Here is a 93,794-nt window from a genome sequence, read left to right on the forward strand (position 1 = left end):
TGGGTTTGCTGGGGTCGAGGGGTTGGGGTTACGGGAAAGGAACCTGGTTGGCCTGGGCAAAGAACCGGTGGGGGCGGCCACCCGAGTTCGGGTGGCCGCCCCAGCGGCGTTCGGTGCAGCGCCCCAAAGGGGCGCGGGGCTGAGTCATTATGCGGCTCCGCCGCGCGGGCGCGACCGGCCACGACGGACCGGCAGACACCAGCGGCGCCCAGTCCCCGGCGCTCAAAGCGGAGCGCTTACTTGCCCTTCGCGGCTTCCTTGAGCTTGCTACCCGCGGAGACCTTCACGCTGTAGCCGGCCGGGATCTGGATCGGGTCGCCGGTCTGCGGGTTGCGGGCGGTGCGAGCGGCACGGTGGGTGCGCTCAAAGGTCAGGAAGCCGGGGATGGTGACCTTCTCGTCGCCCTTGGCGACAATCTCGCCGACGGTCTCGGCGAACGCGGCCAGCACGGCGTCGGCGTCCTTGCGGGTCACCTCGGCGCGGTCGGCCAGCGCGGCCACCAGCTCACTGCGGTTCATGTTGTTACTCCCGTGTTCATTTGCCTTGAGGCGTGCCACGCGGCGGAGCCGCATGTCGGGCACAGCGATGTCGATGCTGCCAGGGTCCTCGGTGTGACCCGGGACCCGGGTCCGTCGTCAGACCCTCGCGCCCAGAGACGCATCCTGCCCCTACCTGCGGCGGGAAAGCCAATCCGGCGCCCGGAGGAGTCGTGAGAACACCCTTGGGAGTCACACGAAGAGAGGGCCTGAGCTTGGCCGTCACGATAAACGGCGTCCAGAGGCCCCAGGTTCCACGACGCGCCGTCACAAGGGCTTGCCGTGGCGATCCTCACAGCCCATGCACACTTTTCGGGGCTGTGAGGCACGAAACCCGTGTGATTACTCGCCCGACGTCACCGCGGACGCCGCCTTCGCGGCCTCCCGCACCGCCCCGGCCACCGCACCCGCGACCTTGTCGTTGAAGACGCTCGGGATGATGTAGTTCGGGTTCAGCTCGTCCTCGGTCACCACGTCCGCCAGCGCCTTCGCGGCCGCGAGCATCATGTCCGTGTTGACCGTGCGGGACTGCGCGTCCAGCAGACCGCGGAACACACCCGGGAAGACCAGCACGTTGTTGATCTGGTTCGGGAAGTCGGAGCGGCCCGTGGCCACAACTGCGGCCGTCTGACGGGCGATTGCCGGGTCGACCTCGGGGTCCGGGTTCGCGAGCGCGAACACGATCGCGTCGTCGGCCATGGCGGCCACGTCGTCGCCGTCGAGCACGTTCGGGGCGGAGACGCCGATGAAGACGTCCGCGCCGCGCACGGCCTCCCTCAGCGTGCCGGTCAGGCCCTCGGGGTTGGTGTTGTCGGCGATCCAGCGCAGCGGCGAGTCGGCCGGGGCCTGGCGCAGGTCCTCACGGCCGGCGTGCACGACGCCGTGGATGTCGGCGACGACGGCGTTCTTCACGCCGGCCGCGAGCAGCAGCTTGAGGATGGCCGTACCGGCCGCGCCGGCGCCGGACATGACGACGCGAATGCTTTCGATCGCCTTGCCGGCCACGCGAAGTGCGTTGGTCAGGGCGGCCAGGACGACGATCGCCGTGCCGTGCTGGTCGTCGTGGAAGACGGGGATGTCGAGGGCCTCGCGCAGCCGCGCCTCGATCTCGAAGCAGCGCGGGGCGGAGATGTCCTCGAGGTTGATGCCGGCGAACCCGGGGGCGATGGCCTTGACGATCTCGACGATCGCGTCGGTGTCCTGGGTGTCGAGGCAGATCGGCCAGGCGTCGATGTCGGCGAAACGCTTGAAGAGGGCCGCCTTGCCTTCCATGACCGGCATGGCGGCCATCGGGCCGATGTTGCCGAGGCCGAGGACCGCGGAGCCGTCCGTCACGACCGCAACGGTGTTGCGCTTGATGGTCAGGCGCCGCGCGTCCTCGGGGTTCTCGGCGATGGCCATGCAGACGCGGGCCACACCCGGCGTGTAGACCATGGACAGGTCGTCACGGTTGCGGATGGGGTGCTTGGACTGCATCTCGATCTTGCCGCCGAGGTGCATGAGGAACGTACGGTCCGAGACCTTGCCCAGGGTGACGCCCTCGATGCCGCGCAGCTGCTCGACGATCTCATCGGCGTGCGCGGTGGAGGTGGCGGCGATGGTGACGTCGATGCGGAGCTTCTCGTGGCCGGATGCGGTCACGTCGAGGCCGGTCACCGAGCCTCCGTGGGACTCGACGGCTCCGGTGAGCTGGGAGACCGCGGTTCCGCTCGCGGGCACCTCCAGCCGGACCGTCATCGAGTAGGAGACGCTGGGCGCCGTTGCCATGGCCGACTTCCTCTGCTTTCACCTGTGACGCTGGATGCCGTCCGATCGTCGCACCTACCGCCGAGTAGGAGTTAGCCGGGCTTGAATTGCGAACGTATTGTTCGCCACGTCTTTGCGCGAAAAGGGACCCACGTCACATGGTGACGTGGGTCCCTTCTCTACGTTCATGACACCGGCCCGCCATGCTCGCCTCGCGGCAAGTGGTCGCTCGTAGCGACGAAGGTTGGGCCCGGGGGCTTGGATCGAGCCGGTGCCACACCCAGGCTAACAAACGGATCCCGTAAGGCCATTCCCGTCACCGTGGTTCATCCGGATCAATCTCTGAGCAGGTCGGGCACCCCGGAGGCGTCCGGCTCGTCCCGCTCCGCCGAGACCACGGTCAGCTGCTGGGTGGCCCGGGTCAGCGCGACGTACAGCACGCGCAGTCCGGCCGGTGACTCATCCGCGATCTCCGCCGGGGAGACGACGATCGTGGCGTCGTACTCGAGGCCCTTCGCCTCCAGGCTGCCGAGCGCCACCACCCGGTCGCCGAGCCCGGTGAGCCACTTGGCCGCCTCCTCTCGCCTCTGCATGGCGACCACGACGCCGATCGTCCCGTCGACCTCGTCGAGCAGCCGGGCGGCCTCGTCGCGGACCGTCTGGGCGAGGGAGTCCCGTACGACGGCGTAGCGGGGCCGCACGCCGGTGGAGCGGACCGCCGAGGGTGCCGTCGAGCCCGGCATGGCGAGGGCCAGCACCTTGGCCGCGAGGTCGGCGATCTCGGCCGGGTTGCGGTAGTTCACGGTGAGCTGGAAGCGGCGGCGCGGGCGGCTGCCGAGGGCCTCGTCCCTGGCCTCGGCCGCCTCGTCCACGTCGGACCAGGACGACTGGGCCGGGTCGCCGACGACCGTCCAGGTCGCGTGGCGGCCACGGCGACCCACCATCCGCCACTGCATCGGCGTGAGGTCCTGGGCCTCGTCGACGATGACATGGGCGTACTCGGTGCGCTCGGCGGCCAGTCGCTCGGCGCGCTCGCGCTGCGACTCCTCGCGCACCGGCATCAGCTCGTCCAGGCCGGTGAGCTGGTCGAGCGGATCGAGCTCACGCCTCTTCCTGGGGCGGGCCGGGGTGCCGAGGATCGCCTGGAGCTCGTCCAGCATGGCGATGTCGTGCACGGAGTGGCCGTCCCGCCTGAGCGAGCGGGCCACCTTGCGGATCTCGCCGGGGTTGAGGATCCGGCGGGCCCAGCGGCCGAGCCGCCGCTCGTCGGCCATCGCGTCCAGGACGGCCTTCGGGGTGAGCTCGGGCCACCAGGCGTCGAGGAAGGCGATGAAGCTGTCCTCCGAGGTCACGTCCTCGTCGAAGGACGAGCGCAGCTCGGCGGCGAGCTCGGGGTCGGTGTGCCGGCTCGCGCCGCCCGACTGTGCCCACAGGGCGTCGAGCAGCAGCTTGCGGGCGCGCGGGCGCAGCAGGTTCACGGGGGCCGTACCGCCGAGGGCGTTGCGGCGGACACGTTCCAGCGCGTCGGACTCCAGCTCCAGCCGGCGCCCGAAGGCGACCACCCGCAGGCGGGTGGGAGGACCGGCGACGGGTGCGCCGGTGTCGTCGCCGAACGCGAGCTGCCCCGCCCGGTCCGCCGCGCCGGCACCGGAGGCGGTCCGGCCGCCCGGCCCCTGCTCCAGCGCGCCGCGCGCCGCCTTCCGCAGCACCTTGAGCATGCGGTACGAGCCCTTGGCGCGGGCCGTGGCCGGGGAGTCGTACAGCGTGGCCTCGGTGCCGTCGACGAGGGAGCCGATCGCGCGGATGGCGACCTGGCCCTCCTCACCGAGCGACGGCAGCACGCCCTCGGTGTACGCCACCAGCAGCGGGGTCGGCGAGACGATCAGGATGCCGCCGGAGTACCGGCGCCGGTCCTGGTAGAGCAGATAGGCGGCGCGGTGCAGGGCGACGGCCGTCTTGCCGGTGCCGGGGCCGCCCTCGACGTAGGTCACCGAGGCGGCGGGGGCGCGGATGACCAGGTCCTGCTCGGCCTGGATCGACGCGACGATGTCCCGCATGGTGTGGGTGCGGGCCTGGCCGAGGGCGGCCATGAGGGCGCCGTCGCCGATGACGGGCAGCTCGTGCCCGCCGAGGAAGGCCTTGAGCTCGGGGCGCATCAGGTCGTCCTCGACGCCGAGCACCTTGCGGCCCTTGGAGCGGATGACCCGGCGCCGTACGACCCGCCCCGGGTCGACCGGGGTGGAGCGGTAGAAGGGCGCCGCGGCCGGGGCCCGCCAGTCGATGACCAGCGGGGAGTAGTCCTGGTCGAGCACACCGATGCGCCCGATGTGCAGGGTCTCGGCGATGTCGGCGGTGTTGTCGTCGCGGACCGCACCCTCCGCGGGTTCGATCGCGGTGTAGGCGCCGTCCGGCCCCTTCTTGCCGTCCCTGCCGGACAGCAGGTCGATACGGCCGAAGAGGAAGTCCTCGAACTCGTTGTTGAGCCGGTTGAGGTGGACGCCCGCCCGGAAGACCTGGGCGTCCCGCTCCGCGAGCGCTCCCGGCGTGCCGACCTGGCCGCGCTTGGCCGCGTCGTTCATGAGGAACTCGGCCTCGTGGATCTTTTCCTCGAGGCGTCGGTACACCCGATCCAGGTGTTCCTGCTCGACACCGATCTCTCGGTCTCGCAGGGAGTCGAGCGCGGTTTCCTGTTGAGCCTGTGCGGCCACCGGGCCCCCTTCTGACGTGCTGGGCAGCCGTCAACCGTACGCGAAGGGGACCCGTAAAAGCTACGCCGACTACACGTCGACCTCGACGAGCTTCTTTCCGTCGAAGGTCATGACCTCGACGTGATCGACGTCGTCGGGGGCCATGGACACGCCGCCGCTGACGTAGAGCGGGTTCCTGGCCTGCTCGGTCTTGGCGTCCGGGATGCCGTAGCCCCACTTCGGAACGGACCAGGACGAGGCCGTCTCCCGCTCGCCGTCCTTGCCGACGAAGATCAGGGAACATTTGAGCGGACCCTTGACGCCCTTGAGTTCGAGGGCCGTCTCGGTGCCGTAGGGCTTCGCCCGCATGGCGACGGTCGCGGTGACGTCGGTGGACGCGTCGGTCCCGGTGACCTTGTCCTTGATGCCGGTGAACAGGTCCTTGGCCGGGCTGGCCGCGAGGGTCTGTCCGGCCTTGCCGCCGCTGTCCGCGTCGCTGCCGGTCGCCGCCATCGCGGCGAACGGGCCGCCGACGATCAGTGCGGCCGCCGCGGCCACCATGTAGAAGCTGCGTCGGCGCTTCTGGGCGCGGCGCTCGGCGACCTCGTCCACGAGGTTGTTCACCATGCGCGGGCTGGGCTTCGCCGACAGGGACTCACCGATCGCGGGCGAACCAGAACCGGGCAGGTCCGCGAGCGCGGCCAGCATCGGCTCCATCCCGGCGAGTTCGTCCAGTTGCTGGGCGCACCATTCGCAGGTCGCGAGATGTGCCTCGAAAGCGGTTGCCTCGGCGTCGTCGAGAATCCCGAGGGCATAGGCGCCGACGGTCTCGTGCTCGCTCGGAACCGGATGTCCCGTCATGGGTCCAGACATACCCGAACCGCCCATCCCGAATCCCTGGTTTCCCCCGTAAACACTCATCACGCCGTCACCCCCCGCTCCTCCAGAGCCAGCTTCATCGACCGCAGGGCATAGAAGACCCTTGAGCGAACGGTGCCGCTGGGTATGCCCAGGGTCTCGGCCGCCTCATTGACCGTACGTCCCTTGAAGTACGTCTCCACGAGGACCTCCCGGTGGGCGGGGGTCAGGTCGTCGAGTGCGTCCGACAGCGTCATCAGCCACAGCGCCTTGTCGATCTCGTCCTCCGCGGGGATGACCTCCAGCGGCGACGGATCGACCTCCTGCGGCCGGGCCTGCCGGCTGCGGTGGCCGTCGATGACGATGCGCCGGGCGACCGTCACCAGCCAGGGGCGTACCGATCCGGTCGCTCGATTGAGCTGTCCGGCGTTCTTCCAGGCACGGATGAGCGTCTCCTGCACGACGTCCTCTGCTCGTTGCCGGTCACCGGCGACCAGTCGAAGGACATACGCAAGGAGGGGTCCGGCGTGCTCTCTGTACAGCGCACGCATCAGCTCCTCATCAGGTTCCGAGGGCTGGGACATGCGATGTCGGGCCCTCGCTCCACGTTCATTGGCCACGACGGAATCCTTGCGCACGCCCACCTCCGATGTCCGGGGGTTCCCCCAGTCGGTCGCTCGACTACCCGTACGCAAGCAGCCCGTTGCGTGTTCAAAGTGAGGCGACAGTTTTCTTCGGAGTGACGTGACGAGCGGGACATGGCAGCACATTCCCACCGTGCGATCTTTACATATCCGTCACAACGGCAAGATCGATGGAGCGCTTCCCTACGGCCCCGTAGGTAAACGACGTGTAATCGAAATCACTTCGACAGCGGTTCCACAGAAGCCGCATAACGGACGGTCAGGCCCGCGCGAGCGCCGCGCGACGACGGTGCCGGGCCACTCTTTCGCGGTTCCCGCAGACCTCACTGGAGCACCAGCGCCTCCTGCGCCCCCGGGACGTATCGAGATAAACTATCGGGCAGTTGTCCCCCTCGCACTCCCTCAGACCGGCCCGCGCGACGGGATCGGTGAGCAGCTCCACGGCGTCCCGGGCGATGGCGCCGAGCAGGGCTGAGCACTCCGGCGGATGATCCAACCGGCGCACGAGGGTGCCGTCTTCACTCCGTACGGCACGGGGGGCCGGGGGTGCCGCGAGGGCGATGTCGTTCACCCGGGCGAGCGCGATGTCGTACGACGGCCAGGGCTCGGGGGCGAGGCAGCCGTGCACCAACTGGCCGATACGTCCGCGCAGTTCGCGAAAGCCGACGAGCCAGGAGACGTCGGCGTGGGCGAGCGGGGTGCCCGGCGGGACGAGACCGGTCCCGGTGATCCAGGCGCACAACACCTCCAGGGAATCGAAGCGTTCGTCGGGATGCGCGGTCGCGGTCGCGAGGAGATCCAGACAGATCCGCCCGGCGTCGAACCGCAGCTCGTACGCGTCCGAGGCCGTACCCAGTGCCGTACCCAGTGCCATGTGCCTGTCACCGCCTAGGGGTCACCCCGGTCATCAGGGGTCGGTGAGATGCCGTGAGGAGAGCTGGGGAACCGTTCCCTCCTTACAGTGCCTGCCCGCCGTCGGAGCCGGAACCCCTCGTACCGGCGGTTGGCGCTGGACGACCGCGTATGGGGCTGCGCGTGACGGCCATGTTCCGGGGGCGGCCGGGCCCGTTGACTGGGAGACATGACACGACGAAGCAGCACATTCGCCGGAACCGTACTGGGCGCGGCCATGGTCGCGGCGGGCTTGATCGCCGGGGCCTTCTACATCTTCGCCTGCGCCGTGATGCCGGCGCTGGCACGCAGCGACGACCGGGTGTACGTCGAGGTCATGCGCGACATCAACGACGTGATCCAGAACCCCGTGTTCCTGCTGAGCTTCCTGGGGGCGCTGGTCCTGACGGCGGTGTCGGCGTGGCAGCTGCGCGGGGCGCCGTACCGGTGGTGGGTGTGGGGGGCGCTGGTGGCGTACGGGTTGGCGTTCCTGGTCACGGTCGCCTTCAACATTCCGCTGAACAACGGGCTTGAGGGAGGCGGGGATCCGGCGGCGCTGCGGGAGGAGTTCGAGGATCCGTGGGTGGCGTGGAATGTGGTGCGGGCGGTGTTGTCGACGGTGGCGATGGGGTGCCTGGGGCGGGCGCTGGTGGGATACGGCCGAACCGGACGCCGGCCGGCGTCTGTCAGCCCGTCCGGCGATTGAGGACGAGGCCGTTCAGGCCGAAGCGGGGGTCTGGGGGCGGCGGCCCCCGGGGGCGGTGACACGGACGCCGGGTACCGCCTCGACGCCGGGTGCCCCGCTCACCCGCTCACGCGTCCGCGTACTTCGCATCCGCCGCCGGGTCCAACGCCAGCCGATACCCCCGCTTCACCACCGTCTGGATCAACTTCGGCGCCCCAAGAGCCGTACGCAGCCGGGCCATCGCCGTCTCCACCGCGTGCTCGTCCCGCCCGGCCCCCGGCAGCGCCCGCAGCAGATCGGCCCGCGGAACCACCCAACCCGGCCGACGCGACAAGGCCCGCAGCAACGACATCCCCGCGGGCGGCACGGGTCGCAGCGCCCCATCCACCAGGACCGCGTGCCCACGGATCTCCACCCGATGACCGGCGACCGGCAACGAGCGCGCCCGCCCGGGAAGTTCCTGGCAGAGCAGCTGGACCAACGGCCCCAGCCGGAAGCGCTCGGGATGGACCGTGTCGACGCCCTGGGCCTGCAACGGCAGCGCGGTGACCGGCCCGACGCAGGCCGGAAGGACATCATGGGCGAACGCGGACAGCAGCTCCGGGAGCAGCCCGCGCTCCTCCGCCCGCGACAACAGGGACACGGCCGCCGGAGCGCTGGTGAACGTCACGGCGTCCAGCCCCCGGGAGACCGCGGCATCCAGCAGCCGGTCCACCGGACCGACGTCCTCCGGCGGCAGCCACCGGTACACCGGCACGCCGAGCACCTCCGCTCCCCCGGCCCTGAGCGCCTCCACGAACCCGGGCAGCGGCTCACCGTGCAGCTGGATCGCGATACGACGCCCCTCGACGCCCTCCTCCAGCAGCCGGTCCAGCACCTCGGCCATGGACTCGCTGGACGGCGACCACTCCTCGGTCAGCCCGGCGGCCCGCACCGCGCCCTTGACCTTGGGCCCGCGGGCCAGCAGCTCGACCCCCCGCAGCCGCTCCAGCAGGTCCTCGCCGAGCCCCCAGCCGTCGGCCGCCTCGATCCAGCCCCGGAAGCCGATCGCGGTCGTGGCGACCACGACGTCCGGCGTCCGCTGGATGATCTCCTTGGTCGCGGCGAGCAGCTCGCTGTCGTCGGCGAGCGGCACGATCCGCAGGGCAGGGGCGTGCAGGACGGTGGCGCCGCGGCGCTGGAGCAGCGCCCCGAGCTCATCGGCGCGGCGCGCGGCGGTCACGCCCACGGTGAACCCGGCGAGGGGCCCGTGGTCGGGTTGCTGCAGTTCGTCGTACATAACTCTCGTCCCGCACTCGAGTTGTGGTGCTTGCGTCAGGTGGTCACACCCTGGTGGCTCTTCCGATGATGCTGCTGCTCCCACCTGCATGCCGATCGAGCCTGTCAACGGTGCGTGACAGGCTCGGTTCGGCTTGATGTCGGCGGTGTTACGTCACACCTCCGCGTAGCTGAGCTGCGGCTTTGCCTCCGTGGTCGCTGTGGCGTGGGTCTCGGAGGGGGTTGGGCGACGAAGGTATACGGCCCAGGTGACCGCGAAGCACAGGCCGTAGAAGGCGAGGAAGGCGACGAAGGCGCCGGTGCCGGAGCCCACGGTGAGGAAGGACTGGCGGAAGGCGAGGTTGATGCCGAGTCCGCCGAGCGCGCCCACCGCGCCGATGAGCCCCATGGAGGCGCCGGAGAGCCGGCGGCCGTAGGTGGCGGCCTCCTCGCCCTGGAGCCCCTTGGCGAGGGCCTTCGCGTGGAAGATGCCGGGGATCATCTTGAACGTCGAGCCGTTGCCGAGCCCGCTCAGCACGAACAGGGCGATGAAGGCGGTGGTGAACAGCGGCAGCGACTCCCGCATCGAAGCGACGATGACGACCGCGGTCGCGGCGGCCATGGCCACGTAGTTCCACAGCGTGATCCGCGCGCCGCCGAACCGGTCCGCGAGCGAGCCGCCGACGGGGCGGATCAGGGAGCCGAGCAGCGGACCGATGAAGGTGACATAGGCGGCCTGGAGCGGCGTACGGCCGAACTGGGTCTGCAGCACCAGCCCGAACGCGAAGCTGTAGCCGATGAACGAACCGAAGGTGCCGACGTAGAGGAAGGACATGATCCAGGTGTGGACGTCCTTCGCGGCGTCCTTGGCGGCGCCGGTGTCGTTCCTGACGGACGAGATGCTGTCCATCTTCAGCCACGCGAGGGCGGCGGCGATCACGATGAGCGGGATGTAGATCCCGAGCAGCAGACGCGGGCCCCCACTGGCACCGATGACCGCGAGGCCGACGAGCTGCACGACGGGCACGCCGATGTTGCCGCCGCCGGCGTTCAGACCGAGCGCCCAGCCCTTCTTGCGGAGGGGGAAGAAGGCGTTGATGTTGGTCATGCTGGAGGCGAAGTTGCCGCCGCCGACGCCGGCCAGCATCGCGCACACCAGGAAGGTGCCGAAGGACGTCCCCGGCTCCATCACGGCGAACGCGGCGATCGTCGGCACGAGCAGCAGGCTCGCCGAGACGACGGTCCACATCCGGCCGCCGAAGACGGCGACGGCGAAGGTGTACGGCACGCGGACGATGGCGCCGACCAGGGTGGCCATCGAGACGATCGTGAACTTGTCGGCGGGGGTGAGCCCGTACTCCGGCCCCATGAAGAGCACCATCACCGACCACAGGGTCCAGATCGAGAACCCGATGTGCTCGGAGAGCACGGAGAAGAAGAGATTCCGCCGGGCGACCTTCTCCCCGGTCTCGTTCCAGAACGTCTCGTCCTCGGGATCCCAGTGCTCGATCCAGCGGCCTCCCCTGCTCGCGACGGGGGCTGTACTAGGGGCTGTCATGACGCCTCCACGGTCTTCGGGCTCGGTCGCACCACGTCTACGAGTGGCTGATCCCGAAGGTAGGGAGGGCGCGTTTCCGCCCTGTGGCACCGGGTGACCGGAAAGGAACTTTGCTCTCACCGGGTGGGAAGGGGGGATGAGAGGTTTGTTGGCCGCGCCCCTGTTTGGGGGCGCGCGAAGGCCCTCCCCTATATAGGGGCGTCAGTGCTGCTGCGGGGGCTGCCAGTGGGGGTTCTGCTGGGGGTACGGCGGCTGCGGGGCGGCCTGCTGGGGATAGGGCTGCGGATTGCCGTACGGCTGCTGGGGCTGGTGAGGCTGGTGGGGGGTGGCGTAGGGGCCGGGGGCCGGCTGAGCGGGATAAGGGCTCGGGGCCTGCTGGCCGTAACCGGCGGGGGCGGGGGCCGGAGGCTGGTTGCCGTACGGGCCGGCCGGCGGCTGATGGCCGTAGGGACCGGGCGGAGGCTGCTGCCCATACGGAGCGGCCGGAGCCTGACCGCCGTAGGGACCACTGCCCCCGAACGGATTCCCATGCCCCGGCAGCTGCCCACCCGGCGGCAGATACCGCACCCGTCCGCCCTGGTCGGCGACCGGCATGAACCCGGCGGCCTGGAGCCGGGCCGCGAACTTGGCGTTCCGCTTCCGCGTGACGACGAGCCCGATCCCCAGCAGGGCGATGAGCCCGGCCCACCCGAGACCGGCGAAGAAGACGGCGTCACTGTCCCCACCGGCCTTCGCGACGGCGACCACGAAGCCGAGCGTGATGCCGCCCGCCGCCCAGTACATCTTCTTCTCGGCGTGCTTACCGGTGAGGTCGAAGTTGATGCGGGCCTTGAGGAGCTCGTGCGCGTCGGGCACGAGGGGCGGTACGGACACCCCGTCACTGGCGTTCGGATACTGCGCCCAGTTCTGCGCGGCGCGGGCGCGGGCCTGGGGGCTGGGGTCGGGCGCGATCAGCATGACGAGCGCGTTGTTGCGCCCGCCGCTCTGCCGCACGTCCATGTACTCGTACCCGAACTGCTGGGCGAGGAAGGCGAGCTTGGCGAGCTTCTTCACGGAGGCCATGGGGCTGGTGAGCTCCACCGGCTCCCCCGTCGCGATCAACCGCAGCATCTTCTGCACTTGCCGCTTGCTCACCAGCACCCGCTCCCCACCGGCCCTCGGGCCACCCCGTCCACTGCCCTGGCCAGTCTTCCACGGCGGTCTGACAGCCGACACCTGGGTAGGCGTGCTTCACAGCGTCGCTCAGCTGTATCCAACGGTCAAAGTCTGTCCAGTTGCGCCCTCACAAGATCATCTGGAATTTCAGCCGGAGTCGCGCCCTCTACCCCTCTTGGCATGTTGAAGTCGTAGAAAGTCGCGATGGTCGTGCCCTTTCGGGTCACCACCACCGCGAAGGGAACCTTCAACGACTCGCCATCCGGATACGACACGACCTGCACGAGCCGCAGGGAGACGGACTCGTCCCCGTATCGGGGATCTGGCTGGACCTCGACTGCCTCGTAGTCGTACGACTGCTCCATGTCCCTGAAAGCCGTACACTCTGCGGCCGCCGTACGGAATGCCCCCACCACTCCTCTTGCATCCCCCATGCTGTGCGACGCGAGAGTCATGCTTGCCCCGGAGCCCGACCCTTTTGAGCTGAAAATCCGGTTGATCCGCGCGCCCGCGGAATAGGTGCTGCTGCTCTTACCCAGCGCCTGGAGGATCGGGCTGCACATGGCAGGGTTCGCTGTCCTGGTCGACGGGCTGGCGCTCATCGGCACCCTGCCGGACACCTCATATCCGTCACGGTCACTGAGCGCTACCCGGTTCAGATCGGCCTCCGTCCATGGCCTGCTGGGAGTACTGCCCATCGACGGACCAGTCCTCCTGGAACCCACGGCATCCGCTCCGGCCTTCTCCCCGCATCCGGCAACGGGCAACAAGACCAGCACGGCGCCCGCCGCCATGCGGGCGGACACGCCCCCGATCTTTTTCATGAAGCTCCCCAGTCCCCAGTCCCCGTTGCCACCTCAGCCATCGGCGAGGCCACTAAATGCAGCGGCGTAGTACGTGCGTTCATGGCTCCCGGGAGGGTAGGCGAATTCGAGTGTCGCCAAGGCGTCCTTGGGTCGACCCAGATACTTAAGTGCCGCCGCCAACACAACAGGGCGAGGCCCTCGGGGAAAGCGGTCACTCGAGTCGCCCATAAGGCTTCGCACGTCCAGGCGGGCAAAATCCTCCACGTACTTACGCGCATCAAGATAGGGGATGACAGAGGAGCTGATCCAACTCCTCAAATGACCCACAGCGTCCCGCACTTCTGGCTCACTCGTGAACTTGAGGGCCGGCGGATTGGACATGATCTGGTCCAGCACGGAACGCTGAACCACGTCTTTGCGCACCACGAGATCGGCGTCGTCAGTCGGAAGCATCGTGCGAGCGATGGCGGCGATCTCAGCGGATACGAAGGAAACACTCAGTGAGACCTGCACCGCGTCGGGCGCGTAATGCGGGCGCACGATCAACTCGAAGTCCACTTTCTGCCGTCCGCCGTCCCAGGGCCTGGCATACGAAACACTGCGCGCCGACCGCTTGAACCCGCTCGGCTTCATGAGATCGTCAAGCTCATCGGCAAGAGCCTGCCGAAGCCAGCCCAGTGCGGTGGCCCGGTCGGGGCCAGTCTTGCTTCCTGTCATGGCACTTTCCACATGTAGACACCGACAGCGGTACTGCCCGAGGATAGCCCGACGCCCTGAGCAGTGCTGCCCGATGTGTTGAGCCAGGTGTCGAAGGCGCGCTGTTCTTTGGTCAGAGACGCCCCGCCGCTCTTCACTTCGATACCGATTACCTGCCCGTTTCCGATGTCGATTGCTCCGTCGAAGGTCCTCAGCTGCTTCCCGTTTCCGCGCACGGCGACGGGCCTGCGAATGATCCTCAGACCCTGCTGCTCCAGCGAATCCCACAATCGGGCTTCTGCCTCGGCACCGACACGGGTACCGGTGCTCTTGGCAAAGTGTCCCTTCGCGTTCCGAATGGAACCGTCCGGGTGCTGAAACATTCCGTTGCCGAGGCTGATTCTGCCTTTCGGGCAGCTGCTGTTGTGTACCAGCACCGGCGTTTCACCCGCGAGCACGTAGTACGTGTGCAGGTCGTCGACCGTGAAGTTGTACGTGCGTACGTGCTTGGTGAAGGCACGATTTCCGGTGACGATCGCGGTTTCGCCGCCGGCGGTGAGCAGGGTCATGCCCGCTGCCAGGTCGCTCGCCTCAATCCAGTCACGCTCGGACGGCGACCAGAAGGGATGCTCATGCGTGGCGGTGAGCTTTTCAACGCCGTTCTCAGTGGCTATGGACAGCTCGTTGAAGTGCTTGTCGTCGTCGGTGACGAGCAGGCGGGTGACCTTCCTGGGTCCGGACTCTCCGGTTTCGGGGTCCCTGGCCTGGACTTCGTCACCGATCTGTATGTCCTCGATGTCCTTGGTCGTGCCGTCGGACATGAGGACGTCCGTCCCGGCTAGGAAACAGTTGCAGCCGACAAGGCCAGCGCCCCTGCCCGTCGCGCCCCGTGCCGCGCCCTTTCCGCCGCCGATCAGGGCGGCCACGAAGCTCTCGATCAACTTGCCGCGCTCGAAAGCCTCGGAGTCGGCAACGCACTTGTTGAAGTTCTCGACGCAGTAGTTGGCGGCGATGCTCTTGGCCTTCGCCACGTCGTCGTGCTTCAGCAGGTACACGTACGCCTGACGGCAGGCTTCACGACCGAAGCACGCGTTGGCCGGTCCGCTGTTCTCGTAGACCGGGGTGACCCAGTAGTTACTGTTCGGCGAGTCACCGTTCGGGCTGTTCATCTGGAAATGCCGCAGCAGGTCCTGAACGTTGTTCGTCGTGGGCGTCTGGCTACTGACCCACGCCGCGCCGTTGCCCGAGTCCCCGCCACCACCGCCACCGCCGCTTGCGGGGCGAGAGCAGCTTCCGTTGTGGCAGCTGCCTGCGCTGGGATTTCCGGGGTCGATGGGGCCGGTCGTGATGATTTCGCCGGACCCGTCTCCCTTCGGAACACCGACGCCGCATTGGTCGGCGCGGCACAGGCCGGTCGGATCGGAATGTGACACCGGGCTGTTGCCGGCGTACGCGTATCCGTTCATCTGGAGCGGCTCGGTGAAGTCGATCACCGGGTCCGCGGAGAGAAAGCGGCCGGAGTTCTGGTCGTACTCACGGGCGCCGATGTGGGTCAGGCCGGTGGCCGCGTCGTCGATGCCCACGCCTAGATAGCTGCGTTTGTTGGGCCAGCTGGCCGGCTTGGTGCCCCGCGCCTCGCCGTACGGCTTGAAAGCGCGGCGGGTGACGGGCTGGCCGCTCGACACTTCCACGGCTGTGTTCGCCGTACCAAGGTGGTCCGCGAGCAGGATGTTCAGCTTGTGGCCGGTCGTCGCTCCGTTGCTCGTCGTCCGGGTCACCACAGGTGCGCCGGGCTGAGCGTAGGAGCGGGAAGCCCTGGTGACCACACCCGTGGCGTCCGTCGTCACCTCGCTGTCACCGAGGTAGAGCGTCGAGCCGGACGGTGACTTCTCCAGGATGCGATTGCCGGCCGCGTCGTAGACGTACGTCGTCTTCTTGCCGTCGCCGGTGATCGTGTCGAGCTTGTCCTCGGACGTCCAGGTCAGATTCTGCGTAGTGGCGGACAGGGAACGCGTCTCGGTGTTGCCGACGGCGTCGTACGTGTAGTTGCTGCCCTTGCCCGACGGGTTGGAGCTGATCCCCTTCATCGTGTGCGGCTGCGATGTGGTGGCGTAGCCGTACGTGTATGTGACGTTCTTGGTCGCGTCCGCCGGGTCGTGTTCCGTGAGCGTGGCCCGATTACCCAGCCAGTCAAAGGTGAACGACTGGTGGTACGACGTCGCCTCCGTGGCGCCGGTCTGTGCGTCGGGAGCTGTCGCCGCCAGGGTCGACGACAGGGAAGCGTCCGGGCTCGACTTGTCGCTCGCGGTGTCCGGGGCGTGGGCCACCGGACCTGAGGAGTTCCGGTAGTCGGTGCGATAGCCCCACGTCGCGCCGTTCGACGCTTTGCAGCCAGTGGCGTTGCCCGCCGGGGTGATGTTCGACGTCCAGGCGTTCACCAGCTCGCCCATCACGTCGTAGGTGAAGCACTGGGTGTCCCAGGTGGCGTCCGACAGCTTGCGAGCGTTGGACGTGATGGTGCCGGACGCGTCGTACGAGTAGTAGCTGTCCGTGATGCGGTGCGGTCCGGAGGTCTCGCGGTCGGTGACCGTGCGCTGGAGGCTGCCGGTGTGCGGGTCGACGAAGTTGGTGGTCCAGACCCGGTAGGGCTGGGAGCTGGACACCGTGCGCAGTGCCTCGCCGTATGGCGAGTAAGTCGCGTCGGACGTGTACCAGGCGAGGCCCGACGTCGACTCGGGCAGGCCGTCGCTGTTGTAGCGGGTGACGACCTTCTCCTTCGCCAGTCCGCCCACGGCCGGCAAGGTGACCGACTGCGGATTGCCGGTCTGGGTGTAGGTATAGGCGTACGGATACGTACCCGACAAACCCGCAGTCAGTGTGTTCGACGGGATCACCGTCTCACTGCCCGTGGGCCGGTAGTCGGTGTCGTAGCCGGTGACCCTGTTGATGTAGTCGCCGCCCGACGTGTGCCGGGTCGCGGCGACCGGCTGGCCCAGCGCGCCAGACAGGCTGTCGTACGTGAACGACTTGACCGGGGTGGCGGTTGCCGAGCCCTCACGGACGAACGTGACCCGGCCCAACTCGTCGTAGTCCGTGTATGTCGAACGCGACTTGGCGTCCGTCACCTTGACCGGGCGGTCGGCATCGTCGTACGAGGTCTCCGTGCCACCGGTGTCCGGATCGGTGGTCGAGGTCATACGGCCCCGGGCGTCGTACGTGTACGTCCAGGCGTTGCCCGCCGGGTCGGTGACCTTCGTGCGGTAGCCGCGGGCGTCGTATTCGTACGTCGTCCTGCGGCCACTGGTCTCGGAGGTGGCGGGTTCCCAGTTGGTCTTGGCGGCGTTGTCCTTGTAGTGGCGGATCGCGGTGACCCGGCCGAGGGCGTCGGTGTACGTGCGCGTCTGAGGCGCGGTCGAACCCGCCGGGTCCGTGAAGGCGCTGGTGTCGTCGTAGAAGGTGTACGAGAGGTAGTCGCCCCTGTAGGTATCGCCGTGGTATGTCAGCTGGATCGACGGCCGTTCCAGACCGTCATAGACGTGAGCGACCCGGCTCGGAATCAGCGCTTTCGACCTCGGCGCGAACAACTCGGCCGTCGGCTCGCCCTTCGCGAGGTAGCCGCTCGTCTGCTCGGCGACCAGGCCGTGATCGTCGTACTTTGTGTCGCTGATGATCCGGCCGGGGCCGTGTGCCTCGGACTGGGTCTGTACCTGGCGCATCAGGCCGTCGTAGATCGCCACCTGACGGCTGTACGTACCGTCGTCCTTCAGTGCCTTCGTGGTGACAGCGGCGGGCCTGGTCTCGGCGGACGTGGCCACTGCCGCCTGGTACGCGATCTCCACGTCCGGGGTCTTGCCCCCGGAGGAACGCGACGGCGACCAGCCCTTCACGAGGCGGCCTAGGGCGTCGTACTCGTTGCGCGTGACCCGGCCGTTGGCGTCGGTGATCGTCAGTGCCAGGCTGCGGCCGGGGTCGAAGGCCGTGATGACGGCGTGCCCCTTGGCGTTGATCGTCTTCACGGAGGTGACCGGTCCGCCCGCGTCCGCAGGCGTGTACTGCGTTTCTGTGGTGCCGGCGCCCGGCTTGGTGATGGTCCGGATGCGGCCCAGTGGGTCGTATGTGGTCTTGGTGACGACTGAATACGAGGTTCCCGCCCCGTTGACCCCGGCGGCGGCGGTGACCAGACCCTTCGTCGGCGTCTCGCCGTACCCAATGCCGTCGTAGCTGTTCTGCACCGCCTTGATGAGCTTGGTCGCCGGGTCCGCCGTGTCATGGGCCGCACAGGACGTGCCTGTACTGCGCTGCTGCTTCGGCAGGCCGATCAGCCACACGGAGGTGTTGTGCACATACGACGTCTTGGTGCAGGTCTGGTCGGAGAGGGTCTCACCGGTGCCGCCGTTCGGCTTGACGACTGCGGTCTCCACCTGGATCGGCAGGCCGTAGGTGTCGTCGACCGTCGTCAGCGTCCGAACGGCCCGCCAGCTGCTGTCGACCTGCTGGATATCCTCCGTACGCTGGATCCCGCTGCGGTGCGCGAGCAGCGGATCCATGTCGGTGCCGTTCTCGGCCTCCCGTGAGCGGGAGGCGGTCTGCTTCGACCAGGGGTAGTTGAGCGTGCGTTTGTGGATCCGCTTGTCGGCGTCCCGGTACGTGATCGTCTCCGCTGTCATTCCCGCGTACTGCGGCGCGTCGTCGGCGAGCAGCGTTTGCGTTTCCGTGGAGTCCTTGACAGCGCCGCCCACTCCCAGGAAGTACCGGGTCTCGGAGTACGACTGCGCCTGCGGGAAGTTCAGCTGGTTGCTGGTTCTGCTGCCCTTGGTGACGGCCACCTGGCGGTAGCCGCGCCAGACGCTGTAAGTGCGCAGGGACGGGCGGGTGAACTCGTCGTCGCTCTTGGCCCAGGCGGGATCCGTGTACTTGTACGTCGTGTGGATCGACTTGCCGTGCGAGGTGACCTTGTCGGTCTCGGTCACGGAGTCCACTACGTACTTGTTGAACCAGGCTTTCGCAGGCGTCTTCTCGTCGCCGTCGGGCGACCAGCGGACGGGATAGCAGGGGCCGTTGTTCTCACCCTTGTCCTCGGACGGCTCGGTGGCGCAGCCGCCCTTGTACTCGACCTCGATGTCACCGCCGTGCTCCGTGGCGACCGTGCCGATGCGCGGCCGCGTGAACGCGGGGCGCCGGTCGTTCGGGCCGCTCGGCACCAGGTTCGGCAGCTGGCGGTCCTTCAGGCGGTCCTTCAGGGGCGAGGTGGAGCTGACCGAGTACTCGGCGAAGCTGACGCCGTCCTCGTGCTGGAGGGTGCCGGTGGTGTCGCCGGGGGCGAATCCGCGACGGGTGATCGAGTTGAGCCACAGACCGGGGGCCGTGTCGTACCAGTCCTCGGGGAAGGACTGGTGAAGCTGGTACGTGTCCACCTTGCCGAGGCCGCTCTGGCCCGCGCGGGCGGCCTTCGTCGTCACCGAGTCCAGTCGCATCTGCGTCCAGAAGGACGGGAACGACGGGCACAGCTTCGACGTGGACTTGCAGTTGAGATTGCCGGGCGTGTCCCACCAGGGGCGATACGCGCCCGGGTCGTCGGTCTTGTCGAAGTTGGTGGAAGCGCAGACCGTCTCCGACTTCAGGCAGCGCTGCTTGGCGCCGAACTCGACGGTGGCGGAAGGCTTGGTCAAGGCGGACGGACGCATGCCGTACTCGATCGACATCGGGTAGGCGTAACGGTCGTACTGTTCGGGAGTCGTGAACTTCTTCTTGACGGCGTAGTAGTTCGTCTCCTGCTTCCAGTTGACGACCATCGTGTTGCCGTGCACATCGACGACCTTGTCCAGCCCCCAGCGCCAGGCCTGCTTCTTGCCGACGCCGCAGCGGGAGTCGGCGAAGGAGGTGGCGTGGCAGGGTTCTCCGGGGTGGTTGCCGAACACAGGGGCCGTGGAGAGGGAGCTCGTGTCGGCGTGGCCGCCACCCACCTGGTTGAGGCCGAAGTAGTACTTCGTGCCGTCCTGGGTCGTGACGATCCAGTACTCGCCGTTGTTGTCTCCGTTGGCGCCGCCCGTCCGGCGCTCGACGCGGGTTCCGTCGTCGCTCTGGGGGCGGTAGATCTCGGTGTCCGTCTCGGGGTTGCTGCCCGCCGGCGCGTCTCTCACCAGCTCTACGCTCCGGCCGCCCAGCGACATCACAGCGTTGTACGACACCCAGCACAGGTCGGACGTCTTGTCCTTCCTTGCCGTGTTGTTGGGCGTACCGGACTTCAGAGTCTTGCGGTCGTCCTGGCAGGTGCGGTAGCGGCGCTCGATGTGGCCGGGGTCGTAGTCCCAGCCCTCGCCGATCCAGGAGGACTGGGGAGAGGAGACCGCGACACGGCCGTCCACGGTCTGGGAGTTGTAGTTGAAGGAAATGCCGGGAGCCGGACCGGCCGGCGCTGCCGGAATCGTCAGCGGGTACGACCAGGTGAACGCGCCCGACGACCCGCCCGCCCCCCACTTGCCGTTGGAGGCCAGGGGCGTGGCTCTGAAGGTGCCGCCCGCGCCACTGCCGGAGTCCACCGCGCCGACGACGGCTGTGTCACCCGCCGCGGCGACAGGGGTGACCGAGGTCCGGAACGCCGCCTGGGCGATCGACGGACCGTCTGCCGCGCCGGTTGCCTCCGCCGAGGCCGGGGTGACCGTCCCGTCCGCCGTCGGGTCGACCGTCGCCGTGATCGACTGGGCCTTCGTGTCGTTGGTCGTCTCCAGTTCCTCGTACTCCTGGCACGCCTCGACCTCCGGCGTGTCCAGGTAGCACTCGGGGAACTGGACAAAGCGCAGCCGGGAGGCCCAGTCGGCGCCGTACAGGTTCTTGAACTTGGTGTAGTCGAGCTTGACCGAGATCGGGACCGAGCCGGTGTCCGGGGCCTGGACCTTGACGACGGCGCCGTCGACGCCCTGTGAGACGGACGCGGTTCGGCCGAAGACCTGGACGGACCAGGTACCCGTGGGGGCGGGCTGCTCCGGGGCCTGGCCGAGACTGACGGGGAGATCACCGACGGGGGTCAGGGCGACCTGCCTGGCGGTCGTGCCGGCGCGAGCAGAGGCCTGGGTCGTGGTCGACACCGGCGAGTCGAAGTTGATCGGTGCGGAGTCGGCGACCGGAGCCGTGACCGTGCCCGCGGGAGCCGCTTCCTGATCGTCCGGGACCTCGACCTTCAGGGTCCCCAAGTCCCGCTCGAAGGTCTCACCGACGACGGGTTCGTCCTGGTCGAGCGTCTCCAGGTCCAGGGTCTCGCGACCCTTCTCCTCGACCGCCGGGTCGGGCGGCAGTGCAAGCGACTGCGCTGGCAGGAGACCGACGAGCAGGGCGGCGCCGAGGGCAGGTACGACGGCCCTGTGCAGCCGACGCAGAGGTCGACGACGGACATGCGAAGAACGACCGAACACGACGAGGTCCCCCCGGACCAGTGAGGCGGGACCGGGATCGGACCACGCGTGATGGCGTATCAGATGGCGCAGATTCTGTGACGGCTCCGTGAAGTTCCGCTAGATCAGCTGTGCGGATGTGATGACCATCACGGTGCGTAACGATTCATAGCAGCACGTGAGGCCCAAGCGGCGCCTTCCCGAGTTAACGGAAGCCTCCACGCGTCCGCGATCATTCACCCAATTCACCAGCTCCGCTGGCAAATAGCCGGGACATAGCGGGACTTGGGGAATGGTTCGCGGTGATTTGCTCCCATGGTCAGCGCTGCTCCGTCGTGTCGTGGATGCGCGCGCCCAACCACCTCTACGGCTCGCGTGGTCGATCGACTCAGTTCCGTCGCTCGCATCCGGAGGGTGACGACAGGCCGCTCATGAGCCATCATCTGCTCGCCCGGCCGCGCCCTGTCGCGCGCCGGTTCCAAGGGGGGAAGGGGAGCTCGCCCGATGACGCGCAAAACGCGCAACTGGCGTCGTGTGCCCGGACGTCGGACCACCGCCGCCGTACTGACCGCGGCACTCGCCGTTACCGGCATCACCTTCATCGGCCTCGGCCTGGACGACCCGGCTTCAGGCGACGGGTCGGGCCGGGAGGCGAAGGCGAAGCCCGTGACCGAGGCCGCCGCGAGCGCGCGGGCGGCGAAGACCGGCAAGTCCGTTGAGGTCACCGCGCTGCGCACCGCGCGCTCCACGACGTGGGCGCGGCCCGACGGTCTGATGGCCAAGGAGCTGTACTCCGCGCCGATCCGGGCCAAGGTGGGCGCTGAATGGAGGGAGATCGACTACGACCTCCACCGCACGAAGGCCGGTTGGGAGCCCAGGGCCACGAACGCACGGATGGTGTTCTCGGCCGGCTCCGCGTCGCGCGACGGTGAACAGCGCGCCTCGCGCTCCACTGTCCGCCGGGTCTCCCTGGTACAGGGGCTGAAGAGCGCTGACGAGACAGCGAGCCCCCTGGTCAGCCTGACCGTCGACGGCCACGAGATCCAACTCACCTGGCCGGGCACGGTCCCCGCCCCGATCATCGACGGCTCGCGCGCCCTGTACCCCGAGATCTTCCCCGGTGCCGACTTGGTGTTGACGGCGGACGACGACGGGTTCGCCCAGTTGCTGGTCCTCAAGAACCGGCAGGCCGCCGCCGATCCTCGCGCCCGGCAGATCTCGTACGGCATTACTTCCGCAACCCTGAACTTCCGGCTGGACCCGGCAACTGGCGTCCTCACCGCCGAGGACGCCTTCGCCAACGAGGTCGCGATGTCGCCGACCCCGCTGATGTGGGACAGCAGCGGCCAACCGGCCGTCACCGACGGATCGGTCGGCGCCACCGCTCAGCCGACCACGTCGGAAAGCCCGGCACCCACCGAGTCGGCCACCGACGGGCCGAGCGAGAGTGCCAGCCCCACCGAGGAGTTCATCGAGACCGACGAGCAGGTGGACACCGCCCCCGAGACAATACCGGCGGCCACCGACGGCCCCGCCCCCTCGGTGTCCGAGTCCCCGCTGCCGTCCGCTCCTGCCGAGCCGACGCCCGCACCCTCGCAGACCGGCTCGGCTGCCACGCTCAGTCTTCCCGGCCTCGACGGGCCCTCGCCCGACTCGCACGGCGAGCTGGTCGAGCCCAGCCTGACAGCGGCCAACTGGGCCCTCACCCCCGACCTGGCCTTCCTCGACGACCCGGCCACCACGTACCCGGTCTTCATCGACCCGTCCGTGAAGAAGCACACGCAGAACTGGACCACCGCCTACAGCCGTCACCCCAACGCCACGTTCTACAACGGCAAGGGCTTCAACAAGGGGGGCACGCACGAGGCGCGCGTCGGCTTCGAGTCGGACACCTGGGGCACCTCGCGCTCGTACTTCAACATCGCCTTCGACAAGGATCTCAAGGGCACGAAGATCACAAGTGCGAAGCTGCGCATGCTGGAGACGTACTCGTGGTCGTGCAGCGCCCGTTCGATGAGCGTGCACCTCACCGGCCCGGTCACCGGCAAGACCAACTGGAAGAACGCACCCAGGCTGCATGACGGAAACAAGTTCGCGACCAAGGGCTTTGCGCACGGCTACAAGTCCGGATGCCGGGACGCGTACGAGACGTTCGACGTGCGGAAGGCTGCGCAGAAGCAGGCCGACCAGGGCAAGGACACCATCACCTTCGGCCTGCGAGCCCGGGACGAGCACTCGCAGTACGCGTGGAAGAAGTTCCAGGCCAACGGCGACCACGCGCCCGTCCTCGAACTCGTTTACAACCGCAAGCCGACCATCGACTCCAAGTCGCTCGACCTCGGCCCCGACGCCAGGTGCACCACCACCGAGCCGTACGTCCGCATGGGCTCGGGCGACTTGACGTTCACCGCGCGAGCGTCGGACAAGGACAGCAACCTCGACTACCTCGATTTCGATCTGTGGCAACACGGCCAGTGGGAGACGAAGGGCGATCTGCTGGGCTCCACCGGCAAGGTCTCCGTCGGCGGTGACAAGGACACCGCGCTGCGCACGACGACGGGCTTCTCCACCAGCAAACTCACCAACAACACCCTCTACTCGTGGCGGGTGCGCGCTGTCGACGACGCCGGTGCCAGCTCAAGCTACGCACCGGCCAGGACACCGTGCCGCTTCGTTCTCGACACCACCGCGCCCAAGCCGCCGAAGGTCAGCTCCACAGACTTCCCCAACGCCGACGGCGGCGAGAACGGCTTCGGCAGCGACGCTGAGGACGCCACCTGGTCCTCCAAGAAGTTCGGCACTCCGGGCTCGTTCACCTTCCGCGCCTTGAACACCGATGTCGTGCGCTACGAGTACGGCTTCAACTCCGCCAACTACACCGGCAGCCTCGCCCGCACCAACGGCACGGCCACCAGCGTCAGCGCCACCCTCGCGAACGCCAAGCCGCCGAGCGCCGGGCCCAACGTGCTCTTTGTCCGTGCCGTAGACAGCGCCGGCAACCCCTCCGAAGCGACCACGTACCTCTTCTACGTCACTCCTCGCGACCAGGCCGACGCACCTGGGGACTTCACCGGCGACAAGCTGCCCGACATGATGGTCGTCACCGAGGCCGGCAACCTGGCCATGTATTCCTCGAAGGCCACCACCGACCTCGCCAAGGGCAGCGGCGACCTGGCCCGCTCGATGCCCGGCGCCTACCGGTACAACCCTGACAAGGACCCCAACGGCGACGGCCTACCGCCCTACAAGTCCGCCCCCAACGGCCACTTCAAGGACGCCCTGATCACCCACAACGGCGATATCTACGGCGGCGACGGCCTCCAGGACCTGGTCGTCCGCCTCGGAAGCAAACTGTGGGTGTACCCCGGTGACGGCTACGGCGCCGTCAACATCGACAAGCGCCGCGAGATCCTGTTGCCGGACGGCGCCCCCGACCCCGCCGATCTGACCCAGTTCGTGTCGGCGGGCGACGCCACCGGGGACGGCCGGACCGACTTCTTCGCCACCATCGGCGACGAGTTGTGGGTGTTCACCGGGTACCACGGAGCGACCATCGACCAGGCGACCCGCCTGTGGACCTCGGGCTGGGCCAGTCGGGACATCGTCACGGCGCAGGACATCAGCGGAGACGGCGTCACCGACCTCCTCTATCGCTCCGACACGTCGGGCAAGCTCCAGCTCCGCAAGGGCATCGCCGCCTCCGGAGGCGGAGTCAGCCTCACCTCGCTGGGCAACGCCGGAAGTTCGGCCGGCGGCGCGGACACCGAATATGGCGCCGCCGGCTGGGCGGTCAGCAGCTTCCCGCTGCTGATGGGCACCCCCGACACGAATGGCGACGCGGACACCACTCCCGACATCTGGGGTGTGCGGTCCGACGGATCGGTGCGCTTCTACGCGGGCGGCCAGAGCGCGGTCGTGCCGGGTTCCGGCACGGAGATCCTCGCTCCGGCGAGTTACTGGCTGACACGCACCGCGATCGGGTGACGTCCGTCCCTGGCCGCCCGTGCACAACACTGGCGGCCAGGCTGCCTACCTGGCGTGCGTACGCCTCTTCCCTCCCCCGTCCGGCCACAGCCGGGGACTCCGCTTAGCCGCGATGTCCTCGACCCAGCCGACCGCCACGATCATCAGTCCGATCAGCGGCCACACCAGGAAGAACATCCAGATCATGTATGTCGAGTCGAGTGCCGCCGTGGCTCGTTCGTCCTGCATGAAGGGCAGGTCGTAGAGCTGGTCGAGGATCGGGACCGTGGCCATGATCAGGAGGTTGTGCCAGAGGTAGATGGTGACCGCCCGGTTGTTGGACAGGGTCACCAGCTTGTCCCACTTGGCGAGTCTGCCGGGCAGTTCCTGCCAGGACGGGGAGTACTGGAGCAGGATCACGACGAACCCGAAGGACCAGGTCGCCTGGGCCAGCGGGATGTCGTTGAGGTCCCAGCCGTCCGGGCCGAGGTGGCCCGAGGCCCACCACAGGCCGAAGGCCATCACCAGCGCCGCGCAGGAGACGGCGGCATAGCGCGGGATCTTCGCCAGAAGGCCCTCGTGGTGGGCGAAGCCCAGGACCCAGCAGCTGCCGTAGACGGCGAAGTCGGTGACCGCGTTGCCCGTCTCGCCGGGGATCGTGACAAGTCCCGTGCCCACGATCGCCGTCAGGCCGAGCGGGGCGAGGAGCGTCGGCCAGGGTGCCCGGCGGAACGCCCACAGCAGCAGGGGGGACGCCACGACGAACCACAGGTAGGCCCGCAGGTACCACAGCACACCCGCCGCCTGCACCGCCCAGGTGTCCTCCAGCAGGCCCGACTGGGAGCCGATGTGCCAGGGGAAGGGTGGTGCGCCGATCGGGACGATGTAGTTGATCATCTCGACCAGGGCCCATGTACCGCCGTGGTCCGGGTCCTTGGCCGGGTTCCAGCCGCCCCCGAACATCAGCGCCAGCGCCACCGCGCTGAACGCCCACAGGGGAGGCAGGAGGCGACGGACACGGCCCCTGATCACGCCCCATGCCGGGCGGTTCAGGGAGCGGGCCATCAGCGAGCCGGCCAGCGCGAACATCACGCCCATGGACGGGAACAGCACCGTCAGCCAGGCCCAGCCGAAGAGGTGGTAGACGACCACGCGGACCAGGGCTATCGAGCGCAGCATGTCCAGATAGCGGTCCCGGCCCGGCTTCTTGGGGGCCGGCGCGGGGGGTTCGGGAGCGGCGGGGGCCGGCTCCGGTTCCGTGGTGCGCTGCTGCGGGACGGCGTACGGCGCCGCAGGCCATACGGGCTCGGCCGGTCCGGCCTGGGCGCCCGTGGGCTGGTATCCGTGCGTCATCCGACCGGCCTCCGGTCACCGTCGCGGGTGCCCGCCGCCCGCTGTCGCGGTACGGGCCCGCCGGGCGCCTCGACGACACCCGTGCGGCGCAGCTTCTGCCAGCGCAGGCGGCCGCCGGTCAGGGCGGTGATCCAGGACTGGAGCAGAACGACGTACATGAGCTGGCGGTAGAGGATCTGCTGGAGCGGGAGGGAGATGAGGTGGGTCATGCGTTCCTTGTCCAGGCGGAAGGCGTACGCGGCGCAGACCACCTGGATGGCCAGGACGCCGAGCCAGGCGCCGATGGTCTTCTGCGTCGGGCCGAAGATCAGGCCGTAGAGGAGGAAGACGTCGATCAGCGGGGCCAGCAGCGGGGCCAGGACCATGAAGAGGGAGACCAGGGGCAGTCCGACCCTGCCGAAGCGGCCCGAGGGGCCCTTCTCCACCAGCGCCTTGCGGTGCTTCCAGATCGCCTGCATCGTGCCGTACGACCACCGGTAGCGCTGCGACCACAGCTGCTGGACCGACTCCGGGGCCTCGGTCCAGGCGCGCGCGTTCTCGGCGTAGACGACGCGCCAGCCGTCCCGGTGCATCGCCATGGTGATGTCGGTGTCCTCGGCGAGCGTGTCGTCGCTCATGCCGCCGACCCGCTCCAGGGCGGACCTGCGGAATGCTCCGACGGCGCCCGGGATCGTCGGCATGCAGCGCAGCATGTCGTACATACGGCGGTCGAGGTTGAAGCCCATCACGTACTCGATGTGCTGCCAGGCGCCAATGAGGGAGTCGCGGTTGCCGACCTTCGCGTTGCCGGCGACGGCGCCGACGCGCGGGTCGCCGAAGGGCTGGACCAGCTCGCGGACCGTGGCCGGTTCGAAGACGGTGTCGCCGTCCATCATCACGATCAGGTCGTAACGGGCGTTCGCCAGACCTCGGTTGAGCGCCGCCGGCTTGCCCGCGTTGAGCTGGCGGACGACACGGACGTTGGGCAGGCCCATCGCCTCGACGATCCGCGCCGTGCCGTCGCTGGATCCGTCGTCGACGACGATGATCTCGATCGGGTGCTCGCTCGCCATCAGCGAACGGACGGTGTTCTCGATGCACTTGGCCTCGTTGTACGCCGGGACCAGCACCGACACCGGTTCGGTGACCGGCGGGCCCCAGCGGAACCCGCGGCGCCGCACCCGGCGTGCGTGGATGCCCGACAGCAGCAGCATCAGCACGAACCGGCTGATGACCAGGAAGCCGATCACCGCCAGGCCGACCACCAGGACGGCCGTAATGTTGTCCGACGCCTGGACCAGGAAGATCCAGGCCTTGCCCTTCCACCGGTCGAGGCCGGTGACCTCGGTGTGCGCGCTGGGGGCGCCCAGGGCCTCGGTGAGGTTGTCGAACTCGTAGCCCTCGGCCTTCATGTCCGGCAGGAAACTGTCCAGTGCCTGGACGGTCTGGTGCCGGTCGCCGCCGGAGTCGTGCATCAGGACGATCGCGCCCTTGCCGCCCTTGGGGGTGGCACGGCGGATGATCTCGTCGACGCCGGGCTTGCGCCAGTCCTCGCTGTCGGTGTTGTTGACGACCGTGATGTAGCCGCGCTTGCCGATGTACTCGGTCACCGGCCACGACTTGTCGTCCATGGCGTCGGCGAAGGAGGAGTACGGCGGCCGGAACAGGGACGTGCGGATACCGGCCGCGCCGCTGATCGCCAGCTGGTTCTGGGACAGCTCCCAGTCGATGCGCTTCTTCGACTGGTAGGAGAGGTCGGGGTGGTTGAAGGTGTGCAGGCCGACCTCGTGGCCCTCCGCGACCATCCGCCGGACCAGGTCCGGATGGCGCGAGGCCATGGTGCCGGTGACGAAGAAGACCGCGTGCGCCTCGTGCTTCTTGAGCACGTCGAGGACCTTGGGGGTCCAGGTCGGGTCCGGACCGTCGTCGAAGGTGAGGACGAGTCTGTGGTCCTGCAGGCTCAGGCTCTCGGTGCGGCCACTGCGGGTGTCGATGACCGGGCCGCCCTTGAGGATCTTCTCCGGCACCTGGTCGGAGGAGGCGGGCGGTTGGACGCGGTGGTCGGCCAGGATCTCGCTGTGCACATACCCCCGCAGCATCAACATCGCCATCAGCGCGACGAGTACGAGCGAGGGAAGCAGCAGGCGCATGGGCACACGGCGGCGACGGGAGCCGTCGGGGGCTCCGGTCGCGGGCCCGTGACGGCGGGTGCGGGATGCCATCAGAGGGAGTACTCCGGGGACAGGGCGGCGGGCGAGGAAGCGGTGGAGTCCGGCTCCTGCGCGATGGGCGTGGGATCGCTCGGGCCGTTCGCGACCGTCCCCGTTGCGGGTTCGTCGGTGGTCGCGGGATCGGTCGGCTCCTCGGTGGGGCCGCCGCCGTCCGTCGGGCTCGGGTCGGGGTCGGGGTCGGTGGTGGGCTCGGTGGTCGGATCCGGATCCGCCGTGGGGTTCGTGCCCGGGTCGCGGGTCGTCTTCGTGGCGGTCGGCTTCGGGTCGGCGGAGGTGCCGGGGTCCTCGGCGGTGGCGGACGCGTCGGGCGCGGTGGCGTCGGCGTCCGGGGACGCGGTGGTGCCGGTACCGGCCGTCGGCGAGGCCCCCGGGGAGACGCTGCCGGTGGCGGTGGGCTGCGGTGCCGACTCGGCGGGCAGCGGCGGGGTGTCGACCTTGCCGGCGGGCTGCTCCTTGGGGCTCTCGACGGGCAGCCAGGGCGCGTCGGAGTTGCCGGACAGCAGCGTGGCGACGATGACCACGGCGTAGACGGCGCAGGCGAGGCCGACCGCCATGCCGATCCGGCGGAAACGGCGGCTGCGGCGGCCCGACTCGTCGACGAACACCGGCCCGTCGGAGCCTTCGCCGCCGCGCGGGCCGTCCTGGGCCGCGCGCATCATGCCGTCGAGCTGGAGGGCTACGCCGTCGAGTTGGACGGTGACCTCGTGCGGATCATGGGTCGCGCCGGACCGGCCGGGCTGCGCGGAAGCCCGGGGCTCCCCGGCCTCGTCCGGCTCGCTCCAGGGGTCGCGGACGGCGGGGATGCGACGCGTCTCGCCGGGCGCGGTGGTCCCCCCGTCGCTTCTCCTGGGCGCGGTCGTCCCGCCGTCGGCGCTCCGGGGCGAGGGCCGGTCGAAGGCCGACCAGCCGTCGGGCTTCCCGCCGGGAACGCCGGGAGCGCCGGGCGCGGGCCGGGGTATCTCCCCCGTGCCACCGCGCGGCCGGCCTGTCTCCGCCGTCCCACCGACCGACGGCAGGACCGCGGTCGGGTCGGCATCGGATGCAGCCGCGGACGTCCTCGGACCGCCTCGCAGGATCTCCGTCTCATCGGCGCCCGAGGAGGCACGCCCGCCACCGTGAAGAATCTCCGTCTCCTTTGCTTCGGATCGGGAGCGATGGCCCGGACTGGGCATGCCGACCACCTCGGTCTCCCCGGTCACCGGGAAGGCCTGGGTGTCAGCCCTCGAACCCCCCGCGGAAGAACCGCCGCCGGACCCTGACCCTGATGTCACCTCGGGCCACTCCGGTTGGGCGTCTTCTCGCCACTTCTTCACACGCACGCACATCCCCCCACGGGACCGTTCTGGGTGCGCGCACGACACTGAGCCCCCGTCGTCGTACCGAGCCCCCACCCGGCCGAGCGCCCCCCTTTACCACAAAGTGCTCAGGCCACGAATGTAGCGCACGCGGAGGTTTCGTGGTTGCCGCGTGTCAATTGTGGGCTCTCATAGTGGCCGAATCAATGGCCGGAATCCATCCGTCGAGGGGTCTGCGCAGCCACCCCTCCTCGGCCGAGAGTTGAGCCGCCGCCCGTCGAAGAGCTTCGAATCCGGGATGGACCAGCCCCTTTCGCCACACCAGCGACACGGGTGACAACGGAACGGGATCGACGAGCGGGCGCAGGACCGTCGACGGCATGGCCGGAAAACCCACCACGACGAGAATCGGGTTCCGCGTCTTGGCCATGATCCGCTGGAACTCCTCGTCACCGACGGCGAGCGGAGCGGGCGCGGCGAGCGCGATGCCCCGGCCCTCGAACAGCCGGCGCCCGAGGTCCGTCCACTCCGGCGTACGGGGGTTCCCGGCACCGGCGTACACGGTCTCGCCGGCCAGCGCGGCCAGCGGCACCCGCGGTGATTCGGCCAGCGGATGGTCCTCGGGCAGCAGGATCGCCATCGGCTCGTAGCGCACCGGCTGGTGGTCCAGGCCCGCCCGCAGCGCCGGGTCCAGTCCCGCGAACCGTCCGAAGGACACGTCCAGTCGCCCGGCGACCATCTCGCCGGCCGCGCCCGTCAGACCGCTCTCGTAGCGGGCCATCAGCTCCTGGTCGGGGGCGAGGGCACGGGCGCGGTGGAGCACTGTGCGGCCGGTGACGAGGCCCGGCGAGTTGAGGTCGACCAGCAGCGGGCGCGCCTGGCCGAAGGCGGCGAGCAGGTCGTCCTGCGCCTGGAGGGCACGGCGGGCGTACGGCACCAGCCGCTCACCGTCCGCGCTCAGCGTGACCTGCCGGGTCGTGCGTACGAACAGTTCGGCACCCAACTCCCGCTCCAGCCGCCGTACGTCCCGGCTCAGCGCCTGCTGGGCGATGTACAGCCGGGCCGCCGCCCGCGTGAAGTGCAGTTCCTCGGCCACGGCGAGGAAGCCGCGCAGGAGGCGGGGGTCGAGATGAGCGGGAGCGGGCATGCGACGAACTTACAACGTGAGTGCGTGAATCCGTGCCGGGCAGGTGTTGGACCCGTTGATCGACTTCCGGCGACGGTGGATCCATGCCGCAGCAGCCCGCCAGAGGAAGCCGCCTGTTCACCGTCACCGCCGACACCCTCGTCGCCGTCGACCTCGGTCCCCGGACACGTCACCGCCCGCCCGGCCCGTACCGCCGGCTCTTCGCCCGCCCCGGCACCCGCGCCTTCACCCTCGCGAACCTGGTCGCCCGCCTTCCCATGGGCATGTTCAGCGTGAGCGCGGTCGTGATGATCGCCGGCACGAGGGGGTCGTACGCCCTGGCCGGCGCCGTCACCGCGACCGGCCTCGCGGCGACCGCGCTGGTCGCCCCCTGGACCGCGCGGCTCGTCGACCGGTACGGGCAGGCCCGGATCGCCGTACCGGCCACGCTCGTAGCGGCGCTGGGGAGCCTCGCGCTGCTGCTGTGCGTGCGGTACGACGCCCCGGCCTGGACCCTCTTCGCCGCGTACGCCGTCACCGCGACCACCCCCAACACCGGCGGCATGTCCCGCGCCCGCTGGGCCCACCTGCTCAAGGGCGACTCCGACGCCCTGCACACCGCCAACTCCTTCGAGCAGGCCGCCGACGAACTCTGCTTCATGCTGGGGCCGGTGCTCGCGGCCTTCCTGTGCGGGACGTTCTTCCCGGAGGCGGGCACGCTGGTCGGGGTGGTGCTCCTGGTGAGCGGCGTCCTGGCCTTCGCGGCCCAGCGCTCGACCGAGCCGCCGCCCGGGAGCCGTACCTCCGCCACGGCCGCCGGCTCACCGCTGCGCACCCCCGGCATGGTTCCGTTGCTCACTGCCTCCGTCGCCATGGGTGCCGTGTTCGGATCGACGGAGGTCGTCACCCTCGCGTTCGCCGACGCGACCGGCCACCGTACGGCGGCGGGCGCGGTGCTCGCGCTGCAGGCGACCGGCTCCTGTGCGGCGGGCCTGCTCTACGGCCGGCTCCGGTTCACCGGCCCCGCCGAGGCCCGCTACCCGTGGTGCATAGCCGCGATGACCGCGCTGCTCACCCTGCCCCTGCTCGCCGCGTCCCTCACCGGCTCGCTCCTCCTGCTGTCCGCCGCCCTGCTCATCGTCGGCATGGCCACCGCCCCGACGATGATCACCACCATGACCCTGGTCCAGCAACGCACCCCGGAAGGCCGCCTCAACGAGGGCATGACCCTCACGGTGACCGCCCTCCTCGGCGGCATAGCCTGCGGCAGCGCGGCCGGGGGCTGGACGGCGGAACACCTCACCCCGCCGACCGGCTACGGCGTCCCTGTCACGGCAGCGACCCTGGCCCTGCTGATCGCGCTCGCGACAACTGGGGGCAGGAAGGCGCCCTGATCCCCGCCCGGGCCAACCCCTTCGCCATCAGCGTGCTCTCTGATCGTGCTGTCGGACGAGGGCCGCTGTGCTGTACTTGGACACAGGGAGGGCCCCCGCACCGGAGCCGGTAACTCCGCGCGAGGGCCCAGGCTCGTCAGGAGCTCGCCGGATGCCCCCACCTTGTATGGGGACATCCGGCTACCTGCTGAGCCACCAAAGCAGCCACCTCCTCGCGTGCCTCGCGGACCGTTCCGGCAAGAGCCGGATCAGCCGCATGACGAGAGTCGGTTTCTGCTCACGGCGACAGCCCATTTGGAGGCGTCCTCCCTTCGACGTGAGGCGGCCTCTACAAGGTCCCGGGACCGCTCTCGTCGGGCCGGGCCCCGACAAGGAGGGGCCCGGAGTGAAGGGAGGACGCGCCCAGTTGGCGCGTCACAGCGTCATACTATCGGTCACCGCGCACTCGCCGTGCGTAATCAGCAGACATCCGGCTTACGCCAACTGCACTCCACATCCCCGTCCGTCCCATCCCCACGCACCGACACCGGCGCCGAACCGGCCGTCTCCGCGGTCGACTTGGCGAGTGTCACCACGATCGCGTCCTCCAGCGGCTTCACCGACGAGGCCAGATAGTTGTTGAGGACGATGCCGTAGACGAGTTCGCGTCCCCCGGCGTCTGTGACGTAGCCGGAGAGAGCCGAGGCGCCCGTCAACGACCCCGTCTTCGCCCGGGCGTTGAGGGCCGCGGCGGTACCGCACATCCGCGAGCGCAACGTGCCGCCGACGAACCGGTCCGGGGCGCAGGCGACCGGCAGGGAGCGGTACCAGTCGGCGTACCAGGGCTCGGTGCGTACGGCGAGGAGGAGCTCGACGAGTTGTCCGGCGGGGAAGTTGTCCATCCGTGAGAGCCCCGAGCCGTCGACCTGCCGCAGTTTGGCGGTGTCGACTCCGACGCCCTTGAGGTAGCCGCTGATCGCCGCGAGCCCGGCGTCCCAGCTCCCCTTGCCCGAGACCTTGTGGCCCATGGCTTTGGTGAGGTTCTCGGCATGCATGTTGTTGGAGAGCTTCATGAAGGGGATCAGCAGGTCCTTCAAGGCCATGGAGTCGTGCGCGGCCAACTGCCGTGCGGAGGCCGGAGTCCGCCCTCCCAGACGGGTCTGCCCCGTGACCTTCACCCCGTGTTCCGCGAGCGCCTCCCGGAACACGGCGGCGGCGTATCCGGTGGGCTCCCACACGGTGGCCCACTCCTCGGCGCCGGCGCCGCCGACGGGCGTCGTACCGCTGACGACGATCGTGTTCGTGCCGTGCTCCCGCTCGACGGTGAGGTCGTTCGCCCCGCCGGCGGCGAGGGTGGTGGCCCGCACATCGAGGTCTACGTAGTCGGTGTCGGGCGTGACGGTCACGACGGGCCGGTCCCCCGCCGACGCCCCCGGCCGCACCGTCACGATCACGGTCCCAGTGTCGTAGTCGGTGTCCGGCGCCACACTCAGCGCGCTGATCTGCGCGGAGTAGTAGGAGGACTCGTCGTCGGCGGCCCAGGAGCGGCCGAGGCGCCGGTCGTCGAAGCGGGTGTCGTCGGCGATCAGCCGCCCCTCCACGCGCCTGATCCCCGACGCGGCGAGGTGCGCGGCGAGCCGGTCGTAGTCGTCTGCGAGCAGGGTCGGATCACCGGTGCCGCGCAGATACAGGTCACCGCGGAGCACGGAGCCGTACTGCCGCCCGGTGGCCAGCACATGGGTGCCGAACCGGTGATCGGGGCCGAGGATCTCCATCGCCGCTGCCGAGGTGGCGAGCTTGGTGTTGGAGGCGGGCATCAGCCGGGTCGAGGGAAGGTGCTGGTACAGCAGCTCACCGGTACCTGCGTCCGCGATCACGACGCTCGCCACGCCGCCCTCCATCCGCGCATCGCCCAGGATGGTGTCGACGGCCTCCGGCAGGCCGGAGCGGTCGGAGTCCGCACCGGCCTGCGCGCCGGGCCCGAGGACGGCGGCGACGAGCGCCACGGCGACGGGCCAAATCCACAGTCTGCTACGGGAGTTGAGACATCTCCCGGAGTTGCTCACGGGTCTGCTCATGCCTCAGCAGCATCCCGGACAACCGCTCCCGGCGACAGAGCGCCTCGGCTCAGCCCAACCCCCAGACCCGCCCAATCCGGTACGCGGCACACAGGTTCACGTCCAGGACATACGCCCCGGCGCTCCCGCACTGCTCGCTTCCGGTCCCCGGATCGACGGGCTGGCCGTGCCCCATGCCGGTGATGCTGTACGTCTCCACGACCGCGCGCCCGGCCGCGTCCCGGAACATCTGATGCGGATACCCGGCGACGCTGTCGGTCACGTCGGCCGTCTGGTCGGTGCCGTGCACATCGGTCCACTGGCGCATCAGGTCGGTCATGTTGACGGGCTTCACGGTGTAGTCGGCGGTGCCCTGGAAGGCGACCAGCGTGGGCCAGGGGCCGCTGTGACCGGGCCGGGCGGCGCGCATCCGGTCGCCCCACTGCTTCGGGGTCTGCGTCGCCCCGACGTACATGCAGACGTACGGCGACCCGGCGGCCTGCGCGCACCCGTACGGCAGCCCGGCCACGATCCCGCCGGACGCGAACTTCTCCGGGTACGCCGCCATCATCACGGCTGTCATCCCGCCTCCGGCGGACAGCCCGGTGACATACACGTGCGACGCGTCACCGGAGACGTCCGCGAGCTGCCGGTCCACCATCTGTGCGACGGACGCGGCCTCGCCCTGGCCGCGCGCGATGTCGCCGCTCTGGAACCAGTTGAAGCAGGAGGAGGCGTTGTTGGCGGTCTGCTGCTGTGGCAGCACCACCGAGAAGCCCCAGCGGTCGGCGAGTTGGAGCCAGCCGCTGCCGGTGCCGTAGCCGGAGGCGTTCTGTGTGCAGCCGTGCAGAGCGACGACCACGGGGCGGCCGGCGGGCAGGCCGTCGGGGACGTAGCGGAACATGCGCAGGGCACCGGGGTTGGTCCCGAAACCGGTGACCTCCTGGAGCGAGGCGGCCGTGGCACGGCCAGGAGTGAGGAAGGCGGCCATCAGGGCGACGAGGAGGATCAGGAGGACGGCGATACGACGGTTCGCGGCTCTGGTCTGTGTCATGCGGAGGGACCGTAGAAGCGTGAACGACCCGCCGATATGGGGTGGGACACCACAACGGACCTGGCCGTCATGGGGGCCAGATCAAAGCGTGGGCGGCCTCGCCGTCGTACGGAACTGGCGCACGTGCCTGGAGACGGGGATGGGCCGGCGGCTCACGGCTGTGGGGTGGTGACGGGGGCCGTCTCGTCCTTCTTCCACGGCCCGACGCCGAGCTTCCCCGTGGTCCCGAGGTCGAGCTCCGGCATCACCATGACGGGGCGGGCACCGGGCTTCGCCCGCACGCGGACGTAGGGCGCGTTCACCGGGTCGCCGGCCTGGGTGGTGTTGCGCCACGCCAGCGTGGCCGCCGCGGCCTCGCCCGGACGCAGGACGACCGGCTGCGGGCTGCCACTCCCACCGGTGGCCATACTGATCTGATCGGTCCCCTGGAGGATCCGTACGCCGTCCACGGTGTCGTGGTCCTCGTCGAAAAGCTCGAGCTTCGGGTAGCCGTTCAGCCGGTAGGTCCCGGTACCGCAGTTGACCAGGTGCAGGCCCACGACCCGCAGCCCCATCGCGGCGTCCCCCTGGTCCGCGTAGAGGTGCACCCCTGACTTGGGGCACGGGCCCGAGGCGGACGACGCCTCGTCGGCGGGGACGCCGCGCACCTTGAGCACCTCGATGCCCGTCACCTCGGGCGCCGACCCGGGCGCCTCCGGCATGACGACGGTCCCTTCGGCGTACCGCCCCGGCTCGACGGGCCCGACCGTGCGCTCGACGTTGTCGACGGCGCCTCCGGAGGCCGAGCGGAAGCCGAAGGTCAGTGTGTAAGCAACCGCCTTCGTCCCCCGGTTGGTGACCTTGAACTCCGCGCTGTAGTCGACCCCCGCACAGCCGCTCCCCGTCCCCCAGGCGTACAGCCCGGTGACCTCCACGCCCTCCTCGGCCGCCCCGTCGGCAGAGGGCAGCGGCAGCGGGGTGGGCGTGCCGGAGGCGGTGACGGCCGGTTCTCCGGACGGCGCATTCCCGTACTGCGAGAAGTCCGACGGGCACAGCGTCTCGGCCCGGACCCGACCGTCGTCACCGCCCGGGGAGACGCTCTGGGAACCACACGCGGCGAGCAGCAGAACACCGGCGAGAACGGCGGGAGCCGTGCGGGAGACGGTAGGCATTCGCCCACCTCACCAAGGGCCGATCTCGGCGGCTGTGGCGGAGGCCACACCTCCGGTCACAGCAGTGTCACAGATCGCGAAATGACAAAGGCCCCATCGCCCGAAAGCGATGGGGCCTTTGCCCACATGGGTGAAGGAGGTCCGGAAACCTCCCGATCGTGGAGATGGCGGGAATCGAACCCGCGTCCAACGGTGCAGAATCAGGGCTTCTCCGTGTGCAGTTCGCTGTGATTTTCTCGGCCCCGGCGATCACGCGAACAAGTCGCCGACGGGCCCAGTCACTGTTAGATTTCCCTCTTCACCCCGTGACCGGGATCAAGGTTTAGTCCCCTAGCTGATGCCAGGATCCGGGTCGGGAACAGCCCCGGGCTGACACTTCGCAAGTCGCTACTTAGGCAGCGAGGGCGAAGGAATCGCGCTTGGTGTTGGCGATTATTTTTTGCGACATATGGTTAACGAGATCATTGCCGCTTCCTCGACACGCTTCCCCTGTTTCAACAGCCGCTGTCGAAACCGATCATCCCCATGTTGTTTTTTCAATCCTCGCCGGAGAACCGGAGAGGGGCGCGCACCCTCTGTGAGGTGCAGTGCCATCGTACGTGACCAACGCACGACGGTGCCACTGTATTCCCGCCCGTCAGGCGTTGCGCTGTCGCCGCTTCGCCGCGGCGATCGCCCGGTCCGACTCCCGCCGGTCCTGCTTCTCCCGCAGGGTCTGGCGCTTGTCGTACTCCTTCTTGCCTCGGGCGAGAGCGATCTCGGCCTTCGCCCGGCCGTCCTTGAAGTACAGGGCGAGGGGCACGATGGTGTGACCCGTCTCCTGGGACTTGGCCTCCAGCTTGTCGATCTCCTCGCGGTGCAGGAGCAGCTTGCGCTTGCGGCGCGCGGAGTGGTTGGTCCAGCTGCCCTGGTGATACTCCGGGATGTGGGCGTTGTGCAGCCACGCCTCGCCCCGGTCGATCTGGACGAAGCCGTCGGTCAGCGACGTCCGACCCTCGCGCAGCGACTTGACCTCGGTGCCCATGAGCACCAGGCCGGCCTCGAAGGTGTCGATGATCGCGTAGTCGTGCCGGGCCTTCTTGTTCTGGGCGACGATCTTGCGCTTGCCGCCCTTCTCGCCGTCCTTGCCGCCCTTCGCGGCGGCGCCGCCCTGCTTGGGCTGGGACTCCTTGGGTACGTACATTCCCTTGCTCATAGTGCCGTCCATTTTCGCACTAGGAAGGGGGTGTGTGGAAAGCCGGTTTACGACTCGCCCATGCCGCTGAGGACCGTCTCGGCCCGCTCCAGGACGCCCCGCTCGGCATCCAGGTCGGGTGTGATGCCCCGGCCGTCGACGGCACGTCCGGAGGGGGTGCGGTAGTGGCCGACGGTCAGCTCGGCGACGGAGCCGTCGGGCAGCCGGCTGGGCATCTGGACCGAGCCCTTGCCGAAAGTGCGGGTGCCCACGACGACCGCGCGGCCCCGGTCCTGGAGGGCCCCGGTGAGCAGCTCGGCCGCGCTCATGGTGCCGCCGTCGACGACCGCGACAACGGGTCTGCCGGTGTCGCCGCCGGGCTCGGCGTGCAGGGCGCGCTGGTCGCCGTCGACGTCATAGGTGGCGACGAGGCCGCCGTCGAGGAAGGCGGAGGCGGCGGTGACGGCCTCGGTGACCAGGCCGCCGGAGTTGCCCCGCAGGTCGAGCACGATGCCGGTGGCGGCCGGGGCCCGGCGTACCGCTTCGCGGACCTCGTCGCCGGCACCCTTGGTGAAGGAGGCGATCCGGATGACGGTGATGCCGCCGGCGAGTTGTCGCACGGTGACCGGGTCGACGGACAGCTGGGCCCGCCGCAGCGTGAGGTCCCACGCGCGCGTGCCGCGCTCGAGACCGAGCTTCACGGCCGTACCGACGGGCGCGTCGGTGGCGTCGCCCCGCAGTAACGAGACGACCTCGGTGACCGGGCGCCCGTCGACCTTCGCCCCGTCGACGCTGCGCAGCCGGTCGCCCGCGCGGATCCCGGCGGTGGCGGCGGGCGAGCCCGCCCGGACCTTCGTCACCTCGATACGGCCGTCCCGCTCGCGCCGCGCCCACAGCCCGACGCCGGTGTACTCGCCGTCCAGGGCCTCCTCGAACTCCTCGTACTCGCCCTGGGAGTAGACGGCGCCCCAGCGGTCCCCGCTGCGGCTGACCGCCCGTTCGGCGGCCTCCACGGGGGACTCACCGGCGGCCATGGCGTCGGCGGCCGCCTCGGCGACGTCCTCGTGGCGGCCCGCTGGGGCGGCCGAACGCGCCGTACCGGCCGGGGATTTCCGGTCAGGGCCGGGAAACGAGCCGGTCGCGGCACCGGCGACCAGCACGCTCGCGAAGACCAATGTCAGGGCGGCCCCGCGGCCGAAGCGGCGGGGCTGACAGAACAGGTCACGACCTGACATGCCGGTGAGTCTAGGACAACGTGAAGGGGCCGTACGGTCCGTTGCCCGTACGGCCCCCTTGGCGTTGGTCACACCTTCAGATACTTGCGCAGCGCGAAGAACGCCGCCAACGCCGGCATCAGCAGGCTTGTCGCGAGGATGAGCGGCAGCTTCGTCAACACCGCGTCCCAGCCGATGAAGTTGATCAGATTCAGCTTCTCGGACAGGGCCAGGCCGTGGTCGATGATGAAGTACCGGGCGACCACCAGGAAGCCGCACGCGACCGTGCCGCCGATGAGCCCGGCGACCGCGGCCTCCATGATGAACGGCGCCTGGATGTAGAAGCCCGAGGCGCCGACCAGCCGCATGATGCCGGTCTCACGCCGACGGCTGAACGCGGACACCCGCACGGTGTTGACGATCAGCATCAGTGCGACGACCAGCATCAGCGCCATCACCGCCCGCGCGGCCCAGTTCATGCCGTTCAGCAGCCCGAAGAGGTTGTCCAGGATGCCCTTCTGGTCCTGCACGGACTGCACGCCGTCACGCCCGTCGAAGGCGGTCGCGATGACCTGGTACTTCTCCGGGTCCTTCAGCTTGATGCGGTACGACTCCTGCATCTGGTCCGGCGTGAGCGAGGCGGCCAGCGGGGAGTCGCCGAACTGCTCCTTGTAATGCTTGTACGCCTGGTCCTGCGACTCGTACGTCACCTTGTCGACGACCGTCATCTTGTCCAGGTCGGCGAGGATCTGCTTCTTCTGGTCCTCGGTGACCGCGCCCTTGGCGCAGTTGGGGTCGGACTCGGCGTCGCTCTTGTTGCAGAGGAAGACCGAGACGTTGACCTTGTCGTACCAGTAGCCCTTCATGGTGTTGACCTGGTCGCTCATCAGGAGCGACCCGCCGAACAGGGCGAGCGACAGGGCGACGGAGACGATGACGGCGAAGGTCATCGTCAGATTGCGGCGGAGACCGACACCGATCTCGGACAGTACGAACTGGGCGCGCATGGCGTCTCTTTCAGGCCTTTCCGTGGACGGATCGGGTCAGTGCTGGTAGCCGTAGACGCCGCGTGCCTGGTCGCGGACGAGGCGGCCCTTCTCCAGCTCGATGACGCGCTTCCGCATCTGGTCCACGATGTTCTGATCGTGCGTGGCCATCACGACCGTCGTACCCGTCCGGTTGATCCGGTCGAGCAGCTTCATGATGCCGACGGAGGTCTGCGGGTCGAGGTTTCCGGTGGGCTCGTCCGCGATGAGCAGCTTGGGGCGGTTGACGAACGCGCGCGCGATGGCCACGCGCTGCTGTTCACCGCCGGACAGCTCACCCGGCATCCGCTCCTCTTTCCCGCCGAGTCCGACGAGGTCGAGCACCTGCGGGACGGACTTGCGGATCTCGCCGCGCGACTTGCCGATGACCTCCTGCGCGAAGGCCACGTTCTCCGCGACCGTCTTGTTCGGGAGGAGCCGGAAGTCCTGGAACACGGTCCCCAGCTGGCGGCGCATCTGCGGCACCTTCCAGTTGGAGAGGCGCGCGAGGTCCTTGCCCAGGATGTGCACCTGGCCGTGGCTGCACCGCTCCTCGCGGAGGATCAGCCGCAGGAAGGTGGACTTTCCGGAGCCGGAGGACCCCACGAGGAACACGAACTCGCCCTTCTCCACTTCCAGGGACACATCCCTGAGTGCGGGGCGGGTCTGCTTGGGGTAGACCTTGGAGACATTGTCGAATCGGATCACGGATGCACCACGGGTCGCCGGGGGTAGATGAGCGTGACCATACGCGAAGCGGGGGTGGGGGCGCAGTCGCCAGAAGGGGTTGCGTAAGGGTTGTGCCTTTTGTGCCGGATGAGGAGACGCCCTGAGGGGGGCGGGAAACTGCGCACACGGCCCCGCACGGCCCGCAGTCGCGCGACAATGGGAACCACCCCTCCGAGGGCGCCCGCGCCCTTCGCCGGGGAACCTGGCATTGTGGAAGGGGGAACGTTCTCGGGGCCCAACCCGTTGAACCCCCGAGGGAAGTCGCAAGGAGGGTGGCGCATGACGTACGACCGGTTGGTGTGCGCGAACTGTGCCGCGCCCGTGAGTGAGGGCCGCTGCCCCGTGTGCCGGGCGAACCGCGAGCGGCTGCAGCAGGAGTCCCTGTTCGCGGGTCTGAACCCGATGGCGCTGATCGCCCTGCTGGCGGTGCTGATCGCCGCGGTGGCGCTGCTGGCGCACCAGACGGCATAGGGCGGCACAGACCCCCGTACACGGACATGCCGAGGGGCCCGGAGCGGAACACGCTCCGGGCCCCTCGGCCGTACGACATCAGTCACACGGTGTGGACGGTATCGCTACCGTCAGGCAGCGGCACCGCCGCGGCCGCCCGCGAGGCGCGGCAGGATGCGGAAGCCGATACCGCCGGCGATCATCGTGGCGGCGCCGACCAGCAGGAACGTGGTCTGCGCGGCACCCGTCTCGGCGAGCTCGTCGCCGCCGCCCTGGGCAGAGGTGCTGGCACCGGTGCCGGTGCCGTCCGTGCCGGTGTCGGTCAGGGAGGAGGAGCCCTCCTCCTGGGTGGAGGTTCCGCCGTCGGGGTCGGTGTTGTTGTTACCGCCGCCGTTCTCGCCGTTCCCGTTCCCGTTCCCGTTGCCGTTGCCGTTCCCATTGCCGTTGCCGTTCCCGTTGCCCGGGTCGGTCGGCTCGGTGGTCGGCTCCTCGGTGGGCTCCTGCGGCTCGGTCGGCTCCTCCGTCGGCTCCGTCGGGTCCGTGGGCTCCTCGGTGGGGATGCCCGGGTCCGTCGGGAGGTCGGTCGGCGGGTCGGTGGGAACCGGCGGCTCGGTCGGGTCTTCGTCCCCGATGCAGATGCCGAGCAGGCAGCCGCCATCCTCGGCCTCCGCGGCAGAAGCGGCACCCGCAGCGGTCAGTGAGGCACCGGCCGCGATCACGGCACCGGCCGCGAGGCGCGCGATACGGATCCGCGTCTTCTTCGTCATCTGGTTGCTACCCCCAGTAGCTGAATTGTTCAGTGAGGCGGCGCTCCGGGGACAGGCCGTGATCGACGGGTAGCAGAACTTGAGCCCCCCGGTTCACATGCGCCCCAGAGATACGCATGCCACGCTTTACCCTTCCCATTTTTCAAGACATCGTCAAGGCCGTTGCGCGTGCGATGTCCAATTACGGGTTCTTTGCCAGGGGTTGGAAGCTGTGAGTGTGATGTAAAACCCAGACATGCGCGTACAGAAAAGGCAACTGCCACCGAGACGGCGGCAGTTGCCTTTGTCGACAAAGTAACTTCGTTACTTCTCCTGCTGCTTGCGCCAGCGAATTCCGGCCTCGAGGAAACCGTCGATCTCACCGTTGAACACGGCCTCGGGGTTGCCGACCTCGAACTCGGTGCGCAGGTCCTTGACCATCTGGTACGGGTGCAGGACGTAGGACCGCATCTGGTTGCCCCAGGAGCTGCCGCCGTCGCCCTTGAGCGCGTCCATCTTGGCCCGCTCCTCCTGGCGCTGCCGCTCGAGCAGCTTGGCCTGGAGCACGTTCATCGCGGTGGCCTTGTTCTGGATCTGCGACCGCTCGTTCTGGCAGGAGACGACGATGCCGGTGGGCAGGTGGGTGAGCCGCACCGCGGAGTCGGTGGTGTTCACGCCCTGGCCGCCGGGGCCGGAGGACCGGTACACGTCCACGCGCAGCTCGGACTCGTCGATCTCGATGTGATCGGTCGTCTCCACCACGGGCAGGATCTCCACACCGGCGAACGAGGTCTGCCGGCGGCCCTGGTTGTCGAAGGGCGAGATCCGAACGAGCCGGTGCGTGCCCTGCTCGACCGAGAGGGTGCCGTAGGCGTACGGCACCTGCACGGCGAAGGTGGTCGACTTGATGCCGGCCTCTTCCGCGTACGACGTCTCGTAGACCTCGGTCTTGTAGCCCTTCTGCTCCGCCCAGCGCAGGTACATCCGCTGGAGCTTCTCGGCGAAGTCGGCGGCGTCGACGCCGCCGGCCTCGGCGCGGATGTTGACGAGCGCCTCACGGGCGTCGTACTCACCGCTGAGCAGTGTCCGGACCTCCATCTCGTCCAGTGCCTTGCGGACGGCGGAGAGCTCGGACTCGGCCTCGGCGCGGGTGTCCGGGTCGTCCTCCTCCTCGGCCATCTCGAAGAGCACGGACAGATCGTCGATCCGGCCACGCAGGGCTTCGGCCTTCCGCACCTCCGCCTGGAGGTGGGACAGCTTGCTGGTGATCTTCTGCGCCTCGTCCGGGTTGTCCCACAGGGACGGCGCGGCCGCCTGCTCCTCGAGCACGGCGATGTCTGCCCTCAGCTTGTCGAGGTCCAGAACGGCCTCGATCGACTCCATGGTCGAGGAGAGGGACTTGAGCTCTTCGGATACATCGACGACTGCCACGCCTCCAGCGTAACGGCTCCGCCAAGCGGCGAGGCCCGGGTGGCCGTGACCCACAGCGCGCCGAGCCCACCAGCGGGTTTGCCGCGGAGTGCCTTACGGCGTCGCCGGCGCCGAGTTGTTCGTGTCCTGGGGCGTCGCCCCCGCGTCGTCCTCCGACGTCGCCAGCCACGCACCCACGCCGGCCGCGGCCACCAGCGCCACCGCCGCCGCCCCCAGCGCCACCCTGCGTCGCCGGGTCGCAGCCCGATGCCGCGCCGACCCCGGCCGCGGCGCCCCCGAAGCCCGCGGCACCCGAGCCGTGCCGCGCGCCCCGCCGGCCAGCTCATCGGGCGCCGGCACCCTCATCGACGTATGCGTGTCCCGGTTGGAGTCGGCCGGCTTCGCCCCCGGCACCAGCGGCACCGCCCCTCGCCGCCGCACCCGCTCCCCCGCCGGCGCCGCTTCCTCCGCGGCCGGGGCCTCGTCCTCCGCAGGCTCCGAGTCCGGTTCGTCCACGTCCAGCGGCGGCATCCCGGCGACCAACGGCAGCAGTTCGCGCAACCGCGCCCCGAGCTCCGAGGCCCGCAGCCGCGAGGCGGGTGCCTTCGCCAGACACTGCACGATCAGCTGCCACAGCTCGTCGGGAATGCCGGGCAGCGGCGCCACCGTCTCCGTGACATGGCGGCGCAGCACCGCGCCGGGGTGGCCGCCGCCGAAGGGGGTGAAGCCCGCCAGCAGCTCGTACAGGACCGTCGCCAGGGCGTAGATGTCGACCGCCGCCCGCGGCGGCAGGCCCTCCACGATCTCCGGCGCCAGGTAGTCCGGCGTGCCGATGATCTTCGTCGCGCGCGTACGGCGAGGTGAGTCGATGAGTTTCGCCACACCGAAGTCCGTCAGCAGGGCGGGGTGGGAGCCGCCCGGACCCAGCGGGCCCTGCATGTCCAGCAGGACGTTCTCCGGCTTCACGTCCCGGTGCACGACCCCGGCCGCGTGCGCCGCCGCCAGCCCGTCCGCGACGTCGGCGACGATCGCCACCGCCGCCTCCGGCGCGAGCCGCCGGTCGCGGTCGAGCCGGGTGCGCAGGTCCGTGCCCCGGACGAGGTCCATGACGAGCGCGAGGTCGTTGCCGTCGACCACCAGGTCGCGTACGGAGACGATGTTCGGGTGCTCAAGGCCGAGCAGCGCCGTGCGCTCCTGCACGAAGCGTCCGACGAGTTCCTGGTCGGACGCGAGATCCTCGCGCAGCAGCTTGATGGCGACGGGTCCGTCGGGCCCCTCGCCCAGCCACACCGTGCCGGCGCTGCCCCGCCCCAGAATCTGGTTGGCGGTGTACCGGCTGCCGATCTTCCGTGCCAAGACTGCTCCTACCGACGCGTTGTGTCGCTAAAACTACGCGCCCGAGGAGCCAACCTTCACTGCGGAGGCGGAAATCACCCGCCAGGTGTCGACAAATAACCAAACTGGCCGACGCCCGCGCGGCCTCGGTCAGTTGGTGCCCGAGCCTCCGCCCGAGCCGCCCAGGTCCCCGATCCACCCGGTCACGGTGGTGAACCAGTCGCTGAGCTGGTCCCAGTAGCCCTTGCCCGTGCCGATCCACTCCTGCAGCGGGCTCAGCTCCCAGACCAGCCAGCCAGCGACGAAGAGGATGACGATCGTGAAGAGGCATCCCTTGAGGCAGCCGAGCCCTGGGATCCGCATCGGGTTGGAGCTGCGCTGGCGCGGCTGACGCGGCTCGCGCTGCGGACGCTGCGGCTCCGGCGCGGGCGGCGGGGCGTACCGCTGAGGCTGCTGCTGCGGCTGGCGCGGCGGGGCGTACGGCTGCGGCTGGTGCTGCTGCGGATGGCCGTAACCCTGCGGCGGGCGGCCCTGCGGGGGTCGCTGCTGGGGCTGCTGCTGCGGCCGGGCCACCTGGCGCTGCGGGCGGCGGCGCAGCGGGTCCTGGTTGGGGTCGAGGTACTGGACCTGGGTCTGCTCGTTGCGGTCCCGGGCGGCCCGCAGCTGGTTCTGCCAGGGGTGCGGGTCCTCGGGGCCGGGCTGACCGGGCTGTCCCGGCGGCACCGGCGGCATCACGGCCGTCGGGTCGGCGGCGCCGTGCCCGCCCGGACCGCCCGTGTTCGGCAGTACGGCCGTGGGGTCCGCGGCGCCCGCCGGGCCGGGGGCGCCGGTGTGCGGCAGGAAGCTGGTCGCGGCGTTCGGGTCGTACGAGCCCGCGCCGTGCGGCAGTACCTGGGTCGGGTCGGCCGAGCCGGGAACGGTGGCCGGCGCCGGGTCCGGGGCGAGCAGCGCGGCGACGCCCTCGGCGGCGCCGATCTGCGCGGAGTTCGCGTGCACGCCGATGCCCTCGGCGACGACGCGCAGGCCGCGGGCGAGGTTCTCGGCGCTGGGCCGTTCGTCGGGGTTCTTGCGCAGGCAGCGTTCTATGACGGTCCACAGCGGGTCGGGGACCGTGGACGGGCGGCGCGGCTCGGCGCTCAGGTGCTGGTGCAGGACCTCCAGGGCGGAGCCGCCGCCGAACGGCGGACGTCCGGTGACCAGCTCGTAGAGGAGGATGCCGGCGCCGTAGATGTCGACGGCGGAGGTCTGCGGGCGGCCCTCGGCGGACTCGGGCGCGACGTACGCGGGCGTGCCGACGAACTCGTGGGTGCGGGTCAGGCCCGGGGAGTCGGCGAGGCGGGCGATGCCGAAGTCGGTCAGCAGCGGGTGCATCTGGCCGCCGTTCTGCTGGAGCAGGACGTTGGCGGGCTTGAGGTCGCGGTGGACGACGCCGTCGGCGTGGCTGGCGGCCAGCGCGTCGGCGATCTGCGCGGTGAGCAGGGCGGCGGCGACCGGGCTGAAGGGGCCGTTCTCGCGCAGGTAGCGGTGCAGGTCGGGGCCCTCGACGAGGTCCATGACCAGGGCCAGCAGCTCACCCTCGACGACCAGGTCACGGACCCGGACGATGTTCGGGTGGGTCAGCCGCAGCAGGACGGACCGCTCGCGCAGGAACCGCATGACGATGTCCGCGTCGCTGGCGAGCTCCTCCTTGAGGACCTTGATCGCGACGGTCTCGCCGGGCTGCCCCGGCACTGCCGCCTCGGCGCCCGCGGTCTCCCGCTGGCGGGCTCGCCAGACGGTCCCCGTGGCGCCGCGACCCAGCGGCTCCTCGAGGAAGTACTTGCTGCCTACCGGCCGCACGTCGCGCTCCCTGCTGCTTGCCTACGTTCCGACCCACTGTAGTGCCGTGCCCCCGGGCACCGGCCTGTCCTCTTTCTGTGCGTCTTACGTATGGCTTCCCGTACATGTTCGAAGGAAAGACGCTCGGCTCTGTCTCGTGGTTGCCGCAAGCGGACGTGACCGATCTCAAGCGGTCGCCGGTAAGTCAACTGTCAGGCACTTTTACGGGCAGAGCCGACCAATCAAGATCACTTGCCTTCGGGCGGGAGGCGCGTTGTCAGTGGCAGGTGCGAGGATGCGTGGAGTACTGGCCGAAGTGCTCGTGTGGGGTGGGGAGATCCATCGGACGGGCCCTGGTCCGCGCCCGCGCAGAAGGGACCGCTGACGCCGATGCAGATCCGGCTGACCGTCGTTGACCCGCTGGCCCAGCCTGCCCCTGCCCGGGGCCGCGCCACGAGCTGCGACGTGCTGGTCACGGCGCCCGCGGGCACCGCCCTGGCCGCGGTGGCCTCGGCGCTCGCCTCGGCGGTGTCCGGGGACGGAGGCACCTCACGCGGGAGCGAAGCCGAGCGCGGGGGAGGCCCGGCCGTGCTGTACGCGGGCACGGAGCGGCTCGACGACCGGCGCAGCACACTCGGCGAGCCCCCGCTGATAGACGGCGCGGTGCTGTCCCTGGGCGCCCCGGCGGCCCCGGAGCCCCATCCCGAGCTGGACGACGCCCCGACCCAGCTCCATGTCGTGGCCGGCCCGGACGCGGGCGGCGTGCACCTTCTGCACGGCGGCGAGATCCGCATCGGCCGCTCCGCCGACGCCGATGTCCCGCTCGACGACCCGGACGTCTCCCGTCTGCACTGCGCCGTCACGGTCGGCGCCGACGGCCGCGTCTCGGTCGCCGACCTCGGCTCGACCAACGGCACGACGCTGGACGGCGCCCGCCTGACCACCCGCCCGGTGCGTTTCACGCCGGGCGCGCTGCTGCGGATCGGCGAGTCGGCTCTGCGGCTGACTCCGGCCGGCGGGCCGGGCGCGCGGGTGCCGACGGAGCCGGACGGGGAGGGGCATGTACGCGTCCCTGCCGGGGGCGAACTTGACGGGGACGATGTCGCCTCGGCGCATGATGACTCGCCGGTGCCCCACGCACGCGTGGCGGACGGCGGCGACTCGGCGGCGCTCCCGGAACACGGTCCGGTCGAGCCGCCCATCGTGCCGCCGCAGGGCGGGGCACCACGGATCGAACGGCACGACGGGTCCGAGCGGCCGCTTCCAGGTCCCCGCGGGGGCGACACCCATGGCGCGGGCCTCGGAGCGGGCATGCTCGGCGCGGGTCACGAAGCCGGGAGTACGGCTTCTCGTTCCTCCGCCGCCGCAGCCGGCGCAGTCCCCGGCAGCAGCCGTAAAGGCACCCCGCTGCGCGGCACCGACGTGCCGCAGGGCGTCCGCAGGCGCGGCGGGCTCACGAAGTGGGCGCGGCGGCTGGCCGGCGGGCGCGCGGAGCACGAGGCGGCCCAGGGTGATGTGTACGACGATGACGAACCGGCCGAGTTCTCCGGGCAGCCCTCGGCGGAGAGCGGTCCCCGGCTGCCGGAGGCGTGGCCCGACCCGGCGTCGCTGCTGCTGACGGCCCTGGGCCCCGGGCCCCGGCTGTGGGAGCGCCCGCCCGGTCATGCGGAGGCGCTCACGGTGCGGCTCGGCACGGCCGACCGGACGGCCCCCGGCGGTTCGGGGCTGCTGCCCGCCGTTCCGGTGACCGCGGATCTGCGGGAGGTCGGGGCGCTGGGGCTGGCCGGTCCGCGCGAGCGGCTCACCGGGCTGGCCCGCGCGGTGATCGCCCAGCTCGCCGCGCTGCACTCCCCCGACGCCCTGGAAGTGGCCCTGATCAGCGTGGACCGCGCCCGTCCTTTGGAGGAGCGGACCGCCGAATGGGCGTGGCTGGGCTGGCTCCCGCATGTCCGCCCCGGCCACGGCCAGGACTGCCGTCTGCTGCTGGCCTACGACCGCGAGCAGGCGTCGGCCCGTACGGATGAGCTGCTGCGGCGTCTGGAGGACATGGCGGCGGAGACCCGGACCGGGGGGACGGACGGCCGGGGGCCTGCACCGGTGGTGCCGGTCGTGCCGGACGGACAGGTTCCGGCTCATCGTGCCGCCCGGCGGCCCTCCTGGGCGCGGGACGACGACCCGGCCGACGGGACGGACGGTTTCCCGGGGCCCTACACGGTGCTCGTCGTGGACGGCGATCCCGGAGGCGCCGATGTGCGGGAGGCGGTGGCCCGGCTGGCGCTGGAGGGGCCGCGCGCCGGGATCCACGTGGTGTGCCTCGCCGAGACGGCTTCGGCGTCGCCCGCGTCCCCGGTGACCGAGACCTACGAGGCCGCGTGCACGGTGTCGCCGACGTTCCGGGAGTGCGGCGCGGTCGCGCTGCTGAGCGGTGATGTGGCGACGGCCCTGCGGCTGATGCGGGTGGCCCGGGGCGGAAGCGCGGAACAGGGCGCCGCCGGCCACGAGCGCGTGGAGGACGGCACGGCCGGGGACGGCACCGCCCAGCCCCGCGACCCCTCCGCCGCCCACGGTCCCGTCGGGCACGGCACCGTCGCCGCGGTGGACGCCGTCTCGCTCGCCTGGGCGGAGCGGTTCGCACGGGCACTGGCGCCATTGCGCACGCAGGGCGTCGGGGAGCGGCACGCGCGCGTGTCGGTCCCGTTGCCCCAGGCGGCACGACTGCTCGACGAGTTGGGGCTGGCACGCGCCACGCCCGCGTCACTGATGGCGCGATGGGCCGACGCGGCCGACGACCCTCAGGCCCTCGGCGGACGGGCGTGCGCCGTGCTCGGGGCCGGGCCGCGCGGGCCGGTCGGCGCGGACCTCGGCGCGGACGGGCCGCATCTGCTGATCGAGGGCCCGCCCGGCAGCGGGCGTACGGAATTGCTGCGGGCCGTCGTCGCCTCCCTCGCGGCGGCCGAGCGGCCGGACCGGCTGGGGGTCGTGCTGATCGACGGCCGGGACAGCGTCGGCGGAGGTGGCGGGCACGGCGACGGGCTGCGGGCGTGCACCGACATACCGCATGTCACCACCCATCTGACCGCCAACGACCCGGTCCGTATGCGGGAGTTCGCCCAGTCGCTCAGCGCCGAGCTGAAGCGTCGGGCCGAGCTGCTCGGGCGGTCCGACTTCACCGAGTGGCATACGGGGCGTGCGCTGTCGGGCCGGATGATCGCGCAACGCACGGCGTCGGCCGGTGCGGGTGCCGGTGATCTCGGCGGGGATCTGGACTCGCCGCCCAGTTCCACCATGCGGCTGCGGCCGGGGTCGGGGCGTCGGCAGGCCGAGGCCGTGCCGCCGCTGCCCCGGCTCGTCGTGGTGGTGGACGACCTGGACGCCCTGGTCTCACCCGCGCTGGGCTCACCGGGCAGGCCGGCCGCGGGTTCGGTGATACGCGCGCTGGAGGCCGTGGCGCGGGAGGGCGAGCGGCTCGGGGTGCATCTCGTGGCCGCCACGGCCGTCGGGGGCCGTACGGCGGAGTCGGAGCCGGCGCGCCGGGCGACCTTGCGGGTGACGCTGGACGCGGTGGCGGCGGGCCCGGACGAACCGGCGCCGGGGCGCGGTCGGCTGACCTGGGCGGACGGGCGAGTGCTGCCGTTCCAGGGCGGGCGGGTGACGGGGCGTATCCCGCGGACGGCGACCTTGCGGCCGACGGTGGTGCCGTTGGAGTGGCACCGGATGGGCGATCCGCCGGCCCGGCGGCAGGTGCGGGAGCTGGGGAACGGGCCTACGGATCTGGCGTTGCTGGCCAGTGCGGTGGAGAGGGCGGCACGGGAGGTTTCGGCCACGGAGGTTCCGTCTCTGCTGTGAGCCGGGGTGGTGCCGGGACGGGGCTCGGTCGAGAGGCCAGCCTGGAAGAGCGCGTCGCGTGCTCCCTGGTCACGAGGCCATCACGATCCCCCGCTTGACACCGGACGCGGTCTTGCCGCCCCCCATGGCAAGGCGTAGACCAGATCGCACGGGACAGCGCTCGAACGTTCGACGAGGCACGAAGAACGGGGCAGTGATGCGCAGCACGAGCAGCAAGAACCGGACGAGCAGGGCCGCAAGGACCGCGGCGGCCGTATTCGCGGGCGCCCTCGCACTCTCACTCACCGCGTGCGGTGGCGACGACGACAGCGGCAACGAACAGGGCGGATCCGGCCAGGAGACCGCGAGCACCGTCACCCTTCCCAAGCTGAACGGCGAGACCCTCGAGGTCGCCGCCGTATGGACCGGTGCCGAGCAGGAGAACTTCAAGAAGGTCCTCGCGGAGTTCGAGAAGCGCACCGGTGCCAAGGTCACCTTCGTGCCCGCGCAGGACCCGATCATCAACTTCCTCGGTTCCAAGGTCGCGGGCGGCCAGCCGCCGGACATCGCGATGCTCCCGCAGCCCGGCGCGATCAAGCAGGCCGTCGAGAAGAAGTGGGCCAAGCCCCTCGGCGCGGACACGGTCAAGGAGTTGCAGGAGAACTACTCGGCGGGCTGGCAGGACATCGGCAAGGTCGACAACAAGCAGTACGGCGTCTACTACAAGGCCGCCAACAAGTCCCTGATCTGGTACAACGCGCAGGTCTTCGAGAACGCGGGGGCCACCGAGCCCAAGACGTGGGACGAGCTGCTCACCACCGCCCAGACGGTCTACGACTCCGGTGTCACGCCGTTCTCCGTGGGCGGCGCGGAGGGCTGGACCCTCACCGACTGGTTCGAGAACATCTACCTCTCCCAGGCGGGTCCGCAGAAGTACGACCAGTTGGCCAAGCACGAGATCAAGTGGACCGACGCGTCCGTGAAGGACGCGCTCACCACGCTCGCCCAGGTGTGGGGCAAGAAGGACTACGTGGCGGGCGGCGCGTCCGGCGCCCTCCAGACGGACTTCCCGGCCTCGGTCACACAGGTCTTCACCGGCGGCGACCAGCCGAAGGCCGCCATGGTCTACGAGGGCGACTTCGCGCAGGTCAACATCACGCAGGCGAAGGCGGCGGTGGGCACGGACGCCAAGGTGTTCCCGTTCCCGTCCGTCGGTGAAACCGCACCGGTCGTCTCCGGCGGCGACGCGGCCGTCATCCTCCAGGACTCCGAGGCCGCGCAGGCCCTGGCCACCTTCCTCGCCTCCCCGGACGCGGCGACGATCCAGGCGAAGCTCGGCGGATACCTCTCGCCGAACAAGAACGTGGCGAACTCCGCGTACCCGAACGAGGTGCAGCGAAAGATCGCCAAGGCCCTGATCGACTCGGGTGACGACTTCCGCTTCGACATGTCCGACCAGGCCCCGCAGGCCTTCGGCGGCACCCCTGGCAAGGGCGAGTGGAAGGCGCTGCAGGACTTCCTGAAGAACCCGAAGGACATCGCGGGCACCCAGCAGAAGCTGGAGGCCGACGCGGCCGCGGCGTACGGAAACTGACGCCATGGCCTCCGCGGAAGCGGCAGGGGGCACCGCGCCCCCTGCCGCACCCAAGTCGCGCAAGAGCGTGACCGGCACCCGCAGGACGGCGGCGGTGCTCTTCCTGCTGCCCGCTCTGGTGCTGCTCGGCGCGCTCGTGGTGTACCCGATCGGGTACTCGCTGATCCGCAGCTTCTACGACCAGTCCGGCGACGGCTTCGCCGGGTTCGACAACTACCAGGCCCTGTTCACGGACGACGGCATCCGCACCGCCTTGAAGAACAACGTCATCTGGGTGGTGTTCGCGCCGACCGTCGCCACCGCGCTCGGTCTGATATTCGCGGTGCTGACCGAACGGGTGCGCTGGGGCACGGCGTTCAAGCTGGTCGTCTTCATGCCGATGGCGATCTCGATGCTGGCGGCGGGCATCATCTTCCGGCTCGTCTACGACCAGGACCCGGACAAGGGCGTGGCGAACGCGGTGTGGGTGGGCGTCCATGACACGTTCGCGCAGGCGTCCGCGTTCCCCAAGGCCCACCCGGGCCGCGAGTCGCCGCTCGAATCGGCACCGGGCGGCGCCTTCATCACCAAGGCCACCGTCAGCGCCGGTACCCCGGTCACCCTGCCCCTGGTCGGTGTCGCCCCCGACCAGATGCCGGGCGGCGCCAAGACGGCCGTAGCGGCGAAGGCCGAGCCGGACAAGGTCACCGGCACCACCTGGCAGGACTTCACCCGCGGCAAGGGCGTCGGCACCCTCGGCGGGGTCGACGCGGCCGAGCTGGGCTATCCCGGGATGAAGATCGAGGCCGTCAAGGACGGCAAGGTCGTGGCCTCCACCAAGGCGGCCGACGACGGCACGTTCACCCTGCCGGCCGCCGCGGACGGGGCCCAGCTGAGGCTTCCGGGAGACAACTTCAAGGAGCCGTACAACGGCCTGGACTGGCTCGGCCCGTCCCTCGTCACGCCGTCCATCATCGGGTCGTACATCTGGATGTGGGCGGGATTCGCGATGGTGCTGATCGCGGCCGGGCTCGCGGGCATCCCGCGCGATCTGCTGGAGGCGGCCCGGGTCGACGGCGCCAATGAGTGGCAGGTGTTCCGCCGGGTCACGGTGCCGCTGCTCGCGCCCGTCCTCGCGGTCGTCACCGTCACCCTGATGATCAACGTGCTGAAGATCTTCGACCTGGTCTTCATCATCGCCCCGGGCTCCTCCCAGGACGACGCGAACGTCCTGGCGCTGGAGCTGTACCGCAAGGGCTTCTCCGAGGACCAGCCGGGCATCGCGAGCGCGATCTCTGTGTTCCTGCTGCTCTTGGTCATTCCCGTGATGTGGTTCAACATCCGTCGGCTCAGGCGGGAGGGCAGGCGATGAACATGCACCTGACCATCTGCTGGGGGTCCGGGGGCCATCCCCCGGAAATGAGCAGTAGCGTTCGTCGACTCAGGCGGGAGGTGCGGCGATGAGTGCGGACGCCGGCAGGCTCACCAAGGCGGCGCCCGAGCCGCTCACCGTCGTCAAGGGCGAGCAGTCCCTCGGCGGCCGGATCGCCTCCTTCGTCAGCGGCGGGCTGGTGCGGGTGTTCCTCATCGTCGTGGGCCTGTTCTGGCTGGTCCCGACGATCGGACTGCTGCTGTCGTCGCTCCGGCCGCCGGACGAGATGACCGCGAGCGGCTGGTGGGAGGTCTTCAGCAAGCCCTCCCAACTCACCTTCGAGAGCTACGACAAGCTGCTCGGCAACAGCGACATCACCAACTCGATCCTCAACACGGTGCTGATCACGGTCCCGGCGACGGTCCTCGTCGTCGTCATCGGCTCGCTCGCAGGGTACGCGTTCGCGTGGATGGAGTTCCCGGGCCGCGACTGGTGGTTCCTCGGCGTGGTCGGTCTGCTGGTCGTGCCGGTGCAGGTGGCGCTGATCCCGATCGCGGAACTCTTCGGGAACATCGGCATCTTCGGGTCCCTGATCGGCGTGATCCTCTTCCACGTCGGCTTCGGGCTGCCGTTCGCGGTGTTCCTGCTGCGCAACTTCTTCGCGGAGATCCCGAGGGAGCTGCTGGAGGCGGCCCGGCTGGACGGCGCCGGTGAACTGCGGCTGTTCTTCCGCGTCGTGATGCCGCTGGGCGGTCCGGCGATCGCCGCGCTCGGCATCTTCCAGTTCCTGTGGGTGTGGAACGACATGCTGGTCGCGCTGATCTTCACGGATGCCGACAGCCAGCCGATCACGGTCGCCCTGCAGACGCAGGTACGGCAGTTCGGCAACAACATCGACATCCTGGCGCCCGGCGCGTTCATCTCCATGGTGATCCCGCTGGTCGTGTTCTTCGCGTTCCAGCGGCAGTTCGTGTCCGGCGTGATGGCGGGCGCGGTCAAGTAGCGCGACAGGCACGACATGTCCGAGGGGGCGAACCGACATCGGTTCGCCCCCAGTCGTTCACTTAACGTCCCCCGTACGCCTTATGCACCGTAACCAAGTCACTCCATTGGCCGTTCCCGACAAGGCGCTGTCGCCGCCATCACCCCGGCCGACCCAGTGGAAGTCTCTTGCCCAGGTTCAGTGTCATTGTCCCCGTGTACAAGGTGCAGGCGTATCTGCACGAGTGCCTGGAATCGGTGCTCACCCAGTCGTACCCCGATCTCGAACTGATCGCCGTCGACGACCACTCGCCGGACGCGTGCGGCGCGATCATCGACGAGTTCGCGGCCCGCGATCCTCGCGTGCGCCCCGTGCACCTCACCGAGAACGGGGGCCTGGGACCCGCCCGCAACGCCGGTATGGCCGAGGCCACCGGCGACTACCTGATCTTCCTCGACAGCGACGACGCCCTCGCCCCCGACGCCCTGCACGCGATCGCCGACCGGCTGAAGGAGACCGGCGAGCCGGACGTCCTGGTCTACGACCACGCGCGCATCCACTGGACCGGTGAGACGGTCCGCAACCAGGCCTCCGAGCGGCTCACCGAACAGGGCCCGGCCCCCTTCCGGCTGGCGGACCGTCCGCAGTTGCTGCGGGTGCTGCTGGTCGCCTGGAACAAGGCGTACCGGCGGGAGTTCGTCGAGGAGAAGGGCTTCGCCTTCCCGTCCGGCTGCTACGAGGACACGCCCTGGACGTACCCGGTCCTCATGACGGCGGAGTCGATCGCGACCCTGGACCAGGTGTGCGTGCACTACCGGCAACGGCGCCGGGGCGGCCTCCTCGGCACGGTCGGCCCGCAGCACTTCGACATCTTCGAGCAGTACGACCGCCTCTTCGCCTATGTCGCCGACCACCCCGAACTCACCCGCTGGCGCCCGCTGTTGTTCCGCCGGATGGTCGACCACCTGGTGGTGGTGTTCGCCCGCCACGACCGCCTCCCGCGCCGCAGCCGCGCCGCCTTCCTGCGCAAGGCCCGCGTCCACTACCGCCGTCACCACGCCCCGGGCGTCGCCGTCCCGGCACGCGCCCGCATCCACTACGCCCTGATCCGCCTGAGTATGCACCGCACTTACCACGCCCTGCAGTGGGCGTCGGCCCTCATCCGTCGTAGCGCCAAGGTCACCGGCCGCCTGCTGAAGTCCCTCCGCTCCGGCGTCCTGCGGCTGCACTACCGCCTCCAGCGCTGCCTCCCCGTGCGGGGCGACCGCGCCGTCTTCGCCGCGCACGGCGTCCGGGGCCACGGCTGCCATCCGGGCGCCCTGGAGCGGGCGTTCCGCGCACACGCCCCGCACATCCGCACGGCCTGGATCGCGGAGAGCGAGCGGCACCCGGCGGACACCCGACGGCTGCGCCCCGGCACGGCCGCCTACTGGACGGCCCTCGCGCGCTCCAAGTACCTGGTGCACAACACCGACTTCGACCGCCGTCTGATCAAACGCCACGGCCAGGTCATGGTGCGGACCGGGCAGGGCACCCCGCTCAAGCACATGGGCCTGGACCTGCGCGAACGTCCCGCGGCGGCGCGCGAGAGGGACGTCGAGGAGATCCTCGGCAACGTCGACAGGTGGGACTACGTCCTGTCCGCCAACCGCCACTCCACCCTGACCTGGGAGCGGGTGTATCCGGGCGAGTACACGACCCTGGAGTACGGCAGCCCGCGCAACGACGTCTTCCAGCGGGCGACTTCCGCCGACGTGAGGCGGATCCGCGAGCGGCTCGGCATCCCCGAGGGCTCGGTCGTGATCCTCTACGCCCCCACCCACCGCGACTACCGCCGCAGCCAGCGCACCACCCTCGACCTGCATCGCGTCCAGCGCCGGCTGGGCCCGCGCCACGTCATCCTGGCCCGCGCCCACCACCGCCACGGCGGCCCGCTCGTCGACGACCCGTCCGACCGGGTCATCGACGTCACCGATCACCCGAGCGTCGAGTCGCTGTGCCTCGCCGCGGACGCCCTGGTCACCGACTACTCGTCGATCATGTTCGACTACGCCAACCTGGACCGGCCGATCGTCATCCACGCCGACGACCGGGAGGCCTACGAGGCGGCCCGGGGCACCTACTTCGATCTGCGCTCGTTCCCGCCGGGCGCGGTCTCGCGGGGCGAGGACGAACTGATCGACATCTTCTCCACCGGCCACTGGCGCGGCTCGCGTTCCGCCCAGCTGAGGGCGGCGTTCCGCGAGCGCTTCTGCCGGTACGACGACGGCGGCGCCGCCGAGCGGGTCGTACGCCATGTGGTGCTGGGCGAGACCTGCCGCCCCTGCGTCGTACCGCTGGACAAGCGCCACCCGGTGCCCGGCGCTCCGCTGGGAGAACCGTCATGAAGCCGCACGTCGATGCGGCCACGCACCCGTCACGGGGCGCAACGTCACGGCCCACCCCGACCCGGCCGCCCAACTGGCGTCCCGCCGGGCGGCCGGGTCGCTGTCGCGCCCGCTGAGGCTCACTCGATGAGGTGATGCGAGGCAATGCCGTTGACCAGATCGGGAACATACGGCTGATGCCCCAGACCCACACGAACGCCGACGTCGGAAAGGCGGCCGTCAGCACTCTCGTCCTCAGGGCGGTGCGCGGTGCCACCGCGCTGCGCGGCGGCCGTGGCCCGCGTCCGACGCCGTACCAGGTCTTCGGGTTTCTGTTCCTGCTGGTGATGCTGCTGGCGTACTGGGCCGTGCCGCTGTGCTGCGACGCGGGCCAGCACGCGGCGGTCGTGGAGCGTCTGAGGGCGGATCTGCTCCACCCGCGCCATCCGACGGCGGACCTGCCGGGCGCGGGCAGCCCCTCCTACTCCCCGTACGCCGTCGCGCAGGGCGTGTTCGCCCGGCTGACCGGACTGGGCGGCTGGGAGGTGGTGCGGCTGGCCGGTGTGCTGAACCTGGTCGTGCTGCTGACCGGCATCGGCCGCCTCGTGCGGACGCTGACGCCGAGGCCATGGGCGCCGGTGCTCGCGCTGGGGGCGATGACGCTGCTGTGGGGGACCGAGCGGGCCTGGGGGAGCGGGTACCTCGGCCTGACGTCGATGACGGGCAACCTCGGCCACCCCTCGACCTTCGCCATCGGGCTCACCTTCTGGGCCTGGGCGTTGACGGGGGCGCGGGCCCGGGGGCAGCGCCCGGTGCGATACGTCGGCCCGAGCGGGCTGCCGGGGTTCGGCGGATACGCGGGGCTGGGCGCGCTGTACGGGGTGATCGTGCTGGTGCATCCGCTCACCGCGCCGGCGGCGGCGCTGGGGGCGGTGGCGTTCGTCGCGGGGTGGCAGCGGGGGTGGGGGGCCGCCGTGCTGCTGCGGTGGGGGGTGACGGTGGGCACTGCGGTGCTGCTCGCCTGGTCCTGGCCGTACTTCGACGTGTTCGCGCTGGCCGGCGACGACAGCGTGGACGGGTTCCACCGGCGGCTGTACGAGCGGCTCTTCGGGCAGTTCTGGCTGGCGCTGCTCGGGCTGCCTGCGCTGTGGCTGCGGTGGCGGCGGGGCACCTGGCGGGATCCGCTGGTGCTGCTGTTCGGCCTCGACTGCCTGGTCGTGGCGTACGGCTGGGTCGGCGGCCACTACACGTACGGCAGGATCCTCGGGCTCGCGCCGGTGCCGCTGCAGTTCGCTCTCGCGGTGGAGCTGGCGGCGCCCCGGCCGTGGGGCAGGGCGCGCCGGATGCTCGGCGGGGCCGCGGCGGCCGGGGCCTGCGTCGGGTTCCTCACCGTGCAGGGCGGGGCGGTGGTGCCGCGTGCGCTGGATCCGGTGGGGCTGGAACAGCCGTCGCGCCGGCCTTCGTACGCCTGGGTCGCGCGGTATGTCGGGAAGGGCGAGGTGGTGATCGCCGACGGGCACGACGCCCCTCGGTCGATTCCCGGGTACGGGCCGAACCTCGCCGCGCCGATCCGGCCCGATCCCGCCCTGGACGAGCGGGAGCGGGCCCGGCGGCTGGCCGGTGTCCGCGCCTACCTCTCCCCCGCGTCGACCCGTGCCGAGCGCACGGCCGTCGCCCGGCGCTACCACGCGCGCTGGCTGCTGCTGACGCGGTGGAAGCGGGTGCCGGAGGAGGCGGTGGTGGTGGCGTGGAGCCGGGAGACGGGGGAGGTGCTGGCGCGGATCGGGTGACCGTGGGTTCCGGGTGGGGTTACTCGATGACGAGGTCGACGTCGATGTTGCCGCGGGTGGCGTTGGAGTAGGGGCAGACCTGGTGGGCCTGCTCGACCAGCTTGCGGCCGGTCTCCTCGTCCACGGTGTCGGGCAGCTCGATGCGGAGGGTGACGGCCAGGGCGAAGCCCTCGCCCTGCTTGCCTATGCCGACCTCGGCGGTGACGGCGGCGTCGGAGACGTCGACCTTCGCCTGGCGGCCGACGAGACCGAGGGCGCTGCCGAAGCAGGCGGCGTACCCGGCGGCGAACAGCTGCTCGGGGTTGGTGCCCTGCCCGTTGCCGCCCATCTCCACCGGGATGCCCAGCGCGAGGTCGATCTTTCCGTCGTTGGTGACGGCGCGGCCCTCACGGCCGTGGGTGGCGGTGGCGACAGCGGTGTAGAGCGCGTCCATGGAAAACCATCCCTCTCGAGTCACGTTCCGCCGGCTCTCTTGGCGGCCACCGGAACGGCCACAAGTAGAGCACACAATTCAATTGCGCACAACTAAATGACGGACGCGAGTTACCCTGGAGCCATGACGACCACGCCCACGGCGGACTGGCTCCGCCTCGACCAGCAGATCTGCTTCTCCCTGCACGCCGCCTCCCGTGCCTTCGGCGGCGTCTACCGCGTGGTCCTGAAGGACCTGGGACTCACGTATCCGCAGTACCTGGTGATGCTGGTGCTGTGGGAGCACGGCGACCTGCCCGTGAAGAAGCTCGGCGAACACCTGCGCCTCGACTCCGGCACGCTGTCCCCGCTGCTCAAGCGACTGGAGGCGGCGGGCCTGGTGCGCCGCGAGCGCAGCGCCCGGGACGAGCGCTCGGTGGAGGTGCGGCTCACGGACGAGGGCACCGCGCTGCGCGAGCGCGCGTTGCAGGTACCGCGCCGGATCGCCACGGCGACGGGCTTCGGCGCGGACGAGATCGGCGAGCTGCGGGAACGACTGGACCAGCTCACCGCTGCCCTCGACGCGGCGGCACTGCAGGAGGCGCCCGGTCAGGGTGCGTGACCGGGCCGGCCTGGAGTGAACCGGAAAGGCGAGGTCACGGCACACGCCCGTGCGAGCGCCGCCTTACTGCGCCGGCGCGCCGTGGCGGGCGCCCGCCAAGTCGTAGTACTCGTACAGCCGTACAGACTCCGCCGCCTGCTTCACTGTCACTGACGAAGACTGATCTCGACCGACCACAGGCCACAGACGAGGGGACGGCCGCACATGACCTGGCTGATCACCGGCGGCGCCGGTTACATCGGAGCGCACGTCGTACGGGCGATGACCGAGGCGGGCGAGTACGCCGTGGTCTACGACGACCTCTCCACCGGCCTCGCCGACCGTGTGCCCGACGGTGTCCCACTGGTCGTGGGCTCGACCCTCGACGGTGAGCGGGTCGCCCGCGCCATCGCGGCCCACCGCATCACCGGTGTCGTCCATCTCGCCGCGAAGAAGCAGGTCGGCGAGTCGGTGGACCTGCCCTTGCACTACTACCGGGAGAACGTCGAGGGCCTGCGCATCCTCCTGGAAGCCGTGACGAAGGCGAACGTACGGTCCTTCGTCTTCTCCTCCTCCGCGGCGGTGTACGGCATGCCGGACGTCGACCTGGTGACGGAGGAGACGCCGTGCGCGCCGATGTCTCCGTACGGCGAGACCAAGCTCGCGGGCGAGTGGCTGGTGCGGGCGACCGGCCGCGCGACGGGCCTGTCCACGGCGTCGCTCCGCTACTTCAACGTGGCCGGCGCGGCCTCCCCCGAGCTCGCCGACGTCGGCGTCTTCAATCTCGTCCCCATGGTCTTCGAGAAGCTGACGGAGAACGCGCCGCCGCGCATCTTCGGCGACGACTACCCCACCCCCGACGGCACCTGCATCCGCGACTACATCCACGTGGTCGACCTGGCGGAGGCCCACGTGGCCGCGGCCCGCGCCCTCCAGGCCTCGCCCGGCCACGCCCTCACGCTCAACATCGGCCGGGGAGAAGGCGTTTCGGTCCGCGAGATGATCGACCTCATCAACGCCGTCACCGGCTACGGCCGCCCCCCGACCGTCAGCCCCCGCCGTCCCGGCGACCCGGCCCGAGTGGTCGCCTCCGCCGACCGCATCGCCACCGAACTGGACTGGAAGGCCAAGCACGACGTCCGCGACATGATCGCGTCGGCGTGGGAGGGGTGGGTACGGCTGCATCCTGGGGCGGCACGGAGCTGAAGTAGCCTCGCGGGGTGACCGAGCCCGTCCGCCCCCTCCGCAGCGAGCGCGCCCTCGGCGCCGTCATCGGCTCGGCCGTCGGTGACGCGCTGGGCGCGCCCTTCGAGTTCGGACCCGAGGGCGCCTTCTCGGCTCGTTTTCCGGAGCCGGGGAAGGGCGGCGAGATGTGCGGGGGCGGGGGCTGGGAGCCTGGCGAGGCCACCGACGACACACAGATGGCCGTACTCGTGGGCGAGTCGCTCCTGGAGTGCGGCGGGCTCGAACTCCCGGACGTCTTCCGGCGGTTTCGGCGTTGGGCGGCCGCCGAGCCGAAGGACATCGGCCTCCAGACGGAAGCGGTGCTGAGCAGCGGTGATCCGTGGGACATGGCGGCCGCGCTGCACTTCCAGGTGAGCCAACGGGCGGCGGGCAACGGCGCGTTGATGCGGGCCGCCACCTCCGCCGTCCACTTCGCCCGCCACGGCCGCGCGACCACCATGGACGCGGCCCGCCGGCTCGCCGCCCTCACTCACGGAGACCGAGCGGCCTGGGAGGGCACCGCCGTCTTCCACGAGCTGGTCCGCGCGGCCCTGGCCGGCGGCGATCCCCTGACCGCCCTTCCGGACACCCTCGAGGCCGTCCACCCGGACCACCGCGACCGCTACGCCACCGTCCTCGCCCCCGACTGGCACCCGGACCGGGCCACCGAATTCAACGGCGCCGTATGGCCCTGTCTGGGCTCCGCCGTCTGGGCCCTGCGCACCACCACCTCCTACGAGGACGCCGTACGCGCCGCGATCGACCTGGGCGGCGACACCGACACCGTCGCCGCCGTGACCGGCGGGCTGGCCGGGGCGGTGTACGGCATCGCGGCCGTGCCGGAGCGGTGGGCGGCAGCGGTGCACGTACCGCTGCCCGGATTCGGGTCACGCGTACTGCGGGCGCAGGACCTGGCCGAGCTCGCGCGGCGACTCAGCGGCTGACCTGCTCCGCGTTCCCTACGAGTTGTTCAGATACGTCAGCACCGCCAGCACCCTCCGATGCCCGCTGTCGCTCTGCGGCAGGCCGAGCTTGAGGAAGACGTTGCCAATGTGTTTGTGGACGGCGCGTTCGGTGACGACGAGGGTCTTGGCGATGGTCGCGTTGTCGTGGCCCTCGGCCATGAGGGCCAGGACCTCGCGCTCGCGCGGAGTGAGGGCGTCGAGGGGGGAGCCGGGGCGGCGGGTCAGGAGTTCGGTGACGACCTCGGGGTCGAGGGCCGTGCCGCCGGCCGCGACCCGCTCCAGGGCGTCGAGGAACTCGTCCACCCGGCCGACCCGGTCCTTGAGCAGATAGCCGAGGCCGCTCGCGCCGCCGGCGAGGAGTTCGGCGGCGTACGACTCCTCGACGTACTGGGAGAGCACCAGGACCGGCAGGCCGGGCAGCTCCTTGCGCGCGGCGAGGGCGGCGCGCAGCCCCTCGTCGCGGAAGTCCGGCGGCATCCGTACGTCGAGCACGGCCGCGTCGGGGCGGTGTGCCAGCAGCGCGGGCAGGATCTCGGGCCCGGTGCCGGCGACGGCCACGACCTCGTGCCCGGCCGACGTCAGCAGGAGGACGAGGCCCTCGCGCAGCAGGGCGTTGTCCTCGGCGATCACGACTCTCACGGCGGTCCGCCCTTGCTCACAGCGCCTTGAGCGCCTGGGTGGTGGTCCGGGCCAGGGCGTCCAGATAGCCCTTGGGGAGTTTCCGGGTGCGGGCCACCACCATCCGCCAGTACAACGGCCCCGAGATCAGGTCGAGCGCCAGCTCCGCGTCGACGCCCGCACGCACCTCACCGCGCTGCTCCGCGCCGACCAGGATCTTGCTGGCGACGCCCTCCTGCCCCTGCTCCAGCGCCTTCTGCAACGCCTCGGCGATCTCGGGGTTGCGGGCCGCCTCGGCCTGGAGGTCGGGGATGATCTGCGAGACGACGGGGTGCCGCAGTGCGCGCGAGGTCACCTCGTACAGCATCCGCAGGTCACCCTCCAGCGAGCCCGTGTTCGGCGTGGGCAGCCCCATCACCGCGACCGCCGACACCACGTCAAGCACCAGGTGCAGCTTGGAGCGCCAGCGCCGGTACACCGCGGTCTTGCCGACGCCCGCGCGGCGGGCGATGCCCTCGATCGACATGCGGGCGTAGCCGACGGCCGCCAGTTCCTCGAAGACGGCCGCCCGAATGGCCTCCGTGACGTCCTCGCGGAGCACGGCCGCCCCCGCCGGGGTCCGGCGGCGCGGACGCGTCTGGGACTGGTCGGCGTTCGTCGTCATGCGGACCAGCATAGGGCGTTACGACGATACGGTCCCGTCCCCACGCAGCCGTTACGTCGGTCACGTCACGACGAAACGGTTGCGTTTCGACGCCCGCTCGACCTACGCTCACGTTGCGACGATACGGTCCCGTCCCGACGTAAGAAAACGTGAAGAGAAGCGTAAGGAACCGCCGGACCACGCTCACCTTCACCGCGGCCCCCTCCCCCCGAGCGAAAGCAGCGGATGTGACCCAGGCCCTCCACACACCGCCCCCTACGGCCCCCGCCCCACCCCAGGCCCACGACCTCGCGGCCCTCGCCGCCCGGCACGGCCTCGCGGTCAGCGGTGCCCGTCCCTCCCTGCCCGAGTACATCCGCCAGCTGTGGGCGCGCCGTCACTTCATCAGCGCCTTCGCCACCGCCAAGCTCACCTCCCAGTACAGCCAGGCGAAGCTCGGCCAGGTGTGGCAGGTCATGACGCCGTTGCTGAACGCTGCGGTGTACTACTTCATCTTCGGCATGCTGCTGGGCACCAGCCACGGCGTCCCGGACTACATCCCGTTCCTGGTGACGGGCGTGTTCGTCTGGACGTTCACGCAGAGCTCGATCATGGCGGGCACCCGCGCGATCTCGGGGAACCTGGGCCTGGTCCGCGCCCTGCACTTCCCGCGCGCCGCGCTGCCGATCTCCTTCGCCCTGCAACAGCTCCAGCAACTGCTGTTCTCGATGGCCGCCCTGTTCGTCATCCTGCTCTGCTTCGGCATTCCGGTCGCCGCGTCCTGGGTGCTGGTGATCCCGGCGCTGTTCCTGCAGTTCACCTTCAACGCGGGCGTCGCGATGGTCATGGCACGCATGGGGGCCAAGACTCCCGACATCGCGCAGCTGATGCCGTTCGTGCTGCGCACCTGGATGTACGCGTCCGGCGTGATGTTCAGCATCAGCCACGTCACGAGCGGCCACAAGGGCCTGCCGTCCTGGGTGCCCGAGCTCCTTCAGGCCAACCCTGCCGCCGTCTACATCGACCTGATGCGCTTCGCGCTGATCGACAGCTTCCACGGGAGCCAGCTCCCGCCGCACGTGTGGGCCATCGCGACGGGCTGGGCCCTGCTGGCCGGGGTCGGCGGCTTCATCTACTTCTGGAAGGCTGAGGAGACGTACGGCCGTGGCTGAGCACTCGAACCCGCAGCACCTCACCGGCGACGTCCCCACCGTCGTCGCCGACAACGTCGACATCGTCTACCGCGTCAACGGCACGGGCGCCGGCCGCGGCTCCGCCACCGCCGCCCTCAACCGCATCCTGCGCGGCAAGAAGGCCGAGAAGGCGGCCGGCGTGCGCAAGGTGCACGCCGTCAAGAAGGTCTCCTTCGTGGCGTACAGGGGCGAGGCCATCGGCCTCATCGGCACGAACGGCTCCGGAAAGTCGACCCTGCTCAAGGCGGTCGCGGGCCTGCTCCCGGTGGAGAACGGCCAGATCTACACCGACGGCCAGCCCTCCCTCCTCGGCGTCAACGCGGCCCTGATGAACGACCTCACCGGCGAACGCAACGTCTACCTCGGCGGCCTCGCGATGGGCATGACCCGCGAGCAGGTCAAGGAGCGCTACCAGGAGATCGTCGACTTCTCCGGCATCAACGAGAAGGGCGACTTCATCACCCTGCCCATGCGCACCTACTCCTCCGGCATGGCCGCCCGTCTGCGCTTCTCCATCGCCGCCGCCAAGGACCACGACGTCCTGCTCATCGACGAGGCGCTGGCGACGGGCGACCGCTCCTTCCAGAAGCGTTCCGAGGCCCGGATCCGCGAGCTGCGCAAGCACGCGGGCACGGTGTTCCTGGTCAGCCACAACAACAAGTCGATCCGCGACACCTGCGACCGCGTCCTGTGGCTGGAGCGCGGCGAGCTGCGCATGGACGGGCCGACGGACGAGGTCCTCAAGGAGTACGAGGCGTTCACGGGCGACAAGGCGGCCAAGCCGAAGCCCAAGCCCGCGCCGGTTCCTTCGTAGGCGGCGGTCCTTCATACGTTCGTGGGCGACGGTCCCCTTACATGAGGGCGCCCCGGGCTGTGACAGCCCGGGGCGCCCTCACGCGCGTACGCCTTACGGCATCACACCGCTCATGTGTGCGTCCGCAGCAGCGTGCGCATCGTGCGCATCGCCACCGACAGGTTCGCCAGGTCGAAGGCGTCCGACCCGCGGATCTCCTCCAGGGTCGTGCGCGCACGGCCCAGGATCGCGCCGTTCTTCTGCTCCCATGACTTGAATCGCTGCTCGGGCGTCGCCGTGCCGTTGCCGGCCGCCAGGACGTCGGCGGTCAGGGCCGCGTGGGCGGCGTAGAGGTCCTCGCGGATGGAGGCGCGGGCCATGGACTGCCAGCGGTCGGCGCGCGGCAGCTCGATGATGCGGTCCATGAGCTGGGTGATGTTCAGCCGGTCGGCGAGGTCGTAGTAGACCTCGGCGACGTCCATCGGGTCCTTGCCCATGCGGTCGGCCACCGAGACGATGTCGAGCGTCGGGAAGGCGGAGGAGAACCCGGCGACCCGCGTGGCGAGCTCGACGGGGACGCCGACGCCGGTCAGCTCGTCGTGGATCCGCTGGTACCACTCCAGATCCTCGCCACGCAGCAGCTTCGGCAGCTGCGACCACACCTGCCCGACGCGCTCGGCGAAGAAGTCGATCGTGTCGGCGAGCTGGAGCGGCTGCGGCCGGTTGTTGAGCAGCCAGCGCGTACCTCGCTCGACGAGGCGGCGCGAGTGCAGCCGGATCCGGGTCTGGACGCCGGCCTCGACCTTGTTGTCGAGCGCCTCCACCTCGTCCCACACCTCGGCCGAGCGGAAGATCGCGCGGGCCACGGTCTGCGCCCGGACGATCTCCTCCAGCGAGGCACCGGTCTCCTCGCGCAGCCGGTGCAGATACGTCGTACCGCCCGTGTTGACCGTGTCGTTGACCAGCACGGTCGTGGTGATCTCACGGCGCAGCGGGTGGCTGACGAGGTACTCCGGGAACTGCTCGCGCAGCTCGGTCGGGAAGTACGCGTGCAGCAGGGTGCTCAGGTACGGATCGTCCGGCAGCGTGGTGTGCAGCAGCTCCTCGGCGACCGTGATCTTCGTGTACGCCATCAGAACGGCCGTCTCCGGGCCGGTCAGGCCATGGTCGGCGTTCAGACGCTCGCGGATCTGGCGGTCGGTGGGCAGGAACTCCAGCGCCCGGTCCAGATGCCCCGCCCTGACCAGGTGCTTCATGTAGCGCTGCTGGGCGTGGAGCATGGCGCCGGACTGGGCCAGGGCGTTGGCGATCGCCGTGTTCTGCGCGTAGTTGTTGCGCAGGACGAGACGGCCGACCTCGTCGGTCATCTCGGCGAGCAGCTTGTTGCGCTGCTTGAGGGTCATGTCGCCCTCGGAGACCAGACCGTTGAGCAGGATCTTGATGTTCACCTCGTGGTCGGAGGTGTCCACGCCCGCGCTGTTGTCGATGGCATCGGTGTTGATCTTGCCGCCCTGCCGCGCGAACTCGATCCGGCCGAGCTGGGTCAGCCCCAGGTTGCCGCCCTCGCCGACGACCTTGACCCGCAGGTCGGCGCCGTCGACGCGGATGGCGTCGTTGGCCTTGTCGCCGACGTCGGCGTGCGTCTCGGTGGACGCCTTGACGTACGTACCGATGCCGCCGTTCCACAGCAGGTCCACCGGTGACTGGAGGATGGCCTTCATCAGGTCGGCCGGGGTCATCTTGGCGACCTTGCCCTCGATGCCCAGGGCCTCGCGGATGTGCGCGTTGACCGGGATGGCCTTGGCGCTGCGCGGGAAGACACCGCCACCGGCCGAGATGAGGTCGGTGTTGTAGTCCTCCCAGCTGGAGCGGGGCAGCTCGAAGACGCGGCGGCGCTCGGCGTAGGAGGTGGCCGCGTCCGGGGTCGGGTCGATGAAGATGTGCCGGTGGTCGAACGCGGCGACCAGGCGGATGTGTTCGCTGAGCAGCATGCCGTTGCCGAACACGTCACCGGACATGTCGCCGATGCCGACGACCGTGAAGTCCTCGCTCTGCGTGTCCACGCCCAGCTCACGGAAGTGCCGCTTGACGGACTCCCAGGCGCCGCGGGCGGTGATGCCCATGCCCTTGTGGTCGTAGCCGGCCGAGCCGCCGGAGGCGAAGGCGTCGCCGAGCCAGAAGTTGTACTGCTCGGCGACCCCGTTGGCGATGTCGGAGAAGGTCGCGGTGCCCTTGTCGGCGGCGACCACGAGGTAGGTGTCGTCCTCGTCGTGCCGGACGACGTCGGCGGGCGGCACGACGTCGCCGGCCACCATGTTGTCGGTGATGTCGAGCAGCGCCGAGATGAAGGTCTTGTAGCTCGCCACGCCCTCGGCCAGCCACGCGTCCCGGTCCACGCTCGGGTCCGGCAGCTGCTTGGCGACGAAGCCGCCCTTGGCGCCGACCGGCACGATGACGGTGTTCTTCACCATCTGCGCCTTGACCAGGCCAAGGATCTCGGTGCGGAAGTCCTCACGCCGGTCGGACCAGCGCAGGCCGCCTCGCGCGACCTTGCCGAAGCGCAGGTGCACGCCCTCGACACGCGGCGAGTAGACCCAGATCTCGTACGCCGGTCGCGGCGCCGGCAGATCCGGGATGGCCTGCGGGTCGAACTTCATGGAGACGTAGTCGTGCGGGTGACCGCCCGCCGCCTCCTGGAAGAAGTTCGTCCGCAGCGTCGCCTTGATGACGGTCAGGAAGGACCGCAGGATCCGGTCTTCGTCGAGGCTCGCCACCTGGTCGAGCGCCGCGTCGACCTCTTCGAGCAGCGCGTCCACGATCTCCCGGCCCGCGCGCTGGCGGTCCGGCGACATCCGCGCCTCGAACAGGGAGACGAGCAGGCGGGTGGTGTGGACATTGTTGCGGAGGGTGTCCTCCATGTAGTCCTGGCTGAAGGTGGAACCGGCCTGGCGCAGGTACTTCGCGTACGCCCGCAGCACCATCGCCTGCCGCCAGGTGAGCCCGGCGCCCAGGACCAGGGCGTTGAAGCCGTCGTTCTCCGCCTTGCCGGTCCAGGTGGCGGCGAAGGCCTCGGAGAACCGCTCGCGCGCGTCGTCGCCGAGATAGTCACCGCCGCCCGCCGCCGGGGCCATCCGCAGACCGAAGTCGTAGATCCAGGCGACACTGCGGTCGGAGCAGCGCAGTTCGTACGGCCGCTCGTCCACGACCTCGACGCCGAGCCGGCTCAGGACCGGCAGGACGGCGGACAGGGAGACGGCCGCGCCCTTGCGGTAGATCTTGAACCGGCGCTCCTCGGGGGCGGCGCCGACCGGCTCGTACAGGCTCAGCGAGAAGTTGTTCTCCTCGGTGAGCTGTTCGATGTGGACCAGGTCCGAGACCGCCGAGCGCGGGGAGTGGTCGGCCTTGTAGCCCTCGGGGAAGGCGTTGCCGTAGCGGCGTGCCAGCTCGGCGGCGCGCTCCTCGCCGAGTTCGGCGTTCAGCGCGTCCGCGAAGCCGTCGGCCCAGGAGCGGGCGGCCTCGACGAGACGCGCCTCGATGCGCTCCTTGTCGGCGTCGGACAGCTGCGGCAGTTCGGTGCCCTGCGGGACGCGGACGACGAAGTGCAGCCGGGAGAGGATCGACTCGGTGTTCCAGGCGGTGAAGTCGACGCTGGTGCCGTCGAGCTCCTCCTTCAGGATGTCGATGATCCGCAGGCGCACACCGGTGGTGTAGCGGTCCCGGGGGAGGTAGACGAGGGCGGAGTAGTAGCGGCCGTACTCGTCCTGACGCAGGTAGAGCCGCAGCCGGCGGCGCTCCTGGAGGTAGAGGACGGAGGTCGCGATGCGCTGGAGCTCGGGGACCGGGGTCTGGAAGAGCTCGTCGCGCGGGTACGTCTCCAGGATCTGCAGCAGGTCGCGCCCGTCGTGGCTGTTGGGCGAGAACCCGGCGACCCGCAGCACGTCGTCGACCTTGCGCCGGACGACGGGCACCCGGCGGACGGACTCGGTGTAGGCGGCGGAGGAGAACAGGCCCAGGAAGCGGCGCTCACCGACGACCTCGCCGTTCTCGTCGAACTTCTTCACGCCGACGTAGTCGAGGTACGACGGCCGGTGCACGGTCGCCCGGCTGTTGGCCTTGGTGAGGATGAGGAGCTTGTGCTCGCGGGCCTTGGCGCGGGCGTCGGCGGGCAGCCGCTCGAAGGAGGGGCTGACGGGGTGGCTGTCGGTCTCGGAGTGCTGCGGGTCGGCGCGCAGGATGCCGAGGCCGGTGCCCGGCACGGCGGCCAGCGAGTCGTCCTCGCGCAGCTCGTACTCGCGGTAGCCGAGGAAGGTGAAGTGGTCGTCGGCCAGCCAGCGCAGCAGCTCGCGGGCCTCCTCGAATTCCTGATCACGCAGATCGGAGTGAGGCTCCTGCGGCAGCTCGTCGGCCATGCGCAGGGCCAGGTCCCGCATCTTGCTCCAGTCCTCGACGGCCTCACGGACGTCGGACAGGACGCGCAGCAGGTCGGCGGTGATCTGCTTCAGGTCGCCGCGGTCGGTCTCACGGTCGATCTCGACGTGGATCCAGGACTCGGTGTGCGTGTCGTGCGGCACCTCGCCGGTGGGCGGCGTGGTGAGCACCTCGATGAGCTTGCCGGTGAGGTCGCGGCGGACGAAGACCTGGGGGTGGATGACCACATGGATCCCCCGCCCCTGCCGCGTCAGCTCGTTGGTGACGGAGTCGACGAGGAAGGGCATGTCGTCGGTGACGACCTCGACGACGGAGTGGCTGCACGTCCAGCCGTTCTCTTCCACGGTGGGCGTGTGCACCCGCACGTTGGCCGTGCCCTGGGGGCGGTTCTCGGCCAGCCGGTAGTGGGAGAAGGCGGCTCCGAAGATGTCGACCGGGTCGCGGTCGCTGAGGTCCTCCGGGGCGGTGTGCAGGTAGTAGCGCTGGAGGAACGAGAGCACGGTGTCGTGGTCCGGGGTGCCGGGGCTGCTCTCGTCCGTGGTCCCAGTCGGTAGATACCCCCCGACCGGGCTGTTCTCAGCTACCCGGGCGGCCCTCTCGAGCAGCTCGGCCTTGGCTTCGTCCAGCTTGGTCTGCATTGTCCTCTGGCTCCTGTCGCGCGCCGTTGCGTGACGTTGAAGGAAGTACGGTGTCTTCCCCTCCGGTGTAACGCCGCGACGCGGGGTGTCCGGTCTGGTTCGACGCTATGCCGCGAGGTGGGATGAGCGGGGTTATATGAGCCAATCTTGAGCTGCCCGCGGGGTGTGACGCTGCTCTCTGCGACGCCCGGTCCCACGGTGCGCATGGCTTACCGGGAGCCCTTTCGGCTCCCTCCCGCCCGCGAAGACCAGCGACCGCCGCCCGGTCACGGATGTCGTCCGTGGTCTCCGGGCGCAGGGCAGGGGCAACAGTGCCCCCGCGAGCTATCGCGCTGATCACGCCACTAAGGCTATCGCTCCTTACAGGGCCTCCGTCATGAGCCGTATGTGTACAAAACCAGGGGTGGAACTTTGACGTTCTGCACAGGGGCAAACGGGGTGGGGAGGGCGTAACTGGCGGTGTCGGGTACAGAGAGGGAGGCTGGAGGGGGCTGGAGTGCCGGGCCGCGGTGGCGCCTGCACCGATGAGGACGGGCCGGACACAGGCCAGCCGCGGGCGCCCGTGTCCGAAAACAGCCGTCGACTGTGGCCCGTGGGCGAGGCCCGGGGTGATAGGCGGTGGGCGTTGCCCTCACCTGCCGCGCGGCCCCTTGGCAATACCCCCGCCCCGAGGCACGGTGCCACTAGACCGGTCAGCCCGACGGAGCCGCGGACCACGGCCCACCAGAGGAGCGCACCCGACATGACAGCGAAGATCCTCATCGTCACCGGCGACGCCGCGGAGTCCCTGGAGGTCCTCTACCCCTACCAGCGCCTCCGCGAGGAGGGCTACGACGTCCACATCGCGGCCCCCACCCGCAAGAAGCTCCAGTTCGTCGTCCACGACTTCGAACCCGGCTTCGACACCTACACCGAGAAGCCCGGCTACACCTGGCCCGCCGACCTCGCCTTCTCCGATGTCGACCCCGGTGACTACGCCGCCGTCGTCATCCCCGGCGGCCGCGCCCCGGAGTACCTCCGCAACGACCCCGAGCTCCGCAAGATCCTCAAGTCGTTCTTCGACTCCGACAAGCCGGTCGCCCAGATCTGCCACGGCCCACTGCTCACCGCGGCGATCGACAGCCTCAGCGGCCGCCGCGTCACGGCGTACCCCGCCCTGGAGCTGGACATGCAGGCCGCCGGCGCCACCTTCCAGGACGCCGAGGCGGTCGTCGACGGCACCCTGGTCTCGTCCCGCGCCTGGCCCGACCACTCGGCCTGGATGAGGGAGTTCCTGACGGTTCTGCGGGCGAAGGCGCCGGTGACCTGACGGCGGCGAGCCGTATGGCGCGGTGTGCGGGGCGCCGCGCCTGTCGCCCCGGTCGCCCCACGCTCACCTTCGCCGGTCGCCCCTCCAGGAGCCCCGCACACGCGGCCGATCCGGGAGCTCTTCGTACGCCACCGACCGGTCAGGCCCCCAACCGCTCCGCCTCCGCGACCGCCTCCCCGAGCGTGTCGACCACCGGCACCCCGACCGCCTCGAGGCTCGCCCGGCCGTGCGACCCCCCGGTGTACAGCACGGCGCGCGCCCCCACGTGCAACGCCGCCACCGCGTCATCGGCGGCGTCCCCGATCACCACCGTGCGAGCGGGATCCACACTCACGAGCGCCTTGAGATGCCGCACCATGTGCTCGGCCTTGCTGCCTCCGGACGGCCCGGTCCGCCCGTCGACCCGTAGGAAGTGCTCCTCGATCCCGAACCCCCGTACCAGCGGGACGAGTTCGTCATGCCCGTACATGCTCAGGATCGACTGGCTGCGCCCCGCCGACCGCCACCGCACCAGCAGCTCCGCCACACCCTCGGTGAGCCCGCACCCCACCCGGTGCTCGGTGTAGTACCGATGGAAGGTCTCGTCCATGACCTCCCACTCGGCGTCCGTCGGCAGCCGCCCCAGCAGCCGCTCGTAGAACTTCGGCACCGGCACGCAGTACAGCGACCGGTACTGCTCCATCGTGATCGGATCGAGCCCCAGCTCACCGAACGCGGCGTTGGTCGCCCCGATGATCGCGTCATTGTCGTGGAACAGCGTCCCGTTCCAGTCCCAGACGATGTGCGCCCCTACCAGCTTCCCCATGCCGAAAACCGTACCCGCCACCACTGACAATCATGAGAACAGCAGGTCACAGCAGGTGCGGGGCGGGAGCGGGGAGACGGGGCCCTGCGCCCCCGACTCCGGGCTCAGTCCCCCAGCCCCACCAGATTCCGGATCTCCTGAGTGGCGAACCACAGCAGCTCATGGTCCTCGGACCCGTCCACGACGAACTGCGCGTCGTCGTCCCCGCCGTCCGCCGCCTCAAGGGCCTGTGCGGCCGCCGCCACGTCCGTCTCCGCGTCGTCCGCGTCGACGTGCACGGCCGCCGCCTTGGCCAGCGCCACGCCCCCGGCGATCCGCACCTCGCCCAGCGCCGCCGGGTCCAGCCCTCGGTCGGGATCGGCGACGGCCGCCCCGTCGGGCACGTCCACGGCGACCACGACCCGGCGCCGCGGCACGCCCGGGTCCGCCGCCAGCAGCCGCAGCGAGGCCAGCGCGGCCCGGTTCAGCGCCGCGTACTCCAACTCCTCGATGTCGTCGGAGAGATACCACTCGCGCAGGGCCGGTGTGACGGCGTACGCGACGAGCGGTCCGCCGCCCAGCTCACCCGTCTTGTACGCCTCGGCGAGACCGGGGAGGGTCAGGGGGACGTAGACGCGCATGGCTGACCGCTTTCGTGTTCGTAAGGCTCCGCAAGAAACCCGGAGAGGGCGAGAGGGCGCTCCCGCGCCTCCCGGAGGGCTCTCAGGATACGTGCGGGCGTCCCCTTTCGAGTTCCCGCCGCCACCTCCCGCGGCGTCCACTCCGGTACGGGAACTCACCCTGGTCGCCCTTGCCTTCACTGGCCTCCGCGTCCCGCGATCACCCAGATAAGTGAAGTTCCCTGCCGCCTTCCCCGAGCCACCGCTTCCTTGCCGTCGGACCCCACGGCCCCGTACAAGATCACCAGTCACTAAGTTACTGCCCGGTATCTCCCGGGCCCGCCGAACGGGGACCCCATGAACAAGATCATGACCAGGGCACAGCACCGGCCCGGCACCCGCCCGCCGACCCGCCGCGACTCCCGCCGCCCAGCCGGCTCCCCGCCCCGCACACCGACCGGCGGCGTATCCCGTACGACATCCCCCGACGGCCGCCCACCCGGCTCCCCGAGCGCAACGGCAACGCGCTCCCGAACAAGGCCCACCGACACCCGCCCAGCGACCGCCCCAGCGGAAGCGCGGTCAGCAGCCGTATCCACCCGGCCTGGGGGCGGTCGCGCGGCCGGGTCGGCACAGGTGGGCGCAGGCGGCACTCCGCCGACGCCGGGACCCGTGATCCCCCACCCCCGCCCCACCGACGTCTTCGCCGACCGTCTCCTGCTGGTCCTGAGCGGCCAGCGCCCCGTGCACTCGATGCTCCGCCACACCGCGGGCCGTGCCTACGACGAACTCGCCTGGCTCGCCGAACGCGGCCCACTGCGCGCCCGCGGCACCCGACCCGTGGTCCGCGACATCGGCTACTTCGAGCCCCGTCCCGGCGCCGTCGAAGCGTTCGCCCGCATCGGCGCCGGCGAGCAGGTGCGCGCCATGGCCTTCCGTCTGGAGCAGGGCGGCGACCTTCGCTGGCGCTGCACGGCCGTTGAACTGGGCGGCCCTCGCAGGCCGCGCCCGCACGACGACTGACCACCGCCGCAGACCGCTCGGCATGGCGAAGGGCCGGGCTCCTGGAGGAGACCCGGCCCTTTCAGCCTCTATGGCACCGTCACCGTCTTCTCAACGGCACTGCGGCGCTCACCGGCGCTACTTCTTACGACGCCGCCCACCACGCGACTGCTTGCGGCGCTCCGCGCGCGTGAGGCCGTCGGCCTCCGAGCGCACCGGCTCGTCGCCGTTGTCGAAGTCGCCCTCGACGATGTCGCCCTCGCCGTCGACCTTGGGCGCGGTGTAGTGCAGGCGGTCCGGTCGGCGCGGAGCCTCGAGCCCCTTGGCGCGGATCTCGGGACGTGCGCCCGCCTGCGCCGGCACCGCGTCCTTCTTGTCCAGGTCGGCAACCGGCTTGGTGTCCTCGACCGGGACCTCCTCGACCTGCTGCTCGACCTGGACCTCCAGGTTGAACAGATAGCCGACGGACTCCTCCTTGATGCCCTCCATCATCGCGGTGAACATGTCGAAGCCCTCGCGCTGGTACTCGACCAGCGGGTCCTTCTGCGCCATCGCCCGCAGGCCGATGCCCTCCTGGAGGTAGTCCATCTCGTAGAGGTGCTCGCGCCACTTGCGGTCCAGGACCGACAGCACTACGCGGCGCTCCAGCTCACGCATGATCTCGGAGCCGAGCTGCGTCTCACGCTGCTCGTACTGCTCGCGTACGTCGTCCTTGATGGACTCCGCGATGAACTCGGCGGTCAGACCGGCCCGGTCGCCGGCCGCCTCCTCGAGCTCTTCGATGGTGACCTTCACCGGGTAGAGCTGCTTGAAGGCGCCCCACAGCCGGTCCAGGTCCCACTCCTCGGCGAAGCCCTCGGCGGTCTCCGCGCTGATGTAGGCGTCGATCGTGTCGTTCGTGAAGTGCTGCACCTGCTCGTGCAGGTCCTCGCCCTCCAGGACGCGGCGCCGCTCGCCGTAGATGACCTCGCGCTGGCGGTTGAGGACCTCGTCGTACTTCAAGACGTTCTTACGGGTCTCGAAGTTCTGCTGCTCGACCTGCGACTGCGCGGACGCGATCGCGCGCGTGACCATCTTGTTCTCGATCGGGACGTCGTCGGGGACGTTCGCCATCGCCATCACGCGCTCGACCATCTGGGCCTTGAACAGCCGCATCAGGTCGTCGCCGAGCGAGAGGTAGAAACGGGACTCACCCGGGTCGCCCTGACGGCCGGAACGACCGCGCAGCTGGTTGTCGATACGACGCGACTCGTGCCGCTCCGTGCCGAGGACGTAGAGGCCGCCGAGGTCCTTGACCTCCTCGAACTCCGCCTTGACCGCCTGCTCGGCCTTCTCCAGGGCGGCGGGCAGGTACTGGGCCCACTCCTCGATGTGCTCCTCGGGGTCGAGGCCCTGCTGGCGCAGCTCCGCCTCGGCGAGGTCCTCGGGGTTGCCGCCCAGCTTGATGTCGGTACCGCGGCCGGCCATGTTGGTGGCGACGGTGACGGCGCCCTTGCGGCCGGCCTGGGCGACGATGATCGCCTCACGGTCGTGCTGCTTGGCGTTCAGCACCTCGTGCTGGACACCGCGCTTGGACAGCTGCTGCGACAGGTACTCGGACTTCTCGACCGACGTCGTACCGACGAGGATCGGCTGGCCCTTCTCGTGCTTCTCGACGATGTCGTCGACGACCGCCTCGAACTTCGCGACCTCGGTGCGGTAGATCAGGTCCGACTGGTCCTTGCGGACCATCGGCCGGTTCGTCGGGATCGGGACCACGCCGAGCTTGTAGATCTGGTGGAACTCGGCGGCCTCGGTCATCGCCGTACCGGTCATGCCGCACAGACCGGGCTGTTCCTTGTCATTGTGGTCGTGGCGCTTGTAGAGGCGGAAGAAGTTCTGCAGGGTGATCGTGGCGAGGGTCTGGTTCTCGTCCTTGATGTCCACCCCTTCCTTCGCCTCGATCGCCTGGTGCATGCCCTCGTTGTAGCGGCGGCCGGCGAGGATACGGCCGGTGTGCTCGTCGACGATCATGACCTCGCCGTCGATGACGACGTAGTCCTTGTCGTTCTTGAAGAGCTCCTTCGCCTTGATGGCGTTGTTCAGGTAGCCCACCAGAGGCGTGTTCACCGACTCGTAGAGGTTGTCGATGCCCAGCCAGTCCTCGACCTTGGCGACACCGGCCTCGTGGATGGCGACCGTGCGCTTCTTCTCGTCGACGTCGTAGTCGCCGGTCTCCTCGAGGCCCTTGAGCGGGTTGCCGGCCTCGCCCTTCTTCAGGCGGGTGACCAGCTTGGCGAAGTCGCCGTACCACTTGGTGGCCTGGTCGGCGGGGCCGGAGATGATCAGCGGCGTACGGGCCTCGTCGACCAGGATGGAGTCGACCTCGTCGACGATGGCGAAGTTGTGGCCGCGCTGGACGAGTTCGTCCTTGGACCACGCCATGTTGTCGCGCAGGTAGTCGAAGCCGAACTCGTTGTTCGTGCCGTACGTGATGTCGGACCCGTACTGCTCACGACGCTGGGCCGGCGTCATGTTGGCAAGGATGCAGCCGACGGTGAGGCCCAGGAACTTGTGGACGCGGCCCATCATCTCGGAGTCGCGCTCGGCCAGATAGTCGTTCACCGTGATCAGGTGGACGCCCTTGTCCGACAGCGCGTTCAGATACGCGGGCAGCGTGCCGACGAGCGTCTTGCCCTCACCGGTCTTCATCTCGGCCACGTAGCCGAGGTGGAGGGCGGCGCCGCCCATGATCTGGACGTCGTAGTGGCGCTGGCCGAGGACGCGCTTGGCGGCCTCGCGAACCGTGGCGAAGGCTTCGGGAAGCAGGTCGTCCAGGGTCTCGCCGTCTGCGTACCGCTGCTTGTACTCATCGGTGAGGGCCCGCAGCTCGGCGTCGGAGAGGTCGACGAAGTCCTCTTCGATGGAGTTGACCTGGTCCGCGATGCGGTGCAGCTTGCGCAGGATCTTGCCTTCGCCTGCACGCATGATCTTCGAGAGGACGGACACGGGGGTTGGTCTCCTTGCCGGTCGGGCCTGGGACGGTCGGTTTCCATTTGACTTGGCTGAGCAACGGCCATCGTATGCGAGGACCCCGCCGCGCCGGGAGCCTGCCGGGGGCGCCGAGCGTCCACTGCTTCAAATCTCCGTCAAAGAGGACAACGGACGGGGGTCGCGGATGGTGCCGCGTTCCGCCCATGAATTGTGCGAAACGCAATCGCACGGTCACCCACCGCATAAACGTTGGCGCTTGTCACCGACCCGCGAGGAGAATCGGCCGATGGAACCCGTCACGCTCACCACCGACCGCCTCCAGATGCGCACGGTCGGCCCGAAGGACACCGATGCCGTGTACGAGGCCGCCCAGGATCCCGAGATCCAGCGCTGGACCACTATTCCCTCGCCCTACCTGCGCGAGCACGCGGAGAGCTTCACGGAACAACTCGTCCCCGAGGGCTGGAGGAACGGCTCGATGTTCACCTGGGGGCTGTTCCTTCCCGAGGGGGAGGACCTGGTGGGCATGCTCGGCCTCACGATGCGTTCGATGAGCGAGGCGGAGATCGGCTTCTGGGGCACCAAGGAGCACCGCGGCAACGGCTACATCACCGAGGCCGTCCTCGCCGCGTCCCGCTGGGCCTTCGTCCAGCTGTCGATCGACCGCGTGGAATGGCGCGCCGACGTCGGCAACCGAGCCTCCCGCGCGGTGGCCGAGCGAGCCGGCTTCTCCCTTGAGGGCACCCTCCGCTCCGCCATCGTCCACCAGGGCGTACGCCGGGACTGCTGGGTCGGCTCGCTGCTCCCGTCGGACCTGGCGCTGCCCTCGACGGCGCCGTACCTGCCGGCGCCGAAGGAGCCCTCCTAGCAGTTGCGGGCAAATCCCCAGCTCACCCCGCGTTGTCAGTGCCACCGCCTAAGGTGCCGAGCATGACCACCCCGCGCCCCACCACCGACCTCTCGGCCGACGAGGCCCGCCGCATCGCGCTGCGCGCGCAGGGTTTCGTCGGTGCCCCCGACCGCCGGTCCGGCGTCCGCGGCATCCTCCGTCACCTCGGCGCGGTGCAGCTCGACACCATCTCGGTCCTGGCCCGCTCCCACGAGCTGATCCCTTACGCGCGCCTGGGCGCGGTGGGCCGCAAGACGGTCGAGAAGGCCTACTGGACCGACACCCATGCCTTTGAGTACTGGTCCCACGCGGCCTGCATCCTCCCCGTCGAGGAGTGGCCCCACTTCGCCTTCCGCCGCCGCGCCTACCGCGGCCGCCCGCACTGGAACCACGATCTGCCCGACGGCGCCTACGACCAGGTGATCAAGCAGCTGCGCGCCGAAGGCCCCCTCACCGCGACCGAGCTGGGCGGCGCGAAGCGGACGAGCGAGTGGTGGGACTGGTCGGGCACCAAGGTCGCCGTCGAGCGGGCCCTGATGTACGGCGAGGTGGTCTGCGTCGAGCGCCGCGGCTGGAAGCGCGTCTACGACCTCGCCGAGCGCGCCGTTCCGCAGGCCTTGCTGCACGACGAGCTGGACGACGCCGAGTGCCTGCGCCGCCTGGTCCGCCTGGCCGGCCAGTCCCTCGGCGTCGGCACACGCGCGGACATCGCCGATTACCACCGTCTCAAGGGCGAGCAGGTCGACGCGGTGATCGCCGACTCGGGTCTGGTCCCGGTCACGGTCGAGGGCTGGGGCAAGCCGACCTGGGCCGACCCGGCGGCCCTTCAGACACCTCCGCGCGGCCGCCACCGTACGACGCTGCTGTCCCCGTTCGACTCCCTGATCTGGGAGCGGGCGCGCACGGAGCGGCTCTTCGGCTTCACCCACCGCCTCGAGGCGTACGTACCGAAGCAGAAGCGGATCCACGGCTACTTCGCGATGCCGGTCCTGGCCGGCGGCCATCTCGTCGGCCGCGTGGACCCGGCCCGCGAGGGCAGCACCCTGGTCGCCAAGCAGGTCACGCTGGACGGCCCGAAGGCGGTCCCCGCGGTGGCCCAGGCGCTGGTCGAGGCGGCGAGCTGGGTGGACTGCACGGACGTACGGGTGGAACGGGTCGACGCACCCGCCCTGCGCGAGCCGCTCGCCAAGGAGCTCGCCCTCCTGGTGGGGTGACCTCAGCTGACCTCAGCGGCCCTCACCGGATCTCGAGGATCTTCTCCCGCATCGCGTACACCACGGCCTCCATCCTGGAGTGCAGCTGAAGCTTCTCCAGGATGTTGCGCACATGGTTCTTCACGGTGTTCTCGGAGATGAACAACTCCTTGGCGATATCGCGGTTGTTCATCCCCGTGGCGACGAGCTTGAGGACCTCCAGCTCACGGTCCGTGAGCCGCGGCGCGGGCACGAGCCGACGCTCGTCCGTGCGCTGGATCATCGACTTGAACTCGGTGAGCAGCTTCGACGCCATGGACGGGCTGATCTGCGACTGGCCGTCGGCCACCGCGCGGATGGCCGTGGCGACCTCGTCCGTGGAGATCTCCTTGAGGAGATATCCGGTCGCGCCCGCCTTGATCGCGTCGTAGAGATCGGCCTCCTCGTCGCTGATCGTCAGCATGATGATCTTCGCGCTGGGGGCTACCTCCTTGATGGAGGTGCAGGCCTCGATCCCGCCCCGCTTGGGCATCCGCACATCCATCAAGACGATGTCCGGTAGCAGGTCAGCGGCCTTGTCGACGGCTTCCGCGCCGTCTCCCGCCTCTCCCACCACCTGGATGTCCTCCTCGGCGGCGAGCACGATCTCCAGTCCACGGCGGAACAGGGCGTGGTCGTCCACCACGAGGACTCTGATCGGCTCCTTGCGTGGAGAGCCCGCCTCCGGGCCCATGCCGACGACATCGCCGTCGGCACCCTCGTCCCGCATCGGTCCGAAGCTGTCCGCCATCGTTCCTCCCCCTGAAGGCTGTGGCTGGTCGTTTGCCATCGCCAACCCAAGGCAGCGGCCCAACGGTTGGACCGGTGCGGCCATGATTTCATGCCCGGCCCACACTCCGGTGACGAGCGGGGCGCGAAGTGGTCGCACACCGGTGCCCCTGGGGGCGCACACGCGCTCCAGGGGCACCGGCTCAGCTGTCAGCCGGGTGGTTCAGCCGCCCAGCGTGCCACCTGCCGCGGGAGAATGCGCCTGGGTGACCATCGGGTCCGTGTTGAGGTGGATGACCCCGTAGTCATAGGCGTGCCGCCGGTAGACGACGCTCGGTTCCTTCGTCTCGGAGTCGACGAAGAGGTAGAAGTCGTGCCCGACCAGCTCCATCTCGTAGAGGGCCTGGTCGAGGGTCATCGGGGAGGCGACGTGTGTCTTCTCGCGTACGACGAGGGGCCCTTCGCCCTTCACTTCCAGCGAGCCGATCTTCTTGGTGGGAACTCCGTCCGACTCTTCTTCCTGGAAGGTGTGGCCGTTGCCATTGAGCGTCGCGGCGCCCGGAACGTGGTCGGGGACCTCGGCCGCCGTGAGTCGGCGTGCGCCTCGGCGCGAGTAACGCTTGTCGTGCTGCTTGCGCAGCCGGGCATCCAGCTTCTCCGCCGCCAGATCGAGTGCCGCGTACGGATCGCTGGCCGCGGCCTCCGCCCGGATCACCGGACCGCGGGAGCGGAGCGTGATCTCCACTCGATCACTGCGGTCGGCCTGTCGCGGGTTGGGCTCCTTGGACACCTCGACGTCGAGGCTGATCACCTTGGCATCGAGCCTCTGGATCTTCTCCAGCTTCAGCTTCTCGGCCACGTGCTTGCGGAACCGCTCGGGCACCTCGGTCTTGCGGCCCTTGACGACGATGTCCACGCAGAACTCCGTTCCCGGATCGCTCCGCTCCATCGGCGGAGCATCTCCCTTTTGCACCAGGCTCCGGTGACCCCGGAACCTCGGACTCGGCGACTTCCACCTCCTCCTCCCCCATGGGCAAGATCTCCACCCCATGGCCGCGGGTGATTGCTCGAAACCCACGGCACGGCATTCGGATATGACGGGGATGGCCTGCGCCTTTCCCTCACAACCGAACATATCTCGCCCGGACGGATGTCGTCACCCTCTACTGCGGCGTACCTCCGTTCAGGTGAATTGACCCTCTCGTTACCTGCAACGATGCAAGTTCGCAGTCAGTTCCGGTTTATTTCGAAAGAATCCGGAGTAGCCGCGACCACAGCCGCGCAGATCGGGTCATGGGACCGTCTGACGCCCATGATTCCCGGCATCTCACGCGTCCGCCGCACAGCGCCCTCCATCGATCCAGCGTTCCGTTCCCCTCTGCTTTCCCGACTTCCCGCCCGGTACACAGCCGTTGTCCCGTCACCGCACTCATCCGGCCCTGCGGTTACCGGTCTATACGCGTCCACCTCCCCGACCGTTCTGCCGAATGCGCTCGCTCGCTCCGACTCGGCCAACTCGGTCCGACCCGCTTCCCCCAATGCCGCCCGCAAGGCCCGCGTCGCCTCCGCCAAGGACGCCCCCGTCGTCATCAGGTCGTCCACCAGGACGACTGGGCAACGCCCGGCGCCCGCGAGCAACCGGCCTCCCCCGGAAGCCACCGTCAGCGCGCCGGCGAGATTGTCCAGCCGCTGCCGGGAGTTGAGCCCCGACTGATCGGCCACCGCACGCCGTTGCCGGAGCACGGCGAGCACACGGGCCGGCGTACCGGCCCGTCGCAGCTCACCAGCGGCCGAGAGCGCGATCCGGCGTGCCGGATCATGCCCGCGCGCCCGAACCGCAGCCCGCGCGGACGGAACCGGTACGAGCAGCACCGGCGCGCCGACGCCCCCGAACCGCTCCGCCCCGTCTGCCCGCGCCTGAGGACTTCGGGACGACACAGCCCGCCCTGGCGCCCCACGGCCCTGCGCACCGGCCCCTGGAAGATCCGGACCGGCCTCCCGAAGCCCCGCCCGCACAGCCCCGGCCAGGGCCGCTCCGAGCGGCGCCGCGAGTGCCAGCGCGCCGCGTTCCTTGTGGGCCAGGAGCATGGCCCGCACCTCGTCCGCGTACCGGGCCGCCGCGTGCACCACCGGCAGCCCGGGCGGCTCCGGCACCGGTCGCACCCGGCTCGGTGCGGTCCCGCTCAGGACGGCACGGCACTCCGGACAGAGCACCGTACGAGGCCTTCCACAGCCTCCGCACTCGGCCGGCAGCACCAAGTCGGTGAGGTCCTGCCACCACCCCCGCATGCCCACCACTGTGCCAACGTCCGCCCCGACCGACCACCCCTGTGGATAACCCCCTGTGGAAAACTCCGAGCCCTGCATGGAGGCCGCCGAATCCGTCCGCCAGCGGTCTCGGAGGCCCTACCCCGAATGCCGCCCCCACCCGAATACGGCAGCAACAAAGAAGCGGCCGCTCCCCCGGGAGTCCCACCCCGGCCGGAAGCGACCGCCACGCTCACCACTCACCGTCCCCGAACCTCGACGGTTCGGCCGGACGAAACCTCACCCGGGATAAACCGGCGCCGTCCCGTCCGTCACCACCTTCTGCCACTGGGCCCCGGACGGCAGCCGTACGATCCCGTCCTCCGAGTACCCGACCAGCGGCAGCCGCGCGTCCTCGGACGCGGTGATCTCCTTCACCCCGCTGAGTGCCGCGGGCGCAGGCCCTTCCGGCGTGGAGCCGTCGACCTGCACATACCGCATCGTCTGCACGCCGCCCTGCTCACGGCCGACCACGACGAGCCGGCTGTCACCGGCCCACGACATGGCCGTGACCTCCTCCAACTCGGGCGTCGCAGAGCGCAGTTCGTGCACCGAGACGGTCGTGGAGTCGCCGGCCTTGCCGTCCTCGCCCCGTTCGATCCGGCCGATGAGCAGCGACGACTTGTCGCCGTCCTTCACCACGAGCGCGATGCGCACACCGTCCGCGGCCACCCGCACGGATTCGATGCGCCCCTCAAGACCCGGCGGAGTCTTCACCACCAGCGGCTCGCCCACGCCCTCCTTCAGCAGAAGCAGCCTGGGGTTGTCGGGATCGCGGTCGGCCACCCAGAGGTCTCCCTGCGCGTCCCAGCTGGGCGCGGACAGCCGTTCCTCGTCGGTCGGGCCCGCGCTGGTCAGCTCGGGATCCCCGAGCGGCCCTCCGGCGACCAGCGCACCCACGTACAGGTTCCTGCCGTCGAGACCGACCCCGGCCGCCATGGCCTCGTCACGCGAGACCGCCACAGACTCCAGCTGCCTCTCGCCCTCGCCCAGGGCGCCCGGCACAGGGTCGGGGTTCGTGCCGTTGGTGGCCGCGGCCAGCCGTACCAGCCGGTGCTTGTCGTCGAGGAAGTACAGATAGTCGGCGCGTTCCACGGACCCGCGCGCGGCGACGGCCTCCGCACGGTCCTCGGTCAGCGCGCACAGCTGCCTGCCACCCGCCCGCAGCTCGACCTCGTCCACGGTCGGGGTGAGGTTCTGAAGGGTGAACAGGAGCTGGGCCGCCATCTCGTTGCACTTGGTCAGCCCGACCCGCGCGGCCTTGTCGTTCAACCGCACGGTCAGCCGGTTCTGGTCGTCCGGCGTCAGTGTGGTGACGTCCTTCTTCAGCGCCGTTCCCGTGGGGAAGCTCGACCTGACCACCGGGTTGAGCCAGCTGGTGGGCCCCTTGAGCAGGGAACGCACGGTCTGCGTCATGGGGTCGACGTTGCGGCGCACATAGACGGGATCGGCGACGGCCGCCGTGTGCGGGGAGGTCCCGAGCGTGGTGCTCGTGGCGAAGTAGTACTTGTCGACGGACATGTAGTTGCGCTGGAAGTCCGACTTGCCCATGACCACGCCGCGCGGCGGCACGTCGATACGCCACTGCTTGGTCTTCTTGTCCCGGGTGAGGTGCATCGACTCGCTGTAGTCCCCGCCTGCGGACGCGTACGACTGCTGCGCGTCGACCGTGGCGACCTTGGTACCGGTCAGCGTGTACGAGAGGTTGTCGGTCTCCTCCCGGCCTCCCACCCGGTCGACGTCGGCGCCCGGCCCGTCGGCGAGCACCGTGGTGGACAGCTGGGGCCGCCAGTTGTCCGACGCTTCCTTCGTCAGGTACTTGCGCGCTATCTCGTAGTCCGGATCGTCGCTGGTCAGTGCCTCCAGGAAGCCCGACACGATCTCGGAGGACGACGCGTCCTCGTGCGGCGGCATGGCGAAGACCCGCACCTGGGTGTCCTGGCGCGGCGTGGACTCGACGCCTCGCAGATCGCCGCTGTCGGGCATCGAGGCGCACCCGGCCAGCAGTACGACGCCACAGGCGGCGTACACCACCGCGCGCCCCGGCGGGCGCCGGGCGCCCCCCTCGCGGTCAGCGCCCACGAGATGCCTCCCCATGCTTGCTCGACTCCTCGGTGCCCCCGGCATCCTCGCTCAGCGGCTCTTCCGCAGCACGCGTCTCGTCCTGGCTCCGCGCGCCCGACACGGGCCGGGGCACCACCCGCGCGCCGTTGCCGGGCAGGGCCGTCGGATCGGCCTTCGGGACCGCTGAAGCCCCGAGGCGGGGCGGGATCGGATCCCTGGACGGCTTCGCGGGGACCTGGTCGCCGTTGGGCTGGGTCGGCAGCGTTGCGGCCTTGGCGCCGCCGCCGTTCGGCAGACCGGCGTCATCGAGGCCACGATTGCGCCGCGAGTCCTTGGGCTCCAGGGGTATCGGCGAGCCCCTCAGCGGCTCGTCCGCCGTCCGCGGCAGCGTCAGCCGGAACTGCGAGCCGCCACCCGGCTCGCCCCACGCCTGGAGCCAGCCGCCGTGCAGCCGCGCGTCCTCCAGCGCGATGGACAGGCCCAGACCCGTACCGCCCGTGGTGCGCGCGCGTGCCGGGTCGGCCCGCCAGAAGCGGCTGAAGACGCGGGTCGCCTCACCGGGCTTGAGCCCGACGCCGTAGTCGCGCACCGCGACGGCGACCGCACCGCCCGCCGCCGCGAGCTTGACGACGACGTCCCTGCCCTCGCCGTGCTCGACGGCGTTGACGACGAGGTTGCGCAGCACGCGCTCCACCCGCCGGGCGTCGGCCTCGGCGACGACGGGCTGCTGGTCGCCGACCACGCGTATCTGCGTGCCCTTGCGCTCGGCCAGCGGCTCGGCGCCGCTGACGACGCGGCGTACGACCTCTCTGAGGTCGATCGGCTCGGCCTCCAGCGCCGCCGCACCCGCGTCGAAACGACTGATCTCCAGCAGATCGGCGAGCAGCGACTCGAACCGGTCCAGCTGGTCGGCCAGCAGTTCCGCCGACCGCGCGGTCACCGGGTCGAAGTCCTCGCGCGCCTCGTGGATGACGTCGGCGGCCATGCGTACGGTCGTCAGCGGTGTGCGCAGCTCGTGCGACACGTCGGACACGAACCGTCGCTGCATCCGCGAGAGGTCCTCCAGCTGCTGGATCTTCAGCTGAAGGTTCTGCGCCATCTTGTTGAAGGCCTCGCCGAGCCGCGCGATGTCGTCCTCGCCGGTGACCTTCATCCGTTCCTGAAGCCGCCCCGCCGACAACCGCTCGGCGATCCCGGCCGCCATCCGCACGGGCGTGACGACCTGCCGCACCACGAGCCAGGCGATGGCCCCGAGAAGTACGACGACGAAGAGCCCGGCGGTGGCCAGCGTCCCCTTGACCAGGCTCAGCGACTTCTCCTCCTGGGTGAGCGGGAAGAGGTAGTACAGCTGGTACGGGTCGCCGTTGGGGTCGTTGACCTGCTTGCCGATGACGAGGGCCGGCTGGGCCTCCTTGTCGGCGGTGGGGTTGTAGACGATGCGGGTGTAGCTCTGGAACGCCCCCATGTTGCTGTCGATCCGCTCGCGCAGATCCTCGGGCACGCTCGATGTCGGGTCCACTCCGCCGGATGCGCGCGGGCCGCGTCCACCGGTGTCTCCTCCGGCCGAGGCCGGGAGGGTCACCACGTCGAAGGCGCCCTGCCCGCCGCTGGACAGCGAGGAGACGAGGTCGCTCATCCACTGGATGACGTTCTGCTCGGAGCGCTCGTCCGCCGTCGCGCCGTCGTCGGCGGTCCCGGCGGCAGCCTCGTCGGCACTCTGCTTGGCCGCCGCGAACCCGCCCGTGGCCTGGCTCTGCGAGGCCTTCACCTTGGCGTCCAGGAGCCCGTTGCGCACCTGCCCGATGACCACGAAGCCCAGCAGCAGGACGACGCCGAGCGACATCAGCAGGGTGGTGACGACGACCTTGAGCTGGATGTTGCGCCGCCACAGCCGCATGACGGGCAGCAGCGGCCGACGCACCCAGCGCAGCAGGAGACGAAGGACCGGGCTGCCCTGGACTCCGCCCTGAAGCAGCCCGCCCTCGAGGAACCGTCCCCAGCGGGAGCCCGCCGCCTTCCGGCCGACAGGCCGCTCCGGCCGGGCCCCGGTCCGACCGGGGGCCGCAGCGGCACTGTCCCGGGACATGTCAGCTCGGCCCTGCCTTGTAGCCGACGCCACGGACGGTCACCACGATCTCCGGCCGCTCCGGGTCCTTCTCGACCTTGGAACGCAGCCGCTGCACATGCACATTGACCAGTCGGGTGTCGGCCGCGTGCCGGTAGCCCCACACCTGTTCGAGGAGCACCTCACGCGTGAACACCTGCCACGGCTTACGGGCCAGCGCGACCAGCAGGTCGAACTCCAGCGGCGTCAAGGCGATCGACTGGCCGTCCCGCTTCACGGAATGCCCGGCCACATCGATGACGAGATCACCGATGGCGAGCTGCTCGGGCGCCGGCTCCTCCGACCTCCGCAGGCGCGCCCGGATCCGGGCGACGAGCTCCTTCGGCTTGAACGGCTTCACGATGTAGTCGTCGGCGCCGGACTCCAGGCCCACCACGACGTCCACGGTGTCGCTCTTCGCCGTGAGCATCACGATCGGCACCCCGGACTCCGCCCTGATCAGACGGCACACCTCGATACCGTCCCGCCCGGGCAGCATCAGGTCGAGCAGCACCAGATCTGGCTTGGCCTCCCGGAATGCGGCCAGCGCCTTGTCGCCGTCAGCTACGAAAGACGGCTCAAAACCTTCACCACGCAGCACAATGCCGAGCATCTCGGCCAGTGCGGTGTCGTCGTCGACGACAAGGACTCGTCCCTTCATAAACGACATCATCCCATTCTCATAACAGTGGCGAAGGCAGTGGTGAGATAGGTCACCGGCCAGTGACCTTAGTCGTAGGCGGTCGCCACTGTCTGCCCTCGCCCCCATCACAGACTGTGACTTTTGGGCGGGTATGCCCCGCTCTACCCGCCCAACCGGCTCCGGCCCCTACTTCACAACGTCCACATCACCCGCCCGCGACCCGGCGTACAACTCGGCCAGCGCCTCGGCCGTCACCGGCGACACGACGCCTTCCTCGGTGACGATCGCCGTCACCAGCTCGGGCGGCGTCACATCGAAGGCCGGGTTGTACGCCTGGGTCCCCAGCGGTGCCACCGGAATCCCGCCCCCCGGCTCCCCACCCGCCGTCGGCGCCTGAGGCGCCGCGATCTCGGTCACCTCGAAGCCGGGGCGCTGCTCGACCTCGATGGACGCCCCGTCCGCCGTGTCCGGATCCACCGTCGTCAGCGGCGCCACCACGATGAACGGCACATGGTGATAGCGCGCGAGCACGGCCAGGGGATAACTCCCCACCTTGTTCGCCACCGAGCCGTCGGCCGCGATGCGATCCGCGCCGATCAGCACCGCGTCCACCTCACCGGCCGCGAACAGCGAGCCCGCCGCGCTGTCGGTGAGCAGGGTGTACGCCATCCCGTTGCGCGCCGCCTCGTACGCCGTCAGACGCGCCCCCTGCAGCAACGGCCGCGTCTCGTCCACCCACAGCCGCCTGAGCCGCCCGACCCGATGCGCCGCCTGCGCCACCGCGAACGCCGTGCCCTCGCCGCCCGAGACCAGCGCCCCGGTGTTGCAGTGCGTGAGGATCCGGTGCCCACCTCCGGGCAACAGCTCGTCCAGCAGCGCCAGCCCCCGCTCGGCCATCCGAACACTGGCCTCGGCGTCCTCTTCGTGCAGCGCCCGCGCCGCCACCAGCGCCGCGGCAGCCGCCTGCTCGACGTCCCCGCCGCCGGCCAACTCGGCCCGGTACGCGGACCGAGCGCGTTGCACGCCCACGGCGAGGTTCACCGCGGTGGGCCGGGCGCCCGCCAGTGAGTCCGCGGCGGCGTCCACGTCGAAGCCACGCGCGGCGGCGAGCGCGACCCCGTACGCCCCGGCGATCCCGAGCAGCGGCGCCCCGCGCACGGCGAGCGAACGGATCGCCTCCACCAGCGCCGGAGCGTCCGTACAGACCAGTTCGACCTCCTCGGCCGGTAGCCTCGTCTGATCGAGAAGGACCAGTACGGGACCTTCGGGTGGTTCGTCCCATCGGATCGCCGGAATCTCGGTCGGCCTGCTGTCCTCGCCGGATTGCGCGTGCTGATCAGCCATGTGGCCAGTCTGCCCCTTGTCCGGCGGACAATTGAAGGTGCGCAGCCCATACCGCGACCGGTACCCAGCCGACCACCCCATGGCACGATGGCTGCCAACCTGCCACCGCGACCGCGGACGGGCACCGTGAAGGAGCGACGATGAAAGACACTCCGGGCTGGGCCTCGCCCGGATCCGCCCCGTCCGACGGACAGGAACCCGGCGCGACCGGTCCTGCCGAGCCCGCAGACCGCCCCGCCCCCGAGCAGCAGCCGGGAGCGGACCCACAGGACCCCGGCTCGAAGTGGTCCAAGGAGCAGCCGCCACCCGGCCAGTGGTCCGCGCCCACCGGGTCCCCGGCTCCCGGCCAGGCCCCGCCAGCCCCACCGCCCGGCCCGGGCTGGGGCGCTCCACCTCCCGCCGGCCCGGGCGGTCACGGCGGATACGGCGGCGGCCACCCGGGCTACGGCCCTCCTGGCGCATACGGCGGTTGGGGAGGCGGCTGGGGCGGACCTCCGCCCGCGGCGAAGCCCGGTGTGATCCCGCTGCGCCCGCTCGGCGTCGGCGAGATCCTCGACGGCGCCGTCTCCACCATGCGCACCTACTGGCGCACGGTCCTCGGCATCTCCCTGACCGTCGCGATCGTGACGGAGATCCTCGTCATCCTCGTCCAGGGCTTCATCCTGAACGACCGCACCAGCACCGAGGCCCTCAACGACCCGAACGCCAGCCTCGACGAACTGACCCGCGCCATGGGCGACGCCATGCTCAGCTCCAGCGTGATCCTCCTGATCTCGCTGATCGGTGCGATCATCGCCACCGCCCTGCTGACGACGGTCACCAGCCGGGCGGTGCTCGGCAAGTCGGTCACCACCGGCGAGGCCTGGCGCGACGCGCGCACTCAGGTACCGCGGCTCTTCGGCCTGCTCTTCCTGCTGCTGCTCATGACCGTCGGCCTGGTCATCGTCGGCGCCTTGCCCGGCATCCTCGTGGCCGCCTCGGGCTCCGGCGACGCGGGCGCGGCTCTCACCATCCTGGGCATGCTCGCCGCCGGCCTGGTCGCGCTGTGGCTGTGGTTCCGCTTCTCCCTGGCCTCGCCCGCGCTGATGCTGGAGAAGCAGGGCATCGTGAAGGCACTGAGCCGCTCCGCCAAGCTGGTCCGCGGCTCCTGGTGGCGCGTCTTCGGCATCCAGCTGCTGGCCATGATCATCGCGAACATCGTCGCGGCGATCGTCGTCATCCCCTTCACCTTCCTCGCCGCCGCCCTCAGCGGTGACGCCACCACCAACATCCTCGACGGCAGCACCGACCTCGGCTGGACGTTCCTCATCGTCAGCGGCGTCGGTTCGGTGATCGGCTCCATGATCACCTTCCCGATCTCGGCCGGCGTCACGGTCCTGCTCTACATCGACCAACGCATCCGCCGCGAGGCCCTCGACCTCGAACTCGCCCGAGCCGCCGGCGTCCAGGACTACGGCACCGGCACCTCGGGGAGCTGAACCGGTGAGCTTTGCGGGGGGAGTTCTCACTACGGCGTCAGCACTGCCGGACACGGCCGGACGCGCGTTGCTGCGCGCCGGCGGCACATCCGTACGGGCGCTGTCGCATCCGGCCGACACATCCGTACTGTCGTTGCTCGCACGCTCCGACGACGAGCCGCCCCTGACGATCCCCCGTGATCCCGCGCGGGAGGCGGCCCGGCGCGAGCTGTCCAAGGGCATGTACCACGAGAACGAACCCAGTTGGTTCCAGCGCGCCCTGGACGCCTTCTGGGACTGGGTCGAGGACCTGTTCACCAGCGCCTCGACCGTGACGCCCGGAGGACCGCTCGGCCTGGTCGTCGTCATCCTGGTCGTCGTAGCGGTCCTGGGCGCCCTCTGGTGGCGCCTCGGTACCCCGCGCCGCCAACCCACCTCCTCCGCCGCCCTGTTCGACGACCGCCCCCGCAGCGCCGCCGAACACCGCGCCGCCGCCGACGCACACGCCGCCCAGGCCCACTGGAACCAGGCCGTCCAGGAACGCATGCGCGCCATCGTCCGCTCACTGGAGGAACGCGCACTCCTCGACGCCCGCCCCGGCCGCACCGCGGACGAGGCCGCCGCCGAGGCAGGCCGTCCACTGCCCGCCCACAGGGACCGACTGCGCTCCGCCGCCCGGGACTTCGACGACGTCACATACGGCGGACGGGCCGCGACCCAGCAGGCGTACCAGCGCATCAAGGAACTCGACCGCGACCTGGAGAACACCAAGCCCCAGCTCGCGACCAGCGCACCCAGCACGGCCCACAACGCCCGCCAGGGAGCCGCCGAATGACCGCCGGGGCCACGCTCCCGTCCACCTCGGCCTCGCCCACCGCACGCCAGGTGTGGACCCGCGCGCGAGGCATCGGCCTCGCCGTCGTGCTCCTGCTGGCGGCAGCCGTCGTGATCGCCACGATCCGTTCCGACGCCCGGCACGGCTCCCTCGACCCACGCTCCGCCGACCCCAAGGGCAGCCGGGCCGTCGCCGAACTCCTCGCCGACCGCGGCGTGGACACCCGCGTGGTCACCACCCTGGACGAGGCACGCGCCGCGTCCGCCGCGGACACCACGCTCCTCGTCGCCGCGCCCGAACTGCTGACGCACCGTCAACAGTCCTCGCTGCGCTCGGCGACCGCCGGCTCCGGCGGCCGTACCGTCCTCGTCGCCCCCGGCAGCTGGTCCGTCGAACGACTCGTGCCCGGGGTCACCGCGGACCCCGCCACCAGCCTCGACTCGGAACTCGCCCCCGACTGCGCCCTGCCGGCCGCCCAGCGCGCCGGCACCGCCGACCTGGGCGGAATCCGCTACACCACCACCCACCTCGACGCCGACGAGTGCTACCCCAGCGACCGCCTGGCGACCCTGCTGCGCGTCCCGGAGACCACCGGGGACGGCGACGGCGACACCGTCGTCCTCGGTGCGCCCGACATCCTCCACAACGAACACCTCGACGAGCAGGGCAACGCCTCTCTCGCCCTCCAACTCCTCGGCTCCCGCCCCCACTTGGTCTGGTACCTCCCCTCGCTCTCCGACGCGTCGGCCGCCGACGCGGACGACGAGCGCAGCTTCTTCGACCTGCTCCCCTCGGGCTGGCTCTGGGGCACGCTGCAGCTCTTCATCGCCGCAGCCCTGGCCGCCCTCTGGAGGGCACGTCGACTCGGCCCCCTGGTGCCCGAAAAACTCCCCGTGGCGATCCGCGCCTCCGAAACCGTCGAAGGCCGCGCCCGTCTCTACCGCAAGGCAGCCGCCCGCGACCGCGCCGCAGCCGCTCTTCGCTCCACCACCCGCACGCGCCTCGCCCCCCTCGTAGGTGTCCCCGTCTCCCAGGCGCACGCGCCCGAGGCCCTGCTCCCCGCTCTGTCCGCCCACCTCCACAATCACGGAGACGGACAGACCCTGCCCACACTGCTCTTCGGCCCGCCGCCCGGCGACGACGCGGCCCTCATCTCCCTCGCCGACCAACTCGACGCCCTCGAAAGAGAGGTACGCCGTCCATGATGGACCCGACCACTGACAACGCCGGGAACACCGGGGACCCGGGCACCGCCCGCGCCTCCCTGGAAGCCCTGCGCGCCGAGATCGCCAAAGCCGTGGTCGGCCAGGACCCCGCCGTGACCGGCCTCGTCGTCGCCCTCCTCTGCCGCGGACACGTTCTACTAGAAGGAGTCCCCGGGGTCGCCAAAACGTTGCTCGTCCGCGCCCTCGCATCCGCACTCGAACTCGACACCAAGCGCGTCCAGTTCACTCCCGACCTCATGCCGAGCGACGTGACGGGTTCCCTCGTCTACGACACCCGCAGCGCCGAGTTCTCCTTCCAGCCCGGCCCGGTCTTCACCAACCTCCTCCTCGCCGACGAGATCAACCGCACCCCGCCGAAGACCCAGTCCTCCCTGCTGGAGGCTATGGAGGAGCGCCAGGTCACGGTCGACGGCACACCCCGCCCGCTTCCCGACCCCTTCCTGGTCGCAGCGACCCAGAACCCGGTGGAGTACGAGGGCACGTACCCCCTCCCCGAAGCCCAGCTGGACCGTTTCCTCCTCAAGCTCACGATCCCGCTCCCCTCCCGCCAGGACGAGATCGACGTCCTCACCCGCCACGCCGAGGGCTTCAACCCACGCGACCTGCGCGCCGCCGGCGTACGCCCCGTAGCCGGCCCCGCAGACCTGGAGGCGGCACGCGCGGCGGTCGCCAAGACGACGGTCTCCCCCGAGATCACGGCCTACGTCGTCGACATCTGCCGAGCCACCCGAGAATCGCCGTCCCTCACCCTGGGCGTCTCCCCGCGCGGCGCGACCGCCCTCCTCGCCGCGGCCCGCGCATGGGCCTGGCTGACCGGTCGCGACTACGTCATCCCCGACGACGTGAAGGCCCTCGCCCTCCCCGCCCTCCGCCACCGCGTCCAACTCCGACCGGAAGCCGAGATGGAAGGCGTCACCGCCGACTCCGTGATCAACGCGATCCTCGCCCACGTCCCCGTCCCCCGCTGATGGCCCTCACCGGACGCGCCGCACTCCTCGCGGCCCTAGGCTCCCTCCCCGTAGGCATCTGGGACCCCAGCTGGACGGGCATCCTCGCGGTCAACGCACCCCTGCTCGCGGCCTGCGCCTGCGACTTCGCCCTGGCAGCACCCGTACGCCGACTGGGTCTGACCCGCTCCGGCGACACCTCCGTACGCCTGGGCGAGACGGCCGACGTCACCCTCACGATCACCAACCCGTCCGGCCGCCCACTCCGCGCCCACGTCCGCGACGCCTGGCCGCCGAGCAGCTGGCAGCCCGGCACAGAGGTGGCGGCCTCCCGCCACCGCGTGACGATCCCCGCCGGCGAACGCCGACGCCTCACCACGCGACTACGCCCCACCCGCCGAGGCGACCGCCAGGCCGACCGCGTGACGATCCGCTCCTACGGCCCCCTGGGACTCTTCGCCCGCCAGGGCACCCACAAGGCCCCCTGGACGGTACGGGTCCTCCCCCCGTTCACGAGCCGCAAGCACCTGCCCTCAAAGCTGGCCCGCCTGCGCGAACTCGACGGCCGCACCAGCGTCCTCACGCGCGGCGAGGGCACAGAATTCGACAGCCTCCGCGAGTATGTCCCCGGCGACGACACACGCTCCATCGACTGGCGCGCCACGGCCCGACAGTCCACGGTCGCCGTACGCACCTGGCGCCCCGAGCGCGATCGCCACATCCTCCTCGTCCTGGACACCGGCCGCACCTCGGCGGGCCGGGTCGGCGACGTCCCACGCCTCGACGCCTCCATGGACGCGGCCCTGCTCCTGGCCGTCCTCGCCTCCCGAGCCGGCGACCGCGTGGACCTCCTCGCCTACGACCGCCGAGTTCGCGCCCTCGTCCAGGGCCGCGGAGCAGGCGATGTCCTTCCGTCCCTGGTCAATGCCATGGCCACACTCGAACCCGAACTCCTCGAAACAGACGCCCGAGGCCTTACGGCCACAGCTCTCCGTACGGCCCCCCGCCACTCCCTGATCGTGCTGCTCACCACCCTCGACGCGGCCCCGATCGAAGAGGGCCTGCTCCCCGTCCTCTCCCAACTCACCCAGCGCCACACAGTCCTGCTCGCATCAGTAGCGGACCCTCACATCGCCCGCATGGCAACCGCCCGCGGCAACACGGACTCGGTGTACGAGGCAGCAGCAGCCGCCCAGGCCCAGAGCGAACGCAACCACACTGCGGACCAGCTCCGCCGACGTGGCGTTACGGTCGTCGATGCGACGCCGGAAGAGCTGGCGCCGGCATTGGCGGACGCCTATCTGGCCCTCAAGACAGCGGGGCGCCTGTAATTCACGCACGGGGGAGTCCGTCGGACTCCAATTGCACACGACCCAGAAATGCAGAAAGCCCCCGAACCGGTATCCCCGGTCGGGGGCTTTCTCAAGATTTGTTCGGCGGTGTCCTACTCTCCCACAGGGTCCCCCCTGCAGTACCATCGGCGCTGTAAGGCTTAGCTTCCGGGTTCGGAATGTAAC

Annotated in this window: 65 protein-coding genes, 1 rRNA gene and 1 other RNA gene; 24 read left to right on the forward strand and 43 right to left on the reverse strand. The window is 70.2% G+C overall.

The window, feature by feature from the left end; genetic code table 11:
- Positions 1-236: 236 nt before the first annotated feature.
- The 6 genes from ACFQ6S_RS38905 to ACFQ6S_RS38930 all read right to left on the reverse strand — a co-directional run bounded on the left by ACFQ6S_RS38905 (position 237) and on the right by ACFQ6S_RS38930 (position 7,345).
- Positions 237-518: an HU family DNA-binding protein gene (locus ACFQ6S_RS38905; protein ID WP_007382399.1), complete on the reverse strand. Its 282-nt coding sequence runs from the start codon at positions 516-518 to the stop codon at positions 237-239.
- A 360-nt stretch (positions 519-878) separates the two neighbouring features.
- Positions 879-2,303: an NAD-dependent malic enzyme gene (locus ACFQ6S_RS38910; protein WP_383420146.1), complete on the reverse strand. Its 1,425-nt coding sequence runs from the start codon at positions 2,301-2,303 to the stop codon at positions 879-881.
- Between the two features lie 314 nt (positions 2,304-2,617).
- The gene (locus ACFQ6S_RS38915; protein ID WP_383420148.1) at positions 2,618-4,990 is read right to left on the reverse strand and encodes a HelD family protein; all 2,373 of its coding nucleotides are present in this window, start codon (positions 4,988-4,990) and stop codon (positions 2,618-2,620) included.
- Between the two features lie 69 nt (positions 4,991-5,059).
- A complete protein-coding gene (locus tag ACFQ6S_RS38920; protein ID WP_383420150.1) occupies positions 5,060-5,890 on the reverse strand; it encodes an anti-sigma factor family protein in 831 nt (276 codons plus the stop codon).
- On the reverse strand, positions 5,890-6,411 hold the full coding sequence (locus tag ACFQ6S_RS38925; RefSeq protein ID WP_010039908.1) for a sigma-70 family RNA polymerase sigma factor: 522 nt from the start codon (positions 6,409-6,411) through the stop codon (positions 5,890-5,892). The genes ACFQ6S_RS38920 and ACFQ6S_RS38925 overlap by 1 nt, the downstream gene beginning before the upstream one ends.
- A 319-nt stretch (positions 6,412-6,730) precedes the next feature.
- Entirely contained in the window at positions 6,731-7,345 is a 615-nt protein-coding gene (locus ACFQ6S_RS38930) for a CGNR zinc finger domain-containing protein (protein WP_383420153.1), read from the reverse strand.
- Positions 7,346-7,552: 207 nt separating this feature from the next.
- Between ACFQ6S_RS38930 and ACFQ6S_RS38935 the strand changes: the two genes are divergently transcribed.
- Positions 7,553-8,068, forward strand: coding sequence for a DUF1772 domain-containing protein (locus ACFQ6S_RS38935; protein WP_383420155.1), 516 nt, complete (start codon positions 7,553-7,555; stop codon positions 8,066-8,068).
- Between the two features lie 106 nt (positions 8,069-8,174).
- Here ACFQ6S_RS38935 and ACFQ6S_RS38940 read toward each other — a convergent pair whose 3' ends face one another.
- The 6 genes from ACFQ6S_RS38940 to ACFQ6S_RS38965 form a co-directional block, all read right to left on the reverse strand.
- The gene (locus tag ACFQ6S_RS38940) at positions 8,175-9,326 is read right to left on the reverse strand and encodes a uroporphyrinogen-III synthase (RefSeq protein ID WP_383420157.1); all 1,152 of its coding nucleotides are present in this window, start codon (positions 9,324-9,326) and stop codon (positions 8,175-8,177) included.
- Between the two features lie 153 nt (positions 9,327-9,479).
- Positions 9,480-10,862 (reverse strand): nitrate/nitrite transporter, encoded by a 1,383-nt coding sequence (locus ACFQ6S_RS38945; protein WP_383420159.1) that lies wholly within the window; start codon positions 10,860-10,862, stop codon positions 9,480-9,482.
- A gap of 201 nt (positions 10,863-11,063) precedes the next feature.
- Positions 11,064-11,996 carry a hypothetical protein gene (locus ACFQ6S_RS38950; RefSeq protein WP_383420161.1) on the reverse strand — a complete coding sequence of 311 codons (933 nt, stop codon included), beginning with the start codon at positions 11,994-11,996 and terminating at the stop codon, positions 11,064-11,066.
- A 125-nt stretch (positions 11,997-12,121) separates the two neighbouring features.
- The gene (locus ACFQ6S_RS38955; protein ID WP_383420163.1) at positions 12,122-12,841 is read right to left on the reverse strand and encodes a hypothetical protein; all 720 of its coding nucleotides are present in this window, start codon (positions 12,839-12,841) and stop codon (positions 12,122-12,124) included.
- 33 nt (positions 12,842-12,874) lie between these two features.
- Positions 12,875-13,540 carry a hypothetical protein gene (locus ACFQ6S_RS38960; RefSeq protein WP_383420164.1) on the reverse strand — a complete coding sequence of 222 codons (666 nt, stop codon included), beginning with the start codon at positions 13,538-13,540 and terminating at the stop codon, positions 12,875-12,877.
- Positions 13,537-20,928 (reverse strand): polymorphic toxin-type HINT domain-containing protein, encoded by a 7,392-nt coding sequence (locus ACFQ6S_RS38965; protein WP_383420166.1) that lies wholly within the window; start codon positions 20,926-20,928, stop codon positions 13,537-13,539. The genes ACFQ6S_RS38960 and ACFQ6S_RS38965 overlap by 4 nt, the downstream gene beginning before the upstream one ends.
- Positions 20,929-21,411: 483 nt before the next feature.
- Here ACFQ6S_RS38965 and ACFQ6S_RS38970 point away from each other — a divergent pair, with 483 nt between their 5' ends.
- The gene (locus tag ACFQ6S_RS38970; RefSeq protein ID WP_383420167.1) at positions 21,412-24,891 is read left to right on the forward strand and encodes a DNRLRE domain-containing protein; all 3,480 of its coding nucleotides are present in this window, start codon (positions 21,412-21,414) and stop codon (positions 24,889-24,891) included.
- Positions 24,892-24,936: 45 nt separating this feature from the next.
- Here ACFQ6S_RS38970 and ACFQ6S_RS38975 read toward each other — a convergent pair whose 3' ends face one another.
- From ACFQ6S_RS38975 to ACFQ6S_RS38990, 4 genes are all read right to left on the reverse strand, one after another.
- Positions 24,937-26,223, reverse strand: coding sequence for an acyltransferase (locus ACFQ6S_RS38975; RefSeq protein ID WP_383420169.1), 1,287 nt, complete (start codon positions 26,221-26,223; stop codon positions 24,937-24,939).
- Entirely contained in the window at positions 26,220-28,424 is a 2,205-nt protein-coding gene (locus ACFQ6S_RS38980) for a glycosyltransferase (protein ID WP_383420170.1), read from the reverse strand. The genes ACFQ6S_RS38975 and ACFQ6S_RS38980 overlap by 4 nt, the downstream gene beginning before the upstream one ends.
- Positions 28,424-29,605: a hypothetical protein gene (locus ACFQ6S_RS38985; RefSeq protein ID WP_383420171.1), complete on the reverse strand. Its 1,182-nt coding sequence runs from the start codon at positions 29,603-29,605 to the stop codon at positions 28,424-28,426. The genes ACFQ6S_RS38980 and ACFQ6S_RS38985 overlap by 1 nt, the downstream gene beginning before the upstream one ends.
- A gap of 298 nt (positions 29,606-29,903) precedes the next feature.
- Positions 29,904-30,875 carry a LysR family transcriptional regulator gene (locus ACFQ6S_RS38990; protein WP_383420172.1) on the reverse strand — a complete coding sequence of 324 codons (972 nt, stop codon included), beginning with the start codon at positions 30,873-30,875 and terminating at the stop codon, positions 29,904-29,906.
- Between the two features lie 83 nt (positions 30,876-30,958).
- Here ACFQ6S_RS38990 and ACFQ6S_RS38995 point away from each other — a divergent pair, with 83 nt between their 5' ends.
- Positions 30,959-32,248 (forward strand): MFS transporter, encoded by a 1,290-nt coding sequence (locus ACFQ6S_RS38995; RefSeq protein WP_383420174.1) that lies wholly within the window; start codon positions 30,959-30,961, stop codon positions 32,246-32,248.
- Between the two features lie 458 nt (positions 32,249-32,706).
- Here ACFQ6S_RS38995 and dacB read toward each other — a convergent pair whose 3' ends face one another.
- The 8 genes from dacB to ftsE all read right to left on the reverse strand — a co-directional run bounded on the left by dacB (position 32,707) and on the right by ftsE (position 40,610).
- Entirely contained in the window at positions 32,707-34,305 is a 1,599-nt protein-coding gene (gene dacB / locus ACFQ6S_RS39000; protein WP_383420175.1) for a D-alanyl-D-alanine carboxypeptidase/D-alanyl-D-alanine-endopeptidase, read from the reverse strand.
- Between the two features lie 49 nt (positions 34,306-34,354).
- Positions 34,355-35,338, reverse strand: coding sequence for an alpha/beta hydrolase family esterase (locus ACFQ6S_RS39005; RefSeq protein ID WP_383420177.1), 984 nt, complete (start codon positions 35,336-35,338; stop codon positions 34,355-34,357).
- Positions 35,339-35,490: 152 nt separating this feature from the next.
- The gene (locus tag ACFQ6S_RS39010; RefSeq protein ID WP_383420179.1) at positions 35,491-36,489 is read right to left on the reverse strand and encodes a DUF4232 domain-containing protein; all 999 of its coding nucleotides are present in this window, start codon (positions 36,487-36,489) and stop codon (positions 35,491-35,493) included.
- A gap of 156 nt (positions 36,490-36,645) precedes the next feature.
- Positions 36,646-37,014: a transfer-messenger RNA gene (gene ssrA / locus ACFQ6S_RS39015) on the reverse strand.
- A gap of 112 nt (positions 37,015-37,126) precedes the next feature.
- Positions 37,127-37,672, reverse strand: coding sequence for an SsrA-binding protein SmpB (gene smpB / locus ACFQ6S_RS39020; protein WP_383420276.1), 546 nt, complete (start codon positions 37,670-37,672; stop codon positions 37,127-37,129).
- A gap of 59 nt (positions 37,673-37,731) precedes the next feature.
- Positions 37,732-38,898: a S41 family peptidase gene (locus ACFQ6S_RS39025; protein WP_383420181.1), complete on the reverse strand. Its 1,167-nt coding sequence runs from the start codon at positions 38,896-38,898 to the stop codon at positions 37,732-37,734.
- Between the two features lie 68 nt (positions 38,899-38,966).
- Entirely contained in the window at positions 38,967-39,884 is a 918-nt protein-coding gene (gene ftsX / locus ACFQ6S_RS39030; RefSeq protein ID WP_383420183.1) for a permease-like cell division protein FtsX, read from the reverse strand.
- Between the two features lie 36 nt (positions 39,885-39,920).
- Positions 39,921-40,610 (reverse strand): cell division ATP-binding protein FtsE, encoded by a 690-nt coding sequence (gene ftsE, locus ACFQ6S_RS39035; protein WP_383420185.1) that lies wholly within the window; start codon positions 40,608-40,610, stop codon positions 39,921-39,923.
- Between the two features lie 300 nt (positions 40,611-40,910).
- Here ftsE and ACFQ6S_RS39040 point away from each other — a divergent pair, with 300 nt between their 5' ends.
- Positions 40,911-41,102 (forward strand): hypothetical protein, encoded by a 192-nt coding sequence (locus tag ACFQ6S_RS39040; RefSeq protein WP_383420187.1) that lies wholly within the window; start codon positions 40,911-40,913, stop codon positions 41,100-41,102.
- A gap of 110 nt (positions 41,103-41,212) precedes the next feature.
- Here the strand turns inward: ACFQ6S_RS39040 and ACFQ6S_RS39045 are convergent, their stop codons facing one another.
- The 4 genes from ACFQ6S_RS39045 to ACFQ6S_RS39060 all read right to left on the reverse strand — a co-directional run bounded on the left by ACFQ6S_RS39045 (position 41,213) and on the right by ACFQ6S_RS39060 (position 46,411).
- Positions 41,213-41,848, reverse strand: coding sequence for a hypothetical protein (locus ACFQ6S_RS39045; protein ID WP_383420188.1), 636 nt, complete (start codon positions 41,846-41,848; stop codon positions 41,213-41,215).
- Positions 41,849-42,151: 303 nt separating this feature from the next.
- A complete protein-coding gene (gene prfB / locus ACFQ6S_RS39050; protein WP_383420190.1) occupies positions 42,152-43,258 on the reverse strand; it encodes a peptide chain release factor 2 in 1,107 nt (368 codons plus the stop codon).
- 93 nt (positions 43,259-43,351) lie between these two features.
- Positions 43,352-44,593: a serine/threonine-protein kinase gene (locus ACFQ6S_RS39055; protein WP_383420191.1), complete on the reverse strand. Its 1,242-nt coding sequence runs from the start codon at positions 44,591-44,593 to the stop codon at positions 43,352-43,354.
- A 129-nt stretch (positions 44,594-44,722) separates the two neighbouring features.
- Complete coding sequence (locus ACFQ6S_RS39060; protein ID WP_383420193.1) at positions 44,723-46,411, reverse strand: protein kinase; 1,689 nt, start codon at positions 46,409-46,411, stop codon at positions 44,723-44,725.
- Between the two features lie 369 nt (positions 46,412-46,780).
- On the opposite strand from ACFQ6S_RS39060, the gene ACFQ6S_RS39065 reads away from it, so the two are divergent.
- The 6 genes from ACFQ6S_RS39065 (at position 46,781) to ACFQ6S_RS39090 (ending at position 58,298) form a co-directional block, all read left to right on the forward strand.
- Entirely contained in the window at positions 46,781-50,236 is a 3,456-nt protein-coding gene (locus ACFQ6S_RS39065) for an FHA domain-containing protein (RefSeq protein WP_383420194.1), read from the forward strand.
- A gap of 196 nt (positions 50,237-50,432) precedes the next feature.
- Positions 50,433-51,809: an ABC transporter substrate-binding protein gene (locus ACFQ6S_RS39070; protein WP_383420196.1), complete on the forward strand. Its 1,377-nt coding sequence runs from the start codon at positions 50,433-50,435 to the stop codon at positions 51,807-51,809.
- A 4-nt stretch (positions 51,810-51,813) separates the two neighbouring features.
- Entirely contained in the window at positions 51,814-53,160 is a 1,347-nt protein-coding gene (locus ACFQ6S_RS39075) for a carbohydrate ABC transporter permease (protein ID WP_383420198.1), read from the forward strand.
- 88 nt (positions 53,161-53,248) lie between these two features.
- A complete protein-coding gene (locus tag ACFQ6S_RS39080; protein ID WP_383420200.1) occupies positions 53,249-54,163 on the forward strand; it encodes a carbohydrate ABC transporter permease in 915 nt (304 codons plus the stop codon).
- Between the two features lie 167 nt (positions 54,164-54,330).
- The gene (locus ACFQ6S_RS39085) at positions 54,331-56,529 is read left to right on the forward strand and encodes a CDP-glycerol glycerophosphotransferase family protein (RefSeq protein WP_383420202.1); all 2,199 of its coding nucleotides are present in this window, start codon (positions 54,331-54,333) and stop codon (positions 56,527-56,529) included.
- Between the two features lie 176 nt (positions 56,530-56,705).
- On the forward strand, positions 56,706-58,298 hold the full coding sequence (locus ACFQ6S_RS39090; RefSeq protein ID WP_383420204.1) for a hypothetical protein: 1,593 nt from the start codon (positions 56,706-56,708) through the stop codon (positions 58,296-58,298).
- A gap of 19 nt (positions 58,299-58,317) precedes the next feature.
- Here ACFQ6S_RS39090 and ACFQ6S_RS39095 read toward each other — a convergent pair whose 3' ends face one another.
- A complete protein-coding gene (locus ACFQ6S_RS39095) occupies positions 58,318-58,731 on the reverse strand; it encodes an organic hydroperoxide resistance protein (RefSeq protein WP_383420206.1) in 414 nt (137 codons plus the stop codon).
- Between the two features lie 123 nt (positions 58,732-58,854).
- On the opposite strand from ACFQ6S_RS39095, the gene ACFQ6S_RS39100 reads away from it, so the two are divergent.
- From ACFQ6S_RS39100 to ACFQ6S_RS39110, 3 genes are all read left to right on the forward strand, one after another.
- Positions 58,855-59,331 carry a MarR family winged helix-turn-helix transcriptional regulator gene (locus ACFQ6S_RS39100; protein ID WP_383420208.1) on the forward strand — a complete coding sequence of 159 codons (477 nt, stop codon included), beginning with the start codon at positions 58,855-58,857 and terminating at the stop codon, positions 59,329-59,331.
- A 204-nt stretch (positions 59,332-59,535) separates the two neighbouring features.
- On the forward strand, positions 59,536-60,516 hold the full coding sequence (gene galE, locus ACFQ6S_RS39105) for a UDP-glucose 4-epimerase GalE (RefSeq protein WP_383420210.1): 981 nt from the start codon (positions 59,536-59,538) through the stop codon (positions 60,514-60,516).
- Positions 60,517-60,530: 14 nt separating this feature from the next.
- Positions 60,531-61,478: an ADP-ribosylglycohydrolase family protein gene (locus tag ACFQ6S_RS39110; RefSeq protein WP_383420212.1), complete on the forward strand. Its 948-nt coding sequence runs from the start codon at positions 60,531-60,533 to the stop codon at positions 61,476-61,478.
- 15 nt (positions 61,479-61,493) lie between these two features.
- On the opposite strand, the gene ACFQ6S_RS39115 is transcribed toward ACFQ6S_RS39110, so the two are convergent.
- Positions 61,494-62,138, reverse strand: coding sequence for a response regulator (locus tag ACFQ6S_RS39115; RefSeq protein WP_383420214.1), 645 nt, complete (start codon positions 62,136-62,138; stop codon positions 61,494-61,496).
- Positions 62,139-62,154: 16 nt separating this feature from the next.
- Positions 62,155-62,793, reverse strand: a complete 639-nt coding sequence (locus ACFQ6S_RS39120; protein ID WP_383420216.1) for a TetR/AcrR family transcriptional regulator — start codon at positions 62,791-62,793, stop codon at positions 62,155-62,157.
- Between the two features lie 215 nt (positions 62,794-63,008).
- On the opposite strand from ACFQ6S_RS39120, the gene ACFQ6S_RS39125 reads away from it, so the two are divergent.
- Positions 63,009-63,932, forward strand: coding sequence for an ABC transporter permease (locus ACFQ6S_RS39125; protein WP_383420218.1), 924 nt, complete (start codon positions 63,009-63,011; stop codon positions 63,930-63,932).
- Positions 63,925-64,767 (forward strand): ABC transporter ATP-binding protein, encoded by an 843-nt coding sequence (locus tag ACFQ6S_RS39130; RefSeq protein ID WP_383420220.1) that lies wholly within the window; start codon positions 63,925-63,927, stop codon positions 64,765-64,767. The genes ACFQ6S_RS39125 and ACFQ6S_RS39130 overlap by 8 nt, the downstream gene beginning before the upstream one ends.
- Positions 64,768-64,877: 110 nt before the next feature.
- Here the strand turns inward: ACFQ6S_RS39130 and ACFQ6S_RS39135 are convergent, their stop codons facing one another.
- Complete coding sequence (locus ACFQ6S_RS39135) at positions 64,878-69,812, reverse strand: NAD-glutamate dehydrogenase (RefSeq protein WP_383420222.1); 4,935 nt, start codon at positions 69,810-69,812, stop codon at positions 64,878-64,880.
- Between the two features lie 742 nt (positions 69,813-70,554).
- Between ACFQ6S_RS39135 and ACFQ6S_RS39140 the strand changes: the two genes are divergently transcribed.
- Entirely contained in the window at positions 70,555-71,121 is a 567-nt protein-coding gene (locus ACFQ6S_RS39140) for a DJ-1/PfpI family protein (RefSeq protein WP_383420224.1), read from the forward strand.
- A gap of 139 nt (positions 71,122-71,260) precedes the next feature.
- On the opposite strand, the gene ACFQ6S_RS39145 is transcribed toward ACFQ6S_RS39140, so the two are convergent.
- On the reverse strand, positions 71,261-71,926 hold the full coding sequence (locus ACFQ6S_RS39145; RefSeq protein ID WP_383420226.1) for an HAD family hydrolase: 666 nt from the start codon (positions 71,924-71,926) through the stop codon (positions 71,261-71,263).
- 104 nt (positions 71,927-72,030) lie between these two features.
- A complete protein-coding gene (locus ACFQ6S_RS39150) occupies positions 72,031-72,546 on the reverse strand; it encodes a DUF6912 family protein (RefSeq protein WP_383420228.1) in 516 nt (171 codons plus the stop codon).
- Positions 72,547-72,882: 336 nt separating this feature from the next.
- Here ACFQ6S_RS39150 and ACFQ6S_RS39155 point away from each other — a divergent pair, with 336 nt between their 5' ends.
- Positions 72,883-73,548, forward strand: a complete 666-nt coding sequence (locus tag ACFQ6S_RS39155; protein WP_383420230.1) for an Rv3235 family protein — start codon at positions 72,883-72,885, stop codon at positions 73,546-73,548.
- A gap of 117 nt (positions 73,549-73,665) precedes the next feature.
- Here ACFQ6S_RS39155 and secA read toward each other — a convergent pair whose 3' ends face one another.
- Positions 73,666-76,515 carry a preprotein translocase subunit SecA gene (gene secA / locus ACFQ6S_RS39160; RefSeq protein ID WP_383420232.1) on the reverse strand — a complete coding sequence of 950 codons (2,850 nt, stop codon included), beginning with the start codon at positions 76,513-76,515 and terminating at the stop codon, positions 73,666-73,668.
- A gap of 271 nt (positions 76,516-76,786) precedes the next feature.
- On the opposite strand from secA, the gene ACFQ6S_RS39165 reads away from it, so the two are divergent.
- Both ACFQ6S_RS39165 and ACFQ6S_RS39170 read left to right on the forward strand, forming a co-directional pair.
- Entirely contained in the window at positions 76,787-77,368 is a 582-nt protein-coding gene (locus ACFQ6S_RS39165) for a GNAT family N-acetyltransferase (RefSeq protein WP_383420234.1), read from the forward strand.
- 62 nt (positions 77,369-77,430) lie between these two features.
- Positions 77,431-78,603: a winged helix-turn-helix domain-containing protein gene (locus tag ACFQ6S_RS39170; protein WP_383420236.1), complete on the forward strand. Its 1,173-nt coding sequence runs from the start codon at positions 77,431-77,433 to the stop codon at positions 78,601-78,603.
- A 22-nt stretch (positions 78,604-78,625) separates the two neighbouring features.
- On the opposite strand, the gene ACFQ6S_RS39175 is transcribed toward ACFQ6S_RS39170, so the two are convergent.
- The 7 genes from ACFQ6S_RS39175 to mtnA form a co-directional block, all read right to left on the reverse strand.
- Entirely contained in the window at positions 78,626-79,372 is a 747-nt protein-coding gene (locus tag ACFQ6S_RS39175) for a response regulator (protein ID WP_383420238.1), read from the reverse strand.
- A 201-nt stretch (positions 79,373-79,573) separates the two neighbouring features.
- On the reverse strand, positions 79,574-80,266 hold the full coding sequence (gene hpf / locus ACFQ6S_RS39180) for a ribosome hibernation-promoting factor, HPF/YfiA family (protein ID WP_383420278.1): 693 nt from the start codon (positions 80,264-80,266) through the stop codon (positions 79,574-79,576).
- Positions 80,267-80,580: 314 nt separating this feature from the next.
- Positions 80,581-81,639 carry a ComF family protein gene (locus ACFQ6S_RS39185; RefSeq protein WP_383420240.1) on the reverse strand — a complete coding sequence of 353 codons (1,059 nt, stop codon included), beginning with the start codon at positions 81,637-81,639 and terminating at the stop codon, positions 80,581-80,583.
- Positions 81,640-81,897: 258 nt separating this feature from the next.
- Positions 81,898-83,754 (reverse strand): LpqB family beta-propeller domain-containing protein, encoded by a 1,857-nt coding sequence (locus ACFQ6S_RS39190; RefSeq protein WP_383420242.1) that lies wholly within the window; start codon positions 83,752-83,754, stop codon positions 81,898-81,900.
- On the reverse strand, positions 83,729-85,807 hold the full coding sequence (mtrB, locus tag ACFQ6S_RS39195; RefSeq protein WP_383420244.1) for an MtrAB system histidine kinase MtrB: 2,079 nt from the start codon (positions 85,805-85,807) through the stop codon (positions 83,729-83,731). Before mtrB ends, ACFQ6S_RS39190 begins: the two co-directional genes overlap by 26 nt.
- A gap of 1 nt (position 85,808) precedes the next feature.
- Positions 85,809-86,498: a two-component system response regulator MtrA gene (gene mtrA, locus ACFQ6S_RS39200; RefSeq protein ID WP_187283109.1), complete on the reverse strand. Its 690-nt coding sequence runs from the start codon at positions 86,496-86,498 to the stop codon at positions 85,809-85,811.
- A gap of 156 nt (positions 86,499-86,654) precedes the next feature.
- Positions 86,655-87,812 (reverse strand): S-methyl-5-thioribose-1-phosphate isomerase, encoded by a 1,158-nt coding sequence (gene mtnA, locus ACFQ6S_RS39205; protein WP_383420246.1) that lies wholly within the window; start codon positions 87,810-87,812, stop codon positions 86,655-86,657.
- A gap of 140 nt (positions 87,813-87,952) precedes the next feature.
- Here mtnA and ACFQ6S_RS39210 point away from each other — a divergent pair, with 140 nt between their 5' ends.
- From ACFQ6S_RS39210 to ACFQ6S_RS39230, 5 genes are read left to right on the forward strand one after another with little or no spacing between them, the layout of a single operon-like run.
- Positions 87,953-89,290 carry a glycerophosphoryl diester phosphodiesterase membrane domain-containing protein gene (locus ACFQ6S_RS39210; RefSeq protein WP_383420248.1) on the forward strand — a complete coding sequence of 446 codons (1,338 nt, stop codon included), beginning with the start codon at positions 87,953-87,955 and terminating at the stop codon, positions 89,288-89,290.
- A 4-nt stretch (positions 89,291-89,294) separates the two neighbouring features.
- The gene (locus tag ACFQ6S_RS39215) at positions 89,295-90,104 is read left to right on the forward strand and encodes a DUF4129 domain-containing protein (RefSeq protein WP_383420250.1); all 810 of its coding nucleotides are present in this window, start codon (positions 89,295-89,297) and stop codon (positions 90,102-90,104) included.
- Positions 90,101-91,309, forward strand: a complete 1,209-nt coding sequence (locus ACFQ6S_RS39220; protein WP_383420252.1) for a DUF4350 domain-containing protein — start codon at positions 90,101-90,103, stop codon at positions 91,307-91,309. Before ACFQ6S_RS39215 ends, ACFQ6S_RS39220 begins: the two co-directional genes overlap by 4 nt.
- Positions 91,309-92,298, forward strand: coding sequence for an AAA family ATPase (locus ACFQ6S_RS39225; protein ID WP_383420254.1), 990 nt, complete (start codon positions 91,309-91,311; stop codon positions 92,296-92,298). Before ACFQ6S_RS39220 ends, ACFQ6S_RS39225 begins: the two co-directional genes overlap by 1 nt.
- Positions 92,298-93,608, forward strand: a complete 1,311-nt coding sequence (locus ACFQ6S_RS39230; protein WP_383420256.1) for a DUF58 domain-containing protein — start codon at positions 92,298-92,300, stop codon at positions 93,606-93,608. The genes ACFQ6S_RS39225 and ACFQ6S_RS39230 overlap by 1 nt, the downstream gene beginning before the upstream one ends.
- 100 nt (positions 93,609-93,708) lie before the next feature.
- Here the strand turns inward: ACFQ6S_RS39230 and rrf are convergent.
- Positions 93,709-93,794: ribosomal RNA gene (rrf, locus tag ACFQ6S_RS39235) — 5S ribosomal RNA — on the reverse strand; the annotation flags it as partial.

The sequence above is a fragment of the Streptomyces sp. NPDC056479 genome (genome assembly GCF_042795335.1).
Taxonomy (GTDB): Bacteria; Actinomycetota; Actinomycetes; order Streptomycetales; family Streptomycetaceae; genus Streptomyces.

Coding starts and splice junctions, on each gene's coding strand:
- ACFQ6S_RS39010 (WP_383420179.1), bottom strand. CDS start 36,489: ATGCCTACCGTCTCCCGCACGGCTCCCGCCGTTCTCGCCGGTGTTCTG.
- ACFQ6S_RS39040 (WP_383420187.1), top strand. CDS start 40,911: ATGACGTACGACCGGTTGGTGTGCGCGAACTGTGCCGCGCCCGTGAGT.
- ACFQ6S_RS38980 (WP_383420170.1), bottom strand. CDS start 28,424: ATGGCATCCCGCACCCGCCGTCACGGGCCCGCGACCGGAGCCCCCGAC.
- ACFQ6S_RS38920 (WP_383420150.1), bottom strand. CDS start 5,890: ATGAGTGTTTACGGGGGAAACCAGGGATTCGGGATGGGCGGTTCGGGT.
- ACFQ6S_RS39025 (WP_383420181.1), bottom strand. CDS start 38,898: ATGTCAGGTCGTGACCTGTTCTGTCAGCCCCGCCGCTTCGGCCGCGGG.
- ACFQ6S_RS38910 (WP_383420146.1), bottom strand. CDS start 2,303: ATGGCAACGGCGCCCAGCGTCTCCTACTCGATGACGGTCCGGCTGGAG.
- ACFQ6S_RS39165 (WP_383420234.1), top strand. CDS start 76,787: ATGGAACCCGTCACGCTCACCACCGACCGCCTCCAGATGCGCACGGTC.
- ACFQ6S_RS38985 (WP_383420171.1), bottom strand. CDS start 29,605: ATGCCCAGTCCGGGCCATCGCTCCCGATCCGAAGCAAAGGAGACGGAG.
- ACFQ6S_RS39070 (WP_383420196.1), top strand. CDS start 50,433: ATGCGCAGCACGAGCAGCAAGAACCGGACGAGCAGGGCCGCAAGGACC.
- ACFQ6S_RS39170 (WP_383420236.1), top strand. CDS start 77,431: ATGACCACCCCGCGCCCCACCACCGACCTCTCGGCCGACGAGGCCCGC.
- ACFQ6S_RS39045 (WP_383420188.1), bottom strand. CDS start 41,848: ATGACGAAGAAGACGCGGATCCGTATCGCGCGCCTCGCGGCCGGTGCC.
- ACFQ6S_RS39075 (WP_383420198.1), top strand. CDS start 51,814: ATGGCCTCCGCGGAAGCGGCAGGGGGCACCGCGCCCCCTGCCGCACCC.
- galE (WP_383420210.1), top strand. CDS start 59,536: ATGACCTGGCTGATCACCGGCGGCGCCGGTTACATCGGAGCGCACGTC.
- ACFQ6S_RS39155 (WP_383420230.1), top strand. CDS start 72,883: ATGAACAAGATCATGACCAGGGCACAGCACCGGCCCGGCACCCGCCCG.
- ACFQ6S_RS38930 (WP_383420153.1), bottom strand. CDS start 7,345: ATGGCACTGGGTACGGCACTGGGTACGGCCTCGGACGCGTACGAGCTG.
- ACFQ6S_RS38945 (WP_383420159.1), bottom strand. CDS start 10,862: ATGACAGCCCCTAGTACAGCCCCCGTCGCGAGCAGGGGAGGCCGCTGG.
- dacB (WP_383420175.1), bottom strand. CDS start 34,305: ATGAGCAGACCCGTGAGCAACTCCGGGAGATGTCTCAACTCCCGTAGC.
- ACFQ6S_RS38970 (WP_383420167.1), top strand. CDS start 21,412: ATGACGCGCAAAACGCGCAACTGGCGTCGTGTGCCCGGACGTCGGACC.
- ACFQ6S_RS39190 (WP_383420242.1), bottom strand. CDS start 83,754: ATGGGGAGGCATCTCGTGGGCGCTGACCGCGAGGGGGGCGCCCGGCGC.
- ACFQ6S_RS38925 (WP_010039908.1), bottom strand. CDS start 6,411: ATGTCCCAGCCCTCGGAACCTGATGAGGAGCTGATGCGTGCGCTGTAC.
- ACFQ6S_RS39095 (WP_383420206.1), bottom strand. CDS start 58,731: ATGGACGCGCTCTACACCGCTGTCGCCACCGCCACCCACGGCCGTGAG.
- mtrB (WP_383420244.1), bottom strand. CDS start 85,807: ATGTCCCGGGACAGTGCCGCTGCGGCCCCCGGTCGGACCGGGGCCCGG.
- ACFQ6S_RS38955 (WP_383420163.1), bottom strand. CDS start 12,841: ATGAAAAAGATCGGGGGCGTGTCCGCCCGCATGGCGGCGGGCGCCGTG.
- ACFQ6S_RS38935 (WP_383420155.1), top strand. CDS start 7,553: ATGACACGACGAAGCAGCACATTCGCCGGAACCGTACTGGGCGCGGCC.
- ftsX (WP_383420183.1), bottom strand. CDS start 39,884: ATGCGCGCCCAGTTCGTACTGTCCGAGATCGGTGTCGGTCTCCGCCGC.
- ACFQ6S_RS38990 (WP_383420172.1), bottom strand. CDS start 30,875: ATGCCCGCTCCCGCTCATCTCGACCCCCGCCTCCTGCGCGGCTTCCTC.
- smpB (WP_383420276.1), bottom strand. CDS start 37,672: ATGTACGTACCCAAGGAGTCCCAGCCCAAGCAGGGCGGCGCCGCCGCG.
- ACFQ6S_RS39175 (WP_383420238.1), bottom strand. CDS start 79,372: ATGGCGGACAGCTTCGGACCGATGCGGGACGAGGGTGCCGACGGCGAT.
- ACFQ6S_RS38995 (WP_383420174.1), top strand. CDS start 30,959: ATGCCGCAGCAGCCCGCCAGAGGAAGCCGCCTGTTCACCGTCACCGCC.
- ACFQ6S_RS39210 (WP_383420248.1), top strand. CDS start 87,953: ATGAAAGACACTCCGGGCTGGGCCTCGCCCGGATCCGCCCCGTCCGAC.
- mtrA (WP_187283109.1), bottom strand. CDS start 86,498: ATGATGTCGTTTATGAAGGGACGAGTCCTTGTCGTCGACGACGACACC.
- ACFQ6S_RS39145 (WP_383420226.1), bottom strand. CDS start 71,926: ATGGGGAAGCTGGTAGGGGCGCACATCGTCTGGGACTGGAACGGGACG.
- ACFQ6S_RS39065 (WP_383420194.1), top strand. CDS start 46,781: ATGCAGATCCGGCTGACCGTCGTTGACCCGCTGGCCCAGCCTGCCCCT.
- ACFQ6S_RS39100 (WP_383420208.1), top strand. CDS start 58,855: ATGACGACCACGCCCACGGCGGACTGGCTCCGCCTCGACCAGCAGATC.
- ACFQ6S_RS39185 (WP_383420240.1), bottom strand. CDS start 81,639: ATGCGGGGGTGGTGGCAGGACCTCACCGACTTGGTGCTGCCGGCCGAG.
- ACFQ6S_RS39120 (WP_383420216.1), bottom strand. CDS start 62,793: ATGCTGGTCCGCATGACGACGAACGCCGACCAGTCCCAGACGCGTCCG.
- ACFQ6S_RS39140 (WP_383420224.1), top strand. CDS start 70,555: ATGACAGCGAAGATCCTCATCGTCACCGGCGACGCCGCGGAGTCCCTG.
- ACFQ6S_RS39220 (WP_383420252.1), top strand. CDS start 90,101: ATGACCGCCGGGGCCACGCTCCCGTCCACCTCGGCCTCGCCCACCGCA.
- ACFQ6S_RS39080 (WP_383420200.1), top strand. CDS start 53,249: ATGAGTGCGGACGCCGGCAGGCTCACCAAGGCGGCGCCCGAGCCGCTC.
- ACFQ6S_RS39150 (WP_383420228.1), bottom strand. CDS start 72,546: ATGCGCGTCTACGTCCCCCTGACCCTCCCCGGTCTCGCCGAGGCGTAC.
- ACFQ6S_RS39005 (WP_383420177.1), bottom strand. CDS start 35,338: ATGACACAGACCAGAGCCGCGAACCGTCGTATCGCCGTCCTCCTGATC.
- ACFQ6S_RS39230 (WP_383420256.1), top strand. CDS start 92,298: ATGGCCCTCACCGGACGCGCCGCACTCCTCGCGGCCCTAGGCTCCCTC.
- ACFQ6S_RS38960 (WP_383420164.1), bottom strand. CDS start 13,540: ATGACAGGAAGCAAGACTGGCCCCGACCGGGCCACCGCACTGGGCTGG.
- ACFQ6S_RS38975 (WP_383420169.1), bottom strand. CDS start 26,223: ATGACGCACGGATACCAGCCCACGGGCGCCCAGGCCGGACCGGCCGAG.
- ACFQ6S_RS38905 (WP_007382399.1), bottom strand. CDS start 518: ATGAACCGCAGTGAGCTGGTGGCCGCGCTGGCCGACCGCGCCGAGGTG.
- ACFQ6S_RS39135 (WP_383420222.1), bottom strand. CDS start 69,812: ATGCAGACCAAGCTGGACGAAGCCAAGGCCGAGCTGCTCGAGAGGGCC.
- ACFQ6S_RS39090 (WP_383420204.1), top strand. CDS start 56,706: ATGCCCCAGACCCACACGAACGCCGACGTCGGAAAGGCGGCCGTCAGC.
- ACFQ6S_RS39225 (WP_383420254.1), top strand. CDS start 91,309: ATGGACCCGACCACTGACAACGCCGGGAACACCGGGGACCCGGGCACC.
- ACFQ6S_RS38940 (WP_383420157.1), bottom strand. CDS start 9,326: ATGTACGACGAACTGCAGCAACCCGACCACGGGCCCCTCGCCGGGTTC.
- mtnA (WP_383420246.1), bottom strand. CDS start 87,812: ATGGCTGATCAGCACGCGCAATCCGGCGAGGACAGCAGGCCGACCGAG.